The 94,215-nt window shown below is 55.6% G+C and carries 77 protein-coding genes and 3 pseudogenes; 40 read left to right on the top strand and 40 right to left on the bottom strand.

All coding sequences use genetic code 11. The features are described from left to right. Positions 1-354: 354 nt before the first annotated feature. Together G6L28_RS23150 and G6L28_RS18740 are read right to left on the bottom strand one after the other, a co-directional pair. A pseudogene (locus tag G6L28_RS23150) lies at positions 355-566 on the bottom strand (acyl-CoA dehydrogenase); the annotation flags it as partial. Continuing rightward, on the bottom strand, positions 563-1,450 hold the full coding sequence (locus G6L28_RS18740; protein ID WP_174065434.1) for an ABC transporter ATP-binding protein: 888 nt from the start codon (positions 1,448-1,450) through the stop codon (positions 563-565). The pseudogene G6L28_RS23150 and the gene G6L28_RS18740, both read right to left, overlap by 4 nt. A 146-nt stretch (positions 1,451-1,596) precedes the next feature. Between G6L28_RS18740 and G6L28_RS18735 the strand changes: the two are divergent. Beyond that, a pseudogene (locus G6L28_RS18735) lies at positions 1,597-1,857 on the top strand (ABC transporter permease subunit); the annotation flags it as partial. 22 nt (positions 1,858-1,879) lie between these two features. Continuing rightward, entirely contained in the window at positions 1,880-2,950 is a 1,071-nt protein-coding gene (locus tag G6L28_RS18730; RefSeq protein ID WP_174065426.1) for an LLM class flavin-dependent oxidoreductase, read from the top strand. A 91-nt stretch (positions 2,951-3,041) separates the two neighbouring features. On the opposite strand, the gene G6L28_RS18725 is transcribed toward G6L28_RS18730, so the two are convergent. After that, on the bottom strand, positions 3,042-3,539 hold the full coding sequence (locus G6L28_RS18725) for a hypothetical protein (protein ID WP_174065424.1): 498 nt from the start codon (positions 3,537-3,539) through the stop codon (positions 3,042-3,044). 131 nt (positions 3,540-3,670) lie between these two features. On the opposite strand from G6L28_RS18725, the gene G6L28_RS18720 reads away from it, so the two are divergent. After that, positions 3,671-4,336, top strand: a complete 666-nt coding sequence (locus tag G6L28_RS18720; protein ID WP_174065422.1) for a response regulator transcription factor — start codon at positions 3,671-3,673, stop codon at positions 4,334-4,336. Positions 4,337-4,362: 26 nt separating this feature from the next. Here G6L28_RS18720 and G6L28_RS22940 read toward each other — a convergent pair whose 3' ends face one another. Beyond that, complete coding sequence (locus G6L28_RS22940; protein WP_234902643.1) at positions 4,363-4,617, bottom strand: hypothetical protein; 255 nt, start codon at positions 4,615-4,617, stop codon at positions 4,363-4,365. Between the two features lie 165 nt (positions 4,618-4,782). On the opposite strand from G6L28_RS22940, the gene G6L28_RS18715 reads away from it, so the two are divergent. Next, positions 4,783-5,688, top strand: a complete 906-nt coding sequence (locus tag G6L28_RS18715; protein WP_234902642.1) for a sensor histidine kinase — start codon at positions 4,783-4,785, stop codon at positions 5,686-5,688. A gap of 294 nt (positions 5,689-5,982) precedes the next feature. On the opposite strand, the gene G6L28_RS18710 is transcribed toward G6L28_RS18715, so the two are convergent. From G6L28_RS18710 to G6L28_RS18690, 5 genes are all read right to left on the bottom strand, one after another. Continuing rightward, complete coding sequence (locus tag G6L28_RS18710) at positions 5,983-7,986, bottom strand: aldo/keto reductase (RefSeq protein ID WP_174065418.1); 2,004 nt, start codon at positions 7,984-7,986, stop codon at positions 5,983-5,985. Between the two features lie 31 nt (positions 7,987-8,017). Continuing rightward, entirely contained in the window at positions 8,018-9,103 is a 1,086-nt protein-coding gene (locus tag G6L28_RS18705) for an ABC transporter ATP-binding protein (protein ID WP_174065416.1), read from the bottom strand. A 15-nt stretch (positions 9,104-9,118) separates the two neighbouring features. Continuing rightward, complete coding sequence (locus tag G6L28_RS18700) at positions 9,119-9,955, bottom strand: carbohydrate ABC transporter permease (protein WP_174065415.1); 837 nt, start codon at positions 9,953-9,955, stop codon at positions 9,119-9,121. Continuing rightward, a complete protein-coding gene (locus G6L28_RS18695) occupies positions 9,952-10,812 on the bottom strand; it encodes a carbohydrate ABC transporter permease (protein ID WP_174065413.1) in 861 nt (286 codons plus the stop codon). The genes G6L28_RS18700 and G6L28_RS18695 overlap by 4 nt, the downstream gene beginning before the upstream one ends. Before the next feature lie 94 nt (positions 10,813-10,906). Beyond that, positions 10,907-12,181, bottom strand: coding sequence for an ABC transporter substrate-binding protein (locus G6L28_RS18690; RefSeq protein ID WP_174065411.1), 1,275 nt, complete (start codon positions 12,179-12,181; stop codon positions 10,907-10,909). A 92-nt stretch (positions 12,182-12,273) separates the two neighbouring features. On the opposite strand from G6L28_RS18690, the gene G6L28_RS18685 reads away from it, so the two are divergent. After that, positions 12,274-13,161, top strand: coding sequence for a helix-turn-helix domain-containing protein (locus tag G6L28_RS18685; protein WP_174065408.1), 888 nt, complete (start codon positions 12,274-12,276; stop codon positions 13,159-13,161). Between the two features lie 61 nt (positions 13,162-13,222). Here G6L28_RS18685 and G6L28_RS18680 read toward each other — a convergent pair whose 3' ends face one another. The 8 genes from G6L28_RS18680 to G6L28_RS18645 all read right to left on the bottom strand — a co-directional run bounded on the left by G6L28_RS18680 (position 13,223) and on the right by G6L28_RS18645 (position 22,888). Continuing rightward, positions 13,223-14,842, bottom strand: a complete 1,620-nt coding sequence (locus G6L28_RS18680) for an acyltransferase (RefSeq protein ID WP_174065406.1) — start codon at positions 14,840-14,842, stop codon at positions 13,223-13,225. 5 nt (positions 14,843-14,847) lie between these two features. Beyond that, positions 14,848-16,713, bottom strand: coding sequence for a DUF2264 domain-containing protein (locus tag G6L28_RS18675; RefSeq protein ID WP_174065403.1), 1,866 nt, complete (start codon positions 16,711-16,713; stop codon positions 14,848-14,850). A 65-nt stretch (positions 16,714-16,778) separates the two neighbouring features. Then, entirely contained in the window at positions 16,779-18,059 is a 1,281-nt protein-coding gene (locus G6L28_RS18670; protein ID WP_174065401.1) for an ABC transporter substrate-binding protein, read from the bottom strand. Positions 18,060-18,089: 30 nt separating this feature from the next. Continuing rightward, positions 18,090-18,779, bottom strand: a complete 690-nt coding sequence (locus G6L28_RS18665) for a YesL family protein (RefSeq protein ID WP_174065399.1) — start codon at positions 18,777-18,779, stop codon at positions 18,090-18,092. A gap of 16 nt (positions 18,780-18,795) precedes the next feature. Next, on the bottom strand, positions 18,796-19,905 hold the full coding sequence (locus tag G6L28_RS18660; protein WP_174065397.1) for an ABC transporter ATP-binding protein: 1,110 nt from the start codon (positions 19,903-19,905) through the stop codon (positions 18,796-18,798). A gap of 15 nt (positions 19,906-19,920) precedes the next feature. Beyond that, on the bottom strand, positions 19,921-21,093 hold the full coding sequence (locus tag G6L28_RS18655; RefSeq protein ID WP_174065395.1) for a glycoside hydrolase family 88 protein: 1,173 nt from the start codon (positions 21,091-21,093) through the stop codon (positions 19,921-19,923). 4 nt (positions 21,094-21,097) lie between these two features. Next, positions 21,098-21,934: a carbohydrate ABC transporter permease gene (locus G6L28_RS18650; RefSeq protein ID WP_174065452.1), complete on the bottom strand. Its 837-nt coding sequence runs from the start codon at positions 21,932-21,934 to the stop codon at positions 21,098-21,100. 3 nt (positions 21,935-21,937) lie between these two features. Beyond that, positions 21,938-22,888, bottom strand: coding sequence for a carbohydrate ABC transporter permease (locus G6L28_RS18645; RefSeq protein ID WP_174065393.1), 951 nt, complete (start codon positions 22,886-22,888; stop codon positions 21,938-21,940). A gap of 224 nt (positions 22,889-23,112) precedes the next feature. Between G6L28_RS18645 and G6L28_RS18640 the strand changes: the two genes are divergently transcribed. Together G6L28_RS18640 and G6L28_RS18635 are read left to right on the top strand one after the other, a co-directional pair. Continuing rightward, positions 23,113-24,900: a heparinase II/III domain-containing protein gene (locus tag G6L28_RS18640; protein WP_425292691.1), complete on the top strand. Its 1,788-nt coding sequence runs from the start codon at positions 23,113-23,115 to the stop codon at positions 24,898-24,900. 10 nt (positions 24,901-24,910) lie between these two features. After that, positions 24,911-25,699, top strand: coding sequence for a carbohydrate-binding protein (locus G6L28_RS18635; RefSeq protein WP_174065389.1), 789 nt, complete (start codon positions 24,911-24,913; stop codon positions 25,697-25,699). 28 nt (positions 25,700-25,727) lie between these two features. On the opposite strand, the gene G6L28_RS18630 is transcribed toward G6L28_RS18635, so the two are convergent. The 3 genes from G6L28_RS18630 to G6L28_RS18620 all read right to left on the bottom strand — a co-directional run bounded on the left by G6L28_RS18630 (position 25,728) and on the right by G6L28_RS18620 (position 28,621). Beyond that, positions 25,728-26,468 carry a FadR/GntR family transcriptional regulator gene (locus tag G6L28_RS18630; protein WP_174065386.1) on the bottom strand — a complete coding sequence of 247 codons (741 nt, stop codon included), beginning with the start codon at positions 26,466-26,468 and terminating at the stop codon, positions 25,728-25,730. Positions 26,469-26,589: 121 nt separating this feature from the next. Further along, positions 26,590-27,957 (bottom strand): ATP-binding protein, encoded by a 1,368-nt coding sequence (locus tag G6L28_RS18625; RefSeq protein WP_174065384.1) that lies wholly within the window; start codon positions 27,955-27,957, stop codon positions 26,590-26,592. Next, positions 27,944-28,621 carry a response regulator transcription factor gene (locus G6L28_RS18620; protein WP_174065382.1) on the bottom strand — a complete coding sequence of 226 codons (678 nt, stop codon included), beginning with the start codon at positions 28,619-28,621 and terminating at the stop codon, positions 27,944-27,946. The genes G6L28_RS18625 and G6L28_RS18620 overlap by 14 nt, the downstream gene beginning before the upstream one ends. Before the next feature lie 262 nt (positions 28,622-28,883). Here G6L28_RS18620 and mqo point away from each other — a divergent pair, with 262 nt between their 5' ends. Continuing rightward, entirely contained in the window at positions 28,884-30,590 is a 1,707-nt protein-coding gene (mqo, locus tag G6L28_RS18615) for a malate dehydrogenase (quinone) (RefSeq protein ID WP_174065379.1), read from the top strand. 376 nt (positions 30,591-30,966) lie between these two features. Here the strand turns inward: mqo and comJ (G6L28_RS18610) are convergent, their stop codons facing one another. From comJ (G6L28_RS18610) to tssH, 11 genes are all read right to left on the bottom strand, one after another. Next, positions 30,967-31,386, bottom strand: a complete 420-nt coding sequence (gene comJ, locus G6L28_RS18610) for a competence protein ComJ (protein WP_174065377.1) — start codon at positions 31,384-31,386, stop codon at positions 30,967-30,969. A 396-nt stretch (positions 31,387-31,782) separates the two neighbouring features. Beyond that, positions 31,783-32,262 carry a competence protein ComJ gene (comJ, locus tag G6L28_RS18605; RefSeq protein ID WP_174065375.1) on the bottom strand — a complete coding sequence of 160 codons (480 nt, stop codon included), beginning with the start codon at positions 32,260-32,262 and terminating at the stop codon, positions 31,783-31,785. After that, positions 32,259-32,423 (bottom strand): NucA/NucB deoxyribonuclease domain-containing protein, encoded by a 165-nt coding sequence (locus G6L28_RS23215; RefSeq protein ID WP_425292692.1) that lies wholly within the window; start codon positions 32,421-32,423, stop codon positions 32,259-32,261. Before G6L28_RS23215 ends, comJ (G6L28_RS18605) begins: the two co-directional genes overlap by 4 nt. Positions 32,424-32,821: 398 nt before the next feature. Next, entirely contained in the window at positions 32,822-34,045 is a 1,224-nt protein-coding gene (locus G6L28_RS18595; RefSeq protein WP_174065373.1) for a hypothetical protein, read from the bottom strand. A 3-nt stretch (positions 34,046-34,048) separates the two neighbouring features. Then, a complete protein-coding gene (locus G6L28_RS18590; RefSeq protein WP_174065371.1) occupies positions 34,049-34,432 on the bottom strand; it encodes a PAAR domain-containing protein in 384 nt (127 codons plus the stop codon). Positions 34,433-34,437: 5 nt separating this feature from the next. Continuing rightward, positions 34,438-34,842, bottom strand: a complete 405-nt coding sequence (locus G6L28_RS18585) for a hypothetical protein (protein WP_174065369.1) — start codon at positions 34,840-34,842, stop codon at positions 34,438-34,440. A 173-nt stretch (positions 34,843-35,015) separates the two neighbouring features. Beyond that, positions 35,016-35,789, bottom strand: coding sequence for a hypothetical protein (locus tag G6L28_RS18580; protein ID WP_174065368.1), 774 nt, complete (start codon positions 35,787-35,789; stop codon positions 35,016-35,018). Between the two features lie 12 nt (positions 35,790-35,801). Beyond that, positions 35,802-37,889 (bottom strand): type VI secretion system tip protein TssI/VgrG, encoded by a 2,088-nt coding sequence (tssI, locus tag G6L28_RS18575; protein WP_174065365.1) that lies wholly within the window; start codon positions 37,887-37,889, stop codon positions 35,802-35,804. A 63-nt stretch (positions 37,890-37,952) separates the two neighbouring features. Further along, positions 37,953-38,453 carry a hypothetical protein gene (locus tag G6L28_RS18570; protein ID WP_174065357.1) on the bottom strand — a complete coding sequence of 167 codons (501 nt, stop codon included), beginning with the start codon at positions 38,451-38,453 and terminating at the stop codon, positions 37,953-37,955. Positions 38,454-38,525: 72 nt separating this feature from the next. Then, positions 38,526-39,002 carry an Hcp family type VI secretion system effector gene (locus G6L28_RS18565; RefSeq protein WP_174065355.1) on the bottom strand — a complete coding sequence of 159 codons (477 nt, stop codon included), beginning with the start codon at positions 39,000-39,002 and terminating at the stop codon, positions 38,526-38,528. A 59-nt stretch (positions 39,003-39,061) separates the two neighbouring features. After that, positions 39,062-41,731 carry a type VI secretion system ATPase TssH gene (gene tssH, locus G6L28_RS18560; RefSeq protein ID WP_174065353.1) on the bottom strand — a complete coding sequence of 890 codons (2,670 nt, stop codon included), beginning with the start codon at positions 41,729-41,731 and terminating at the stop codon, positions 39,062-39,064. Between the two features lie 242 nt (positions 41,732-41,973). On the opposite strand from tssH, the gene tssA reads away from it, so the two are divergent. From tssA to G6L28_RS18490, 14 genes are all read left to right on the top strand, one after another. Next, positions 41,974-43,029 carry a type VI secretion system protein TssA gene (gene tssA / locus G6L28_RS18555; RefSeq protein ID WP_234902641.1) on the top strand — a complete coding sequence of 352 codons (1,056 nt, stop codon included), beginning with the start codon at positions 41,974-41,976 and terminating at the stop codon, positions 43,027-43,029. Between the two features lie 66 nt (positions 43,030-43,095). Beyond that, positions 43,096-43,605, top strand: coding sequence for a type VI secretion system contractile sheath small subunit (tssB, locus tag G6L28_RS18550; RefSeq protein ID WP_174065351.1), 510 nt, complete (start codon positions 43,096-43,098; stop codon positions 43,603-43,605). An 83-nt stretch (positions 43,606-43,688) separates the two neighbouring features. Continuing rightward, on the top strand, positions 43,689-45,167 hold the full coding sequence (gene tssC / locus G6L28_RS18545; protein ID WP_174065344.1) for a type VI secretion system contractile sheath large subunit: 1,479 nt from the start codon (positions 43,689-43,691) through the stop codon (positions 45,165-45,167). 57 nt (positions 45,168-45,224) lie between these two features. Further along, positions 45,225-46,619 (top strand): type VI secretion system contractile sheath large subunit, encoded by a 1,395-nt coding sequence (gene tssC / locus G6L28_RS18540; RefSeq protein WP_174065335.1) that lies wholly within the window; start codon positions 45,225-45,227, stop codon positions 46,617-46,619. Then, on the top strand, positions 46,616-47,443 hold the full coding sequence (locus G6L28_RS18535) for a type VI secretion system accessory protein TagJ (RefSeq protein WP_174065327.1): 828 nt from the start codon (positions 46,616-46,618) through the stop codon (positions 47,441-47,443). The genes tssC (G6L28_RS18540) and G6L28_RS18535 overlap by 4 nt, the downstream gene beginning before the upstream one ends. Beyond that, positions 47,436-47,945 carry a type VI secretion system baseplate subunit TssE gene (gene tssE, locus G6L28_RS18530; protein WP_174065440.1) on the top strand — a complete coding sequence of 170 codons (510 nt, stop codon included), beginning with the start codon at positions 47,436-47,438 and terminating at the stop codon, positions 47,943-47,945. Before G6L28_RS18535 ends, tssE begins: the two co-directional genes overlap by 8 nt. Further along, positions 47,938-49,722: a type VI secretion system baseplate subunit TssF gene (gene tssF, locus G6L28_RS18525; protein WP_174065325.1), complete on the top strand. Its 1,785-nt coding sequence runs from the start codon at positions 47,938-47,940 to the stop codon at positions 49,720-49,722. The genes tssE and tssF overlap by 8 nt, the downstream gene beginning before the upstream one ends. Positions 49,723-49,731: 9 nt before the next feature. Beyond that, positions 49,732-50,736, top strand: coding sequence for a type VI secretion system baseplate subunit TssG (gene tssG / locus G6L28_RS18520; protein WP_174065317.1), 1,005 nt, complete (start codon positions 49,732-49,734; stop codon positions 50,734-50,736). Between the two features lie 10 nt (positions 50,737-50,746). After that, positions 50,747-51,943: an FHA domain-containing protein gene (locus tag G6L28_RS18515; protein WP_174065309.1), complete on the top strand. Its 1,197-nt coding sequence runs from the start codon at positions 50,747-50,749 to the stop codon at positions 51,941-51,943. After that, positions 51,933-53,273 carry a type VI secretion system baseplate subunit TssK gene (tssK, locus tag G6L28_RS18510; protein WP_174065307.1) on the top strand — a complete coding sequence of 447 codons (1,341 nt, stop codon included), beginning with the start codon at positions 51,933-51,935 and terminating at the stop codon, positions 53,271-53,273. Before G6L28_RS18515 ends, tssK begins: the two co-directional genes overlap by 11 nt. Next, positions 53,270-54,784: a type VI secretion system protein TssL, long form gene (gene tssL, locus G6L28_RS18505; protein ID WP_174065298.1), complete on the top strand. Its 1,515-nt coding sequence runs from the start codon at positions 53,270-53,272 to the stop codon at positions 54,782-54,784. Before tssK ends, tssL begins: the two co-directional genes overlap by 4 nt. Then, a complete protein-coding gene (gene tssM, locus G6L28_RS18500; RefSeq protein ID WP_174065297.1) occupies positions 54,781-58,263 on the top strand; it encodes a type VI secretion system membrane subunit TssM in 3,483 nt (1,160 codons plus the stop codon). Before tssL ends, tssM begins: the two co-directional genes overlap by 4 nt. A 134-nt stretch (positions 58,264-58,397) precedes the next feature. Then, positions 58,398-59,813, top strand: coding sequence for a type VI secretion system-associated protein TagF (gene tagF, locus G6L28_RS18495; RefSeq protein ID WP_174065296.1), 1,416 nt, complete (start codon positions 58,398-58,400; stop codon positions 59,811-59,813). After that, positions 59,803-60,717: a protein kinase domain-containing protein gene (locus G6L28_RS18490; protein ID WP_202033739.1), complete on the top strand. Its 915-nt coding sequence runs from the start codon at positions 59,803-59,805 to the stop codon at positions 60,715-60,717. Before tagF ends, G6L28_RS18490 begins: the two co-directional genes overlap by 11 nt. Before the next feature lie 154 nt (positions 60,718-60,871). Here the strand turns inward: G6L28_RS18490 and G6L28_RS18485 are convergent, their stop codons facing one another. From G6L28_RS18485 to G6L28_RS18470, 4 genes are all read right to left on the bottom strand, one after another. Continuing rightward, complete coding sequence (locus tag G6L28_RS18485; protein ID WP_174065295.1) at positions 60,872-61,960, bottom strand: polysaccharide biosynthesis/export family protein; 1,089 nt, start codon at positions 61,958-61,960, stop codon at positions 60,872-60,874. Between the two features lie 428 nt (positions 61,961-62,388). After that, complete coding sequence (locus G6L28_RS18480; protein ID WP_234902640.1) at positions 62,389-63,576, bottom strand: lactonase family protein; 1,188 nt, start codon at positions 63,574-63,576, stop codon at positions 62,389-62,391. Positions 63,577-63,738: 162 nt separating this feature from the next. Further along, positions 63,739-65,049, bottom strand: a complete 1,311-nt coding sequence (locus G6L28_RS18475) for a GH1 family beta-glucosidase (RefSeq protein WP_174065294.1) — start codon at positions 65,047-65,049, stop codon at positions 63,739-63,741. A 51-nt stretch (positions 65,050-65,100) separates the two neighbouring features. Next, positions 65,101-66,081 (bottom strand): mannonate dehydratase, encoded by a 981-nt coding sequence (locus G6L28_RS18470; protein WP_174065293.1) that lies wholly within the window; start codon positions 66,079-66,081, stop codon positions 65,101-65,103. A 451-nt stretch (positions 66,082-66,532) separates the two neighbouring features. Between G6L28_RS18470 and G6L28_RS18465 the strand changes: the two genes are divergently transcribed. The 17 genes and pseudogenes from G6L28_RS18465 to G6L28_RS18385 all read left to right on the top strand — a co-directional run bounded on the left by G6L28_RS18465 (position 66,533) and on the right by G6L28_RS18385 (position 86,983). Next, positions 66,533-68,107 carry an ABC transporter substrate-binding protein gene (locus tag G6L28_RS18465; protein WP_234902646.1) on the top strand — a complete coding sequence of 525 codons (1,575 nt, stop codon included), beginning with the start codon at positions 66,533-66,535 and terminating at the stop codon, positions 68,105-68,107. 15 nt (positions 68,108-68,122) lie between these two features. Continuing rightward, positions 68,123-69,151: an ABC transporter permease gene (locus G6L28_RS18460; protein WP_174065291.1), complete on the top strand. Its 1,029-nt coding sequence runs from the start codon at positions 68,123-68,125 to the stop codon at positions 69,149-69,151. After that, positions 69,148-70,047 carry an ABC transporter permease gene (locus G6L28_RS18455; RefSeq protein ID WP_174065290.1) on the top strand — a complete coding sequence of 300 codons (900 nt, stop codon included), beginning with the start codon at positions 69,148-69,150 and terminating at the stop codon, positions 70,045-70,047. Before G6L28_RS18460 ends, G6L28_RS18455 begins: the two co-directional genes overlap by 4 nt. After that, positions 70,037-70,879 carry an ABC transporter ATP-binding protein gene (locus tag G6L28_RS18450; protein ID WP_174065289.1) on the top strand — a complete coding sequence of 281 codons (843 nt, stop codon included), beginning with the start codon at positions 70,037-70,039 and terminating at the stop codon, positions 70,877-70,879. The genes G6L28_RS18455 and G6L28_RS18450 overlap by 11 nt, the downstream gene beginning before the upstream one ends. Beyond that, complete coding sequence (locus tag G6L28_RS18445; protein WP_174065288.1) at positions 70,876-71,631, top strand: ABC transporter ATP-binding protein; 756 nt, start codon at positions 70,876-70,878, stop codon at positions 71,629-71,631. The genes G6L28_RS18450 and G6L28_RS18445 overlap by 4 nt, the downstream gene beginning before the upstream one ends. 186 nt (positions 71,632-71,817) lie before the next feature. Next, positions 71,818-72,825, top strand: coding sequence for a ketopantoate reductase family protein (locus G6L28_RS18440; protein ID WP_174065287.1), 1,008 nt, complete (start codon positions 71,818-71,820; stop codon positions 72,823-72,825). Between the two features lie 74 nt (positions 72,826-72,899). Further along, the gene (locus tag G6L28_RS18435; protein WP_174065286.1) at positions 72,900-73,481 is read left to right on the top strand and encodes a TetR/AcrR family transcriptional regulator; all 582 of its coding nucleotides are present in this window, start codon (positions 72,900-72,902) and stop codon (positions 73,479-73,481) included. Then, complete coding sequence (locus tag G6L28_RS18430) at positions 73,481-74,083, top strand: 2-hydroxychromene-2-carboxylate isomerase (RefSeq protein ID WP_174065285.1); 603 nt, start codon at positions 73,481-73,483, stop codon at positions 74,081-74,083. Before G6L28_RS18435 ends, G6L28_RS18430 begins: the two co-directional genes overlap by 1 nt. Positions 74,084-74,179: 96 nt before the next feature. Beyond that, positions 74,180-75,565 carry an FAD-binding oxidoreductase gene (locus G6L28_RS18425; RefSeq protein WP_174065284.1) on the top strand — a complete coding sequence of 462 codons (1,386 nt, stop codon included), beginning with the start codon at positions 74,180-74,182 and terminating at the stop codon, positions 75,563-75,565. A 25-nt stretch (positions 75,566-75,590) separates the two neighbouring features. Then, positions 75,591-77,996: pseudogene (locus G6L28_RS18420) on the top strand (molybdopterin-dependent oxidoreductase). A gap of 297 nt (positions 77,997-78,293) precedes the next feature. Continuing rightward, the gene (locus tag G6L28_RS18415) at positions 78,294-79,949 is read left to right on the top strand and encodes an ABC transporter substrate-binding protein (RefSeq protein WP_174065283.1); all 1,656 of its coding nucleotides are present in this window, start codon (positions 78,294-78,296) and stop codon (positions 79,947-79,949) included. A gap of 29 nt (positions 79,950-79,978) precedes the next feature. Next, positions 79,979-80,980 carry an ABC transporter permease gene (locus G6L28_RS18410; RefSeq protein WP_174065282.1) on the top strand — a complete coding sequence of 334 codons (1,002 nt, stop codon included), beginning with the start codon at positions 79,979-79,981 and terminating at the stop codon, positions 80,978-80,980. Beyond that, on the top strand, positions 80,977-81,822 hold the full coding sequence (locus tag G6L28_RS18405) for an ABC transporter permease (protein ID WP_174065281.1): 846 nt from the start codon (positions 80,977-80,979) through the stop codon (positions 81,820-81,822). The genes G6L28_RS18410 and G6L28_RS18405 overlap by 4 nt, the downstream gene beginning before the upstream one ends. Then, a complete protein-coding gene (locus tag G6L28_RS18400; protein WP_174065280.1) occupies positions 81,801-83,519 on the top strand; it encodes an ABC transporter ATP-binding protein in 1,719 nt (572 codons plus the stop codon). Before G6L28_RS18405 ends, G6L28_RS18400 begins: the two co-directional genes overlap by 22 nt. A 179-nt stretch (positions 83,520-83,698) precedes the next feature. Further along, a complete protein-coding gene (locus G6L28_RS18395; protein ID WP_174065279.1) occupies positions 83,699-84,802 on the top strand; it encodes an LLM class flavin-dependent oxidoreductase in 1,104 nt (367 codons plus the stop codon). 86 nt (positions 84,803-84,888) lie between these two features. Next, the gene (locus tag G6L28_RS18390) at positions 84,889-86,067 is read left to right on the top strand and encodes an acyl-CoA dehydrogenase family protein (protein WP_174065278.1); all 1,179 of its coding nucleotides are present in this window, start codon (positions 84,889-84,891) and stop codon (positions 86,065-86,067) included. Positions 86,068-86,419: 352 nt separating this feature from the next. After that, positions 86,420-86,983, top strand: a complete 564-nt coding sequence (locus G6L28_RS18385; RefSeq protein ID WP_174065277.1) for a hypothetical protein — start codon at positions 86,420-86,422, stop codon at positions 86,981-86,983. Between the two features lie 6 nt (positions 86,984-86,989). Here G6L28_RS18385 and G6L28_RS18380 read toward each other — a convergent pair whose 3' ends face one another. The 4 genes from G6L28_RS18380 to G6L28_RS18365 form a co-directional block, all read right to left on the bottom strand. Then, positions 86,990-87,691, bottom strand: a complete 702-nt coding sequence (locus G6L28_RS18380) for a response regulator transcription factor (protein WP_234902644.1) — start codon at positions 87,689-87,691, stop codon at positions 86,990-86,992. Positions 87,692-87,696: 5 nt separating this feature from the next. Next, on the bottom strand, positions 87,697-89,325 hold the full coding sequence (locus G6L28_RS18375) for a sensor histidine kinase (RefSeq protein ID WP_174065275.1): 1,629 nt from the start codon (positions 89,323-89,325) through the stop codon (positions 87,697-87,699). A 39-nt stretch (positions 89,326-89,364) separates the two neighbouring features. Beyond that, on the bottom strand, positions 89,365-89,994 hold the full coding sequence (locus G6L28_RS18370) for a L,D-transpeptidase (RefSeq protein WP_174065274.1): 630 nt from the start codon (positions 89,992-89,994) through the stop codon (positions 89,365-89,367). Between the two features lie 132 nt (positions 89,995-90,126). After that, a complete protein-coding gene (locus tag G6L28_RS18365) occupies positions 90,127-90,762 on the bottom strand; it encodes a TetR/AcrR family transcriptional regulator (protein ID WP_174065273.1) in 636 nt (211 codons plus the stop codon). A gap of 145 nt (positions 90,763-90,907) precedes the next feature. Here G6L28_RS18365 and G6L28_RS18360 point away from each other — a divergent pair, with 145 nt between their 5' ends. Next, entirely contained in the window at positions 90,908-92,944 is a 2,037-nt protein-coding gene (locus tag G6L28_RS18360; RefSeq protein WP_174065272.1) for an NADH:flavin oxidoreductase, read from the top strand. A gap of 193 nt (positions 92,945-93,137) precedes the next feature. Here the strand turns inward: G6L28_RS18360 and G6L28_RS18355 are convergent, their stop codons facing one another. Then, the gene (locus G6L28_RS18355; protein WP_234902639.1) at positions 93,138-94,100 is read right to left on the bottom strand and encodes an aminomethyltransferase family protein; all 963 of its coding nucleotides are present in this window, start codon (positions 94,098-94,100) and stop codon (positions 93,138-93,140) included. Positions 94,101-94,215: the final 115 nt, after the last annotated feature.

Below are 94,215 nucleotides of genomic sequence, written 5' to 3'. Positions count from 1 at the left end.
ACTTCAACGCGCTGACGCCAATGATGGTGGCGGCATAATCGAGGCGGAAATCCACTTAGCGAAACGCCCGAAACTGTTCAAACAAACTGAGCCACCTCTCTCGATACAGGGTTGCGGAACCAGAGACCGGAATTCTGTCTGTTCGTGCAGGTCTGAATTTTGGTGTTGAAAGCGCCGATTGGAACTGGAGGAATTTGGGCGATGTAAACTTCCCCCAAGTTTTATCCATTTTTCAGTTTGCTCCAGCGGTTTTTAGCTGCTGTATTTTTTCGGCGGCAGCGGCAGGTCGCGGTGCGGAGCCATTTTGGCTGCGCAGCATCATGTCGCGGGTGGATTATATCGGCGAACTCGGTACATACCCGCTTTCCATCCGCAGTTCGTCTCAGCTGCGACAAGACCCAGCGGGCCCGACTTGAAAAGCGCCTCTAAATTCCCAGTAGCGAATTCGCCGCTCTTGTCGTGGCCCGCAGCCGTCAGACTACAATTTTCGTCCAGTCGGTTGCGACCGCAACAGGATAGGGCGGCTGCGCTGGCGCGTTCGAAACGGCGGAAGATACAACGCTCATGCCACCGCCCTCTCATTTGCCGTCACGAAACGGGCGTCGATCCATTCAGCAAGGTCGAAATCTTTTTCAAGGAAACCCCATTGATGCAGGAAATCCTTGTAGTGGCCGACAGCCGCCACGAGGTCTGCATCAAGCCCAAGGCCAAGGTGGCGGTGAACCTCTGCCCCGTTGGCGGCAAGCACCTGTTCCTCGCTTGCACCTGCCTCGCGCGCGATGAAACGACGGGTTGGGCGGGCGACATCGACGTCGATATCTTTCTGGATGCCACCATTTTTGGCGCCCATCATGTAAATCCTGTCACCAAGATAGAGCGCTTCGTCAATATCGTGAGTGACAAGCAGAAACGATATGCCGCGCTGCTCCACGAGCTTTAGGATCAGGTCCTGCAACTTCATGCGCGTAAACGCGTCCACCGCGCTAAACGGTTCATCCAACAGCAATATTCGGGGTTCTGTGTAAAGCGCGCGCGCAATCGCAACACGCTGTGCCATGCCCCCGGATAGCGCCTTCGGCAACGTGGCTGCATGCCCATCCAATCCGACATCCTCAATCAGTCGGTTGACCTTGGAAACATCGAAGCGGCGACCATCTGCATAGCCGATATTCTGCGCCACCGTCAGCCACGGCATCAACCGCGGCTCTTGGAACACAAAAGCAACGGGCGGAAATGACGATCTGCCATGATCCCGCTGTACATTGACCGAGACTTCTCCGGCAAAGCGCTGGTCGAGACCCGCGGCTATGCGCAGAAGCGTACTCTTGCCGCATCCGCTCGGCCCAAGCAGCACTGCAGCTTCGCCATCTTCAAGGTGAAGATGAATATCATTCAGGACAACGGTGTTCCCAAAGGATTTTTCGCGCACATCGATATCGAGAAGGCTCATGCAGTTTTCCCTTCAATCGAGGTCGAATATGTGTCTCGCCAGGACAGGCAGCGATATTCAATGAGTTTGAATACGCTATCTGAAATCTTGCCGAGCACGGCCAGGCAAATGATGGCGATCAACACGAGGTCGGGCCTTGAGAGCTCACGTCCATCCGCGAAGTCCTTGTGCCGGAAGCCCTTCCAGGCATCGTCGCGGGCTTCACCGTGACACTGGTGACCCTCATAGGTGCCTCCGCCATGGCGGGCGCCATTGGAGCGGGAGGCTTGGGCGATCTTGCCATCCGCTACGGTTATCAGCGCTTTGAAACCAACGTCATGATCGCCGTCGTCGTGGTCTTGATCGTCGTCGCTTGCGGCATTCAGTGGCTGGGCGACAGGATCGCCCAGAAGCTCGAGAGACACTGAGTATGACAATTAGGATAATGGCATGAGCGGCGCGAGCGAATTCCTCTGGTATATTCCGAACGATGTGAAAGCTGGCCACCGCGGAGACATTGCCTCGGCCGATCATAATAGCCTTGCCACACTTACGTCCCAGGCAAAGGCTCTGGAACAAAATGGCTGGAAAGGCGCGCTGATCGGTACCGGCTGGGGTCGTCCCGACACGTTCACAGTGGCCACAGCGATTGCTGCACAGACATCGACTTTCGAGCCACTGGCAGCAATTCGTCCAGGTTATTGGCAGCCAGCCCACTTTGCCTCGTCGGCTGCGACCCTCGATCAGCTCTCAGGGGGCCGTTTACGCATCAACATCGTCTCGGGTCAGGATAAACTCGCTGCCTATGGCGATAGCGAAGGCGATCAGGCCCAGCGTTATTCCCGGACCAAGGAATTCATGCGGCTTGTTCGTCTGCTTTGGACCGAAGAAGACGTGACTTTCGAGGGGCAGCACTTCCAGGTTACCAACTCAACCGCTCAGCCGCGCGTCACGATAAGGGAAGATCGTCACCACCCCAAACTCTACTTCGGCGGCGCGTCCGAAGCGGCTGAAAAGGTCGCTGCTACGGAGGCCGATGTCCAACTCTTCTGGGGTGAGCCGCTTCAATCGATACAGGAGCGGATTGAGCGTCTGAAAGAACTCGGCAAACGGCTTGACCGCGACCTGCCGCCACTCGAGTTCGGTTTACGCATCACGACGCTGGTGCGAAGCACGACCGCCGAAGCATGGCGCGACGCCGAAAATAAGGTCGCGGAGATGGCAAAAGGAGCCGGCGCTCGATGGAACGACCATTTGCAGTCCGTCGCGGTGGGCCAGCAGCGACTGTACGACCTGCAACATAGGGGCGACGTGCTGGACGATAATCTCTATACAGCTCCAGGCCGCGTTGGCGGCGGCGGAGCAGGTACGACCTGGCTCGTCGGATCAGCAGCAGATGTTGCTTCATCGCTTGAAAAATACCGTCAACTCGGAATTACCAGCTTTATCCTTTCGGACACACCTTACCTCACAGAAATCGAGCGACAGGGCCAACAGTTGCTCCCACTGCTGAAAGATTAGGGTGCACCCAATTGATTTGGAGCAGCCTTAAAGATTTGCTAGGAACGCCCAGCGTAAAGCCGGGCGTCCTTTGCTGTCTTTCAAAACTACCTCACTTCAAAAGATGCGTGAGGGGACCGTGCTCGGGACCGCGCGGTGGTTTGCCCGCAGGACCCAACTGGTCTGTCTTCCCATCCTCGTGAACGATATAGCTGCCGTGGAGGAAGCCGTTGTCGAAGCGGCCCTGGACAGTCACGACCTCATCCTGCTTGACGATCGTTCCGCCCTCGCCTTCCGGTCCGGTTTCGACCAGAGCACGTCCGCTATCGTCCTGAATAACGAATTTGTTGCCAAAGATTTCCGCGACTTTGCCTTTGACGCTTATCAGGCTATCCTCCGACATCGCGGAAATTGCGGTCGGCGCAAGCGGGGCAAGCTCAATCGAGGGACGCGTCAACTTCATTGCACCAGCGCCGCCTGCAACGCCGATGACCAGAAGGGTTAAGGCGCCGACCGCCAATGCAGCTGCGTGTCGCTTCTTCGGTTTCGGATGGACTTTGCGGGCTTCTTCTTCACGATGCGTAGCTTCGGTTTCAGGGGTGATGGACATTTCAGGTCTCCTTTGTTCGTGGAATGACCTTTTTTAGCAAGCGAGTACCGCCATCAGCCTGAACCAACTGGTTCAGCTTGAGTTAAGCGTAAGCATCATAAAAAGCACCGCCACCCGGAGTAAATGTCCTTATGCGTGTCCTCCTCGTCGAAGACGATAGCGACCTGTCCAGCCGCATTGCCAGCAGTCTCAAAAACGAAAACTTCGTGGTTGATGTTGCGCGTAATGGTGAAGACGGGCAGCACGCGGGCCTGACAGAAACCTTCGATGTCGCAGTCCTTGATCTCGGTCTCCCCAAGATCGACGGTGTCTCGGTTCTCTCGTCGTGGCGAGCAGCGGGCCGCGCGTTCCCGGTCCTGGTTCTGACCGCCCGCGATGGCTGGCCTGACAAGGTGGCGAGCTTCAAGGCAGGAGCAGACGACTTCCTGACCAAGCCCTTCAAGGTGGAGGAACTGGTGCTTCGGCTGCGCGCCCTTGTCCGTCGAGCCAACAATCATGCAAGTGCGAACGTCACCTGCGGTTCGATCGTCTTCAATGCACAGCTCGGCACGTTCGAGCAGGACGGCGTCCCCTTGAAGCTGACAGCGCTGGAATGGCGTGTGTTGTCGTGCCTGATCCTGCGTAAGGAAGTGGTCGTGGATCGAAGCGAATTGATGGAGCGGGTCTATGATGGCGACGCGGACGTGGATTCGAATTCACTTGAGGTCATCGTGGCAAGACTGCGCAGGAAGATCGGCTCCGACTTCATAGAAACGGTTCGGGGGCGTGGCTACATGTTGACCGCAGCCGCATCATGAAGTTCCGGTTTCGTCGTCAACCGAAATCAATAGCCGGACGCCTGATCGCATTCTCTATCGCCTTTGTCGGTTGCGCCATTCTTGTCGCATCCGTAATCCTCTGGTTCATCGTCGCAAGTGTCGTCCGCGAGCAAATCGATCAGCGGCTTGATACTCAAATCGAGGGTTTGAGGAGCGCTCTCACGATGACTGAGAGCGGCGCGTTTAGGCTTGATGCTCAGTCGGACGGGCCACCCTTCGATCGCCCTGGGTCTGGATGGTACTGGCAGATCAAGTCTCAAAATTCCAGCCTGTCTTCACGCTCCTCGGAGATTGATGATTTCAAGTTGCGCCGCCATTCGGACTGGCGCGAGCTTGCGTCGGGAAGGCCACGGCCAGACGAGGCCGAAGACGCTCGCGGCAGACCGCTCTATGTTCGAACATTGCAGACAATGATTGGCGGACAAATGATCCAGATCACGGCATCTGCGCCTCGGTCTGCATTAACCGAACCGGCGTTCCAATCACTGATGTGGCTGGTGCCGGCCATGCTGCTGCTCGGCATTAGCCTCGTGATCGGAACTTATCTTCAAGTGCGTTTTGGCCTTAAGCCACTCAACCGCCTGACGACGGACATTGGCGCAGTCACCAATGGGAGCAAAGCAAGCTTGTCGGATGTCAATGTTGAAGAACTGAAACCAGTCTCTGCCGAGATCAATCGCCTGATTGCACTGAATGCTCAGCGCTTGGAAAATACACGGGTTCAGTTTGCCAACATGGCCCATGGCCTCAAAACCCCCGTCGCAAGCCTGACGCTTGGCTTGACTGACAGAAATGATCCGGACGGCGGCCTGAGAGATCTGGTTCACCGCATCGATCGGCGAATTCGCCACCATCTCGCTGACGCACGCAAGTCCGCGGTCGCAGACTTCGCGGATCAAAATACTTCAGTGCGGTCGCGTCTCGACGATCTCATTCTTGTCTTGTCAAATGTCCATCGAGACAGAAATCTTTCCGTTCGCTGCGATGTTGACACCACGCTCAGCGTCCGCTGCGACCGCGACGATCTGGATGAGATACTCGGCAATCTTTTAGACAACGCCTTCAAATGGGCTGCGAACACGATCTTGGTTTCCGCGCAGCGAAAAGCTCAAACTGTTGAAATCTTGATCAGAGATGATGGCCCCGGCATATCCGAAGACAAGATCCAAACGGCTTTCCGTCCAGGGTTGCGACTGGATGAAAGTGTATCGGGAAGCGGCTTCGGTCTTGGAATTGCAAAGGAGATTACCGAGTTGTATGGCGGAACGGTCCTGCTGAAAAATATCAATGACGGGTTCGAGGCAGTCGTGACGTTACCTGCCTCAACTTAAATTTTGCCTCGCGTTTGATCGCGAGTATCCAATTAAAATGCTCTCGACTAGATCGTGACCATCCCTGGCAGTTCAAAAACTTCAGGAAGAGGCCCTTACAAACCGGTGTCGCCTGTAAATCCAAGCGGTCAGAGTTTATCCAGCATGAAACAGCTCACGAAACCCGAAATTATCATTTCCCAGGAGTGGCCCTCCTTCCACCACCAGACGCCCCTCTACCACCTCGCTACTCTTTGAGTTGGCAAGTCTGTAGCGTTTCGGCCGCGCGAACGCGGCCAATTATCGCGACCCTGATCAGGCTTCAAGCCACCGAAGCTGTTCGGGCGTAAGGTTGATGTCGAGCGCAGACAAGCTGTCCTCCAGTTCGGCAACGGTTCGTGGGCCGATCAGGGGAATGACAGGGAACGGCTGCGCGATAACATAGGCCAGAGCGATATGAATCGGATGACGGCCAAGCTCTTTTGCAAGTTCGAGCGCTCTGTCACGACGCTGGAAGTTGCGCTCTGAATACCAGACGCGGACCATCTCCTCGTCATCGTGCTTGTCACGTCCTGCCTTCTCGGTGAAGAAGCCTCGGCCCTGGCTTGACCAGGCGAAGTTGGGTATCTGCCGCTCCTTGGCCCATTCCTTCCAGGGCTCATCGGAGGCGGCCACGCATCCGGCCCAGATCGGATCCAGCATCTCGGCTAGCGAGAAATTGTTGGAGAGTGCGGCGGGTGCCGTCTTTCCGGTTTCCTGAGCGTAGGCGATTGCCTCATCCATTCGCTGTCTGGTCCAGTTGGAGCCTCCGAAAACGCCGCGGATGCGGCCGCGCTTCACCTCCGCATCCATCGCATCCACGAACTCACCGACCGGGACTTCGGTGTTATCGCGATGCATGAAATAGGCGTCCACATAGTCAGTTCTCATTCTGTCGAGCGTTTGATCAAGTTGCTTGGCGATGACATCTGGATAGCAGAGTGGCGAATGCGCACCCTTTCCGATCAGAACGATCTCTTCACGTGGCACTTGGCGGCTCGTATGCCAATCACCAAAGATCGTCTCCGTTTTGCCTCCAGCGTAAATGAAGGCCGTGTCGAAGAGATTGCCGCCTGCCTCGTAAAAGGCATCGAGGGTCAGCGATGCGGACGCGAAGTTCGGGAAAAACTCGAAGCCGAGGGCTACGACGGAAGCTGGCTTCGACAGCCCGGGAATCTGCCGTCTCGGCACGGAACTCCCCGCCACGACCTTGCCGCCAGCGACATTGAGCAATCGCTTTGTGGACGTTTCCACACCATATTCCAGCCCAACCGAAGCGCGCCACTGATCCATGACGCGGAGATTGCCGAGCGTGTCTGCCCAACTCATCCCCGGTGAATCGAATTCCGTTCTTCCAGCGCGGATCGCTTCTCCGGCGGCATCTACTTCAAAAGAGTAAAGCCAGCGCTCCTCGGCGACCTCCACCGTCTGCCGCTCCTTCCCTTTGACGATATCTATTTTGCCGATACCGCCCTTATGGCCGGACGCAAACCAGAAGTCTTCAACCTCGATACGCCCTTTCGAACCGATGATGCGCAGAACGTTGTCCTGATTGGCCATGATGGAGCAAGAAACTTCCGCAATTATATCGTTCGGGAACTTCAAAACGGCAGACGCCCACTCATCCACGCCGGATTGACCGAGATGGGCGACACCCGAAACCTTGATCGGCTCAGCGAAAGGCTGACCTGACGCCGCGCCTGCGATCAACCGTGCCATAGAAACCGGGTATCCACCGACATCCAGAATACCGCCGCCAGCAGAATCATTGGCAAACAGGCGGTGTTCCGGGCGAAAGCTTCCCATGTCGAAACCAAAGCTGGAGCGGATGATACGAACCTCTCCAATCACGCCATTTTTCACCAGCTCAACAATCTTTGATGTCTGCGGATGCAGGCGGTACATGTATGCCTCACCAGCGAAAACACCTGCCTTCTTCGCTTCGTGGAAGATCGCATCCGCATCGTAGGCGGAAAGTGCAATAGGTTTTTCCACCAGCACGTGCTTGCCGGCGCGAACCGCCTTGATGGCCCACTCGGCATGGCCCGTGTGCGGTGTAGCGATGTAGATGGCATCGACTTCAGGATCAGAAAGGAGCGCCTCATATCCATGAACGATGCGAGCACCCGGAAAGCCATCGGCGAGACCGGGTTTGGATGGATTGCGGGTAGCGATTGCCACCAGCTTTCCGGTGTTCGAATGCGCGATGCCTTCTGCGAAAGTTTTGGCGATCGTGCCGGGGCCAATAATGCCCCAGCGGATTGGTTCTTGGTCGGGCATGGTATCCTCACTGCTGGTCTTGGGAAAATAGTCAGCGCAGGCGCGTGCCGTCGCTGTCGAAAAGGAATGTTTTGTTTGCAGAAAGCGCGACGGTGAGCCGGTCCATCTTGCCGACGTGGCGCGATTCCGGGCGTTCAATGATCAGCGGAATTTGTCCCGCCATATGGGCATAGACGTAGCTGGTGTTTCCGAGATGCTCCGCAACATCGACCTCTACCGTCAGGTCCGCATCTGCGGTTCCGGCATCGCTGAAATGTTCCGGGCGAATGCCCAGCGTCACCGGCGCACCCTCACCCGGTCGCGCCGCAACCGGCAATGTCAGCCTAACGCCCGGATCATCGGTCAACGATACCGTCAAGCCGTCCGCTCCCTGCCCGATGACTGTTCCGGGCAGGAAGTTCATCTTTGGCGAGCCGACGAACCCGGCAACGAAGCGGTTGGCGGGATCGTCGTAAAGATCAAGCGGCGCACCCACCTGTTCGATATTGCCTGCCCGCAGCACCACGATCTTGTCCGCCAGCGTCATCGCTTCCGTCTGGTCGTGAGTGACGTAAATCATCGTTGTGCCGAGTTGCTTGTGAAGCTTTGAGATTTCCACCCGCATCTGGACGCGTAATTCGGCATCGAGGTTGGACAAAGGTTCATCGAACAGGAACACCTGCGGTTCGCGCACGATTGCGCGACCGATCGCAACACGCTGTCGCTGCCCGCCCGAAAGCTGCTTTGGCCTGCGTTGCATCAACTCGTTGATCTGCAGTATTTCGGCTGCCCGCCTGACGCGGCTTTCCGTGTCGGCCTTTGGGTTGCCATTCATGCGCAGACCGAAGGAAAGATTGTTCTCGACCGTCATATGCGGATAAAGCGCATAGGACTGAAACACCATCGCAATGCCCCGATCGGCGGGTTCGGCATCGTTAACGACAGTGCCGCCAATATCGATCTCACCGCCGCAAACATCTTCCAGCCCGGCGATCATCCGCAACAGCGTCGACTTTCCACAACCGGACGGGCCGACGAAGACGACGAATTCGCCGTCCGCTATTTCAAGATCGGCACCGTGAATAACCTCCAGCGCACCGTAACGTTTGACGACATTTTTGAGTGAAAGTCCCGCCATGCGGCCCCTCCCGGATTACTTGACGGCGCCGGCGGAAATGCCGGCGATGAAATGGCGCTGCAAAGCCACGAAGACGACGAGAATGGGCGCGGTCAGCAGCACTGCGCCTGCCATGATCCCACCCCATGAAACCTTGGTGAGACCGATCAGCGTGCCGAGCGCCACGGGTGCGGTCATCATGCCCGGGCGAGAATTGATGAGCAGCGGCCAGAGGTAGTTGTTCCACGATGCCAGAAACAGGATGATGGACAGGGCAGCCATGGTAGGGCGCGCAAGCGGAAGTGCGATACGCAGGAATATCTGCCACTCCGTTACGCCTTCCACGCGCGCCGCATCGAAAAGCTCTCCGGGCATCATGGAAAAGGATTGGCGCATGAACAGCACCCCGAGCGAATTGAAAAGCGGCGGCACGATGAGCGCGACCCATGTATTGGCCAGCTTGAATTCGCGCGCGACCATGATGAACTGCGGAATAACGACGACGGCGTAAGGTAGCGTAATTGTGCCAAGGATGATGGCCACCACTACGGAGCGTCCAGCGAACCGGTAGCGCGCCAACGCCCAGCCCGCCATTGATGTCAGAAACACGGAGAGGACGGTATAGATGACGGCAACCGTAATGGAGATGAACATCGCCCGAAGGAAATCCGTATCGGCCTGAAGATTGCGGAAGTTCTCCAGGAAATGCGTCGATGGGATCAGCTCGATATCAGGGCTGAAAATGCCGAAATCCGGCATGGTTGAGAAAACGAACATCATCCACAGTGGAAACAGCCAGATGATCGCAAGAGGCGTCAACGCTGCGTGAAGTGCGATCTTTTGCCAGAGAAGCGATCTGGATTTCGATTTCATTTCTGCTCCCTTCCAACCCAAAGATTGAACAGCGAGATGAAAATCGCCAACGCCGCAATCGTGTAGGCGATTGCCGAGGCATAGCCGAAGTTGAGCGAGGTGAAGCCTTGGCGATAAAGGAAAATACCAAGCGTTTCCGTACCTCCGCCCGGCCCGCCTCGATTGGTAATGAGGAACGGCTCGGTGAAGAGTTGCATCGTGCCGATGACCGAAAGCACGACGCAAAAGATGATGATTGGTTTGAGCAGCGGCAGCGTTATGTGGAAAAACTGCTGACGCTTGCTGACATTATCCAGCCTAGCAGCCTCATAGACATCACCCGGAATGGACTGCAGACCGGCCAGCATGATGATGGCGTTATAGCCTGCCCAGCGCCATGTCACGGCGATGATGATGAGAGTCATGGCGGCTGTTGCATTATCGAACCATGGTACCGGCGACAGACCAACCGCGGTAATCATTTTGTTGATAATACCGAAGTCCGCGCTGAACATCAGGCGGAACACAGCCGCATAGGCCACCTCGCCCACCACGACCGGCGCGAAGAACGCGAAGCGATAAAGCGGGCGCGCCTTCAGAAGCGGTGAGTTGAGCAACACTGCCATGACGGTGGCGAGCGCGATCATCACCGGAACCTGAATGACCAGGATAATCAGCGTATTATAAAGCGCATTGTAAAACGCCGGGTCGCCAATCAGGCGCCCCCAGTTCATGGAAGGGGCAAAGCGCCATGGATTGACCCGCGTGTTTTGAAACGACAGCAAAAACGAATTGATGATCGGCCATAGCCAGAATGTGGTGAAAATCAAAAGATAGGGCGCAAGAAACGCATAGGCGATCCTAGTCCGTAAAGGCATTACGACCTCCCGAAGCCAGATTGAAGATGATGCTCAATGCCGAGTGGTGTGGACGCCCCATTCCTGGGGCGCCCGGTCAACTTCGGCTGGGAGGTTACTCTGCGACAGGCAGTCCCGTTGCGGACTCGATCTGCTTTGCAGCGTCATCGAGCGCACTCTTGGCATCAGGATACCCGCCTGCCAGATATTTCGTCTGCGTGGCGCGGTAGATGCCTTCCGCATCCGACTGAAAAGCCGTGCCTCTGCTCGGCACGATCTTGGGCAAGGTCGCCAGAATATCGGTCCAGACAGCCTGTCCGCCCCAATAGGGTTGCGGTTCTTTCACGAACGGGTCTTTCTCAGCCGACAGAAGAGATGGCACGAGCCCGAAGGATTTGAGCATCGTGATCTGCCCTTCGGGCGTCGTCAGTGCGTAATCGACGAATTTCCAGGCAGCTTCCTTGTTTTCCGATACGGAACTGATGGCAAGCGAGGAACCTCCGAGATTAGCTGCGCGCGGTCCATCTGCCGTCACGCTTGGCATGGGATAGACACCCCATTTGCCCGAAAGATCGGGAGAGCCGGCCCGGATCGACCCTTCGTACCAGCCGCCATACATTTGGCTTGCCACCTTGCCTGCTGTGTTTGCCTGTATCTTTTCATCCCAGATTGCCGCGGTGATGATGCCGGCATCCTTCATCTGCTTCAGCTTTTCCAGCGTTGCCACGCAGGCGGGCTGACTGATGGTGATATTCTGGCCATCTGTCGAAAAGTAACCGCAGCCCTGCTCGTTGGCGATCATGCGGAACCATTCGCTATCGCCATTAAAGTCAGCCTGCGTCATCACCGTGCCGGGATTGGCTTCCATCACCTTCTTGCCTGCGGCAATGAAATCGTCCCACGTCTTGATGCTCGCCGGATCGACACCAGCCTTTTCGTAATAGTCGCGGCGATAGAAGACGGCGACCGGGCCGGAATCCCATGGCACGGCATAGGCAACGCCATCGACCTCCAGTTCCGTTCGCTTAAACTCAGGGAAAAGGGATTGTTTTTCAGGCGTGTAGCCAAGTTGTGTCACATCTGTGAAACAGTCCGGAAAGCGGCTCCAAAAGACTTCGGCCTCGAAATTTTCGACGGTAACGATATCCGGCAGGCCTTCGCCACCGGCGGCGCAAGCCGCTAGGGCTTTGTCGTAGACCTGATTGTTTCCAAGGTCCTGCACATCCACCTTGATGTCCGGGTACTGCTTGTTGAAACCTTCCAGTGTGGATTTCAAGGCGGATGCCGCGACATTCCAGCTCCAGACAGTTATGGTGGTGGATTGTGCGGCGGCGGGTACGGCAGCAAGCAAGGCAAGCGACACCGACACGCCCGCGAGTTTAAAGCACATTGAAAACCTCCCTTTTTCAATTGCCGTTCTTAAGCGAACATGTGCAGATTAGTGGCGTGACGAAATCTGTCTCGTAAAATGGGAACGTGAAATTGTCGAAAAGTAAGATTGCCGAGAGAGCCTTCTATCAGCCTGGTGCAAGCAGCATCGAAGGATGGCCCACGAACCTCGATTTCTTCTACGCCCATCCGCCGGTGATGCTGATGCCGCATTGGCATGCGCAGGTGGAGGTGAATTACGTTATCTCCGGCTCTGTGCATTATCGGATGGGAGACCATTCACTGACTATGAAGGCCGGGCAGATGTGCCTGTTCTGGGGCGGTCAACCGCATCAGATGGACGAATCCTCTGCAGATTCGTTTTATGCGGGAGCGCACCTGCCTCTCTTCCATTTCTTTCGTATGCGGCTGCCCGCCACTGTCTCCGCAATGTTGATGGGTGGAGCGACCATGGTAACGTCGGTAACTGGCAAGGCAGACGATGAAAATTTTCAGCGGTGGCAACGCTACTTCAAGTCCGGAGATGAGGCCAAAGCAGAACACGCCGTGGAAGAGCTGATGTTGCGAGTTGAACGCATGTTCATGGAGCATTACGACATCGTTTCGTCGGGGTCCTGCGCACGCGATGCAATCAAACAGGACAATTCGGCCTCGACAGCCGTGGTTCGCATGTGTGATTTCATCGCCGCCAACTATCTGGAGGACATAGACGCGACGAATATTGCGCGGGCGGCAGGCCTTCATCCCAAATATGCGATGAATGTTTTTCGTAAATCGACGGGTATGACGCTGATCAAATATCTGACGCTGCTCAGGCTTTCTCGTGCCCAAGCCATGCTCATCAACGGAAAAGACAATATCCTGAGTATCGCTATGGAAAGTGGTTTCGGTTCGGTCAGCGCATTTAATAAGGCCTTCCGGCAGATTGCGGGCATGCCGCCTTCCGGCTTCAGGCGCGGCTCAACCGGCCTTTTTCAATAATAAGTGACTGTCCCGTCGAAAAAAACCGAACACAATTGACAACGGATAAGGAGCGTTGAGCTTATCTAGCGCTGATCGGATCGACACCAAACTTATGCACACCTCTTGGCGTGAAGGAGAGATCCTGTTCAAGCCCTAATAGCTTTGCACAAAGCCAAATGACGGAGAGCCACATTTCTGTGCCCTGAAGACCTGGTAGGTGCCCTTCGCGGAAGGCAAACCCTTTGCCCGGCACCCATCGACCCTCCACGCGCTCGATGATCTCTTCCGCGATTTTCAGCGCCTCTACTTTTCTATGGTCGGTCTGTTGCAGGCACAGAAGAAGCGGGTGGATCGTATCGAGCAGATTGCAGGCATCGAAGGCGTCAGCTTTGAACCCCTCATGGCTACGGTAATTGGTGATGACACTATCAATGGCCGCATCAGGATAGGGTACAGGCAAGTCAAACTGCGCGTATGTTCCTCTTGTCAGACGATAGAAACCGTTGACGGGCTGAAGCAAGCCACCCGACGGCCCTGATCCGCCCCACAGCCCGGTAATCTTATCGACATTGAGAGACAGCCAGCCCATCAAGGTGGCAATATTTGTATCCAGTCCAAAACAACGCTGGTTGACGTAGAACACTGTCCCAATGGCGTCGACCGTTGCGCCGGAATGCCATGCCCTCGTTTGCCAAGGCAGATTTCCCAGCAAATCAACAAGCGTTGTGGTTTGCATTTCCTCAAAATATGCAATGGGATATGTGGGTTCACTGTTAAAGCACTTGAGCGCGTAGCAGACCGAGAGGATGTTATAGAGAATGTCAGGATCCTGTTCGAGTGGGATTGTGTAGGACCGACCCGGCTCGATAAATAGCCCGGTGTCTTTATCTTGCAACTGCCGCAGTTTGAAGACCGTGGCATCGGGATCGAACATACTCTGCTGCTCACCGAAAGCAGATGCAATTTCGATGGCGTCGCATAGTTGACGGATGGTTTGCACCTCTTCTCCAGATGCATTGGCAGAGACGAAACCATCTTTGTTTTCATAGGATCGAACGGCAGTCCGCCAGTCTTGCGTAACTTGACGATCAAGCGCTTGAAGGATTTTTCTCATGCCTCGTTCGGGCGTTCCAGCGTGATCCCGACGGCGGCTTTTGAGAACGCGGGCAGGAACGCCACCGGCGATTGCCATCGCCGGAATGTCTGACTTGACCACGGCGCCTGCCGCAATGATCGCGCCATTGCCTATCTTGACGCCATCCAGAACTACCGCGTTCGCACCGATCCACACATCATCGCCAATGTCGATACCAAGCGACGTCAGCGGCTGACGATAGATCGGAACAGTAGCATCGTCGAAACCATGATTGAAGCCGACGATGCTGACATGGGAGGCGATACGGACGTCGTTTCCGATTTTCACCTTGCCGGAAATGCAGGCATAAGGATTGACCGAAACGTTGCTTCCCATCTCGATATTGCCGCGCACGATAGCGTAACCGGCTACCCAAGACGTATCGCCCATGGCGAGCCTATCGGTGTGGATTTCCGCTTTTTCAGCGATATAGACATTCTCGCCGAACGTCGCGCCCGCACGCTGGACAAGGGCTTGCAGGCGCGCCTGATGGTCTTCGCAATCGATATCGGCTTGCTTTCTTTCCCAAGTCAGGATGTTCAGTCTGGCCGCATTTTTCTCCATGGCGCTTAGTTCGCCCGCCTGTCTTCAAGCGCGAACGCTGCGACGGGTTTGCCTTCGGTCCGGAACAATTCTTCCAACGCATCCATATCCGGAGCTTTGGGGATATTTGCCAGAGACGTCTCAGTTCCTGTGCCTTTGGGCAGGGCCAAAGCTGCGGTGCTTAGAATTATTTCGCCCTGACCAATCATGCCACGCAGTTGCGGTACGAGCGTTCGTCCGTGGATCAGGTTCGTGTTGGCGATAGCTTGATGGGCGATGCCTTCCCGCAATTGACCAGCCGATAGATCGATAATGGCACTGATGTCTTGCTGGCCATAACAAACGCTTCGCCCTGCCCCGACTTCGGTTCCATCCCGATTGAAGTCCGCACGTTCGATGGCAAATCCGCCTTCGGAAGTTTGCAGGGGCTTCGGGCTTTTAATCCGGTGAATTCTCAAGTGCCATGGATTTTGAGGAACAAGCCATGTTTCCACAACGACATCCGCAAATGGGCGCCAGCGGGAATAGAGGCAATCGCGTGCGATCAGTGCTTCCTCCATGGTTTCACGCGCGCGGAAATGAACGCCGTCGTCTGAGAAGCCCAGCATGCCATCGAAACTCGCCGCCGCGAAATGGCGTTCATCTGCCTCGATGTTGAAAGCGTAGCGGGTGGAGTAGACGAATTTGGAATATTTCTCCTGTGCACCACGCATCTTGTCGTGCTGCTGGCCTGAGGACAAGACGACGGTATTTCCTGGAGTATGAAAAGCGACCATTCCCGGTTTGGAGAGCGGAATGGGCTGAGCGAATGCTTCGGCCTCTGCTTCTTCAGCCTGCCAGAAAGGATGATCTTCAGGCAGCGCCAATGGTAGGAAAAATTTCAATGCCCAATAGGGAGAACAAGGCGAATTGTAGCTCTCACTCATCAGCAGATTGGGATAGCCATAGCCGATGGAAAGCACACCATCGCGTTCAAATATCGGGAGCTTCGACCACCAGCGGATATGGCGCATGTAGTAGCCTTTGACCTCGGACCACGGCAGTGCCTCCAGATCGGCAAAGGCTAGAGCGCCCCAAAACCCACCCGCGGCAAACCGGTAGGTCTGGCTGCGGCCAAAAGCGAGCGATGCGCCATCTGGGCCGAACCAGTGGCGTATGTCACCCGAGAACCTGCGGGACCGATCCAGAAAACGCGCCTTGCGCTCGTCATCGCCAGTCGCAAGAACCGCGTAGATCAAACCATAGAAATGCATGGCGAAGGGAATGTAGTGGTCAACCCGCCGTACCGGCCCATCCCGATACCAGCCATCACCAAGATCGAATGCTTCCAGTTCATCGAGATAGCTCTTAGTCTTTGTCGCATCGAAAGAGACGCTGACACGTTCCAAACCAAGATCGATCAACACCCGGAAAAACTTCCAGTTGTTGTCGACAAATTCCTTGTCTCTCGCCGCGACCAGATAATCCGCAACACTTTTTTTCTCGGCTTCGCTCAATGGCTCCCAAATGTGCTGCGGCACCATCGCCAGCGCAAAGCCGATAGCGGCCAGTTCGACCAGCCTCTGGTTGCGGTCAGAAACGTCGCCCCAATACTCTTCGTGGCCCGGGTCGGTACCGTTCGCGAGACCGCGACGATAAAGGTCCCAATGGGGAAAATCATATCCACCCGCGGCAAGCGGCACGATGCCCCATAGCGGTCTGGCAAAACCTTCCAGCTCTGCTGCTGGATAATCGAAAATCGCGCCCGTTGCACTCAGCCGGACGCGCGCGCCACCCGGTGAAAAGTAAGGCAGCAACGGATTGAAAATATCCATCACCGCTTTTGCAAGGTCGTCTCTGGAACGAAGCGGATTATGGAAAAGCGGATTGGCTAGGGCGGTGTCGTGATGCACTTTATGATCTTTCGGAAATTGCCGAAGTTGGGCGGTCGCGGCGCAAACCGCGACCGCCAGAAAGCCTACTTGATGGCCTTCACGCCCTCGTCCATCTCCTTGATGCCGTCATCGATAGAGATGTTGTCGGTCATCAAGGCATCGTGGACGCGGTTGAGGACCACTTCGATGCGTGCAGCATTTGGATTGACCGCCATTTCAAGATAGGCCTTGCCGGCCTTAAGGGCATCCTTACTGTTTTGATCCTGTGGGAAACCGTCGAGGGCCGCGATCTTTTCGGCCACATCATCCGATCTCAACGCCGGGAACGTGCCAGTGGCCGCAACGATAGCTGCGCCTTCCGGGCCGGTCGCGAACTTGATGAAATCAAGCGCCGCTTCCTTGTGGCCGGAGTTCTTGTTGACGGAGAGGCCGGAAATCTGCGCCGCTGTGGTACCCGCCGCAACACCTTCAGGATGCGGGAACTTAACGATACCCCAATTTACGCTTTTGGACTCGCCGGATTTTACCTTGGCGATCTGCGTTCCCACGAACCATGTTCCCATCGGCAACATGCCGATCGTGCCGTTGAAGAACAGCGCGGAATAATGCGTGTTGGAGGTTTTCAACGATGCGTAAGACGGGATCGCACCACTCTTTTGCAGTGCGAGCGCACGCTCGTACCATGGCTTCAGGAATTCGTAATTGCCATCCACCAGCGTCTGCTTGCCATCCTGAATCCCCGGCAGTTGCACGGTGGAACGCCATGTGTGGAGAAGCGCGCCGTAGATCCGGTTGACGCCCATGCCGCCCTTGAGTTTTTCGGCAATCTCATCGAATTGCGCCCAAGTCATGTCGTTGGTCGGGTAAGCAACGCCTGCCTTGTCGAAGATATCCTTGTTGTAATAAACCACCCAGAAATCCGAGCGGAACGGCAGCGCATACACCTTGCCTTCGACCGTCATTTCCTCGATCAGCCCGCCATAGGAAGCGGCGTCGATCTTCTGGTCCTTGATGAACCCACTGAGGTCATCAATATTTCCGGCGCGCACGAGGTTGGCGTAACCCGGCACATCCTTGATGGTGACGATGTCGATATCCTTCGAGCCGCCAGTCAGCTGCGTCGAAATCATCTGCGTGTAATCCTGCGAACCGAGGTCGACCGCCTCGAACTTCACATTGGGATGCTTTTTGCTATAGGCTTCCATCAGCGGCTTGAAATAGGCACCCTTATCCAAATCCCACAAAGCCCATTTGAGCGTTACAGGCGCGTCGCTCTGCGCGAACGCCGATCCGCCCATACTGAATGCAAGGCCGATACCGGTCGTCGCAAGCACCAACGCACGTCTTGTTGTTTTGAGTTCCATAGCAGGTCTCCTCCCTAACTAAGCGATTGTTTATTCAGTTTGATCTTGTGACAGTTCGTCTTTCACCATGCGAATTGCCGCAAAAGAGATTGCGAACATTCCGAGCGAGAAATTGATGGTGGCCGGCATGAAGACGGAAACAGGGTAAAACAGGATATGCGCGAGCCACAGTGCGGCGACGAACGCCAGCGCAAACAGCATTGGCAGTGGTTTGACTACCGCAAACAGCGCCGCTTCTTTCAATGCCGCAAGAATGGATAGATCGCGTGCTGCAAGCAGAGCCGTTGCATAGGCCGTGACGATGCAGAGATAAAGCGTGACTGCGGCACTGATGGCGAGCGGCGCGCTGTAGAGAATGCCGTGTTGCGTTGCCTGTGCGTAGCTGATCGTTGTGTAGACGCAGGCTCCGACCACGGTCGCGCATATCGTCAAAAGCAACGTGCCCCGCAGCGCGTAGTCGCGAAATGCTTCGATAAAATCCCTAAGCAGATAGGTATTTTCATCCAGCGCAAATGAACGCGATACCCTCGCCATGGCGAGCGTTGCCGCAGGCATCGTGACAAGCGGTAGACTAGCGATGATGAAAAGCAGATTGAGCTTCACCATCTCCCACCATTCGCGTTTGACGATATCGAAGAACAGGGCAAGGCCGGTGAGCTTCGGGGCGTCCTTATCGATCCCGGCTCCTTCCTTCGTCCAAAGTCCTTCAAGCCACTGCATTCTTTGCGTTGCCTCTTCAGTACAGAATGGATCGTTCGGTTTCGGGGTCGAAAAGCTGCGCGTTGGTGAGGTCTGCCACCAGTTGCACGCTGTCCCCGATCCTTGCCCGAAAGCGCGGGGAAACACGGGCGATCAAGGGCTTTCCACCCGAGATCAGGTTGAGATGAACTTCTGAACCCATCGGCTCGGCAAGTTCAACAGTCGCGTTGAAGCGTGACGTATTTGCGACCTCGATATCGGCAGGTGCGAATTCGTGGAAATTCTCCGGGCGGATGCCGAGGATAAGCTCCTTGTTCTCGTAAGGTGCCAACCGTTTGGAGTCTATTTCCAGAGGCAATGGCATTGCGGCGCCATCGAAGACAGCGACAAATCGATCCGCGTCTTTCCGTAATGTCACCGGAAGCATATTCATTTGCGGTGCACCGATGAAGCCCGCAACGAACATGTTGATGGGCCGGTCGTAGAGATTTTGCGGCGTATCGACCTGCTGGATATGGCCGTCCTTCATCACCACGATGCGGTCGGCCATGGTCATGGCTTCCACCTGATCGTGGGTAACATAGATGAACGTCGCATCCAGCCGCTTGTGAAGCTTGCTGATTTCCGAACGCATCGTGCCGCGTAGCTTGGCATCAAGGTTGGAAAGCGGCTCGTCCAGAAGGAATACCTCGGGGTTGCGCACCATGGCGCGACCGAGTGCCACGCGCTGCCGCTGACCGCCGGACAGAGCCTTCGGCTTACGGTTCAAAAGATGCGTGATATCAAGGATATTGGCTGCTTCCTTGACCTTGTTGTCGATGATCTCGCGCGGGGCTTTGCGCAATTCCAGACCGAAGGCCATGTTCTTGTAGACCGTCATGTGCGGATAAAGCGCATAGTTCTGGAAGACCATGGCGATGTCGCGGTCCTTCGATGGCACGTCATTCATCAGGTCGTCTCCGATGACGAGTTCACCGCCGGAAATTTCTTCCAGCCCCGCGATCATCCGCAACGTGGTGGATTTGCCGCATCCGGAGGGGCCGACGAGAATGATGAATTCCTTGTCCGCAATTTCCAGATCGATATCGTGCACGACCTTGAGCGCGCCAAACATCTTGTTGAGTTTTTTCAGCGAAATGCTTGCCATCAGTTCCTCACGCGCTCACCAATAGGAAGACCAGTTGCGCGACAGCCGCGTCAGTGCTTCGAGATAATAATAATCGCCCCACGCAACGCACTCATCGACGCCTTCACCGCGGCAAGTGTTGTGCGGGCTTTTCTTGGAGTATGTGCCGTGTAGCAGCTGACCGTTCGAGACCGCCGGATCAGAAACGGCGTAATTGTCGACAAGGCTTTTTACCATTCGTCTTGCAAGATCGCGGTACCGCTCCGCATTTTCAGGCGTTTCGAGATCGGCCATTTCCAGCAGTCCGCAGGCGACGATTGCCGCCGCAGAGCTGTCACGCGGCTCGCCGTCCTTTTCAGAAAACACCAGATCCCAATAAGGCACGAGATCGGCAGGCAACCTTTCCAGATAGAAGTTGAGCAGGCGCTCGAAAGCATCACGATATGCAGGCAGTTTCTCATAGCGATAGGAAAACGCCATTCCGGCAATCCCCCAAGCCTGCCCCCGCGCCCAGTAGCTTTCGTCGCTGAAACCCTGCTTCGTCACCCCGCGCACCGGGCCACCTGTTTCCGGGTCCATATAGAAAGTGTGATAGGTGGAATCGTCCGATCGAACGGAGTGCGCAAGCGTCGTCCGCGCATGGGCCAGTGCTACATCGCGATATTCCGCTCTTCCAGTTTCGCGGCTTGCCCAGTAAAGTAGCGGCAGGTTCAGAAGGCAATCGATGATGTAGCGATATTCGTTCGCATTGTCCTTGCGGCCCCAAGCCTGAATGAACTGGCCGATGGGCTGAAACCGTTCCATCAACTGGTCGGCGGCGAGCAATGCCGCCCGCTTTCCATCTTCATCGCCCACCAGTTTCCAGGCCGCTATGCAGGAGGGCGAATAGAGAAATCCCATATCGTGGTGATCGGTCTCGATGCGGTTTTCGATGCGGTGCAAAAAGCTCTGAACTTGAATTTGCGCGGCATGCTGGAAAACCCTGTCGCCCGTATGTTCGAAGGCCAGCCAGATTTGGCCCGGCCAGAAACCAGCTGTCCACTGGTCGTTCGCAACGGCCGGATAGAAATTCCCGACGCTCGAATGGTTCTGCGCCTTATATGTAAAGTCTGGCAGATTACGTCGCACCTGCGAAACCGCGGTCTGCAAAGCGGCCTCAATCTCCTCTGCGCTGATCCGTTTCGGGTGTGGTGCGGCAAAATCAAGCATGAAATTAACCTTTGATGCCGGAAGACGCGACGCCTTCGACAAAGAAGCGTTGCAGGGCAAGGAACACGATGAGAACCGGGATGAGCGCCACCACGGAAGCCGCCATGATAAGCCCGTATTCTGCTGAATATTGGGAGATGAACATACGCAGGCCAATCTGGATGGTCTTCAGCTCCGTTTTGGTGAGGTAGATCATCGGTCCGAGGAAGTCGTTCCAGGTCGTGACGAAGGTGAAGATCGTCAACGTCGACAAGGCTGGCTTGGACAACGGCAGCATGATCTTTGCCCAAATCTGATACTCGTTCATGCCATCGATGCGCGCTGCTTCGCAAAGTTCGTTCGGAATGGACATGTAGAACTGCCGCATCAGGAACACACCGAAAGCGGTAAAGGCCTGCAACAGGATCAGCGCCAGATGGGTGTTATTGAGCCCGAATTCGCGCATCAGCAGGAACTGCGGCACCATGTAAACCTGCCAAGGCATAGCGATGGTGGCGATGTAGCCCAGGAACAGCGTGTTCTTGTAAGGGAAGTTCAGTTTCGCGAAGGCATATGCGGCAAAGCTCGATGTCACGAGCTGAAGCAACGTAACGATTATCGTCAGCTTAGACGTGTTGTAGATGAACAGCGCCAGCGGAATTTTCGTCCATATATCGCTGTAGTTTTCCCAACGCGGCTGGGAGGGAATCCATTCGATGGGAAACACGAAGACATCGCGGCTGAGTTTGAGCGATGCGGACAGCATCCACGCAAAGGGCAGCAGCATGATGATGGTGATCGCGATGATCGTGACGTAGACGGCAATCGTTCCAACCGAGACTTTGTGGCCCATAACACGCATCACCTAGTCCTCCCGCTGGCGCTTGAACTGGATGACCGTCACGCAAAGCACGAGAAAGAAAAGCACGAGCGCGATCATGCTAGAGTAGCCGAGATCCCAAGAGATGAAGGCTTCGTTATAGATGTGATAGACCAGAACGAGGGTCGATGTGCCGGGTCCGCCCTGCGTGATCATATAGACCTGATCGAACACCTTGAATGACTGGATGGTCAGCATGACCGTGACGAAGAACGTCGTTGGCGCCAGTTGCGGCAGCGTAACGTGAATGAACTTCTGCCAGGCATTGGCTCCATCCAGACCCGCGGCTTCATAAAGCTCGGTGTTCACGCCCTGAAGCCCGGCAAGATAGATCACCATGTAGTAACCCATGCTTTTCCAGACGCCGAACAGGATAACTGTCACCATTGCCCAATGCCGATCCGCTGCCCAGCCGGGCATATCGGCGGGATCGAGGCCCAGCGTGTAGAGGAGCATGTTCACCGGACCCATTTCCGGGTTGAAAATCATGTTCCAGACGACCGCGACCGCCACGAGGGAAGCGACATAGGGGAAAAACATGGCCGTGCGGAAGAAATTACGGCCCAGAATCTTCTGATTGAGAAGAATGGCCAGACCGAGCGCGCAAGCCAAGGTCAGCGGCACCGACACGACGGTATAGACAATCGTATTCCAAAAAGCCGCAATGAACGCGCGATCTTCAAACAGACGCCAGAAATTATCGAGGCCAGCAAAGCGCATGGCATTGGAACCATCCCAATGCATAAAGGCCAGCGCGAAAGCAAACAGGATGGGCCCGAGCGTGAAAATTGCAAAGCCAAGGAAGTTGGGCGCGATGAAGGAGTATGCAATCAGCGCATTCTCGATACGCCGCCGCCTCTTCGAAACGACGCGAACCTTTTTCTTACGATAAGGAGCGGCCTGTTCTTCAGGCGCAGTCGCGCTTGCGATTGCCAAAGCATTCCTCCCGTACCGATCTCGTCCCGATTATCGGACATCAACCAGCACATTCTCAATCGCGATCGAACATTTGCCCGGTCGCCTCCCGTTGTTTTGGATAACACGATATCGATATTGGTCAAACAACTTTGCACAACATCAGACAAATTTTCTAGCACTTCACAAATACGTATGATAGGAGCCGATCTATTCGATTTCGAAACGCGCGGGAGGCATGGAGCGTGTTTGTGGAAATGACGGAGCTCCTACCCGGGACTTTCGCGCCGTTCGGCGCAGGGATTTCGCCTGAGAAACTGCGGGCAGCGGTGACCGATGAAAGCAGGGCAATCCTCGTTCAGGCTGCTGAAAATGCCCTGATCGTGCCCTGGGCAGCTATTCATGCAAGCGATTATCGGGAATATACCCTGAACGGAAACCGCTCCCGCTTCGAGGATCTCTATTTCTCAAGACGGCTGAAGCTGAACGCTCTGGTGATTGGTGAATGCATCGAGGCGAATGGCCGGTTCCTAGATGCGATTATCGATGGACTATGGCTGATCTGCGAGGAAAGCGGCTGGCAGCTGCCTGCCCACAATTCCCATATAAGGGGCGGACCAAGAGCGCCGCTGCCGGATCCGCAAAATCCGGTCATCGATCTGTTTGCCGCCGAAACCGGGGCCAATCTCGCGCTTGCGATTCATCTGCTTGGTGCCGAGCTGGAAGGTGCTAAGACGGATATTGTGACGCGTGTCAGGCAAGAGATTCACTCACGTATCATCCGACCATATACCGAGCGCCATTTCTGGTGGATGGGAAATGGCGAAGAGCGAATGAACAATTGGACGGCGTGGATCACACAGAACGTCCTGCTATCCACCTTCCTCATCAAAACCGAGGACTTTACAAAACGGCAAGTCGCTAGCAAAGCGCTGGCAAGCCTCGACGCCTTCATAAAGGACTACGGAGAGGATGGTGCCTGCGAGGAAGGAGTTCTCTATTATGGGCACGCAGCGCTCTGCATGTTCGGCGCCATGACTGTTCTGGAGACTGTCGCTCCGGGTTCGATGACCAGACCTTTTACGTCGACAAAAATTCGCAACATGGCTGAATTTATCGTCAGCATGCACGTCGCGGCTTCAACCTATTTCAATTTTGCGGACTCACCGGCGCATTACGATACGAGCGGAGTTCGGGAATTTCTGTTTGGCAAGGCGGTCAATTCTGACGCATTGCGGGCGTTTGCCAGGGACAGATGGAGTGAAAGTCCAGACCGGCTGCTGAGCAGGGAATGGAACCTTTGGTATCGGGCTCTGGCGATCCTGACCGAAAGAGAGCTGAGCCAGACCGTGCTCGCACCGCCCAAGAAATGCGACAAGCTTTACCCCGGCATAGAGCTGGCAATTGCCCGCGACGAGGTCTTCGCTCTCGCCGTGAAAGCTGGAAACAACGGCGAAAGTCACAATCATAACGACGTGGGAAGCCTTACGCTTTACAAAAACGGCAAGCCATTCATCATCGATGTGGGCGTAGAAACATATACAGCAAAGACCTTCTCAGCAGATCGCTACGACATTTGGACGATGCAATCGGCCTACCACAATCTGCCAACATTCGATGGCGTGGGGCAAGCCGCTGGAGCGGCGTTTGCGGCCACCGATTTCAAAACCGAGTTTCTCGATGAAACCGTGCAGATTTCCTTCGATATCGCCAATGCCTATCCGGCCGAAGCAGCTGTAAAAACCTACCGGAGGCAAATAACTTTGTTTCGCAAAAAATACGTCGAAGTCATTGATGAATATGATGGAAGTCGCAACGCGATTCTTTCACTATTGACTGTTGCCCAGCCAACAATCGAAGACGGATACCTTTCAATCGGTGGTTTGGGGACGGTGAACTGCGAGGGCGAAGCGCAGATTACAATAGAGGCCATAGCAATTGATGACCCGCGCCTTCGTCAGTCTTGGCCGGACAGAATCTACCGCGTTCTTATTCCCTTCAGAGCGCACTGCCTGCGTCTGACCATCAACTGAGGGTAGACAGATGAAGCTCACTCTGAAGGTCGTCAGCCCCACGAACGATATATTGGCTCAAACCAGCTCTGAAGACGAAGTATTTCTCGTCTATCGAGCGAACTATCGGGAAGGTGACAGGATCATCTTGAACACATCGGAACCGGGCTATATCCATCTCGCTCTCGACGCAGCAATGCCCCCGACCATCGCCTATCTCGATGGCACAGAGTTCACTTTGCCGATTCCGGACCAACTGAAGCGGAAGTCATACCCTCCGCAGGCGTTTACCGGATACCTCCACCGCCTCTCGGCAAGGCGAGCACGGCACGATGCTTTTTCCCGCAGAAACCTCGCCTTTAACCCCTTCGACCATCATGACAACGAATCCCTGTTTCCCCATGCGACTGCCAATGTCGAAACGCGCGGGGAATCCGCTTTTGCTGCCCGCAATGCAATCGATGGAGAAAAGGCAAACGACGATCATGGGTTTTGGCCCTACACCAGTTGGGGTATCAACCGCGACCCAAACGCCGCCTTAACGGTAAACTTTGGTCGTCCAGTCGTTATCGATGAGTTTGCGTTCTATCTGCGAGCGGATTTCCCGCATGATGCGTGGTGGAAAAGGTTGAACGTGACCCTATCGAGCGGCGAGACGCTTTTATTCGAGCTATCGAAGACCGGCGCAGCGCAGTCTTTCTCTTTAGAGCCCAAAACGGTCGAGTGGATCCGGCTGCACGATCTCAAAAAAGCGGATGATCCATCCCCCTTCCCTGCATTGACGCAGATCGAAGTCTGGGGTGTCGATGTTATCGAGTAGAGATGAAGTCCAAAACCAAAGCCCCAGTCTAACCCGCAACAATTCCGCGTAAATCCCGCATCATGTCACGGTAGCGCTGCTGGCTTCCGCGCAAGTGTTCCTGCATGGCAAGCTTTGCCGCCTGCTCATCACGATCCGAAATAGCAACCACTACGGCCTGATGCTCTTTGTGGATAAGTCGACGATAGGCCGTCTGATCACCTTCCCGCGCCATTGGCACCGCCTTTGACTGCGGGATGACGGCCTGACCATGAAGCTCAAGAAACTGTGTGAAAAGCAAATTGTTGGTGGCGGCAGCAATGGCGAGATGAAGCGCAAGGTCCGCTTCACGGATGGACTGATTCCGCTCTATGCAATCAAGCACCTTTGCATGGCGATCGAAAATCGCCTCCTCCTGAGCGGGGGAACGCCTGAGTGCAGCCAGCCCTGCCGCCTCGATTTCCAATGGAGTGCGGATTTCCAATACTTCCAGATCCGACGAAAGCCGGGCTTTTTCGATATTGACCTTAGAGCCTTCGGGTTTGTCTTTTTTCAGGACAAAGATGCCCGCACCCTGCCTGACCTCAACCAGTCCATCGCATCGCAGTCCGGTAACGGCTTCGCGTACCACTGTTCTGCTGACACCATGCGCTTCGGTGAGCTCGACTTCACTTGGAAGTTTGTCGCCAGGCCCGTATCGACCCGACGCGATAGCGTCGCGAAGTACGCTACTGACTTGACTGACGAGCGATGCCCCGTTCTTGGGGCGCTCTTTTCCTTGTTGACGCATATCGAATGCATGCCCAATGGCGAGAGGGATCTTTGACTGGATCGTAAGAGTATGATGAATTTAGATCAATGATAATTATATTCGTCTGACAAATATTTCTGGTGGATACTCGATTTCAGCATCAGCTTCCAGGCTGAAAAGGAAACTGGATCTCCGCGGCAAAGCCCTCTGAAGCGATGATATCGAACTTGAATCCGTGCAGTTTGACGATTGCCGTAACGAGAGTAAGACCGAGACCGATGCCTTTCGTATGTCGGCTTCGGTCCGAACGATAAAAGCGCTGCACCAGCAAGTCCCGCTCCTCTTCTGACACGCCCGGCCCCGTGTCGGCGACGCGGAGACTTTGTCCGCCTTGTTTGACCGAAAGCTCGAGTGTCACGGTACCGCCCTGTGGCGTGAATTTCACAGCATTATCGACGAGGTTGGCAACCGCCTCAAACAGGAGATCCCGGTCTCCACGCACAGTAACGTCCGTCTCCGCACGGATCGTCATGGTAAGCTGCTTTTCTTCGGCAAAAGGCTCGTAGAATTCGGCGACCTCCTTGACGATCTCGGTCATCGACACGCTTTCGAATGCTGCGAGGCGGCGGGTCTGCTCAATCTCCCGGATCCGCAGAAGCGCCGTCACGATGGAAATCGCAAGGTCTACCCCGGCAATGCTGCGATCGATCGCACTGTGAAGATCGTCAACGCTGGTTGCGGTACGCCGTGCTCGCTCCAGTCCAATCCGCACCCGCGCCAGTGGCGTGCGGAGATCGTGGGCGATATCGTCGCCGATGCCGGCGAGGTTTTCGACAAGCGTTTGAATTTCGTCGAGCATTCCGTTGACGATCTGCGCCAGCTTGTCGAGCGGATCCTCGCTGTTGCGCACCGGTAGGCGTTGCTTGAGATCGCCCGCGACGAGTGCCGCCGCTCTTGTCTGCATTTCGTGGATACGCCGCTTCGAACGCGCCGCAAACAGTAGAGACGCCGCAAGCCCGAGCAGGAAGGCAGGCAGAAGCCCAAAGATTAAACCACGCTCCACGACCATCGCGGTTTGTTCGTTGTCCTTCGTACTCCAGCCGACGACGACGATTTTGCCATCGGCGAGCCGACGGGCAACGGCTCGTGATGGCTGGACCATATGCCAGCCCGGACCAAATCGGTCGATATCCACCTGGATTGGAGCCTGATCTATCTCCAGCCCCGCAGGCCATCGTAGAACATTACCGGATATCCGCTCTCCGGATGCTGAAAACAGGCCGGTGGGCTTATAGCGTCGCGGATCCTGCCGAAGCCGCTCGTCATAGGTCGTCAGGTGGCCTTCTTTCGACTGGGCGACAATCGCATCCGATTCCTGGATAATCAGGCCGTCGAGCAAGGACACCAGTTCCCGACTTGTGTTGACGTAGGCAAACACGAGGCTGAGCATAACCGTCGCCGCGATCGCCAAGATCAGGACGAACGTGTAGCGAAAGCTCGAGGTTCTTATCCAGTCAATCAGGTGCACGGAGGATAAAGCCTTCTCCACGGATATTGGTGATCATCGGCGCTTCTCCATCCGCGTCCACCTTGCGGCGCAGGCGACCCATGTGGACATCGACCAGATTGGAATCGGGCACGAACTTGTAATTCCAAACTTCCTCAAACAGCATGGCCCGAGTGAGTAATTGCTCGCAATGGCGCATCATGTATTCGAGAAGGCGGAATTCGCGCGGCAGCAGCTCGATTGCCCTGCTGCCGCGACTGGCGCTGCGCTCGATCAGATCGAGTTCCAACGGGCCGACCCGCAGCGCATTGGTAATCGGCTCTGCCGGACGCCGCAACAGCGCCTCGACGCGCGCAAGCAGTTCCAGAAGGGCAAACGGTTTCGTGAGATAATCGTCGCCACCGGCCCGCAATCCTTTGACGCGATCATTGACGGCACCAAGCGCGCTCAGAACCAGAACCGGAGTGCGTATATTGTCGCGACGCAGGGCCTCGATGACGGCAAGCCCGTCCATGCCAGGCAGCATGCGATCGATGATCAGCACATCAGGCCTGCTGTTTCGCACCTGAGCCAGACCGGCTACGCCATCGGGCGCCCAGTCCACGACATAACCGTGATCCTGTAGCTCGGCACAGATATCCGCTGCGGTTTCGGCATCGTCTTCAATAAGCACAATCTTGGTCATGGCACTGTCTATCGCGGATAATTTCCGAAGGATTTATCGGACCTCTCTAATCCCGTTAAGGCAGATAAACCGCCCAAGAGACCCGGCACACCAGAAGTCCGAAACTCAAATACTAAATTCTAATTTAATGGATTTGACGAGATCGCGAGCGCATGTCCTGCGACTAATCGTAGCCGCGACAATATGTCAACAGCCCGGCTTAAGTCCCGTGGGATTGCCAGCTGACGTAAAGCGGCCCAACGCCAAAAACGAGAGGTATCAGATGCCCGGCGAAAACAAGAGCGACTCAACCTCCCATTCCGACCGCCTCACGCTTAGCCGCCGCCAGTTGCTCGGCTCCGCAGCCGCAGGCGCTGCCGCGCTGTCATTACCGGCAGTTCCAAGTTGGGCGGCACCTGTCGAAAAAACGGTCGAAGTGTTGCTCATCGGCGGCGGAATCATGAGCTCTACGCTCGGTGTCCTGCTCAGCGAGCTTGAGCCGAGCTGGACGATCGAGATGCTTGAGCGCCTCAATGACGTCGCTCAGGAAAGCTCGAACGGCTGGAACAATGCGGGCACCGGCCACTCGGCGCTAGCGGAGCTGAACTACACGCCGCAGGATAACAATGGCAATGTCCATATCGAAAAGGCGGTGGAGATCAACGAAGGTTTCCAGATCACCCGTCAGTTCCTGGCCCACCAGATCGACATGGGTGTTTTGAAGGACCCGCGGTCTTTCATAAACTCCACCCCGCATATGAGCTTCGTCTGGGGTGACGAAAACACCGAGTTCCTGCGCAAGCGCCACGAGGCACTCAAGGCAAGCCCACTATTCTCCGGCATGCAGTTTTCAACCGATCCGGAGGAGATCGCCAAGTGGGTGCCGTTGATGATCGATGGCCGCGACCCGTCTCAAAAGATTGCCGCCACCTGGTCCCCTCTCGGTACTGACGTGAATTTTGGTCAGATCGTCCATCAGTATGTCACCCACCTGAAGGGCCTGCCAACGTTCAATCTGCAGACGTCGGCTGAAGTTCAGGAAATCGAGCGCAACACCGATGGCACGTGGAGCGTAGGCTTCGATAACACCAAGACTGGCGAGCGCAGCTCGATCAAGGCGAAATTCATCTTCCTCGGCGCGGGCGGCGGTGCGCTGCATCTTCTGCAGATGTCCGGCATTCCGGAAGGTGACGATTATGCGGGCTTCCCGGTCGGCGGCTCCTTCCTCGTCTGCGACAACCCCGACATCGTCAACAACCATCTTGCCAAGGCTTATGGCCAGGCCTCCACCGGCGCTCCGCCGATGTCGGTACCGCATCTCGACACGCGCGTGTTCGATGGCAAGCGCCACATCCTGTTCGGACCCTTCGCAACCTTTTCTACCAAGTTTCTAAAGCAAGGCTCGTATTTCGATTTGCCGGCCTCGGTCACGCTCGACAATATCTGGCCGATGATGAAGGTCGGCATGGATGAGTTCAACCTCGTCGAATATCTCGCGGGCCAACTCATGCTATCGGACGAGGACCGCATGACCGCGCTGCGTGAATACTTTCCGAAGGCGCAAGCCGCAGACTGGCGCCTCTGGCAGGCAGGCCAGCGTGTCCAGATCATCAAGCGGGACAAAGACAAGGGTGGTGTTCTGAAGCTAGGCACCGAAGTCGTTGCAGCGAAGGACAGCTCGATAGCAGCCCTGCTCGGTGCTTCGCCGGGCGCCTCTACGGCCCCACCGATCATGCTCGACGTGCTCAAGAAGGTCTTTGCCGAGAAGCTTAAGACCCCAGAATGGCAGGAAAAAATTCGGCGGATCGTCCCCAGCTACGGTATCAAGCTGAACGAAACCCCGGATATCCTTGTCAAGGAGTGGGCGGCAACGGCAGAACGCCTGCAACTGGCCATCGCGCCGCCGACAGTCAACCTCAATGCCACCAATCAACCGCCTGCAATCACGCCGGCAGGTGATGTCGAACGGGTCCCGGATATGGCCTTGTAGGCATCCGCGTACCAAAAGCGGTTTCCGGCAAACTTGCCGGATTCATCTACGAGACTGAAGGCAAGCCCAAGCGTCTTCGGTCTCGTTTCGCATTTGATCGCAAGGTCCTGCACTCAGAAATGTCAGCACGATAGAACGTCACTAGCTTTGAAAAGGTGACTTCGATTTGAGATCCGCCGCTGTAGGAAAATGTGATTTCAACTTTCGGAGCCACCGCAGTGTAGCTGTTCGGCAGACCTTAGCCCCGACCTTTTCATTTTGAGCAAGAACTCAAAATGCATTGTATCTGGAATAAGAAAACAGAAGTCTACTCCGCAGGCCGGGCAATTAAATTAAAAGGTGAAGTAAAGTCCATTTCGGCATCCGCTCTTTGAACTTAAAAAATAGGGTTATCTTCTTTTATGAATCTGAAGCGGATGCCATTATCGATTTTTTTGCCATCGTAAGAAACGTTAGGTAGCAATTCAAAAATCAACTGAAATCTTTCTATCTGAAAGATCGCAATCTTATTTTCCTCAGTTATAGATCCGACAGCTATGGAGCCATTAGTGAGGCGTTCGAATGATGTCAAAATAATTCGGCTAGGCTCCCCGGCAAGCACCGACTCTTCGGCGTCCTGAAGAATTTCGACTACGCAGTTCTGACCTTCCGGAACTCTGAACGAAACACTATTTGGACGCCAGGAAAACCCTTGTGAAATATGACGCGGCTCCCAGTCATTGAAAGGAGCGTCGAGACTTTCATTGAAAACGGCCACTTGCTGGTAGCTTACGAACAGTGGAAAAACTTTAGCCATAATCAAGGTCCAACATTAATCGTGGCTTTACAGTCATCACGGTATTTTCAAAGCTGGTTACCCATCGCAGCGCCTGCGCCCGTATTATCACCGGCAGTCACATTTCTAACGCTCGCACAAGCTCTGCGCTCTAAAAACATTGCAGGTGGATACTCATCGGGCTGCTTTCCAGGCTCCCGGGGAAACGGACTACTCGCCGCGGGGTCTACCGTTATCGCAATTGCGTGGAGCGCTTCTTCAACCGTATCATTCAAATGCGTGGACTAGCGACGCATGAGTGTGGCGCGCGGACAATTACTCGCAGCACTCAAACTTGCCGCGACGAGGATAGGTATTGCATCAACTAATGAGTCCATGTCCCAGGACTAGCTTCAAAATAGCTAATGTTCCATCAAGCTAAGCGCGTTGAGCCTCGCGACGGAGAACTTTGTCGGTCGCCAATTCCAAACCCTGTTTTAAAATCTCAAAAGAAGGCTCACTAGACTTGATGAACTTCATCGAAAGAAGATAAGCCGTTCCTTCAATTGGAGCGCTCGTGCCAGGAAGAGCCTCAAAAACAACATTATAAAGACCATTCGGAACCACGACATCACGCATATTCGCTATTGTGCCGATTTTTAAGATCTGAGTTACATCAAAGGGGGTCTGAACCGCCCACTCAGTTTTTGGATCAAGATCGAAATCCTCAGCCAAGTCTATTCTAAGAAAGCATTGCCCGTCGTGATCGGGAACGCCGAAACTGACAATTCCTTCCGACCACGCAAATCCTTGATCGACATGCTCATCATCCCACAGCAACCCAGGACGAGGCAGATCAGCAAGATGAACAACAACTTGCGTATATAGAACCGTTAGCGGAAATTCAGCGATCATCATGGGCCTACCACCATCGTAATTTTGCATCCTTCAGGAACACCTGCCAGCTGCGCTCCCAATTGTCCCCCGGCACTTCTGTTATCGCTTCGAGGAATGTGCCTCACGCTAGCACCGACACCACCTTCTGCAAAGGTTGCTGGTGGATATTCATCTCGGTCCATACCAGGCTTCGTAGGTATACCACGCAATGAAGCCGCCCGTCTTGCGTCGGTTCCGGGCCTATCCAGCGTTAAAACGCTTGGTTTTCCAGCTGTCTGTGCATCAACAATATGTTGAGCGGCCTGCGGCGATGCTGTACGGGAAATGGTGACTGTACGCTGACATGGGCAATCATCACAGGGTTCGTCGCGCGCTCTCGTTTGAGCGAGCTGATTTGCCATAGACGCTGCTTGCGCGAGCTGTGCTGCTTTTCTCGCCCGTTCTGCAGCGATGGCAGCTTCCGCCGCCGCAGTTGCAACTTGAGCCGTGCGGACTGCCCGGTAACCCTGGTACGCGCGATAGCCAAGCATGGCAAGACGACCGAGGCCGATAACGGCAGGTATAGCAAGCGGCAGAGCCATCAAGCACTCCCTAACACACGTTTGCCGGATAGTTCAGCCTGCCCGATTTTCACCATCGCATCCATGATCTGGTCAAGCGTCTGATCGGCATCACGAGAAGACCTGAGAGCTGACGTTATCTCGTGCTCATCGCCTATCGCACCGTTGGACGACGACATAAGAAATGCCCACTGTCCATGCGCGCGTTCAGAGCGAAGACCGAGTTCCTGGCCATGCGCCTCGTAGAACACGACTTTCTTGCGCAGTTCAGCATCAGACAGATTATTGTTCTCAGGGTCGGTGTCGCGGAGATATGCCATAACCCGTTTGCGAGAGACTTCTAACCGAGACGCACTCATTGCTGCCATAGCATCACGATCAAGCGTCAGAAAACCTCTATGCGATACAAGATCGCTGCCTCTACGGGCTCTCTTTACTCCGCCACCCCAAGCCTCATCTGGCGCGAAGATGATGCTGGAGGTCGGTCCAAAAAGGCGCGCGACCTGTATCTCGTTCAACGCGGGGATAGTTTGCATCATGACGTTGGCGTCGGCGTGCCGGAATATCACCAGCTCGCCGCTGGCTGCTTGTTCGTTTTCGGAGGACGAACCATCACCAGCCGCAGCAAATTCCACTTCGTTGGTGACGCGGGGGCCGTCAACGGATGCGGGACTGTCTCTCCAAACTCTAGGGACGAGTATTCTGTTAAGGCCACGAAGATGCCGATAAAGCTCTTCAGCGGAGAGCTTTTCATCACCGCACCAGAAAACAAGCGCTGGTTTGCCATCATTCAACTGCACCAGGTTGCGAAGGCGAGAGATAACAGTTGACGGATCTGCTTCGTTCACTGGCAACATCCCGCCACCCGTCAAATCACCGCCATTCAAGGAAGACACCATCCGCTCGGACAAGGCGGCAGAGCGCTGCGCCAACTCTTCGTCGGACATGTCGGCGCCGTCATGATCGAAGAGCGGCTCACCATCCTGCCTTGGCATAGCAGGCTGATAAGGGTCTATCAGCCAGGGACCACCAAGAATGACGGAATAGTCACCACCAGCATGGCGATAAAGCGGCCGATGAGAAACGTTGATATGCTTTAACAGACTTGGCAAATCGTTGAATTGAGCGCCGTCCATAACGGCGTAGACGCGCTTGTCTGCATCCGAGACAAGCTCCGAAACCGTGCTCAACAACGCCTGAGCGACTGAAGACAATTCGCGCTCGTCACTGGCAACAGTTCGCATCACTCACCCTCGAACCATCGGCATGGACTGAGAGGACATGCTCTTCTGGCAATCCGTACCGCCCGCACCACCAGAGCCGGATCCTCCATCATCACCGATGAACACATTGGGAGAGCCCGTTTGTGCCTGACCACCGCAATCAATCGCATCACCAATGCGACCGGCAGGCTTGCCGTTGATGAAGACGGTCGAGGAGCCAGCAGCAAGCTTGCGTCCATGGGCAGGTTCAGGGCAGACCGGGCAGCCATGCGGCACGTAAGCGTCACCCACGCGCATCAATGGCTTGTTGTTGACGAACACGTTTGGACTTCCGCCGGTCGCAAGCGTGGGCGGAAAGTGACATGAGTGGCCGGAGCCTATGTCAGTACGGCGGTGGGCTTGGGGCATTTAAACTAAGCCCTGTTTTTGTTGATGCAGTTTAGAGCGGCTTCAAATTTTATTCTGTCAGAGCCATCCCATAAGTGAGGAAGCGTGCATGAGTTATTGTAAAAGTATTTTGTTAACCGAAGACCCTTTTCGGGTAAATCCTTACCAACTTTGTAGGTCTTCCAAGCCATCGCCTCGCAAGGGTTGAAGTAGGATTGGTTTCCGACAACTGGAAAATTCTGTTGGCCATAAAATTTAACCAGCCATTCTCGCGATGTTTCGTCACCAAGTCTTGCAGCAATTCGTCTAAAATCCTCAGCTAAACAGAGATTTCTAAAGCCTAATTCTGTGTCTGAATCAGACACAAAGCGATCTTCGTAAAGCAATTCTGCCGCTGAAGCAATATCGGCAGGGTTCTCGCTTTCAGCCAATCTTATAACCTTAATATAAGACGCGGGAAGTGCGCTTAAATCTTCATTCGCCGGACATTGATGTACACGCCACATAGTTAAAGCGAAATCAAAAGCCGCAACCCCGACATAAATGATGAAAAAAAAGCAGCATATTCTTATCGCATTATTCCATAGGAACCTAAAAACATACATCATCGCGCGCCTATCTCTAGTCTCAGATTTTTCAGCCCCAACAGTTGGGCTCTTGACCTAAAATACGCTTCATCCAACTCGTCGTTTGCTTTTGCATCGATTCGACGCAAAATTTCCTCTTCGAACGCTTTCTCAATTATTCCCAACAAATTATCTGTCTGCCCCCAAATAACACCTGCAACTCCTAGTGCTTTTTTTGCTGCTGCTATAGCAATAATTCCAGCGGCTGTTGCTGCGTAACTATTGGTTTTATTACCCAACTGGACGTAGCCTCTAAGTTCGCTTATAGCATCCGCAGCTTTAATTAGATCATCGAAAGACATTCCGGCTAGAGCTTTAGGTTTCTCTCCATTCCTACGCATACTTTCTTTAAGTGTACCGTAGCTCCATAGAGCTGGATTTTCACCTTCTTCGAAAGGTGCTTTGAAGTATTCTTTAACAACGTCATAATGAATAAGTGGCGGCTGCCAGAAGAAATTGGTATTTACCTCGTCGCAAGCCGCGGCTTGCTCTGGATCAAATTGTTCTATGAAATTAATCGCGTAACAGTAGTGCCAAGCGCCTAACACACCATGTATATCGTAACCGTAAAAAGCAGATTTTTTAAATCCCACCCCATTGTTGGAAAAATAATCGACGAATAAGTCGTAAATCGCCTTTAACGCCTTTTCATTAGCACGTGATAAATCTAGTGGACGATATGAAACGGTATCCTTACTATAACCATTTAAAAGTTCTTTGCCGTCAAACGAGAGAAAATCATTAATATCCATTTTTATGACCTCTCAGTTTAACTCTATTTTACTACCATTTATTGAAACAATTCCATCTGCCTTTATTTCTATATTTCCATTTTTCTTCAATATTATCTTGCATCTTTCGTTGCCAATCCGAATATCCCCCAAGCTGTCAATGATTGTAAACTGCTCAGAAGTGATAGACATTTTTTTTGACGCATGAACGTCGAAGTTGAGGCTTTTCGACTTGAATCGTCTTTCAGCAATGAACCCGATATCATTAGCCGATGAAAATTGTATATTGTTACCAGCATGCTGAACGTAAGATCCACGAACATAAGAAAGTTTACTTGCCGTTGAATTGTCAAAATTCGGCTCGCCATCTAATTGCATATGCGCCACAGAAAAAGGAAGATATGGCGATTCATTTTTTTCGTATCCTACGCTCTCCGTATATGTACCTCTCACTGTCTCAGTTTTAGAATTTTGATAATTATAATTTGCGTTTCTTCTTACAATTGAGCTTAAGCCGCCCAATACATATGAAATGTGATTGTTTTTCGTGACAGACGAAAAGTTTTTTTCTGCATGAATAAATATCTCTTCGTCATCTTTTTTGTCTTCAAATCGTAGCTCATTGTAACCCACGCCTTTGTAGGTATTGGTCCGGAATACGCTTCTCGTCTTATTTGCAGGCAATTCATACGGTACCATTTGCTTCGCATTCGGCACTACCCCCGTCACCAGCGGCCGGTCCGGGTCACCATCGACAAACGCGACCATCACCTCCATGCCAATACGGGGAATGATTTGCCCGCCCCAGGTGGAGCCTGCCCAGTTTTGGGCGACCCGAACCCAGCACGTATCGGTGCCATCTTTCTTTGCCTTGCGGTCCCATGGGAACCACAGCTTGATGCGGCCATATTGATCCGGATGGATTTCTTCTCCCTCCGGGCCAGCAACAATCGCTACCTGCGTGCCTTCGATGCGCGGGCGCTTCGTTTTTCGGTGCGGCGTCAGCGGTACGCGGGCGGGGATCGCCTCGAATTGGTTGCGGTATTCCGGTTCGTTGCTGTTGGTTTCATAGGAGCGATCCACGATGGTGTGGCTTGCCCGGATGATCACATGCTCTTCATATTCATGCTTGGGATGCGCCACCTCGTATGGGGTGAAGCGGCGACCGGCTTCGAGAGTGCGCGAGGTCGATCCGCCGAAGACGCGGTCGTGATCGGCTTCGGTGGCCTGTACTCTCAGCTTCTGCGCTCGTTCGGCCTCTTCTACGGTCTTGATGCGGGAGGGATATTCGTAAAGCTCGCGCTTGGTCGCATCCGGCATCTGCACCAGAGACGGGGTCATCGAGCCCGGTACCATCGAGGGCGTTTCGAAGTTCCAGTCGGCACCGGCGCGCTGGCCCGGCACGTAGGAAAAGCGGCGCGCCCAGTCATTGATGTGGTTGCGATCCGACGAGCCTTGTGCCAGTCTTACCTTGCCTTCACCTTGAGCGGATGGTGAAGGCCCCAGCCAGCCATTGGCGCCATCGGCCACATGGAGCTTGTGAGACCCGTCCTCATGGCTAAAAAAGTAGAAGAGCCCATCCTCTTCGAAACGGCGTAGGAGATAGTCCAGATCCGTTTCGTTCCATTGCACACTGTACCCTTGCGCGGGCGGAGGGGCGATGATGCCGGAAGTGTCCGGTGCCGGAATGCTGTGTTCGGAAAACAGCGTCTCGGCAATCTCGACCGTCGTCTTGTTCATCCAGATGCGGCAGTCGGAGCGCCGTGATAGCAGCCACATCTGCGGACGGATGGTAATCGCATAGGAGCGCAGGCCACGGGTGATCGGTGGGCCTTCGTGAAGCTCCGTAACCAGACCGTTGAATGGGCGGCGGATGCCGCTGCCGTCTTCGCCATCGCCCTGTTGAACCTCGACCGAGACATCGACCAGACGCCCGATCAATTCTTCGGGCTTGACGGCTTCCTTCTTGGCGCGGACGCTGAGTTGGATCTCGAAGAGCTGAGAGACGCCCTCATTGACCACCACGCGCTCTGGCAGAAGCTGGTCTTCACCAAGCGGCGACTTGACCTTGAGGACGCGGCTTGCCTGGACGAAGTCAGACGAAGATGGCTGTTCAGTCATGAAGTTGTCTCCATCACTTCGCATGATGTTCAATTATCCTGGCGACCCTAACGTCTGAAGCGTTCAAAGACGCTCTCCAACGAGATAGGCGTACTGGAATTTCGTCGCGTTATTTGGAACCGCATCCACCTTGGGACCGAACATAAGCTCGTTGGTGAGAATGGTGCCGATATCTGCTTTCGTGGGGACAGTGCCGAGGAGGTAGATATCTCTCGACATAAACATCCTGTTGCCAAAGGAATTGCCGACAGCGTAATTGACCTGAAGAGCGAAGGCTGAATGACCGTTGCTCAGCAAGGCTTCCTGGATTTTCGTTTCATTGACGTCCAGCCACTTCTTTAGCCAAACCGACAAAGAGTGCTCATTTGCCATGCCCATAGCCTGACTGACGACCGCGGCGCGGGCACCTCCGACTGCCAGGCGTGCATTGTATTGACGAGGCCCATCGGGAAGCGACTGGTAGGAAGAATCGGGACCCCGGCGCATGGTCTGGACAGGAACAATTTCGTCCTGCTTTACGGGCCTTACAGAAAACGTTCGCGTGGATACGGCAAAATTCGGCATAGCTATATTCCCAGATCAAAAAAACAAACGATACGATCCGGCGCGGTTGCCCGGCGCCGGATCGCAGGATGGTTAGGCAGCCTTAGTTGTTGCCAGATCGTAAGATGCGATCATTGGCGACTGCTGCGAGTTGTTATCGTCTGCAGGAATGTACTTCACTTCCAGCTTGGTGAAGTTGAGCTTGATTGTCTCTACTGGACGGTCACCGCTGGAATCGACCGAGTAGCTGGCGATAAGCGTGTTTGTCAGAAGATACTGGATGTAGGTGTTGCCCGGATTGCCGGTAGTCACCAGATGGATCGTCGCAAGCTTGCCGGTACGGCCAGCGCAGGCTTCGCTGAACAGCTTGGTCGAAGAGGAATCGCTAACCTTGGTGAGAATAACTTCCGAGATCGTTGGTTCGGAAGCTTCGCGGTTTGCAGCAGAACCCGCCGATGTGTTCATGTTGCGCGACACATTCCAGTGAAGGGCCTCAATGTCCATCCACTTACGATGTTCCTCGTGGGTAGCGTCACCCTGGATGCCGTCGATCTGCAAATAAATTGGCATGCTATATGCTCCTGTAGCTAAAAATGGCCTCTTGCTTCGAAGCCGAGTTGACCTTTCAACTAATGCCGCATGCGTCGGGAAATCCCTTCCGACGCGGCAACTTCATTCACTCCAGCCTTTTCGCCTGGAGGGAATTCATCTGCTTCCCCTGCCGCCTCGGCGCGAACGCCGAACCGATCCCCATCAAAATCAACAGTGACGTTGCGCACCTTTTCGCCAGCAATGACCTTTTCGAGGAAGAAGCTGGAAAGAGGTGGCAGGAGGTCCTTGCCGATCATGATCTCTATGGCGCGAGCGCCAATTTCGCTTGAGCCCGCCCTCGCGACCAAGGCCGCACAGGCTTCGTCTGACATGACGAGCTCCGCGCCGTAGGTCGCAAGAACCCGCTCTTTGATTTTACCGATCTGGATATCCACGATCCTTGCAAGCTGCTCTGGACCGAGCGGCATGAAGGGCAGGATGATCGTGCGCCCAAGAAAGGCGGGTTTGAATTGCTTGGCGAGTTCCGGCATCAACAGTGCCTCGAGCGCCTCGCCTTCAGGCATCGTGTCCGGATCTGCTGCGAGCGCCGTCAACAGTTCCGATCCGGTATTCGCCGTCAGGAAAATGGTGGTGTTCTTGAAGTCGACATCACGGCCCTCGCCATCACGCAGAACTCCCTTGTCGAACACCTGGTAGAAGATGTCCTGAACGCCGGGATGCGCCTTGTCGATCTCATCCAGCAAAAGCACGCCGAATGGACGACGTCGAACCGCCTCCGTCAATACACCACCTTCGCCGTAGCCGACATAACCGGGAGGCGAACCAAGCAGCAGAGAAACCTTATGCTCTTCCTTGAACTCGGACATGTTGATGGTGGTGAGATGACTATTGCCGCCATAAAGAAGGTCAGCCAGCGAAAGCGCCGTCTCGGTCTTGCCTGTGCCGGACATGCCGACGAGAAGGAAGACGGCGGGCGGGCGGCGCGGATCGGAAAGTCCAGCGCGCGCGGCGCGCATAGCATCAGCGATGTGGCCGATTGCCAGATCCTGCCCGATAACCCGTTGCTTCATTCGCTCATCAAGTGTCCGAGCGCTTTCGATCTGGTCCGCGAGCAGCTTTCCAAGAGGAATGCCTGTCCAGCGCGATACCACTGCGGCGATGACCTCTCGGTCGACCACGGTCGGGACGAGCTTTTCCGAGGCGTTCGCTGGCACGTGCGTTAGCGGGCGGAGCGTTTCCACGTTGGACGCGTCACCATCCGAAGCCTCGGGCGCTTCTGATCCGGATATCTCCGCCATCTCGGCCTCATAGCGAAGACGAATGCCAGATATCTGCGATTCCAGCTTTTCGAGCTCCGCCCGAATTGCGTCAATTCGCTTTGCGATCTCGTCGTCTGCAGGCTCTCGCTGCAACCATGTCAACTCCTCCGAAAACAACTGCTGCTCTGCCTCCATCGCGCGCAGCCGCTCGGGCAGCGTCTGACGGGCAAGCGAGACGGCTGCGGAAGCAGTGTCCATGAGGCTGACGGCCTTGTCAGGCAATTGGCGTGCGGGCATGTAGCGCGCGGATAGCTGGACAGCGGCGACGATAGCTTCATCGCGAATGACAACATCATGATGCTTTACGAAGGTATCTGCCACACCGCGCAACATGCGGATCGCGGTGATTTCGTCCGGTTCACGCACATGCACAGGCTGGAAACGCCGCGTCAACGCCGCGTCTTTTTCAAAATACTTCTTGTACTCTGCCCACGTCGTGGCCGCGACGGTACGAACCTCGCCACGCGCTAAAGCAGGCTTCAAGATATTGGCCGCATCGCCTTGGCCCGCGACACCACCGGCACCAATCATGCCATGCGCTTCATCAATGAAAAGAATGATGGGATCAGCCGAGCGTTTAACCGCATCGATGACGCCATGGAGCCGTCGCTCGAACTCGCCCTTAACACCCGCTCCGGCCTGAAGTAGTGACAGGTCGAGCGATAAAAGGCGCACGTTTCGTAATTTTTCCGGCACGTTGCCAGAGACGATCTCCAACGCCAGCGCTTCGGCAACCGCAGTTTTGCCTACTCCCGCCTCGCCCACGAGAATAGGATTGTTCTGTCGGCGTCGGGTTAGGATATCAACCATCTGCCGCAACTCGTCGTCACGCCCGATTACGCGGTCGATCTTTCCACCACGGGCATCAGCGGTCATGTCCTGCGTGTAAAGTCTCAAGAAATCGTTCTGGTCTGCGCCTGCCTGACCACTCGAGGCAGTCTTGCCGCCTTGATCCGACGCCGAGGCAGTTACCGCAGCCTCTTTACGCAACCTGTCGAGCGCAGAACGGTTCATGTTTTTCAGCGACGGAAAAGCCGAACGGGAAAACGCACGAAGAGACGGCTCGTCATCCAATGCCAGCAGCAGGTCTGCCAGCACGACACGATCCCTTCCCGCCTCCAGTGATGCGAGCAGCCAGGCTTCTCTACCGACCGCGAGAATGTTTTGAGAAAGCGAAACGGCCTCGCCGTCGCCTATAACAGCCTCATCGAGACTGCGGTCTATTTCTTTCGCGAATACAGTCAAAGGAATTTCGAGCTCATCCAGAACGCTCGAATAAACGCCTGACTCTACAACCGAATACAGCCAGTGGGCGATATCGACATAACGATGACCACGACGAACTGCAATCGACGCGGACGCTTCCAATGCCACACGCAGCTCTGGCTCAAGCGCTTCCACAAGGCGGTTGAGATCGATATGCGGCATGCCGAAAGCCTCCGTCTGAGATCATTTCACAACGTTACGTGGCATAACTAAGAACATGAAACCGTGATTGTCTAGCCTAAAGTTGCTTTTTTATTTCAATAGCTCAACCACAAGACGCCTCAATTTAGACACATTTACACTAAGTCTGTTTACTGAATAGCTTGACGTGGCGTAAGAAACTCACCTTACGTTACGTAAGAAACGTCATAAAAGTATTACATTTTATTGGAGCTAGACTGTCTTTGACCGCGAATTTGGCTGTAAGAAAAATAGAATATTCTGGAGATTGCGGAGAAAACATTCGCAACAACCAAACAACGCGCGAGACATACTATAGAATTAAGGACGAACGTAACCAGGCTCGTGCAGAAGAACGCACTATATCACCTCAAGAAGTTCTATGGGTGCCGAGCAACTGGAATGATGTTAGCAATCTCGGATTGCAAATTATATATAACAAAAGCAAGGACGTCGAAATATTGGCGTGGCTTACCGAAGCGAAATTGCGGCTGGAGGGGTTTCCCGGTCTGCGTGAAGTTTACGAAATTTGCGAGGACATTTTCTGCAACCACTGGGAATCCGTTCGCTCTATCAGCGATGAAGACGAAGAAGAAAAATTTGCGCCTTTTGCCGGATTGAATGGAATCGGAAGTGAGGGAACGCTGGTTCAACCACTACGGCTCACCTCGCTTATTCCGACCAGTAAATATGGTGAGCACAGTCTATGGGACTTCCAGCTGGCGCAACGCCCTAATGAAAGCAAACGCAAGGAAGAGATTTATCGTGCCGCCTCCGAGGCTGGTGTCGCTGCCATGTCTGAACACCTTGCCAATGTAAATGCGTGCCTCACCACTTTCGACCGGGTAATGGCTATCATCACCGAGCGCTGCAGCCAGTTTGCGCCGCCTAGCTCCAACATAAGAAACGTTCTGATCGAGGTCGCTGCTGCGATCCGCGCTCTGGGTGGGCGAGATATCGAGCAGGCGGATGTTTCGACACCTGTTCCCGCCGAGATCGGCACAACAGTCGCAGGGCAATCACCGATACAGAGTCCGGCACGAATCCCAGAAGGAATCGCGTCACGCGACGAAGCGTTTGAAACTCTTCTTATAGTTGCGCGTTACTTTCGCCGTACAGAACCGCACTCACCCATTTCATTGGCGATTGAAACGCTGGTTCGTCGGGGGCGCATGGATTTTTCTGAACTGCTGGCAGAGCTTCTACCCGAAGCCCAAGTCCGAAACGCAGTTCTGACGGCGGCGGGCATAAACCCTGCCGGAGACAATAACGGAAAGTAGTCGAATCGCGGAGGAAGCCCTCTGCAACAGTTTTAAAAAATGCCTGATGGCATGAAGGAGGTTTAAATGGCGAGCGTACACGAAAAGCTGGAGCGGGTTCGCAAACCGCGTGTTCATATCAAGTACGAAGTAGAGACCGAGGGCGCGATGGTAGTGAAGGAACTGCCATTTGTCGTAGGCGTGCTGGGTGATTTTTCCGGCAACCCGACACAGCCGCTAAAGCCATTTGGCGAGCGCAAATTCGTTCAGGTCGACCGTGACAATTTCGACGAAGTGATGCGTCGGATGACGCCGGGCCTGAACATTGCCGTACCGAACACGCTGCAAAAGGACGGTACTGACATGCAGGTCAACCTCAAATTTGAAAGCATGGAAGATTTCGAACCTGGCTCGGTCGTACAGCAGGTTCCGGCCCTCAAAGCACTGCTCGATGCGCGCAACGAACTGCGTGACCTGCTTTCAAAGGCAGATCGTTCAGAAGATCTCGAGCGGATGCTGGAAGATATTCTTCAAAACAAGACCGACCTTGCGACGCTGGTTTCCGAACTCAAGGACAAGAACGGCAAGGCTGAATAGTCCTGACCATTCCAACGCTCCGTGACGCGGAGTTCTACTATTCAAGCGGCGAAAGCTTTGGCCGCATGTGGAAGGATTGAAAAATGAGCGCTGAAAGCCTGCTGAAAAATGACGCACAGGCCACGACCGCAGAAGAGGGCTTGCTTTCGAAAGTCGTCGCCGCCACTCGCCAGACTGAACCGGACCGGGCCCAGAACCTGCTGCGTACGCTGACTGATCAGGCGCTGAAAGGGACGGTAAAGTACGACCGCAACCTGACCGTGACCCTCAATCGGGCGATTTCGGAGCTTGACAAGACGATTTCCGAGCAACTCGCCGCAATCATGCAGTCGCCCGAATTTGCCAAGCTTGAAGGCACGTGGCGCGGACTGAACTACCTTGTCAAGAATTCCGAAACCAGTGTGAACCTCAAGATCCGGGTGATGAACGCGACCAAGCGCGAGCTCGGTCGAGACCTTGAAAAGGCAGTGGAATTCGATCAGTCGCGGCTGTTCAAAGCCATCTACGAAGACGAATTTGGTACACCGGGTGGCGAACCTCTTGGTGCAATCATCGGTGACTATGAATTCGACAACTCATTCGATGACGTACAGATGCTTCAGGGCGTCTCTTCCATCGCCGCAGCGGCCTTCGCGCCGTTCATTTCGGCCGCAAGCCCTCGCATGTTCGGCTTTGACGATTACCGTGATCTCGCTCGTCCGCGCGATCTCGAAAAGATTTTCGACACGGTGGAATATGCCAAGTGGCGCAGTTTCCGCGAAAGCGACGATTCCCGTTTCGTTACGCTGGCGCTGCCGCGCGTTTTGGCCCGCATGCCCTACGGCCCCAAGACAAACCCGGTCGACGAATTCGGATATGACGAGACCAAGGGTTCGCCAAATGGCGATCTTCAGCATGATGAATATTGCTGGATGAACGCGTCTTACGTGATGGGGACAAAGTTGACCGATGCCTTTGCCAAATACGGCTGGTGCACGGCAATTCGTGGCGCGGAAAACGGCGGCAAGGTAGAAAATCTACCGATGCATGTCTTTTCGAGCGATGATGGCGATCTCGACCTCAAATGCCCGACGGAAGTCGGCATTACCGACCGACGCGACGCGGAACTCGGAAAGCTCGGCTTCCTGCCACTCTGCCATTACAAAAACACCGATTACGCAGTATTCTTCGGCGCACAGACTGCCCATAAGCCCAAGCTTTATGACCGACCCGAAGCCACTGCGAATGCCGCAGTCTCCGCCCGCCTGCCATACATCATGGCGACCTCCCGCTTTGCGCATTATCTCAAGGTGATGGGTCGCGACAAGATCGGCTCCTTCATGGAGGCTTCCGATTGCGAAGTCTGGCTGAACCGCTGGATCTCCAACTATGTCAACGCAAATGACGAAGCAGGCGAGGAAAGCCGCGCAAAATACCCACTGCGTGAAGCGAAGGTAACGGTGCAGGAAGTACCGGGCAAGCCGGGTTCCTACAATGCCGTAGCCTGGATGCGTCCATGGTTGCAGATGGAAGAACTGACGACCTCCCTGCGTATGGTTGCACGTATCCCATCCAAGAACTGACGTTGGTGGCGGGGCACATCGCCTGCCCCGCGCCTTTCCTGAAACCGGAGCCATATCATGGTGCAAAAGTCCTTCTCGGACGCCCGCAGTTTTGCCGATCAGCTCATCGCTCTTATAGACGATGCACTGAACGCGCAGGTAAACGCGATTTTGCACCATGCCCAATTTCAGGCCATGGAGGCGAGATGGCGCGGCCTTGCCATGGTCGTGAACGAGGCAAGTCGCAGCACGGAAGTAAAGGTGAAGCTGCTGAATGCGAGCTGGCGCGAACTGGCCCGCAGCATGGAGCGGGCGACGGATTTCGATCAAAGCCATCTTTTCGAGATCGTCTACAGCCGGGAGTTCGGAATGCCCGGCGGCGAGCCTGTGGGGCTCATGATCGGTGATTATGCGTTCTCTCCAGACGATCACGAGGGCGCGGATTCGATCACTACGCTTTCGCAGATAGGCTTGGTCGCGGCCGCTTCTTTCTGCCCGTTCGTGGCGGGCGCGGCACCGGGTGCAATCGGACTTCAGGAATTTTCAGAACTCGGGCGCGTGCAGGATTTTTCCTGGTTGAAACAGGATAAATCCCGCATTCGCTGGAATGCATTGCGTGGGCGGGACGACTCGCGGTTCCTGGGACTTGCGGGGCCGCGAATTCTGCTGCGCTCGCCTTATCAGCCGTTTTCTCGTCGCCGACAGGATACGTTTCCGTTTCGCGAGTACATAGCGGAGGACGGCGAAACGCTGCTTTGGGGTAATGCAGCCTTTGGCTTCGCAACCGTCGTTGTCCGGAATTTCGTCGATTCCGGCTGGTTTGCGGACATTCGCGGCGTGACGCAGGGCGATATCGATGGTGGCATCATGCCTGCCTATCAGCTGCCGCCGCTCGATCTTGGCATTGAGAGTAATGGTTTATCCGCACAGCCGCCTGTCGAGGTGCAGCTGACGACGGGACAGGAACAGCAGTTTTCCGATCTTGGCATTGTTCCCGTCTCCACGACCTATCTTTCCAGCATGGCGATCTTCAACGCCAATCAATCGCTGCATGCTCCCGGCCACTACTCCACCGAGGGCGCTCGCCAAAATGCGCGGCTGGCGGCCATGTTGCAGTACGTGCTCTGCGCCTCGCGCTTCTCACACTATCTGAAGGTCATCATGCGTGACGACATCGGCCAGTTGAGCGATGCAATCACCATCGAGCGCAAGCTGGAAACATGGCTTTCCTCCTACACACTCGGCAATGACGACGCGGAGGCAGGGCTTCGGTCGCGCTATCCGCTCCGTTCTGCGGGCATCAACGTCTTTGAAATTCCGGGTAAGCCCGGCACCTTCTCCTGCACCGTGCGTCTTCAGCCACATTTCCAACTGGATGACGTTTCGACAAGTTTCCACCTCATCGCCGAAACCACGACGCCGAATGTATCTGCGCCGCGGAACGCGCCTGAGCCGCAAAGGATATCCGCATGACATTGCGCGCCGATATTTCCAGACTTCTGGACGACAACCAACTGGACGACGCGACGGTCCTTGCACGGGATCACGTGAAATCGAAGCCATCGGATAAGGAAGGTCGCCACATCTATATCGACCTCCTCATACTCGCAGGCGAATACGAAAAGGCGGATGCGCAATGCAATCTCGCGGCTACCTTTTCGCCGCAGGACAGCGTCGGCTTTTCGTTGTTGCGCCAGCAATTGCGCGCCATGGCCGCGCGTGATGCCTGGTTTGAAACAGGAGCAGTGCCGGAGTTTCCGAACGGTCCGTCGGTGTTGGACCATCTGGCGATTAAAGCCAATGTCAGCGCTCGCAATGGAGATACGGCGGACGCTGCAACAGCACTCGCCGAACTGGACGAAAAGCGCGGTGAAGTTGCCATCACATTGAACGGCAAACCCGCAAACGATATCCGCGATCTTGACGACCGCGTGCCACATGCGCTGGAAGTGTTGACCAATGGCGGGCGCTATCTGTGGATCGACTACAGCCGTATCGAGAGCCTTTCCATCGCCCCGATGAACCGCCCCCGCGACCTTGCCTTCCGTGATGCTGAGCTGACACTGCGCGACGGTGCCATCGCCTCGGTCCTCATACCTGCGATCTATCACGGATCGAGCGGTGATGTCGCCCTTCTGTTGGGCCGCGAAACACAATGGTCTGAGGATGGTGACCCGCTGGTCACAGGGCGCGGGCAGCGCTGCCTGTTGATCGGTGATGATCTCGTTTCCTTCCATGAAATCACCACCCTCTCAGTTCCATCCGAAAACGAGGAAAGGCAGATTGCGCGTGGTTGATCCGCTGGACCAATATCGACCAAAACAGCGAACGCTGGCCCGCTCCGTGCTGGACCGTTTGCTGGACGATGCGCCGGATATGGAGACAGATCCGCAGCTGAGCCTTGCCGATCAGGTCCGTGAAATGCGCGAAGTGATCCGTCGCGATCTGGAAGCATTGCTCAACACCCGGCGTAACCCCGCCAGCCCTCCCGCAATTCTGAAGGAATTAACGGATGCACTCGTCAGCTATGGTGTCGATGGAATTCTATCTGCCAATTTGGTGACAGATGCTTCCAAGGCCCGGCTGGCGCAGAGCATCGAGCGACGGATTTCAATGTTTGAAACGCGACTTTCCGATGTTCGCGTAACTATCCTGAAAAGCAGGACGGATGGCGACCGAGCGCTGCGCATGCGCATCAACGCGACCTTTCGACTGCATGAAGGCATGCCGCCGATCAGTTTTGAAAGCAAGATCGACCCTTCTACGCAGCGCTTCCTTGTGGAGGCTGCGAATGGCTGACGGCTTTCTCGAAAAATACAACGACGAACTCTTCGCGCTGAGAAAGCGTGCCTCGCGTTTTGCAGAGGCTTTCCCGAAGATCGCCGGACGACTGCGCATGACGGGTGACGTGGCGGATGACCCACATGTCGAGCGGTTGATCCAGAGCTTTGCTTATTCTGCGGCTCGCGTTCGCCAGAAACTGGACGATGAGTTTCCCGAGCTTTCCGATAGCCTGTTGGAAACGCTCTATCCGCACTATCTCGCCCCGATCCCGTCGATGAGCGTCGTGCAGTTCGCCCAAAGCCCGGCGCTGGCGACGATGCAAACCTTGCCGCGCCACAGCGAAATTCTAGCCGAACCTGTCGGAGGCGAGAGCTGCCGTTTCCGTACCACGCAAGACGTGAATATCGTGCCGCTCGAGATTTCCGCAGCGACACTGTCCGGGCAACCCATCGATGCTCCTTATTCGACCGCCATCGCGGGCGCTGCCAGCTGCCTGAGACTATCCTTGCGCACAACGTCGCCAAGACCGTCGACATTTCGTGAGATGGGGCTGAAAAGCCTCGACGTTTTCATTTCATCCGCCTGGCAACAGGCAACCGCGCTTTACGAGCTGCTGGCGAACCATTGCGTAGGCATATCGCTCGCTCAACACTCGGAAGATCGCAACGCCGTTTTTTTACCAGCCAGCAATCTCAACCCATCAGGCTTTGCGCGGGATCAGGCGATGCTGCCCTACCCGGCCAACAGCTTCGACGGATACCGGTTGCTGACGGAATTCTTCGCGCTGCCGCAGAAATTCCTGTTTCTCAATATCGGTGGGTTGGACAGATGGATGGGCGGAGACTGCGAACTCTACATCTATCTCGATGCTGCCGACACGCGGCTGGAGCGGATGGTGACCGCGAAAGATTTCGTTCTCAACGCTTCGCCGGTCGTCAACCTGTTCAAGCAGAATTGCGAGCCGGTGAGCCTTGATGGGACACGCACCGAATACCGTTTGCTACCGGATGCCAGACGGCAGCGTACCCGTGAGGTTTATGCGGTCGAGCATGTGCATCTGACGGATAGAGCAGGCCAGATCGAAAAAACGGCTCCCTTTTTCGGACGCACCCAGAGAAGCAATGGATCGAACGTCTTTTGGCAGACTTATCGCCGCTTCGATGAGGAAGACGGCTCGTCCGACACGGATATCGCATTCGTAGACGAGAAGCGCGGACCTCTTGGTCCCCTTGACGTTGTGGCAAGCATCGACACGCTCTGCATCAATCGCGAGCTTCCAAGCCAACTGCCATTTGGTGGAGGACATCCGTTCCTTCAGCTTTCTACTGGAAACGAGGCGATCCAGTCCATCCATGCCCTTATGCCGCCGACTGCAGCCGTGCGCATGACCGAGCGTTCCGCACGGGAATGGAGGCTGGTGTCGCATCTTTTGCTCAACCACCTTTCACTATTCGACAATGGCGGCGCACCGTTGAAAGATATCTTGTCGCTCTATGCGTTTCGCGATGCGCCGGAAACACGGCAACTCGTTGAGGCGATAAGCAAGGTGGAAGCACGTAATTCTCACGCCCGCATCGGCTCTGCGATGGTGCCGGGAACAGATGTCACGCTGGAATTCGATCCATCTTTGATCGACCGCCCCGCCGCGTTCATCTTTGCAAGCGTACTCAATCATTTCTTCGGTCTCTACACCTCGATCAACAGTTTCACCCGGCTGACCGCAACCATGCGAGGCCATTCCGAACCCATAGCCCATTGGCCTGCCCGCGCGGCAGACCGGCCGCTGCTTTAGGAGACCGGGATGCAGGCGCAACAGAAAACGATGCACGATCAACAAGCCGCGCTCCTCTCCGGTGATCCGGGCAGGTTTGAGCCGACGACCGCCTTCCGGGTGGCACAGCATCTGACTGCTGAAGACACCTTGAACATTGGTGCGCATGTAGGAACGAGCCCTATCCCGGTTGCGATCAGCGGCTTTGAAATAAAATCCGACCGGATCGAACTGAAGTCGGCCTTCGCGCCCATTGTTGGACCCTTAGGATCACTGCCGCCCACATATGGCGAGCTGTTGCAGCGGGAAGAACGCAATCGTTCGAAGGCACTCGCCAGCTTTTTCAATCTCTTCGCCGCCCGTTTCACTGAGCTATTCGTTTCCGCAACTGAAAAATACCGGCTCGCGCGCGGTCTCCGCTGGTCTCGTCAAAGGCAGGATAACACATTTCGCAAGACGCTGCTTTCGCTGACCGGCTTTGGTAGCGCTGGGTTAGTGGAAAAGGCGGGTGTTAAAGAAGACACGCTGCTTCGTTTCAGCGGCCTTCTGGCAAACCGTAACCGCAACGCGACGGCGCTTACATCCATGCTCCAGGAGTTTACTGGCCTACCCGTATCTGTGGAGCAATTTCGTCGGCGCTGGGTACCGCTGCCACCGCATGAGCAAAGCCAGCTGGGACAGGGCAACGGCCTTCGGTTGGGCTTGAACAGCACCGCAGGCAGCATGGCCGAGGATTTTAGTGGTGGCTTTCGCATCGCCATCGGACCTGTGGGATATGCAGACTATCTGGCGCTCACACCTGGCTCTAAAAGAATGTCGGAAATATTTGCTATTGCTCGTCTTTTTTCTGGAAGTTCATTTGATTTCGACGTGCAGGTCATACTGAAAAAGGAAGATATTCCATTCTGCCAGTTGGGCCAGAACGATGCGCCGGCACGTCTTGGCTGGAACAGCTGGGCACGTTCGGCCCCTGCCGCGAAAGACAGTACAGACGCCATCGTGACCGAGCGCGAAGGCTCGGCTATTTCCGTATAAGGAGCGCAAAATGCAGCTGGCGCTAAAAGGAGCAGACAGGGAGACGGCGGGAAAAGAAAACCGCTGGAGTTTCGAACATGGACGCCGCAAGGTCGGCCGCTCCCACGACTGTGACTGGCAAATCGATGACGGCGAACGCCGCGTCTCCAAACTGCACTGCACGCTGACCCGCGACCGGGACGGTTTCGTCATTGTCGACCAGAGCGCCAACGGCACACTTGTTGATGGACAGCTGTTGTTGGAAGGCGAGAGCGCGCGGCTGAAAGATGGATCGCAAATCAATATCGCCGGGCAAATCTTCACCGTCGCGATCAGCGGTGATGCAGATATGGAGTTCAGCGATCCGGACGCCAAACTGCGGGTAAGCGATGAGACTTTGACGATTTCCGCCATCCTGTCCGATATCGCGCCAAATGGTCGCTCCGCGCGCGGTGTTCTGGGCGAAGCGGCATCGAATGACGACTGGCCGCAGGAGGCGGCTGAAAAGCCAAAATCCAGAGCGAAATCGATGTCGCGCAACGTGACGATCGGCTGGAACGAGCCCCCCTCGACCGGCGGCTTTGGCACCGTTCTGCCGGATGACTGGAACGACGAGCCAGTTGAAAGCAGCAAGCATGAGCATACAGATGCGCTCAACACGCCTGTCATGGTGTCTCGACCGGCACCGCGACAGTCAAGCCAGGATTTCGATGCGGTTTTTGAGAGCAAAGCGGGCAATTTCGACGCAGACGAAGAGCTCCCCGCGACGGTGTCTGTAACGCCAGAACCAATTGCGGAACTTCTGGCACAACTCGAGCGGGAAAGCGCCGAGTGTCTGGCTGTCCTCGATATAGAGCCAGCGCCCGCGAGGGACAGACACTCGCCATTGGGCGGCCGTATCGAAGCGCTGATCCAGCAACAGCGTCAGCTTGCAGCCACTTTGGAAACGATGATTGGGACTTGCACACAACAGCTTGAGCCTCGCTTGCTGGAGGCGAAAGCAGATACCGGAAATGACCTGCGCTCGAAAATAGAGCGAAAGGACTGGCGCGGAATGATTACGCGCACTGACTATTGGACTGTTTACAAAAAGCAATTTGAAGAAGGTGGCCGTCAACTGTCGGTCAGGGAGTTCTTGCAACGGGCGGCGCGCGGCGAAGCCGCACCTGCAAGCATTCCTGAGATAGTTGCGGGCGAAGAAGGGGTAAATCAAAGCAATGAGGCATGAAAATCGCGTTGCATGGAGCGAGGGCATGTTCCTTCGCGTACAGCATTTTCAGCAGTCCGACCGCTGGACGGAACGACTGGTCCGCAACACCACGCGAAATCTTTCTCCCTATCCATGGGGTGTGGCTGAAATCGGTATCGATCGCAGCGCGCTTGCCATCGGCCAGTTCGCACTCTCGAACCTGCGGGGCATATTGCCGGATGGGACACCATTCGAAGCACCGGAAGATTCCGATCTGCCGCCACCGTTGGAGCTGGACGACAGCGTCAAGAATGCCATCGTCTATCTCGCGCTTCCTGCGCGTCAGCCCGGCAAGGCGGACATGTCTACGAATGGCGGCGCCGATACCAGCAGCGTCCGCTTTGTCGCATCCGCCTATGAGGCCTCAGATGCGAATGTCGACACGGAATTTGTAGCACCGATAGATGTCGGACGTCTCAGCCTCAAATTCCTGAAAACAGGAGATGACCTTTCCGGCTATGATCTCATAGGCTTGGCGCGGATTATTGAAGTACGTTCTGACCGCGCTGTCATTCTTGACCCAGACTTCATTCCGCCCTGTCTGAACTGCGCGGCAGCCCCAAGGTTGAACGAGCTTCTGACGGAACTTCTTGGCATCGTGCGTCATCGCGCGCAGGCGATTTCGGAGCGCATTGGTGATCCAACGATCCGTGGAACGGCGGAAGTCGGCGATTACTTTCTGCTGCAAATCCTCAACCGCGCAGATCCGCTGCTCGCGCATCGCTCGGCCAACGCCACCCGATTTCACCCTATCCGTTTCTATGAGGACTGCATTCAACTGGCCGGAGAACTGGCAACCTTCACAACCGAAAAAAAGCGCGCAACGGACTTTCCGCCATACCGGCACGATGACTTGAAAGCTAGTTTTGCTGCCGTGTTCGACGATCTTCGGACATCGCTTTCGGCGGTGCTGGAGCAGGCTGCCGTCGCCATCGACCTCGTAGAGCGCCGTCACGGCGTTCGCGTCGGAACTATCCATGACCGCACATTGCTGCGCGATGCGGGTTTCGTGCTCGCCGTTCGTGCGGACATGCCGGCAGAAGATATTCGCCGCAGGCTGCCAGCCCAGATCAAGGTCGGACCGGTGGAGAGGATTTCCGAACTCGTCAACGTGGCACTGCCCGGTATCCCGGTGAGGTCCCTGCCCGTTCTGCCACGCCAGCTGCCTTATCGCTCAGGCACGATCTATTTCGAAATCGATACGAAATCCCCCTTGTGGAAACAGCTTGAAACGTCTGGCGCCATCGCCCTGCATCTTGCGGGCGAGTTTCCCGGTCTTGAACTCGAAATGTGGGCATTACGCGAATGAGCAACGAAAAGCCCTCTTCCTGGCAGGATTTACCGACGGTGGTGGAAATCACCGACGAAAGCCGACGCCGAAACCAGAATGCACGCAACATGGCGGCCATTCTCGATGACATCATCGAGAATGATGACGTGCCTGAACGTCCGCGCAATAATACCGGCGCGCTGCCTATCGATACGCTTTTGGCTAACTTCCGTTTCGGCGGAGAAGAAGTCCCTACGCTGGTTCAATCCGCAGCACCGCTTCTGAACCTTGCCCATGTGCTGCGTTTCAGCAACGCGCAGCCGGACCCCGAGCATCTCCGCCGCGCCTGCCTCGAAGCAATCACCCGTTACGAGCGCGATCTAGCTTCCGCACGCATCAGCCCGGAACGAGCCAGAGCCGCGCATTACGTCGTATGCGCGACGGTGGACGACGTGATCCTGAGCAAGCCTTGGGGCGTACGCGCCGGTTGGGCACGCTCCGGTCTGGTATCCACATTCCACAATGATGTGACCGGCGGCGACAGGGTGTTCGATATTCTTGATCACTTCCATCAATCCCCCGGCGCAAACAAGGACCTACTTCTGCTGATCTATCTCAGCCTGTCCTTGGCCTTCGAGGGACGCACCCGCGTTTCACCAAAAGGTGCGCTGGAGCTTTCCCGCATTCGCGACAGCCTCTACAAGACGCTGATTGGTCAATATGGCGCATTTGAGCGGGAGCTTTCACCGCACTGGCAGGGCGTGCAGGCGCGCCACACGCCACTGCGCACAATGGCTGCACTCTGGACGCTGTTGTCACTTATCGCACTCGCCTTTGCTTTCGGATATCTCTTCTTCACACTGACACTGAATAACGCATCTGACGCGACGTTCGAAAGGCTGGCAAAGCTTCCGCCCAATGAAACGCCGAGCGTTCTGATTGCGGCACCGCCTGCTCCTTCAGAGCCGCCTGCTGTGCCGAAAGAACCCGAAGCGGTTGTCGTGGAGCGCCCACCAGTACTTGTACCTCGCGAGCCATCACGGCTTGAAAAACTGATGGCTTTCCTCCAGCCGGAAGTGGACAAGAACCTCGTTACGCTGGCAGATGTCAATGGACGGCTTCGCGTTCGCATCAACAATTCCGGCCTGTTTAGCGTCGGTAGCGCTGAGGTCAGTCCGCAGTTCCGTGACCTGATACAACGGATCGGCGGAGCGCTCGCAGCCGAGAAATTCCGCGCGGTTGTCATTGGTTACACAGATAATGTCCCGATCAAGACAATCGAATTCCCCTCCAACTGGCACCTTTCCGAGGCCCGAGCCAAGGCGGTCGGCGATCTCCTCTCACAGTTTACCGGCCCCGAAGCGATCCTTACCGAGGGGCGCGCCGACAGCGACCCAATCGCAGACAACTCGACGGCAGAAGGACGTGAAATCAACAGGCGAACGGAAATTATGGTGCTGACGAACCCGGACGAAAAGCTGAGCGATGCGGGCATTCTCTCGCCCGCCATCCAGACGAACACCGGAACGCAGCCAGGAGCCCAGCAATGAACCCGCTGAGTTATTTTTATACAATCCGGTCTTATGTCGACAGCTACGCTGCACTGATCGGTCGCCGCTTTATCTCGCTTCTGTGGGCGGTCGCACTCTGTGTCGTCATATGGTTCTACGGCTACCTCGTCTCCTTCGGTGATTTCAAACCGTTCGGCACGACTCAGGCGCGTGTGATCGCCATTGGCGTGATATTGATCGTCTGGCTGATCTATATCGGCGTCACGCTCTACCGGGCACGTAAGCAGGACAAAGAGCTTGTCGACAGTATCGAGCAAGAGGCGCTGGCAAACCGGCAGGCCGAGGTCGGTGAAATCCAGTCCCGCCTGAAGGAAGCTTTGGCGCTTTTGCGGCGTGTCACCAAAAAGCGCTTCGGCTATATCTACGATCTGCCATGGTATGTGATCTTTGGTGCGCCGGGTTCCGGCAAGACCACGGCGCTAACCAATTCCGGCCTTCAATTTCCGCTGGGTGATGCGCTTGGTGAAAACGCGGTCAAAGGCATTGGTGGAACGCGTAACTGCAACTGGTGGTTCACCGATGAGGCGATCCTTATCGATACGGCAGGCCGCTACACGACGCAGGACGATCTCGACGGCTCATCGAAAGCCGGTTGGGAAGGCTTTCTCAATCTTCTGCGCCGCTACCGTCGTTCGCAGCCGATCAACGGCGCGCTGGTCACGCTTTCCATTCACGATCTGCTAACGCGTGACCCCGAAGAGCAAAAGCAGGAGCTGCGGTCCATCCGGCAGCGCCTATCGGAGCTTGACGAATATCTGCATGCCCGCGTTCCCGTCTATCTCGTGCTGACGAAGGCGGACCTTCTCGATGGCTTCGTGGAATTCTTCGACGGTTTCAATAAGTCCGACCGACAGCAGGTGTGGGGAACGACCTTCAAGCTGGATGAAAGCTATTCTGCGCAGGATTTGCCGCAGCGCTTCATGGAGGAGTTCGAACTTTTGCAGCAGCGCGTCGATGCGATGTTGATCGAACGTTTGCAGCAGGAACAGAATGCCGAAATTCGAGGTCGTATCTTCCGTTTTCCTGCCGAACTCGGTCGCCTTAAGGACCGACTGCATGAGGCGCTGAGCGAACTATGTGCCAGTTCGCAACTGATCGAAGCACCGTTGCTGCGGGGCGTGTATCTTGCCTCCGGCACCCAGTCGGAAGCAACGGCGACAAATCCTCGCGCGCGTCGCAGTTACTTCCTGCCGCGCCTGTTCAAGGACGTGATTTTTCCCGAGGCGGCACTTGTCATGCGCGACAAACGTCTTTCAGGACGCCAGTTGCTCGTGCGCAGAATTGCCTACGGGCTATCGGCTGCTGTCCTGGCCGTGGTGTTTACAGGCTGGATATCAACCTATTTTTCAAACACGCAGGCGCTCGCAGAGGCGGATCGAAAGCTCAATGCTTACGAACAACTGGTGCAAGGAATATCAGTGAGAAATGTTTCGGATGCGGACTTTTTGCGCGTCCTGCCCGCTCTCGACAATCTGCGCGATACCAATGCAGGCTTTGAAGAGGGCCGCATCTGGAACGTTAGTTTTGGTCTGGATCAAGAGCAGAAAATCGCAGGGCGTCAGCGCGACGCCTATCAACGCGCCCTCAACGCATTGCTGTTGCCGCGCATGATCGTGCAACTGCAAAAGCAACTGGAAGACCAGACGGATATCACCCGGACTTTCAACTCGCTCAAGCTCTATGGCATGCTTGGAGGGCTTGGCACGCTCGACCGTAATTTCCTCACCGTTCAGGCGCAGGACATGTTCGCCTCGCTCTACCCGGGCGACGGGCGCGCGGCGGCTCGCGCCTCGCTGAATGCACATGCAGGCGCACTGGCGAATGGCATACTGGCACCGATTGAACTTGACGCCAGACTGATAGCAAAGGCCCGTGAGACGATCCGCAATCAGGCGATCGGTACCCGCGCCTATGACATTCTGGCAGGGTTGCCAGAGGCGCGTGCTTTGGCTGACTGGAGCCCTTCTTCCGCCTTCGGCCCTCTTGGCGAACGCGCCTTCGAGCGTCGAAGCAAGACGCCATTGGTGGATGGAATAGAGGGCCTCTTCACTGCAAACGGATATCGCACCGTCGTCATCCCGCAGGTAGCTTATGCTTCTCGTGTTGCGCTTTCCGAAGATTGGGTTCGAGGTTCGGACGATGCGATACGCGGAGCAACGGTTGAGCAGGTTGCCCAAGCTGCCTTGCAAATCTATTTCGACCGTTTTGAAAAACGCTGGGCCGATGTTCTTTCCGACATCCGCGTCAAGCCATCGCAAACGCTGGGAGACGCGGTGGAGACCACGCGTATTCTGGCAAACGACCGCAATATCGTCATCGAGGCAGCAAAATCCATTGCCGATGCCACGGACCTTCGACCGAACGCGGGTGCAAGCCTGACCACTCTCGCCTCGACTGCCGATGGCGACGCCACGTCGACAATTCTGGCAGCGACGGTCGATGCTGCCGATCCTTATGCAAGACTTCGTGACATGCTGGCCGCCAACGCGCCCTCCACGCCAAGCAGTGGACAAAATGGCGAAGGCAGACAGGCGGGAACTCCCTCGGAACAATTGCTGGCCAACATCAAGTCGCTCAATGAGCAACTTGCGCGTTCTGCAACAACATCCGATGAGGTTGCCAGGGTGTTCGATGTTGACAGCCAGTTGACCAAGGCCAACCAAGACTTGCTACAACAGGCACGCCAGCTTCCCAATCCGCTCGATGTGTGGATCGCAGGCGTCTCCGCCGATGTCGGTTCGCTGGCCGTCAAATCGGCGCGAAGCCGCATCGCAGATCTTTGGGCGGCAGATTCAGCATCTCTTTGCTCCTCAGTGGTTTCAGGTCGCTATCCCTTCGACAGAGCATCTCCCCGCGACGTTGCCATGGCGGACTTCACCCGCCTATTCGGACCGGAAGGCGTGTTCCAAAGCTTCTTCAAGCAGCGGATGGAGCCATTTGTCGACAAAACCACAACACCATGGAGCTGGAAGGGAACGTTTGGAGCCGAGGGCATACCGAGCGATGCCATCGCTCAATTCGAAAACGCCGACAAAATCTTTCGCGCCTTCTTTCCCAACGGAAGCGAAGCGCCGCTCGTTTCCATCAACGTAAAGCCCGTCTCACTCAGCGATGCGTCGAGCGCCGTCATGCTGGAGATAGAAGGAGAACGCGTGGTCTATTATCATGGACCGGTCCAGGCAAAGTCCATCAACTGGCCTTCTGCCGACAACAGCGCAAATCTTTCCCGCATCGCGTTCCAGCCTGGCGGCTGGCAGCAGGCGAAAACTGAAAATGGCGACTGGTCGCCCTTCCGCCTCTTCGATGATGCGCAGATCAGAGATCAGTCTGGCGATATATTGAGAGCACGCTTTGAAAACAACGGACAAGCTGCCGAATTCGATGTTCAATTCGGCTCCGTTCTAAACCCGTTCAAGCTGGAGGCACTATCCAAATTCGCCTGCCCGGCACAGTTCTGATGCGTTGTTCCGAAGCGTTGAAGTGCGCGTTTGTCAAAGAGCGCAAACAAAGTTCCGATGCAGGACGACCAAACAAAGGGAGGAGCAAGGCTCATGACGAGGAAAATGGCCGAACGCGTTGTTGATTTCGGCTGATGGCAACCCAAGGAGCAAAACCAGCACTCGCTATCACCGAAAACGACCGTATCGGTTTTTTCGGCAAGGTGCCGAGCCATGGCGACTTCATTTCCGAAGGGCTGGAACGAGAGTTCATAACGGCTCTCGACGAGTGGATTCGGGCCGGCATGCATGCTTGCGCGGAGGTTCTCTCTGGCAAATGGTCGGCGACATTTTTGTCCTCCCCTCCACGCCGGTTTATTATCGAGCGCGGTGTCTGGGGAAATTCGGCGTTTGCAGGCGTCCTGCTACCAAGCAAGGATCGTGTTGGGCGAAAGTTTCCGCTCGTTGTCATCGCGCAACTGACGAAATTCAAGCAGCACCCGAGGTCGCTATATCTGGACGAAACATGGTTCATGGCTGCAGAGGCGCTTGCGGAGACATCCATGACTGGAGATTTCGAGATGGCGCGTTTTACCGCTGCCATAAAGCGCCTCCGCCTGCCCAAGCCACGTGAAGACGATGAGGATCTGCCAATCTCCCCCGCCCGCAATGGCGTGCCAACCAGTCTATGGTGGCATATCGACCCGGAAAGCCGAAAGGTGCGCGGCGTCAAATTCGAGGGTAAGCCCAAGACGAGCGACTTCGTGCGGCTGTTTCAGGAAGTGGTGGAGGCCCCAGAAAAACGAGAGGTGCAGGAAGATCGTCAGATCGAACGACAATCTTTGAAGCCCGCCGATACCGGAGTGGACCGAGGACGCCCGGTACAGCGGTCGGCAGCGCCCCCCATACGGATCGTTTATAGTTACGCCACGCATGCGGGAACGCGCCTTTCCACCAATGCCGATTCCCTGTTCGTATCCAAAGACCCGGCACTCTTTGCTCTCGCCGATGGATTAGGAGACAGTTCCAGCGCAATCGAGGCAGCGCGACTGACAACAAATATCATGGCCGATGTCAGTGGACGCGATCCCGAAACATCCGCTCGGGAAATTCGAGGCAAACTCGGCACGGTCAACTCACTGCTTTTATCGCGCACCCTCTCAGAGAACTCGGTCCGTCCGATGGCAAGCGTGGTGACTGCGTCCTTCTTTGAAAACGCATTGACCGTTTTATGGTCGGGCGATGCGCGGGCCTACCTTTTGAAAGACGGCACAATGCATCTCTTGACGCGAGATCACGTCATCGTCGGTCTAAAAAGACAACTTTCGCAATGCATCGGTCATTCACAGCAATTCCGACCGGACGTGGTTAAAGATGGCTGGAATCCCAAGGACCGATTGCTGCTGTGTAGCGCCCCGCTGATACAGGCTTTGAAGGAAAGGACCGTCGCCGAGATCATCGTAGACACTCCGATCAAAGACTGCGCCAACGCGCTGGTGCAGGAAGCACTGATCGAAAATACACGCGAAAATATCAGCGCTATCGTGATCGGAAATACGCTTGAGCGATGATAGCCCCCAAGGCAATACGGGAGCCGAAATCACAGTGGCGGAGCATTTTCATGCTCTCATCCGAGCCATTAACTTCGATGGGTCGAAACAAAGGGCAGCGCAGGAGCAGCGCGACCTGCTTGACCAAATCCGCAATGCGCTGGACAGGCGCATAGAACATTTGTCCGAGCCCAGGATGGGTTGGATTGCCAACAGCTTCTCCATCGAGCGCGCCGCATATGAAAGCGAAACAACCCGCATTCTTGAGCTGCGGCATCGCGATCTTGGAACGCCGTGGGCGTTGAAAACGGTCCCGGCATCGAGGAAAGATGATGTTGCGCTCACTGCGCGCCTGCGCCGTGAAGCGGAGATCGGTTTACAGCTTCGCCATCCGTGCCTCATAGAAACCACGATGCTACTTCGACTTGAGGATGGCACCCCGGGTTTGCTCCAGCCTTGGTATCCGGACACGCTTTCTGAAGTCTCACCAGAACGGGTTATCGAAACGGACGAAGCCGAAGCACTGATCACCAGTATTCTCTCAGGCCTGGAAGAGCTGCACAGCAAGGGCTACATTCACTTCGATGTCTCGCCCGCAAATATCTTCCTGCCGGACGGTAATTTTGAAAACGCAAAGCTAGGTGACTTCGGTATAAGCTTGCGGTTTGGCGAGCAACATAAGGACATGGGGCTTGCCAAAGCCGGTTCTCCGGAATTTACTCCGCCCGAACAGTTTTCTGGCCATCCCGCAGAGCCCAGTCATGATCTTTTTGCATTAGGAAAGATTGCGCAACGTCTCATCGTCAAACTCAACGGACCGGCTAGTGACAGACTTTTAGCTTTCGCAAGAAACTGCTGTGCCGACGAAACATCGGCTCGTCCTTCCTCGGTACAAGAAGCACTGCACATCCTGCGCAAAAGCTGACCGCCGGCGTTTTCAATGCGTTTCCTTGTCAACTGAAACGCTTGAAAGCAACCGCTTGGTTCGCCGTATCAACTTTTACGCTGACGCCTTAGCCCCAAAACAGAGATCAGTTGGAACCGCCCGGTTGCGGCGCTGCGGCAGTCGGAACACTCTTTTAAAATACCGTCAGTAGCTTGGCAGAATCGACCAGCGGCGCATTGCTTGCGTAAAGGACGTCGCCTTTCTGCATCTGGAATAGTTGCATCAATGCAATGCTCGAAGCATCCCGCATATTTACGTGATAGATCACTGGACGCGCGCCAGTGTTCACCGCAACGGGTCCCTTAGAGTCAAGCGATGAAGACGTCGGGACCTGTATAACCTCGCTACGGAAAACATAAACATTGCGAGAATCTGCCCGGTCATCAAGGAGGCCACCGGCACGGCCGACAGCCTGCGCGAGCGAGAGCTTGCCGCTTTCAAACTGAAACTCCCCGGCGCTTTTGAATGCACCAAGAGCTGTAAAGCTCGAAGCTTCACCATCGATCATGATCTGGTCGTCTGGAGACAGACGGATGTTCTGGCGGTCTTCCCGCATGATACGATCGAGAGGGGCGCTTGCCCGCTGCGACCCACGAACGACTGTTACCGTTGCTGCACCCGGAGCGACAGTTGGCCCACCGGCCTGGTTAATTGCATCGAGCACACGCTCCTGTCGGGCGGTCAGCGCGATTTTACCTGGAGTGGCGACAGACCCACTGAGCATGACGGCGCTGGTCGGCTTGTCGACCACAGTAACGACGGCCTGAGGATTGACGGCAGATCCCTTCAGACCCGCGACGACCTGATTTTGCAGACCTTCGGTCGTCGAATCGACGACGCGCTGCTTGCCGATAAAGGGCAGGTTGACGTTTCCGCTCTGATCAACAGTAAAGCGCCCAAGATTAAGTGTCTTGCTCTGCGTTGACGAGAACAGGCCGTCCTCGCCGGTATCGAGCACGGTTATATCGATGACGTCACCGCGGCGCAGGCGTTGGGAATTATACCCGGTATTTCGAAGTGCTGCGAGGCCGGGGCCTGTTAAGCTCTGCATAATGCTTGCAGACGATGTCGCTGCCGGCGCATTGGATAGCTCGATGACCGGAATTTTCTCATTCGTCTGAGGAAACTTTGCAGACCGGATGTTGCCTGCGGTCGGTCCATCCGAAGGCCGGGCGCAAGCGCTCAACACGGCCAGCAGAAGTACCGAAACAACCTTCTTCATTCCCCGTCTCCCCGCGACAGAATCACCTACACGCAGGAATAGCACCTGATTAGGAAGCCGCAATAACTTTAAAGCTGAAAATTGAAAAAGACTGCGTTTGGATTCGATCACATGTTACCCAAGTGCAACCAATTACGTTACGGTAAGCGAATGAGACGTGGCCATTCTCAAAGTTAGCACAAGAAATTTGTTCGCTACACTCAATTGAGCCTGTGACGGCTGGTCGGAAAGATGGCTTACTATTTCATTTTAAAGATTTAGCACCGCAGGCTAAGCGGTCATATCAGCGTATTAACTGCTCCAGTAAACCACCGCTCCGGAAACAATTGTCGCTTTCGAAGCGCCTGTCACCGGAGCGGCAGTTCAATGATATTCAATCCTAGCGAAAATCACGTCTGATTACTAAGACGCGAATAAAAAGCTAATATTCAAGGCAGATCGACGATCTCGATCCAGTTCGCACCTTTGCCCACCGGATAACGCCCCACGGATTTCAGTGAACCATCCTTTTGATCGATGCCGTAAACGGAAAGCTGTTCTGACTTTTCACCAGAGGCGATCAAAAACCGACCTGTCGGATCGATACGGATGCCTCGCGGCTGTTTTTCCGTTTCCACAGAGTCCATACGGGTAAGTGCTCCCGTATCTGCGGCCACAGAAAAGACGGCGATAGTGCTGGTCGAACGCTCGGTTCCATAAAGAAACTTACCATCGGGCGTCATTGCGATATCGGCTGCCCATATTCTGGCGGGAGGAGTCGCAGTGCTGGCGGGGGCTGCAGGACGTGGTGGTGCGTTGAACGCCGGGGGTGCTGGCGGGGCTACGCCCGGTTCGAGGCCGGAGCCGGGAGCAAGGAGGGCAGTCGTTTCCTTCGCGGTCAACGTTCCCTTTTCAGCGTCGAGCGCAAAGTGAATAACTTCCCCGCTCAATTCGGTCACGACGTAGACGGATTTGTTGTCGGGCGACACGATGATATGGCGTGGCCCCTGCCCAGCTTTTGTAGCAATGCTGGCTGGAGAATTAGGTTCCAGCATTCCCGTTTCCTGGTTCAGAACATACTGAAGAACCACGTCAGAGCCTAGATTGCTGACGAAAACGTATTTACCGCTCTTGTCGCTGACTATGGAATGGGCATTGCGCCCCGTCAAAATCATCTGTCTTGCGCCGTCCTTGACGAGACCATCGGCGCCGATGGGCAAGGATGCAATCTTATTGCCGCCATAGGACGCGACAAACAGCAACCTTCCTGATTTCTCGACAGATACATAGGGCATGCTGTCTGGCAGTGCCGCAACCGCTTGTTCGCTCAGCCCCCCTGTCTTCGCGTCGATCGCGTATGATACGACACGATAAGGCTGAGATCGGACGACGGCATATAGGTGCGCGTTATCGGGACTGACCGCCATAGGCATCACAGATTTTCCTGCCGATACCTTGCCCTCGGGTGTCAGGGCACCGGAATTCTCGTCCATGCTGTAGGTATTGATTTCGCCATCAGTGGCCGCAGAGACGTAAACCATCGTTCTCGCGGCAGCCGTGGTCGATGTGGCAAGCACCGCACCCGTGAAGGTGAGGCATACTGTCGTCAATAATGAAATCGCTTTATTCATCTGCATCGTTCTTCCTCCTCCAGAATTATAGGCAGCCCAATTCAAGCCCCATGTCGATATCGCGTGGAATGCATGATTATAGCGGTTCGCACGTCACCTTCACCGAGAGTTCAACTCAGCGCTCGTCGGCGACCCCTGTATGCCTGCTCGAAAATAGACTGCGCGCGATCAGCGCACATTATTCAACATCGTTTGAAATGCTCGATAACTGTCTTTTGGCACGCGATCCCGCGTGGCCGGGTCCATACCCACTATGCCAAACTTCGGATCGTATCCCTCCGCCCACTCGAAGTTATCGATCAATGTCCATGCAATATAACCACGTACATCCGCGCCTTGCCGCTGCGCATCGATGATTGCTGCAAAGTGCTTATCGAAGAAAGCGATACGCTTTTGCTCATCGGTTTCGGACATACCGTTTTCTGTTACGTAAAGCGGCAGGTTTGGATATTCCTTCGATGCGCGTACCAGGAACTCCGTCAATGCCTGCGGATAAACTTCCCAGCCGACATTGCTTTTCTCAAGGTCGCCGCGCGACTGGGTGAAGGGGAAAACGGGAACGCTATCATCGTATTTATAGAGCGAGCGCGTGTAGTAGTTGATCCCAACCCAGTCGATCGGAGGGCTCATGATCTTCATGTCATCCTGCCAATTCGAAGGCAGATAAGGCTCCAGAATTTCTGTCACGCGCTCCGGATATGTTCCCTTGATTGCTCCATCAAGGAAGAAGCGATTGAAGATTGCATCACCCAAAGCCGCGGCCTCGATGTCGTTCGGGCTTTGGCTGAATGGCTCTGCCTTCTCCATGTTCACAACGATACCGAGCTTGTCTTTCACGCCTTCGTTGCGCATAGCGGTGATGCCGAGGCCATGAGCCAGCAATACGTGATGCATTGCTCTGGCCGTTGCCCGCACATCCCGATATCCCGGCGCATGGATGCCCATGAAATGGCTCAGCACCGTGACACACCACGGCTCGTTGAAGGTGGCGATGCTTTCAAGCCGCCCTGCGAAACGGCGTGCTACCTCAGCCGAATAATCCGCAAAAGCAGACGTCGTATCGCGGTTCATCCAGCCGCCGCGATCCTGCAAGGCGCTTGGCAAGTCCCAATGATAGAGGGTCGCCAAAGGTTTGATGCCGCGCTCCAGCATGCCATCGATCAAACGATCATAGAAATCGAAGCCCGCCTGATTAACAGGCCCCTTCCCTTCAGGAATGAGACGAGGCCATGCAAAGGAAAAGCGGTACGCATCGAAACCGGCATCGCGGATAAGATCGAGATCTTCCTGCCAGCGATGATAGTGATCGCAGGCAATCTTGCCCGTATCACCATTTTTTACGTTTCCGGGTGTTGCAGCAAACGTATCCCATATGGAAGGACCGCGCCCATCCGTTTGCCCACCCTCGATCTGGTGAGCGGCCATAGCAACGCCGAAAAGGAAATCCGGGCCAAAGTCTGCGCGTTTATGTGAAAACATCGATTATTCCTTTGGCCGGGATGACTTGATTTGCGTTCGCATGGAGAGGTGCTATGCCCCGTAAGCTTCAAGCGCCTGCAACAGTGCAGCGGTGTAGCCGTAGCAATATGCGAAAGCCACGCCTTGCGGGTCACGCCCGGAGATCGTCGGCACATGATCCGGCATGATCATGTATTTATAGCCGACTTCCTTGTAGACGCGGAGGGAGCGGGCCATGTCCATGTCACCTTCGTCCGGGAAGGTTTCCATGAAAGACAGCTTTTTGCCGCGAATATTGCGGAAATGAAGGTTGAAGATCTTCCCACGGCTGCCGAACCAGCGAATGACGTCGTCGATTTCCTCGCGTGGATTATCGAGCATTTCTCCAACGGTACCCTGGCAGAAGTTGAGCCCATGGTAGGGGCTTTCGCGCATCGTCACGAATTTCTTCAACCCGTCCACAGTGCCAAGTACGCGGGTCACGCCCTTATAGCCTGGCGGCGTATAAGGATCATGCGGATGGCAGGCGAGACGGATGCGGTTGGATTCCGCGACGGGTACGACGCGTTCCAGAAAATAATCGATACGTGCCCAGTTCTCGTCTTCCGACAACACACCCGCCAAACCCGGAGCCGCGTTCTGGTCCGTTTTGTCCCAGCGGAAAGAAGCATTCAAGGAGCCGCCTCGCCCTCGTTCGTCGGGCGTGCGGGGAATACCGATGAGGTTGAGATTGTACTTGGCGGCAGGGATACCTGCGGCTGCCAGATTTTCAATGAGCTTGCAGATGGCGTCGATCTGTCGGTCACGATTCGGACCAGCAAGAAGAATATCGGGATAGGTCGCGGTCTCGATCCGGTTAGACGGCAGCGGCAACTGGATCATGTCGAGCGTCAAACCAAAGCTCTCGACCTTTTCCCTCAGTCGCTTCAGATCATCCAGTCCCCATGCATCCAGCGGACCGTCGGGATCGGCGCATATGTTATTGACGCCAAGTTGAGACCACACTCGATAATCATCGTCATCACGCGCAGCGAGTTGAGTTCCTACATACATGTCATTCCTCCGTATCGATGCATGACATAATATGAATTTTTGGCGTTGTCGAGTTGCGAGGTGCCATCGCTCCACTGCTCAATTCGGCAGCGCTTTTCAATGGGCACAGGATGAAAACTACAACCCGTCAAAAGAACGAGACTCAAAAGGCCGCAAAGATTAAACCAATGGTTTAATTAGGGTTTTTTAATGTTATTCTCCGATGAGCATTTGGATATTCAGTATAGCTGACTTCCGACAAACTACATCTCAGAATCTGGATTTCGTGGCTTGCACATCCGGGATTATTCAGGTTCACTGATATCACATGAAGGTCGAAGGGCCGTATGTCTCGGGAGAAGACATCATATGTTATCGGTCGCAAAACGTCCGTAATCATACGACACCGTTTCGAGACGATTATTGTGAATTGGAGGAGGAAACTATGAATCTACCTTACACAGCTCGCCTGATGGGAGCCGCAATTTCTCTGTCACTGGCCAGCTCCTCTGCCATTTATGCTGCAACACCCAACGACCAATTGGTCATCGGGACCTCGTTGGCGCAGGTTCTCTCCCTCGACCCGCAACAGGGTACCGAGGTCAAGACGCAGGAAATTCTCGCCAACACCTATGATCGTCTCGTTTTTGCCGACCACAAGGACGGAAACAAGATCAAGCCGCAGCTGGCCGAAAGCTGGACTGTCGACGACAAGGGAATCACTTTCAAGCTGCGCGACGCAAAATTTGCCTCGGGCAATCAAGTCACGTCAAAAGATGTCGTTTTCTCGCTTGTGCGCTTGATGAAGCTCAATCAGTCTGCCGCGACGAATTATAAGACGGCAGGCTACACCGCCGACAGCATCGAAGGTCTGGTATCTGCGCCGGATGAGAAAACATTCCGCATCGAATTGACCGACAAGGTCATTCCAGAAGCATTGCTCTACAGGCTGGCCATGGGTGTTTCGTCCATCGTCGACAGTGCCGAGGTCGAAAAGCACGTCAAGAACAACGACTACGGCAACGAATGGCTGCGCACGAATACGGCAGGATCTGGCCCCTATCTGCTACGCCGCTGGACGCCAAACGATATTGTTCTGCTGGAAGCCAATGACGAATATCGCGATGGCAAGCCGACCATGCGCCGCATCGTCATGCGCCATGTGCCGGAGAGCCAGGCGGCCCGTTTGATGCTGGAACGCGGAGATATCGACATTGCCAGCGCTTTGACGGCAGCGGATGTCAAGACATTCGAAACCAAGGCTGGCTTCGTCATCGATCAGGTCAAGACGGGCGGCTACTATGTCCTCGCCATGAATGCTGGCACGGAACCGCTGTCTAAGCCGGAAGTGCGTGAAGCAATTGCTTACGGTATCGATTACAAAGGCATCGCCAACACTATTCTTGGCTCATATGGCCGTGTCCGCAACGTGCCTGTGCCGGAAGATTGGGCGGGTGCAATTCCTAATCCCGACTGGTCTTTCCAGCCGGAAAAGGCAAAGAAACTGCTGGCAGACGCGGGTTATCCTGATGGCTTCACGGTGACGCTGAAGACCATCGCGCAAACGCCTCGCGTGGATATGGCCACCGCAATTCAAGCCAATCTTGCCGATATTGGCATCAAGGTGAACATTCAGCAGGGCAACGGTGCGGATATCGTTGCGGCCCATCGCGCCCGTAATTTCGATCTGCTTTTGCCGCAGACCGGATCGTTCATGCCGACCGCGCTCGGCTCTCTGGACAACTTTGCGTCCAACCCTGACAACTCGAAAGAAGCCAACAATGCAGGCAATTTCGTGTGGCGCTCGGCATGGGACATTCCTGAACTCAACAGTCTCCTGCAGCAGGCAAACAGGGAACGTGACGATGCCAAACGTCTCGAACTGATCAAGCAGATACAGGAAAAATTTGTCGCTCTGAAGCCTGCCGTATTACCGATGTTCGAGCGTTTCGAGCCCATCGTCCTCAGTGGTCGCCTCAAGGGGTATAGCGGCCATCCATGGTCCCTGACCCGGATCGAAGGCGTAACGAAATCCGACGCTCCATAATAAAGGCGTCTCGCAATGAAAGAGTTTACGCTCATAGAGCTGGCGAAGCGCCTTGGTCACCTATTGGTCAGTCTCTTCGTCCTGCTTGTTGTAACCTTCGTGATCGGTCGGATTCTACCGACCGATCCAGTGGGCGCCATCGTTGGCGAACTGGCAGATCCTTCCGCCTATGCCGCCATGCGGGCAAAGCTTGGTCTCGACCTGCCGATCTACCACCAGTTCTGGCTATACCTCTCTTCGCTGCTGCAAGGTGATCTGGGAACGGCCATCCTGACCGGTAATCCGGTAACCCAAGACCTTGCCAAGGCATTCCCCGCGACGCTGGAACTCGCGACGCTTGCCGTCATCATCTCAACTACGCTCGGCGTTCCACTCGGCATGATCGCGGCATTCTTCCGCGACAGCTGGTTCGACAAGTTCGTCCGCGTCATCTCCCTTGTTGGTCACTCCATACCCGTTTTCTGGTTCGGCATTGTCGGTCTGGTCATCTTTTATGCGGGGCTTGCGTGGGTTGGTAGTCCGGGCCGCGTAGACGTGTATCTCGAAGGCCTCGTTGAGCCACGCACTGGACTGCTGCTCGTCGACAGTCTGTTGGCCGGGGATAATGAAGTATTCTGGAACGCGGTACATCATATCATCTTGCCAGCGTGCATTCTGGCCTATTCCGCGATGGCCTATATCACCCGCATGACCCGCAGTTTCACGCTGGAGCAGCTCAATCAGGACTATGTGGTTGCAGCACGCGCCAAGGGCGCTTCCAGCATACGCATCGTCACCCGCCACCTCCTGCCCAACATCGCAGTGCAGCTGATTACGGTGCTGGCGATTTCTTACGGCGGACTGCTCGAGGGTGCGGTGGTGACGGAGATCGTGTTCTCCTGGCCGGGGATCGGTCAGTACATGACCAATGCCCTGATGACCGGGGACATGAATGCCGTGCTTGCCGGTACGCTCATCATCGGCCTGATCTTCATGGCCCTGAACTTTATTTCCGATCTGGCCTATCTGGTCTTTGATCCGCGCACCCGAGAGGTGACGACATGAGTGCCAATCCCGAAGTAGCCCTACCCCACCAACCCTTGAGTGTCGGTGTGCGTGCTATTACGAGCTTTAAAAGCTTTTTCAGCAAATTAGCAGATGAACCGCTGGGCATGTTCGGTTTTGCCGTTTTGCTTTTGCTTGTCGTAGTCGCCATTCTCGCACCATGGATCGCGCCGTACAGTCCAACTTCGCAGAACCTCTCGGAAGCGCTTCGCCCGCCGAGCTTTGCTCATTGGGCCGGAACAGACGAATTCGGTCGTGATATCCTCTCTCGCCTGATTTACGGTACGCGCATCACAATCCAGACCGTACTGGCCGTTTCCCTCATCGTCGGACCGTTGGGTTTGCTCATTGGAACAGTCGCTGGCTTTGCCGGGGGACGAACGGATGCATTCCTGATGCGGGCGACGGACATCGTCCTCAGCTTCCCGTCACTGATCCTTGCTCTCGCCTTCGCCGCTGCACTTGGTGCTGGGCTGAATACGGCCATCATCGCCATATCGCTTACGGGTTGGCCGCCGATTGCGCGTCTGGCACGCGCTGAAACACTGATCGTTCGCAACACGGATTACGTCGCAGCGGCCAGGCTTTATGGTGCGTCGAATATCCGTCTGCTCTTTCTTTACATCGCACCCATGTGCATTCCGTCCGTCGTCGTGCGCCTGACCTTGAGCATGGCAGGCGTCATTCTCACTGCCGCAGCGCTCGGTTTCCTTGGTCTTGGCGCACAGCCACCATCCCCGGAGTGGGGTGCGATGATTTCGAACGGACGAAAGTTCATGCTCGATAACTGGTGGGTCGCGGTCATGCCCGGCATCGCCATTCTCTTGACGAGCCTTGCCTTCAACCTCGTCGGCGATACGCTTCGCGATATTCTGGATCCACGCCATGCAAGATAACGAGACGATCCTCAAAATTCGCGAACTTTCGGTACGCTTCGGGCGGGCAGCCTTGCCGGCCGTCCAAAGTGTAAGCCTGGACATCCGCGCCGAGCGCGTCGGCGTCGTGGGAGAGTCCGGCTCAGGCAAGTCCACTCTAGGCCGCGCGATCATGCGGCTGCTTCCACCCTCCGCCCGTGTGGACGCGACCACGCTCAACTTCGAAGGCGCGCCGCTTCTTTCACGAAGCGAGAAAACGATGCGAAGTCTGCGCGGCAACCGTATCGCACTCATCATGCAGGACCCGCGCTACTCTCTCAATCCTGTTCTCAAAGTTGGAAAACAGGTAGCGGAAGCTGCGATCCTTCACCAGAAGATCGGCAAGAAAGCCGCCTATGACCGCGCAGCGGAAATGCTCGCCAAGGTTCGGATTGCCGATGTAGCGCGGACGATGGAGCTTTATCCGCACCAGATTTCCGGCGGCATGGGGCAGCGCGTGATGATCGCAATGATGCTGCTCGCCAAACCTCGGCTGGTTATTGCGGACGAGCCCACCTCGGCACTGGATGTCAGTGTTCGGGGTGACGTACTTAGACTTCTCGATGAACTGGTGCGCGAAAACAACTCTGCGCTACTCCTCATCAGCCACGACATAAGGATGGTGGCATCGTTCTGCGAAAAGATTCTGGTGATGTACCAGGGCCGCGTTGTGGAAACCCTTACAAATCTGGAAGACGCGAAGCATCCTTACACGAAAGGGCTCATTGCTGCGATGCCCGACCCGAAAAATCCAGTTCGCCGACTGCAAGTGCTGGATCGTCAGGCCATCGCCGAAGCCGGGAGAATGGCATGATCGAAGTAAGAGATTTAACTGTCGCGTTCGGGCAGGGAAACGAGCGCAAACAGGTCGTGAACTCGGCCAGCTTTTCCGTAAAGAAAGGCGAGACATTGGGCATAGTGGGAGAATCCGGATGCGGAAAGTCGACCGTGCTCCGCTCGCTTGCCGGGCTGGACCGCCATTGGGAAGGAGAAATTCTCCTTTCCGGCACGCCGGTCGATCGCCAACGCAGTAAAGAACAACTGTTGCTCGCTCAGATGGTCTTTCAGGACCCGTACGGCTCTATTCATCCACGACACCGAATAGGACTTGTTCTGGCGGAGCCGATAAGGGCTATGGGAATAGGCTCAGGCTGGGACAAGGTCGCGGGGGCGCTGGAACGTGTGGGCCTGCCAGCCGCGTTTGGCGATCGCTTTCCCCACCAGTTATCAGGTGGCCAGCGGCAGCGTGTCGCAATCGCCCGCGCACTGATGCTGGAACCGGAAATTCTTCTCCTTGACGAACCCACATCTGCCCTCGACGTTTCTGTGCAGGCCGAGGTTCTCAACCTTCTCTGCGATCTCAGAGACCAGCGAAACTTGACCTATGTTCTCGTCAGCCACGATCTTTCAGTCATTGCACATATGTGCGATCGCATCCTCGTCATGCAAAGTGGCAACTTCGTCGATGAACTGACAAAAGACGACTTGCAGCGCGGCGTAACGCATCACCCCTACTCCAAGATGCTGTTCGACGATGCCGTTGAAGGGCTTGTAAGACGCAATTAAGATGCTCGGACAATTCGAACTGAAGTAGGTTTCTGCTTGACGTCCCTGATGCCAAGCAGGAACAATATTCTATTAATTCAGTAGAAATAGAATGACCGGTCTTCCTCTTGAATCTTTAGCCTCATACAGTCTGTCTCATTGTTCGATCTGTGAACGTTCGTCACTGAGTGGAGGCTAAGTCATTTCATGACCCGCTACGTTATAATCGGGGCTGGTGCCGTTGGCGCAAGCCTGGCGGCCCAGTTCGCCTTATCCGGCATCGACTATGTTCTGGTCGGCCGGGGCGCTCACACAAAACATATCAAAGAGCATGGCCTGACATTCCGCAGGCCTGACGGCACACGTCAGGTCGAACTCTCAATCTTCGACCTGAGTGAGCCGCCAGCCTTGCGACAGGGCGATATTTTGTTGCTCACGGTAAAATCCCAGGACGCGGCCAGCGCACTCGCCTTCTGGTCATGGCAAGCCGTAACTGAAGCCACGCTAGCTGCATCGTCTTTGCCGGTCGTCACTTTCCAAAACGGCCTCGCCACGGAAGCGTTTGCGCTAAGAACGTTTGCCCGCGTCTACGGGGCAAGCATAATGACGCCTGCACGTTTCACCGAGACTGGAAAAATCGCGGTTGCAGGAGATCCGTATGTTGGCATCGTGACGATCGGACGTTTCCCTGAAGGACGTGATGACGTCAGCGATAAAATTGCGGCAGACTTGAACAACGCTGGCTATATTGCTGAAACGACTGCCGATATTCGTCGATGGAAGGCTGCGAAACTCCTTCATAATGTTCGCAATGTGCTGGAGTTGTTTGAAGGTGACGCTCATCTGCGAGACAAGATCAGCGCATCCCTCGTGGAGGAGGCGGGACGAGCGCTCTCAGCCGCAGGCTACGATGTTGCCTCCCCATCGGAACGGAGTATCGATATTTCGAAATGGCGGGTTGCGCCTGACAGTGGAATTTCCGCTGGGCAGCAGTCCACCTGGCAAAGCTTTGTGCGAGGGGCGTCTAGTGAAGTCGATTTCCTCAATGGCGAAGTTGTTCTTCTAGGCCGCCTTCATGGTGTCCCCACCCCCTATAATGCGGCCGTTCAAATCTTGGCGGGTCAGCTCGCCCTCAAAGGTGCCTTCACGGAACCGCTGCCGTTACATGCGATCGCTACGCTTACGGATCGCAACGTGCCGTCTTCCGCCGGATGATCTGGATGCTGATGCGAAGATGCAATCCAGCCAATAATCCGCCGATTCCGAACCTGACACTGTGAAGCGACGCAATGAAAGAAGCTATATCAGAACACATTCTTGAGGCAGCGGGCGCACTCTTCTATCGCGAAGGGATCAGAGCCGTCGGCATTGATCGTATCATTGACGAGGCGAAGGTCGCTAAGGCGACGCTCTACAGGCACTTCCCCTCTAAGGACCACCTTGTTGCCGCTTATTTATCAGCTCGGCATGAGCGCGTTATACAATCGCTGCAAGAGGTACTCTCCTCGACCATATCGCCGAAGGAACAGATAAGATCGATCTTCCAGCGCCTCTACGAAAAAGCGGACAGCCCGGATTTCAGGGGGTGTGCTTTCGCTCTGGCCGTTGCCGAGCACGGAGATTCCGAAAAAGTCTGTTCGGTAGCGCGCCATCACAAGGCAATGGTTAGCGACATCTTTTCCGCAGTCATAGAGAGATCGGGAAGCAGAGACAGCTTCGCCGCAGTCCATCTTTCACTTCTTTACGAAGGGGCTCTTGCGACCGTCGCTGTTGGACGCGACCCGAAAGCGGTGTTGCTGGCGCGTGACTGCGCAATGTCCGTTTTCGATGCGACATCCTCCACCCACCACTATGATAGAAAGCATGCATAATGACAAAGACGATCGATTACTTCTTCAGCATCGGCTCACCCTGGGCTTACATTGGACTGGAGCCCTTTACCGCACTCGCGGAGAAGTATGGCGCGACCGTCAGGCCCCATGTCATTGCGTTAATCGAAGAAAATGGTGGTATCTATTCTCGTAATCGGCCCGAGGTTCGCCGTGCCTATTGGACGAAGGACCTCAAGCGCTGGGCCGCATTGCGTGGCAAGACACTCAGCCTCGACAACCGTGCGGCGCTTTCCGATCCAGCACCTGCGGGCGCGCTCGTGGCAGCCGCTATCGAGGCCGGTGCAGACTGGCTCACGCTGACCTTGGCGCTTCAATCGGCATTCTGGTCACGCGGCGAAGACATCGGCGATCTCAAAATCCGCCGCTCGATTGCGGATGGCGCGGGCTTTGACGGCGACCGACTGATCAAGCACAGCGAAAGCGCCGAGGTAGCAGCACAGCTGAAGGCGAGTTACGAGACAGCTAAAGTCGCAGGCGTTTTCGGCGTACCGACCTATCGCTACGAAGGCGAACTCTATTGGGGGCAGGACAGCCTTCCTTTCCTTGAGCGCCATCTCAATGGCGAGCGGCTCGTCGCCTGAACAGCGGAATATTGAAAGAGGCAGAACCAGTGCCTCAAGAAAGCAGCCGAGGCCCCGGCACGTCGCCGGGCGCGCTTGGTTGCCAGGGAAGTTAACATGACAAAACTGTCTGTCGCCCTCTCGCAATCCTTGCGAAACCTGCTTGGCGAGCGATATTCCACATCGACCGCCTTAAGGGAACAGCATGGGCGTGGGGAAGCACATCACGCCGCATCCCTTCCCGACGCTGTGGCCTTTGCCGAAACGACCGATGAAGTGTCCCAGATCGTGGCGCTCTGCGCCGAGGAAAACGTCCCGGTCATCGCCTTCGGCGCCGGTACTTCACTCGAAGGGCACCTCTCTGCGGTTCACGGCGGCGTGTCTATCGATTTGTCACGCATGTCACAGGTTCTTCGTGTCAGCCCGGAAGACCTGGATTGCTCCGTCCAAGCTGGGGTAACCCGTGAGCAGCTGAATGCCCACCTGCGGGATTTGGGACTGTTTTTCCCAATCGATCCCGGTGCGAATGCATCTCTAGGCGGAATGGCCGCTACCCGTGCGTCCGGCACGAATGCGGTGCGCTATGGCACCATGCGCGAAAACGTGCTTGGCCTGACGGTGGTGCTACCGAGCGGACAGATCATTAAAACCGGGGGTCGGGCACGAAAATCATCAGCCGGTTATGATCTGACGCGGCTCTTCGTTGGCTCGGAGGGCACGCTCGGCATCATCACCGAGATCACGCTTCGTCTCTACGGTATCCCCGAAACCATCTCGGCGGCCCTCTGCTCTTTCGGGAACATCGAGCAAGCGGTTGCGGCGGCCATTCAAGTCGTACAGCTTGGTATTCCTGTCGCCCGAATGGAACTGATGGATCGCGACCTGATCGAAGCCGTCAATGCCTATTCAGGGCTGGATCTAAAAATTCGCGACACTCTGGCCTTCGAATTTCACGGTTCGCCTGCGGGCGTACGGGAGCAGGTCGAGATGGTCTCGTCGATCGTCGAAGAGAATGGCGGCAAGGACTTCGAATGGGCAAACGCCCCTGAGGATCGTAATCGGCTCTGGAAGGCCCGCCATAACGCCTTCTATGCCGTCGTTTCCCAGAGGCCAAACGCCAAAGGCTGGTCGTCGGATGTGTGCGTACCGGTCTCGAAGCTTGGCGACTGCATCGTCGCCACGCGCGAGCTTCTGAAAGATTGTAGCGTCCCCGCTGCCATTCTCGGGCATGTCGGCGACGGTAATTACCATGTCGTGTTTGCTGTAGACCCGACCAATCCAGAAGAGCTTGCCGAGGTTCAGGCCATCAACAAGAAGATGGTTCTCCATGCGATATCGGTAGGCGGCACTTCGACCGGTGAGCACGGCGTCGGCACCGGCAAAATCGACTATCTGCGGGAAGAGCACGGGGATGCGGTCGATCTGATGACTGTCATCAAACAGGCCATCGACCCCTCAGGCATCATGAATCCAGGAAAAATTCTGCCTGAGCGGCACCCATGATTTCCCGGCCAAGGTGAGTGTGACGATGAATAGTTTTAAGACCCACAGTTCTCACTGGGGCGCTTCTTCCGGACGCATTACCGATGGCCGATTGGAGATAAGGCCGCACAAGAAAGATCCGCACCCCTCGCCCTTGCTCGGCAACCTTTCGGCTGTTGCGGACAGCCCGGTCCGCGTCAGGCGTCCGGCTGTTCGGCGAGGATGGCTGGAAGCCGATGACCATCACGCACAACGACGCGGCATTGATGAGTTTGTCGAAGTATCCTGGGTGGAGGCCGAAATGCTTGTCGCCGCAGAACTTCGCCGCGTCTATGATCTGCATGGCCCCGCATCCATTTTCGGCGGCTCCTATGGCTGGGCGAGCGCCGGTCGATTTCATCATGCCCAAAGCCAGATCCATCGATTTCTCAATACCCTTGGCGGCTATGTACGGTCTGTCAACACTTACAGTTCGGGCGCGGCGATGGTCATCATTCCGCATGTTCTTGGCCCCTATGACAGCTTCGACCGCAAAAGCGTAACCTAGGACGCCATAGAGCGGAGCACTGAGCTCGTGCTGGCGTTTGGTGGAATGGCGATCAAGAACGCAGATGTCCACGGCGGTGGCATAAGCCAGCATACGGTGCGGCAAAAACTGGCAGGCGCGCGCAAGCGAGGGGCGCGCTTCATTTCTGTGAGCCCCCTCAAGGATGATTTCGCCGCAGACCTGAACCCTGAATGGCTCCCGACCAGGCCCGGCACCGACGTCGCGCTTATGCTTGGACTTGCGCACTGCCTTGTCAGCGAGCGCGTGCACGATCGAACGTTCCTGCAGCGCTACACAGTGGGCTATGAAAAGTTCGAGAATTATCTTTTGGGAGAGGATAACGGGCAGCCCAAGAGCGCGGAATGGGCAGCCTCAATCTGCGGCATCGCCGCAGAGGCAATCCGAGCCCTGGCGCGAAGGATGGCAGGCCATCGAACATTGATTACCGTCAGCCACTCCCTTCAGCGCGCAGACTTTGGTGAACAGCCGGTCTGGATGGGAATAGTGCTTGCAGCAATGCTTGGCCAGATCGGACTAGATGGCGGTGGGTTCTCCTACTCCCTCGGCGCGCTTGGTAATATCGGCAAAAACCTGCTGTCAGTTCCCCTACCGACACTCGACCAGTTCAAAAATCAGGTCACGGACTACATTCCCTGCGCCCGGATAGCAGATATGCTTCTCGATCCCGGCGGTGAGTTTCATTATAACGGCCACGCCCTGCACTATCCTGACATCCGCCTCGTTTATTGGGCGGGGGGCAACCCGTTTCATCACCACCAGGATATCAATCGCTTGAGGTCCGGATTCAAGCGCCCTGAGACGATCATCGTTCATGAATCCGCGTGGACCTCGACTGCACGACACGCAGATATCGTGCTTCCCGCAACGACAACCCTGGAACGCAATGATATTGGCGCAGCCGACCGCGACCCACTGATGATCGCAATGAAGCGTGTTATGGACCCTGTTGGAGAGGCCAGAGACGATTACGACATCTTCGCTGGAATTGCCCGCCACATCGGCACGTTCGATACCTTTACAGAGGGACGCTCCAGTCAGGATTGGCTCGCTTTTCTCTATGACAAAACCCGATCGGCGCTGCAAACACAGGGACATGACGCGCCGGATTTCGATACGTTCTGGCAGCGCGGTGAACTTGCTCTTCCAACGAAACCCGATGACGGAGGTCCGGCGACCGGGTTTCGACTTGATCCCCAGTCAAAACCGCTGCTCACGCCTTCCGGCAAAATCGAAATCTTTTCCAAGACCGTGGAAAGCTTTGGCTACGATGATTGCAGCGGTCATCCCCAATGGTATCCCGCGCGACACGACGTAGCTTCAGAAACGAGCATTCACCCACTGTACCTCGTTTGCAATCAGCCTTTTCAACGGCTGCACAGCCAACTCGATTACGGCAATTATAGCCGTTCGACCAAAATCCGTGACAGGGAACCGGTGCGTATCCACCCAAGCGATGCTGCTGAACGCGGGATCAGTGATGGCGATATTGTCAGGCTTTTCAATGGTCGCGGCAGTTGCCTGGCAGCGGCAGTCCTTAGCGAAGATGTCATGATCGGGGTCATGCAACTTGCGACGGGCGCGTGGTTCGAGCCTGACGATCCAGCCGCCGAGACGACCATGTGTGTTCACGGCAATCCCAATATTCTCACCCGTGACGTCGGCACCTCTAAACTTGCACAGGGTTCCACCGGGCAGATCGCGCGGGTCGGGATCGAGCGCTACACGGGCGATCTCCCCGAGGTCAGAATTTTCAGAGCGATGAAATTTGCGCAGACCGACGAAGCCGCAGTCATCGGTCGGGTGGCACATTCGTCCGCTCGATTGCGTGCCGAAAGCCTCGTTGAAACCACGATCCAAAACAGGGCTGAACAGGCAACAAAATAATCCTCTAAATCAATAGAAAAAGAACAACTAGTCTTTCTCTATTGAGCGCGGCTGCTACGTTATAGGCAGGATGAACATCAAACGGCAGGGGACTGCGCCATGAACGAATTATGTAGAAGCGGGCGCGCTTCACGGGTTGGCAGAGCAAGCTAATTTCGTCAGCCACCAAGGCGCCCCATCTCCAACATCAACAGGCTTTTGAAACCATCGGGCGTGGTCCGTGGAGCGCTCCCGTGCGCCTTGGCGCGATTGCAAAAAGCCAATCAATTCATTTCGATTTTCTTTCAGGATTGCATTATGACAAGACGTCTCTCTTCCTTGATTTTCTCCCGGCGCAAACTGCTGTTCACCGCCTCTCTTGCGGCTTCCGCAGCGCTCTTTCTCTCAACGACAGCGCCGCTGACAGCTGAAGCAGCAGATGCGCCGCGTGAGGGTGGCGACATCACGTTCCTCATCGACTCTCTGGGCGATAACTGGATTCCAAACAACAGCGCAATCTCCAGTTTCCAGGGCCACATCTGGGGCCATGTCGCGGATAAGCTGCTCTATGTGGATGCCGAAGGTAACGTCAGCCCTTGGATTGCGGAGAAGTGGGAGCAAAACGACACTGCCACGGAGTTTACGCTTCACCTTAAAAACGGCGTGACCTTCTCCGATGGCGAACCGTTGGATGCAAAGGCAGTGGTTGCCAATCTCGATATCTGGTATGCGGGCCGCAAGAACGAAGGCATCAATCCGATCGGCCTGTTCCCAAAGACCTATGACCGCGCCGAAGCCCTCGACGCCACCACCGTCAAGGTCTATTTCAAAAAGCCCACATTGGGATTCATCCCGACGCTTGGATATCACGGCTCTATTCTTATTTCGCCAAAAACACTTTCTCAGCCGGCCACCGTGCAGGCGGATCTTGGCAAGACGTCCGGAAGCGGCCCCTATGTCGTGGAATCCTGGAAAGAAGGCGACCACGTCACTCTCGTAAAGCGCAAGGACTACAACTGGGGTCCGGCGGCTGTGGGGCATACAGGGCCTGCCTACCTCGACACCATCACCTACAAGCTCGTGACCGAGCCATCGCTCCGCGTTTCCTCAGTTCAATCCGGTCAGGCTGACGTCGCCTACAATGCATCGCCCCAAGAATTGAAATCGCTAAAGGAAGAGGGTTTTACGGTTGCGACGCCTCGCTATCTCGGTTTCGTAAACGGCTGGGCCATCAACACCAAGCTGTCACCCTATGACGATGTGAAGGTACGCCAGGCTCTTCAATCCGGCATCAATCGCCAGGAAATCATAGACACAGTCTATACGCCTGACTGGAAGTTTCCAACCTCCTTCATTCAGAGCAACGTTCCGGGAGCTACGGATCACTCTGATCTTCTGGCATACAATCCCGACAGGGCTGAAAAGCTTCTGGACGAGGCAGGCTGGAAGAAAGGTGCCGATGGCTTCCGAACCAAGGATGGCAAGACGCTTGAACTGACGCTTCATTCGACGCCTTATCTCGCAACGTCCAAGGCAATAGACGAGCTCCTATCTCAACAGCTCGCCAAAATCGGCTGGAAAACTGTGATCCGGGCTTACGACGTCGTAACCTTCGGTGAAAAGGTGAGATACGGCAGCCCTACAGTGCCAGCATATGACATCACACGCAGTTTCATCGATGCAGGCACCGTGGCAGGAATTCTCACCAATGCCAATAACGGAGAGAACTGGTTCGCACTCGATGATCGCGATACGACACTGAACAATCTGCGCGATAAAATCTCCAGCGCGGGTTCCGTCGAGGACCGCAAGCCGCTTCTGGATGAATTGCAGAAATACGTACTTGAGCAGGGCTATTTCATCCCGCGTACGCAAATCGTCCAGCGCATCTATGTCCAGTCTCCAAACCTCAAGGGCGAGGTCTACAACGGCGTGGCCTATGCCAGCTACTACACCGCCTACCTCGCCGAATAGGATTTGAACCCCATCAAGGAGGTGACGGCATGAGCAATGCCTATCTAACCTACGCCGCAAAGCGGCTCGGCCAGGCGATTGTCGTCATCCTTCTGGCCTATGTCTTCACATTCGTGGTCGTCAGCATTCTGCCTGGCGATCCGATAACCAGCGTGCTGCGCAACCCGCAGAATGGCTTTACGGAACAGGCAATTGCCGAGATCATTGCGGCGCAGGGGCTGGACCAGCCGATCATCGTGCAGCTCTGGCATTCGTTGTCTGCGTTTCTTACCGGCGATCTCGGCATGTCTATGCGCTCCAATCGACCAGTCGCGACACTGATTGCCGAAGTCCTGCCGTCGACGCTCATTCTTGCTGCGTCCGGCCTGGCGGTCGCCCTTTTGCTGGCTTTTGCAGTTGCCTACGGAACGCAGGTTCTGCCGAAGAAATATGGGCAGGATGTGCTTCGAGCCTTCCCATCTCTCTTTCTTTCGACGCCCAACTTCGTCATCGGCCTTTTTCTGATCCACCTGTTCGGTTTTCAGCTCAGGCTGTTTCGTGTCATCGAGCCAGACAGCTTCTGGGCTACGTTCTTCGCCGCAATCACAATCGGCATTCCTTTTTCGGCGCAAATTGCGGAAGTGCTGATTGCCAATCTGGATCATGAGGCGGAGCAGGATTACGCGGCGGTTGCCCGAAGCCGAGGGATCACGCCACGGAAACTTTTCACCACCCATCTGTTGAAGCCCGCCTCGCTGCCGGTCGTCACCGTCATCGCGCTCACCGTTGGAGAATTGCTGGGCAACTCCCTGATCACCGAAACCGTTTTTGGGCGCACCGGTATTGGTAGCCTGGTACAGCGTTCGGTCAGCACGCAGGATCTGCCGGTTCTTCAGGCCATCGTCTCGCTCGGAGCCGTCATCTTCGTGGTGGTCAATCTCGTTGCCGATCTTCTTTATCCGCTGCTCGATCCGCGCGTGAAGGTGATTGTGGGCCGCAAGCGGCGGCAACTTAATGAACCACTTGGCCTGCAGACAGGAGCAAAGCCATGAGCCTCATTTCTAACCCTGTCTCTATCGGCAGTCCTCTCGAAAAGCTCAGATCGCTGAACCTCACGCCAGCCGTCGTCATATCCTTCGTGGTGATCGCAATCGTCATCGCCTGGTCGGTCGCGCCTCAGCTTTTCACCAGTCATAGCCCCATCAGCGGCGTTCCTGCTGACAAGTTGCTTGGGCCGAGTCTATCACACTGGTTCGGTACGGATCATCTGGGACGCGACCTCTACACGCGCGTTGTCTACGGCACGTCTTCATCGGTTTCGAGCGCGTTGGTCGCCGTTGTCATCGGGGTCGTGGTCGGCGGTCTGATTGGACTTTTGGCCGGATTTTTCGGCGGCTGGGTCGATGTGGTCTTCGCCCGCCTTGTCGACGTGCTGCTGTCGATCCCCAAATTTCTGCTTGCCGTCATTATCGTGACTGCAATCGGTTTTGAGACGATCAACGCAGCCATCGCCACAGGGATTTCAGCCATTGCCTTTTTCGCCCGCGTCGCGCGCGCCGAAGTCATCAAGACACGGCAGGCGACCTTTGTTGAAGCCTCTTTCCTTCTCGGCGGTTCGCGCAGCTTTATCGTGCTGAGACATGTGCTGCCGAATGCATCCCGCTCGATGTTGTCACTTGCCGTACTGCAATTCGGCGAATCCATTCTCGTCATCGCAGGCCTTGCCTTCCTTGGCTACGGCGATCCGCCACCCTCCTCCGACTGGGGCCTGCTGATTTCGATCGGCAAGGACTACCTGAAATGGCCCTGGCTCGTTTATGCACCCGCGCTCGTTACGATCGTGACCGTCCTCTCTGTCAACAGGATCAGCCGATGGCTTCGCAAATCGCACTGAAAAAAGCGCCCGCCACAACCGAATTCGTGGCTCCCTCACTCAGCCCAGCCGTTCCTCTGCTGAACGTGCAAAACCTTTCTGTCTCTTATGGTCGGCAGGAAGTCGTCCATAATGTCGGCTTCGAAATCGGACGCGGTGAGAGCCTTGCTCTGATTGGAGAATCCGGGTCGGGAAAATCCACCATTGCCAAGGCCGTCCTGCGGCTTCTCCCGAGCGGCGCGACCGCAAGCGGTCAGGTCATATTCGAGAAACAGGAAGTTCTCGGTCTATCGGAAAGACGGTTCCGACCTTATCGCGGTCGAAACATTGGTTTCGTGCCGCAGGACCCGGGCAACGCCCTGAACCCTGTCCGAACAATCGGCTCTCAGGCACTTGAGGCCGCCGCACTCACCGATGAAGCAACTCCGGCGCTCCAAAAGGCGCTTATCCTCGAAACATTTGCCAAAGTCGGCCTCGACAATCCTCAGCGCACCTTCGATTCATACCCGCACCAGCTCTCAGGCGGAATGCTGCAACGCGTACTGATTGCGCTCGCTATTCTGCCTCGGCCAGCCCTACTCGTGGCAGACGAGCCTACCTCCGCTCTCGATGTTACCATTCAGAAGCGGATTCTCGATCTGCTATCGCGATTACAGGAAGAACTCGACATCAGTCTGCTGCTCATCACGCATGATCTCGCTATTGCGGCAGAGCGCGCCGATAGTCTCGTCGTCCTCAAGAACGGTGCCGTTCAGGAGGCTGGGCGCACGTCATCCGTCTTCTCATCGCCCTCCTCGACTTATGCCCGGAAGCTGCATGGTGATGTTCCCGCACTCAATCCGAACCGTTATGCCAGGCTCCGCGATCCCGGGTTCAGCCGCTCCGCAGATCCGGCTGCGCTAAAAATCGCGGTAAAAGGCATCACCAAGCGATTTGCCGTCGATGGCAAGATATTGACCGCGGTCGACGATATATCGTTCGATGTCGCCGCTGGCACGACCCACGCACTGGTTGGAGAATCCGGCTCAGGCAAGACAACGACGATACGTTTGCTGTTAGGCCTGGAGGAGCCGGAAGCTGGCTCGATCAATGTCGGTGGAGATACCGTCACGAGCAAAAGCCGCACGTCTCTTCGCTCCGTCTGGCGACATTTGCAGCTGGTATACCAGAACCCCTTCACCTCACTCGATCCATCCTGGAAAGTCGAACAACTCATTCGCGAGCCCCTTGATCGATTCAAGATCGGTACGCCTGCACAACGTACGAGCGCGGTGAAGGAAGCAATTGCGAATGTCGGTCTCAATGATCACTTGCTGCAACGCAGGCCTTCCGCGCTTTCGGGCGGGCAACGGCAACGCGTGGCAATCGCACGTGCTCTGGTTTTGAAGCCGGATGTCATTGTTCTGGATGAGCCGACCTCAGCACTGGATGTCAGTGTTCAGGCAGATATTGTCGAGGTGCTGCTATCTCTTCAGGCAAAACTCGGCTTGACCTATGTCTTCGTCTCACATGATCTCGCGCTGGTGCGTCAGCTTGCGCACACTGTTTCCGTAATGCGGCAGGGTCGCATCGTTGAGCATGGAAGCGTGACCGACATCTTTACCAATCCAAGGCACGGCTACACTGCGGCATTGCTGGCATCTATTCCGTCAGGCCTCGCCACGGTCCAGTTACCCTCACCAAAGTTGCAACGCGTTCCCGACACAGAGCGAGCGTGATGATCTGGCGGGGCATCCGGCCCCGCCTCTGACCGCTAGTCACCCACCAATTTCAATCCACAGGCGCAGACAGGCAATATTTTCTACATATTCAATAGAAATAGAAAGACCTGTCTTCATCTCTCGTGCTGCAAGCCGTAGTTTCAACTCAACGATTTCAGAAACACCGAGGAGCCACCATGACTGCGGAATTCATCAGCGTCAGTTTTGCCAACGCGTCCAATGACTTGCACCCTATCCCGGATGCTCCGGTCGATCCGCTTTTTCTCGAGCGTTACGCAAGGGCGCTGGATGACTACGGGTTTAATTACACGCTCATCCCCTACTCCTCTTCCTCCTTCGATCCCTTCACTCTTGGCGCGACGGTTCTGGCGCATACCAAGAACATCAAGATCATCGTCGCGCTGCGTCCCAACACCGTGTACCCAACGGTTGCGGCTAAGTCTCTTGCGACACTGGACCAGTTAAGTGGTGGACGGGTAGTGGTCCACTTCATTGCAGGTAGCAGTGACGAGGAGCAGGCACGCGAGGGCGATTTCCTGAACAAAGAGCAGCGCTACGAGCGTCAGGAAGAATATATCCGCATTCTGCGCCTGGCATGGTCATCGACCGAGCCCTTCGATTTCGATGGCCAGTACTATCAGTTCAAACAGTTCCGCAGTGCGTTGCGTCCAACCAATGGGCACATACCGATTTCACTTGGCGGCTCTTCCGATGCCGCCTACCGCATCGGCGGCTCGCTCTGCGATATCTTCGGACTTTGGGGTGAGCCGCTCAAGGAGACCAAGGAGCAGATCGATCGCATCTATGCGGAAGCTGCGAAAGCAGGTCGGGTGGACCGCCCACGCATTTGGGTGACCTTTCGCCCGATCATTGCGGAAACCGACGAACTTGCCTGGGAAAAAGCGCATCGCGTTCTCGACCAGTTGAACGCGAACCGCCAGAAAGGCGTATCCCGTGCGTCTGTCAATGCGGCGACACCCGCCAATATCGGCTCCCAACGACTTCTGGACATCGCGAAGCGGGGCGATGTTCACGACCGGGCGCTGTGGTATCCAACAGTGACAGCCACGAATGCAAGCGGCGCAACGACTGCACTCGTTGGATCGCCCCGCACCATCGCCGACTCCATTCTCGATTACATCGATCTCGGTTGCGACCTGATCTCCATCCGAGGTTATGACAATTTCCACGATGCTGTCGACTACGGTCGATATGTCCTGCCTCTCGTGCGCGAAGGAATCCGTGAACGCGAAGAAGCGAAAAAGAAGGCCGCTGCCTGATCCCCGGCGTCCGGTATCTCAACCGGGTAGTCTCCCAATCGGAAAAGGCGACGATACTGCGCCGCCATCTAAAAGGTCGTAACTACATGTCTTATGATCCTACCGCACTTGAAGCTGCTGTGCGTGTTGTTGCGAGGGCGGCGCCAGAGGCGGATCAGACCGGTCACTTTCCCTGGACCGGCATTCGCGCCGTCCACGAGGCGGGTCTTCTCGAAAGCACCGTTGCCACGCAATACGGCGGTCCTGGCGGTACGCTCAGCACAGCAGCACATATTCTTGCAGCACTTGGGCGCGGTGATCCGTCGGTTGCGCTTATCAGTGCCATGACGATCTTAAATCATCTGGGTCAGGCCGCAAAAGGGCACTGGCCCGAGGGTCTCTATCGCGAGCTTCTGTCCCAGGCCCGCAACCAGCCCCTGCTTTTGAACGCGGCGCGCGTGGAGCCGGAACTCGGTTCGCCCGCGCGCGGCGGCCTGCCTGCAACACGTGCGCGCCGCACCGCCAATGGCTGGGCAATTTCAGGCAAAAAGCGTTTCGTGACGGGCGCTTATGGTCTCACACATTTCCTCGTCTGGGCGCATACGGATGAGGTTCAGTCCCGCGTCGGTACCTTCGTCGTTCCAAACGGAACGCCGGGGATTACCATTATCGAGAACTGGAAAAGTCTAGGCATGCGAGCGACCGGATCGCACGACGTGGAATTTACGGACGTTGAGATCCCTGCCGAACATGTGCTTGAATTGACGGACCCGACTGCTGCACGACAGGATAATCGCAGTCACGCCGCCATCAACCTTGCATTGACGGCGATCTATCTCGGCGCGGCAGAGGCAGCGCAAGAGGCGTTCATTCGTTTCGCACACGAACGCGTTCCCGCAAATCTCGGTCATTCCATCGCAAAAACCGAACGCTTCGTGGCACTTTCCGGGGAAATAGATCTCCTTGTGTCCGGAGCTCGGCAAATTATCTTCGGAGCACTCGATGGGGATTTGAGCGATGCGGAGCGGGTTATCCGCGCAAGACTTCTTGCGGGACGACAGATACGCGATGCAGTTCAGATCGCGGTGCGGGGCATCGGCAATCCCGGCCTTAGCGAAGATCTGGGGCTTGAGCGTCATTTTCGCGATGTTCAATCCGTCCTCGTCCACGCGCCGCAGGAGGATACCTCCATCGCCATTCTCGGACGCGCAGCTTTTGAACGCTGGAACAAGAACGAAAGCGAAGCGGCTCACTCGCTGAGCCTTTCGATCCGTAAAACGGCCTGAGACGCTAAGCGACCTTCGCTTTTGATGTAACAGAAAGAATTTTCAATGAGTTAAAGCCTGTCTTGCAATGGTGGGCGGCTTTGCAATGAAGACATGCGAACACTAACACGTGTCGCCTAACTCGTTTTTCACGCGACATGCTTTCAAACCTGGCCGTTGGCTTTTCTGCCAGTACCGTTACGTGTACGAGGATAATCCCTTGCTCCGCATGATGGTAATTTCAACGCTTCATCACCGCAGAGAGTGTTAATCGTCCATCCATAATCTGTTCATGAAGCAGCCATGCCACTTACAGCTCCGCAATTCATAGTCCGTTTGTCGCTCAGTTTGAGCAAGCAAACAGGAGAAAGAAATGCGTTTGATCGCAAAAGCGATGACCGTTACCGGAACGGCTCTGCTACTGGCCACTGGTGGAGCAAGCGCTGTCGAGATTCATAACGGATCGATCAGCCAGGACGAGGTTCTATCAACGCAGAAAGCCTGGGGCGATGCACTCGTTGCCATATCGAAGGAGCATGAAGAAAAAGGTGCTGAGGCGGCTCAGGTCATGGCAGCCAATGTTATCGACGCTGCCTATGGGTATCAATTAGGCCCCGTTCTCTTCAAGCCGACGCTAACACAAGAGCCGCAGACATTTAGAACCGATCGAGAAGGGGCGTTGGCCTATTTCGTCGGGCAGAATTCTAAGTACCCTGCCGACACCGGCTTCGCGCTAAAGGGATGGCGTCAGGTTGACGTGAAGAATGCCGCAATCCTCCTCGACGGCGAATATGCAACGACACTTGGCAAGGTGTCATTCACCGACAAGGACGGGAAAGTGACGACCGTCGATAAGTCATGGACCTTCAAAAAGGACGACGCGGGCGTTATCAGGATCGTACAGCACCATTCCTCATTGCCCTATCAAACTAAATAACCGCATTTACCGATTGTGCTCCAGACGGTAGCCAATCCCACGGACGGTCGTGATACAGGAGCGATCGTCCGACCCACTATCGATTTTCGCGCGCAAGCGTCGCACATAGACATCCACGACATTCGTCAGCGGATCTTCGCCCGCGCCCCAGATATTTGCGAGTATCCTTTCGCGGCTCAAAACGCGTCCCGGCGCCGACATGAACAGCTCCAGCAGCGCCAGCTCCTTGGCGGTCAAGCTAATCTCGTTACCAGATACCGTGACGCGCATGGATTCCCGGTCCAGTTCCAGCGCACCGACGGAGAGTGTCCTATCCGCGAGAGGCCGAATATCGACGGGCCGACGCATCAAAGCTTCAATCCGGGCAAGGAGCTCCTCAAAGGCGAACGGTTTGACAAGATAGTCATCTGCCCCCATCCGCAAGCCGGAAATTCGATCATTAACCGAGCCAAGCGCCGTCAACATCAAGATCGGCGACGATATTCCGCTTGCCCTCAGCGTCTGGCACACATCCGAGCCATTGATGATCGGCAGCATGACGTCCAGCAGGATAACACCGCTTTGGCCGGCGGATAGCCATTCCTTCCAAAGCTCATGGGCGCGCTCGATCCCGCTTGGACCGTCTCGCGCAACTGTTACCGCATATCCTTCCGCGCGAAGTCCGCGCTCCAGGAAATCTGCCACTCTGGGGTCATCTTCTATAATCAATAAATTCAATTATGCTGCTCCATGGAAATTTCGGGAACAGCATTGGTCCGATGCAAGGGAAGCCGTAGAGATACGGTGGTTCCCTCCCCGCTTTCGCTGTCAATCGAGATCGTTCCACTGTGTAGCGACACAAGGTGACTGGCTATGGAAAGACCAAGACCTGTGCCTTCCGGACGGTGCCGTCGTGCGTTATCGCCCCGGAAATTGCGCTCGAACACATGCTTGAGATCATCAGTGTCGATACCGATGCCCTGGTCATGGACGATGAGTTCCCAGACCTCCTCACGCATTTTCGTGCGGACGTCTATCTTAGTATTGCGTGGTGAATAGCGGATAGCATTGTCGAGCAGGATAGCGATGATCTGCCGCAATCGAATAGGGTCTCCCAAGACAATGACCTCAGTGTCATCAATGGACGTCACAATGGTCACGCCACATTGATTGGCCAGTGCTGAGGCACTCAAAAGCGCCTCTTCAAGCGGACCTGCGATATCGACTGGCTCCTTGTTCAGCACAAGCGACTCGTTTTGTCCTCGCGACATCAGCAAAAGGTCATCAATCAGGCTGCTCATCTGGCCCGCGGCCTGCCCGATACGCTCGAGCGATCCACGATAGTCATAGTCCGTCTTCGAGCTGCGCAGTGCGATTTCGGCTTCCCCGCGAATGGCGGTGGTAGGTGTGCGAAGTTCGTGACTGATATCGGCAAGCAGGCTCAAGCGACGGCCCTCGGAAGCACGCAATCGCGACAGAGCATCTTCGAGGGCAGCCGTGCGCTCCTTGACCTGCTGTTCAAGAATGAGCCGCTGGTTGGCTTCCTCATTGCGTCTCACCAACAATTCCGACGCCATGCGATTGATGCTGGCAGCAAACCGTCCGAACTCGTCGCCTGTGGTCACCGGAATGCGATGCTCGAGTTTCCCGGATTCGTATGCTTTTGCCCCCTCCAACATCTGTAGCAGCGGGCGGCGAACAGCGTTAGCAACCGCATATGCCAGACCCATGCCGATCACAGCGATGAAGAATGTGACAAATGCCAACACGCGATTAAGTCTCAGCAGCGCCGCATCCGCATTTTCCCTTGTACGGACAAGCTGGGATCGCTCTTGGGAGATCGTATTGTTGAGCACCTCACGAAGATCTCGCCCGGCCCCCTGATCGAAGATTGCCTCGATGGATGCCCACGCCGTGCGCGCATCTTCGGCGCCTGTGTGAGACCTGATATCCTCAATAGCCGGTTTCAACGCAACGACACTGCCGGATATCAGACGCAAGGCGTCATCGCGTGCGTCATCGTCACCTGTCAATGCGTTGGCGCTGCGATCCATCTCGCGGGTATCTCGGCTGATCCGCTGGAGTTGCGCAATAGTTGCGGCCATATGCGCACGCAGCATTTCGCCATCTCCCGGCGCGTGTTCCGCGCCGATCAGCGCACGCAGAGACCATGCACGCAGTCTCTGTTTCGTTGCAGAAAGTTCCAGCATGCCGGAGAGGAGATCGCCGGCATATCGACCACGAATGACCTGTTGCTCTGCCACTGTCGCGATATGACGATTGAGCAGACCCTGGGCGACGATCAGCAGTGCGAGAACAGTAAAGGCAGCAATGAGCCGGATGGTGAAGTCAAGCTGCTTCATCTTTTCCGCCTCGTGCTGCCTGTCTAAACAGCAAAATGGTCATCGGTGGACCGTCACCGGCGTCCCGGCTCTCACCATTTCATAAAGCTGCTCGACATCCTGACGATACATTCGGAAACATCCGCTCGAGGCATTAGTCCCGATGGATGCAGGATCATTGGTGCCGTGTATCCGCAGAAGACCGTCGGCAAGATAGAGCGCGCGTGTTCCAAGCGGGTTTGATGGCCCAGGCCGGACGACCTCTGGGAGCTTAGGGTTTTTCCGGCGCATCTCCGCCGTTGGCCGCCACTCGGGATATTCCTTTTTTGAAACGACCCGGGTCGAACCAACCCATTGCTTGCCCTCTCTGCCAACAGCAATCGGATAGGCAAACTGCTCTCCTGTCGGCGAGGTGTAATAGAGCGTATGCTCACTGGTAACGATGACGATGTTACCGACCGAACCTTGCGCGGAGCGGCGACGATCATACGTGCCACGCTCTTCATAGAATGGAGCACGATCATAAGAGCGCAGCGCGAGCGGCCTTTCGTAATACGTGTCGTCATCCTCGTAAGGAACGCTCTCCCGGTAATCCCCGGGCTGATCATAGTAAGGGTCGTAATATTGCGCTGCGGCCTGAAAAGTTAGAAGCATGTAAAATACCGCGCACCACACGATACCTGATTTCATTTGATCTCCACCAGCAACGCTTACAGTTTACCGACGATTTGCTGCAAATAATGGCAAGCGTAAGGAGCAAGTATCCGTAAGGTCATCCGACGCCGCGAATGATCCCAGCCCGTTATGATCGCGTCACCCCGATCACTCATTCGGCGGTTCGTACCGATGCCTTGCATATAAGCGATCAAGTTCGCGCTGATGCGGGGTCTTGCCGGTGTAGATTTCCACATATTCTGGGATACGCGGCATTCTCGTTTCGAGATCTTCTTGCGACTGCATCGAGATATAGCCGATCTGAACGAGATACATCGTTCTCGATCGCACATCGGCCGACCTCTCGGAAAAGCCATATCGAAGGAACATGTGCTTTAGCGCCTCAAGGCGCTGTTCATCGGCAATTTTCACCTCCGCCTGTACGTCAGGAGACTGGATGGCCCAGCTTCTCACGGCAAATTCGAACTGCGAGTCGAACAGCGATTTGTCCAGCCAACAGTCGAAGACGTTCAGCACCGCCTCGACGATGGATTCCGCATAGGCCTCAGACTGCCTGACAAGGGAGCCCGTATTTTTGTCCCGCCACCGCTCAACGAGGGCGGTCAGCAGCTCTTCGCGATCCTTGAAGAACCAGTAGAAGCTGGTGCGGGAGAGCTTCAACTTTGCCGCAAGCGGCTGGATTTTCACTGCATCTATACCGGAATCCAGCAGAACCTCGTAGGCGGCGTCCAGCCAGCCTTCGGGTGACCCTCTCCATCCGCTTTCATTGACGCTCTGATCCATGGGGAGAATATCTAACGAAGCCGCGGCTGAGGTACAACAAAAATGTACGTAGTCGTCACAATGGTTGACGCCGATGCTTTCTTTATTGACGGTGGTGTACATTTCGAAATAGCGTTCACGTCATTGCCAACGCACGGAGCCGTCAATGTCGAACGATCCCCTTCTTCAGCCGTACAAACTCAAGCATCTGACGCTCCGTAATCGCATCATGGTGACATCGCATGAACCGGCCTATCCAGAAGACGGCATGCCGAAGGGGCGCTATCGCGCCTACACCGTCGAACGGGCCAAGGGCGGGGTGGCGCTGACGATGACCGCAGGATCGGCGGCTGTGTCTAAGGACAGTCCGCCGGTATTCAACAATCTTCTGGCCTATAAGGACGAGATCGTTCCGTGGGTCCGCGAAATGACCGATGCCGTGCATGAGGAGGGCTCCGCCATCATGATCCAGCTCACCCATCTCGGCCGCCGCACGCGCTGGGACAAGGGCGACTGGTTGCCCGTTGTCGCGCCCTCTCACCGGCGGGAACCTGCCCACCGCGCGTCAGCAAAGAAGATTGAGGATTGGGATATCGAGCGGATCATCAAGGATTTCGCCGATGCAGCCGAACGCATGAAAGCTGGCGGCATGGACGGTGTCGAACTGGAGGCCTACGGTCACCTGATCGACCAATTTACCTCGCCGCTCACCAACGAACTCGACGGCCCCTATGGTGGACCACTCGAAAACCGCCTGCGGTTCTGTCTCGACGTCTTTGCCGCCATGCGAAAGCGGGTCGGCGAAGACTTCATTCTCGGTGTCCGCTATACCGCTGACGAGAGCCTGCCCGGCGGAACCGGAAAGGACGATGGCCTAGAAATCTCCCGGCGCTTGAAGGAAAGCGGCCTGATCGACTATCTGAACGTCATTCGCGGTCATATCGACACCGATCCCGGCCTTACCGACGTTATCCCGATCCAGGGCATGGCCAGTGCGCCGCATCTGGACTTCGCAGGCGAGATACGCGCTGCTACCAGCTTTCCTACGTTCCATGCCGCCAAAATCCAGGATGTCGCCACCGCCCGCCATGCGATCGCTGCCGGTAAGGTGGACATGATCGGCATGACCCGCGCGCATATGAGCGACCCGCACATCGTGCGCAAGATCATCGAAAAGCGCGAGGATGACATCCGTCCCTGCGTCGGCGCCAATTACTGTCTGGACCGCATCTACCAGGGTGGCCTTGCCTTCTGCATCCACAACGCCGCGACAGGGCGCGAGGAAACCATGCCGCACATCATCCCCAAGACGGATGTGCGCAAGAAGGTGGTGATCGTCGGCGCAGGTCCGGCGGGTCTCGAAGCCGCCCGCGTCGCGGGAACGCGCGGCCATGAGGTCGTCGTTTTCGAAGCGGCAAGTCACCCCGGCGGTCAGATCCGGCTCACTGCCCAGAGTCATCGCCGCAAGGAGATGATCAGCATCATCGATTGGCGCATGAGCCAATGCGAGAAGCTCGGCGTGATGTTCCGGTTCAATACATGGGCAGAGGCCGAGACGGTAGAGGCGGAAAACCCGGATGTCGTCATCATCGCGACAGGCGGCCTGCCGGATACGGAGGTTCTGACATCCGGCAACGATCTCGTCGTGTCCGCATGGGACATCATCTCGGGCGATGTGAAGCCTGGAAACAACGTTCTCATTTATGATGAAGCCGGTGACCATGCCGCCCTACAGGCTGCCGAAATCATTGCTGGCGCAGGCAGCAAGGTCGAGATCATGACGCCAGACCGCTCCTTCTCGCCGGAGGTCATGGCGATGAATCTCGTGCCATATATGCGCTCGCTGCAAAAGCAGAATACCACCTTTACCGTGACATACCGCCTGAAAGCCGCCGAGAAGCGAGGCAATCAGATCGTCGCCAAGGTCGGCAGCGATTACGGCGGCGTAGAGCAGGAGCGTCTCGTGGACCAGATTATCGTCAACAATGGAACGTTGCCGCTGGACGATCTCTACTTCGAGCTTAAGCCCAGTTCGACCAATCTCGGAGAGGTCGACTACGAGAACCTGATCGACGGCCAGCCACAAATGGTCATGCGCAACGACGCCGGTCGCTACCAACTTTATCGCATCGGCGATGCGGTGGCCGCACGCAACACCCATGCGGCAATTTACGATGCCCTGCGCCTGGTGAAGGACATCTGAGATCGGCTATAAACGGCAATGTCGATGATGACTTTTGAGTTCCTCATGTCTGCAATGTGCTGGACACCAGCTTCTTTCAGGCAAAGGGCCTCCTCGACCGAAACTCAACAAACGGATTCATCGACATTTTGACGTTGGCAAGCTCAACGCCAAACGATCCGCCTTCACGCGGTTTTTCATCGTCGTTTCCTCATTACATCCGGCCACGGAGAGCTTCGGGGTCGTAGGGAGACTCCGCAATCACGCGTGCCTTGCACAGTTTGCCGAGAATTGGCACTTCCAATTCCGTTCCCGGTGCTCCCAAGGCAACCGGCAAGAGAGCAAAGGCGATATCGTGACCAACCGTATAGGCATAGCTGCCGGATGTGATGCGTCCGACCAACTCTCCGTCGTGATAAACACCTTCGTGAATGAGCGAACTCGCGCCATCCGTATCGATAGCGATTGTCACGGAACGCCTGCTCACACCTTTCTGCTGCTGGCGAAGGAGCGCCTGCCTGCCGATGAACTCGCCCTTGTCGAGCCGGATGAAGCGGTCGAGATTGCTTTCCCATGCAGTCAGTTCCGGGTTCATGTCGCGATACATCGCACGGTAGGATTTTTCGAGGCGAAGGAATTCCAGCGCGTGATAGCCGATGAGCCTCAAACCATGCTCCTCACCGGCGGCGAGGATCGCCAGCAGCAATTGCCGCTGATAGGGCAACGGATGGTATAGCTCCCAGCCCAGCTCACCTTCGTAATTAACGCGCAGCACTCGGACATCGGTTGCGAGACCAACTGTGCCGGAGTTGACGCCAAACCACGGGAACGCCTCGTTCGAAAGATCCATCTCAGTCAGACCTTGCAGAACATCGCGTGCCTTCGGCCCGACTACGGTAAAGCAACCGCGTTCGTTGGTAACATTGCGTAGCTGAACGCTTCCGTCCTTTGGCAAAAGCTTCGACAGATCATCAAAATTCCAGCGCTCGGCCCGTGGCGTTGAGATGAGGTAGAAGCTGCCATCCTCAAGGCGCGCCACCACATATTCCGCCTGCACACCGCCAGCCTTGGTCAGATGATGGCTGAGATTGACGCGACCGACCTTCGGAAGGCGGTTGGCGAGAATGCCATCGAGCCACGCTTCGGCACCGGGGCCGGATACTTCGAACTTCGTCATCGGCGTCATTTCAACGTGTGTTTAAGCATGGAATGTTGACCCCTCTGGTGGGGTAATACTTATCCAATTTTGACCCCCTCTGGATTTCATCCGACCATCCGGCTTTTGGCAGCGG

It is taken from the genome of Agrobacterium larrymoorei (assembly GCF_013322225.1).
Classification (GTDB): domain Bacteria; phylum Pseudomonadota; class Alphaproteobacteria; order Rhizobiales; family Rhizobiaceae; genus Agrobacterium; species Agrobacterium larrymoorei_A.
This window is presented reverse-complemented; position numbering and strand designations above follow the sequence as displayed.

Coding starts and splice junctions, on each gene's coding strand:
- G6L28_RS18740 (WP_174065434.1), bottom strand. CDS start 1,450: ATGAGCCTTCTCGATATCGATGTGCGCGAAAAATCCTTTGGGAACACC.
- G6L28_RS18730 (WP_174065426.1), top strand. CDS start 1,880: ATGAGCGGCGCGAGCGAATTCCTCTGGTATATTCCGAACGATGTGAAA.
- G6L28_RS18725 (WP_174065424.1), bottom strand. CDS start 3,539: ATGTCCATCACCCCTGAAACCGAAGCTACGCATCGTGAAGAAGAAGCC.
- G6L28_RS18720 (WP_174065422.1), top strand. CDS start 3,671: ATGCGTGTCCTCCTCGTCGAAGACGATAGCGACCTGTCCAGCCGCATT.
- G6L28_RS18715 (WP_234902642.1), top strand. CDS start 4,783: ATGATCCAGATCACGGCATCTGCGCCTCGGTCTGCATTAACCGAACCG.
- G6L28_RS18710 (WP_174065418.1), bottom strand. CDS start 7,986: ATGCCCGACCAAGAACCAATCCGCTGGGGCATTATTGGCCCCGGCACG.
- G6L28_RS18705 (WP_174065416.1), bottom strand. CDS start 9,103: ATGGCGGGACTTTCACTCAAAAATGTCGTCAAACGTTACGGTGCGCTG.
- G6L28_RS18700 (WP_174065415.1), bottom strand. CDS start 9,955: ATGAAATCGAAATCCAGATCGCTTCTCTGGCAAAAGATCGCACTTCAC.
- G6L28_RS18695 (WP_174065413.1), bottom strand. CDS start 10,812: ATGCCTTTACGGACTAGGATCGCCTATGCGTTTCTTGCGCCCTATCTT.
- G6L28_RS18690 (WP_174065411.1), bottom strand. CDS start 12,181: ATGTGCTTTAAACTCGCGGGCGTGTCGGTGTCGCTTGCCTTGCTTGCT.
- G6L28_RS18680 (WP_174065406.1), bottom strand. CDS start 14,842: ATGGAGAAAAATGCGGCCAGACTGAACATCCTGACTTGGGAAAGAAAG.
- G6L28_RS18670 (WP_174065401.1), bottom strand. CDS start 18,059: ATGGAACTCAAAACAACAAGACGTGCGTTGGTGCTTGCGACGACCGGT.
- G6L28_RS18665 (WP_174065399.1), bottom strand. CDS start 18,779: ATGCAGTGGCTTGAAGGACTTTGGACGAAGGAAGGAGCCGGGATCGAT.
- G6L28_RS18660 (WP_174065397.1), bottom strand. CDS start 19,905: ATGGCAAGCATTTCGCTGAAAAAACTCAACAAGATGTTTGGCGCGCTC.
- G6L28_RS18655 (WP_174065395.1), bottom strand. CDS start 21,093: ATGCTTGATTTTGCCGCACCACACCCGAAACGGATCAGCGCAGAGGAG.
- G6L28_RS18650 (WP_174065452.1), bottom strand. CDS start 21,934: ATGCGTGTTATGGGCCACAAAGTCTCGGTTGGAACGATTGCCGTCTAC.
- G6L28_RS18635 (WP_174065389.1), top strand. CDS start 24,911: ATGAAGCTCACTCTGAAGGTCGTCAGCCCCACGAACGATATATTGGCT.
- G6L28_RS18630 (WP_174065386.1), bottom strand. CDS start 26,468: ATGCGTCAACAAGGAAAAGAGCGCCCCAAGAACGGGGCATCGCTCGTC.
- G6L28_RS18620 (WP_174065382.1), bottom strand. CDS start 28,621: ATGACCAAGATTGTGCTTATTGAAGACGATGCCGAAACCGCAGCGGAT.
- mqo (WP_174065379.1), top strand. CDS start 28,884: ATGCCCGGCGAAAACAAGAGCGACTCAACCTCCCATTCCGACCGCCTC.
- comJ (WP_174065377.1), bottom strand. CDS start 31,386: ATGGCTAAAGTTTTTCCACTGTTCGTAAGCTACCAGCAAGTGGCCGTT.
- comJ (WP_174065375.1), bottom strand. CDS start 32,262: ATGATGATCGCTGAATTTCCGCTAACGGTTCTATATACGCAAGTTGTT.
- G6L28_RS23215 (WP_425292692.1), bottom strand. CDS start 32,423: ATGGACCGAGATGAATATCCACCAGCAACCTTTGCAGAAGGTGGTGTC.
- G6L28_RS18595 (WP_174065373.1), bottom strand. CDS start 34,045: ATGCGAACTGTTGCCAGTGACGAGCGCGAATTGTCTTCAGTCGCTCAG.
- G6L28_RS18590 (WP_174065371.1), bottom strand. CDS start 34,432: ATGCCCCAAGCCCACCGCCGTACTGACATAGGCTCCGGCCACTCATGT.
- G6L28_RS18580 (WP_174065368.1), bottom strand. CDS start 35,789: ATGGATATTAATGATTTTCTCTCGTTTGACGGCAAAGAACTTTTAAAT.
- tssI (WP_174065365.1), bottom strand. CDS start 37,889: ATGACTGAACAGCCATCTTCGTCTGACTTCGTCCAGGCAAGCCGCGTC.
- G6L28_RS18570 (WP_174065357.1), bottom strand. CDS start 38,453: ATGCCGAATTTTGCCGTATCCACGCGAACGTTTTCTGTAAGGCCCGTA.
- G6L28_RS18565 (WP_174065355.1), bottom strand. CDS start 39,002: ATGCCAATTTATTTGCAGATCGACGGCATCCAGGGTGACGCTACCCAC.
- tssH (WP_174065353.1), bottom strand. CDS start 41,731: ATGCCGCATATCGATCTCAACCGCCTTGTGGAAGCGCTTGAGCCAGAG.
- tssB (WP_174065351.1), top strand. CDS start 43,096: ATGGCGAGCGTACACGAAAAGCTGGAGCGGGTTCGCAAACCGCGTGTT.
- tssC (WP_174065344.1), top strand. CDS start 43,689: ATGAGCGCTGAAAGCCTGCTGAAAAATGACGCACAGGCCACGACCGCA.
- tssC (WP_174065335.1), top strand. CDS start 45,225: ATGGTGCAAAAGTCCTTCTCGGACGCCCGCAGTTTTGCCGATCAGCTC.
- G6L28_RS18535 (WP_174065327.1), top strand. CDS start 46,616: ATGACATTGCGCGCCGATATTTCCAGACTTCTGGACGACAACCAACTG.
- tssF (WP_174065325.1), top strand. CDS start 47,938: ATGGCTGACGGCTTTCTCGAAAAATACAACGACGAACTCTTCGCGCTG.
- tssG (WP_174065317.1), top strand. CDS start 49,732: ATGCAGGCGCAACAGAAAACGATGCACGATCAACAAGCCGCGCTCCTC.
- G6L28_RS18515 (WP_174065309.1), top strand. CDS start 50,747: ATGCAGCTGGCGCTAAAAGGAGCAGACAGGGAGACGGCGGGAAAAGAA.
- tssK (WP_174065307.1), top strand. CDS start 51,933: ATGAGGCATGAAAATCGCGTTGCATGGAGCGAGGGCATGTTCCTTCGC.
- tssL (WP_174065298.1), top strand. CDS start 53,270: ATGAGCAACGAAAAGCCCTCTTCCTGGCAGGATTTACCGACGGTGGTG.
- tssM (WP_174065297.1), top strand. CDS start 54,781: ATGAACCCGCTGAGTTATTTTTATACAATCCGGTCTTATGTCGACAGC.
- tagF (WP_174065296.1), top strand. CDS start 58,398: ATGGCAACCCAAGGAGCAAAACCAGCACTCGCTATCACCGAAAACGAC.
- G6L28_RS18485 (WP_174065295.1), bottom strand. CDS start 61,960: ATGAAGAAGGTTGTTTCGGTACTTCTGCTGGCCGTGTTGAGCGCTTGC.
- G6L28_RS18480 (WP_234902640.1), bottom strand. CDS start 63,576: ATGCAGATGAATAAAGCGATTTCATTATTGACGACAGTATGCCTCACC.
- G6L28_RS18475 (WP_174065294.1), bottom strand. CDS start 65,049: ATGTTTTCACATAAACGCGCAGACTTTGGCCCGGATTTCCTTTTCGGC.
- G6L28_RS18470 (WP_174065293.1), bottom strand. CDS start 66,081: ATGTATGTAGGAACTCAACTCGCTGCGCGTGATGACGATGATTATCGA.
- G6L28_RS18465 (WP_234902646.1), top strand. CDS start 66,533: ATGGGAGCCGCAATTTCTCTGTCACTGGCCAGCTCCTCTGCCATTTAT.
- G6L28_RS18460 (WP_174065291.1), top strand. CDS start 68,123: ATGAAAGAGTTTACGCTCATAGAGCTGGCGAAGCGCCTTGGTCACCTA.
- G6L28_RS18455 (WP_174065290.1), top strand. CDS start 69,148: ATGAGTGCCAATCCCGAAGTAGCCCTACCCCACCAACCCTTGAGTGTC.
- G6L28_RS18450 (WP_174065289.1), top strand. CDS start 70,037: ATGCAAGATAACGAGACGATCCTCAAAATTCGCGAACTTTCGGTACGC.
- G6L28_RS18445 (WP_174065288.1), top strand. CDS start 70,876: ATGATCGAAGTAAGAGATTTAACTGTCGCGTTCGGGCAGGGAAACGAG.
- G6L28_RS18440 (WP_174065287.1), top strand. CDS start 71,818: ATGACCCGCTACGTTATAATCGGGGCTGGTGCCGTTGGCGCAAGCCTG.
- G6L28_RS18435 (WP_174065286.1), top strand. CDS start 72,900: ATGAAAGAAGCTATATCAGAACACATTCTTGAGGCAGCGGGCGCACTC.
- G6L28_RS18430 (WP_174065285.1), top strand. CDS start 73,481: ATGACAAAGACGATCGATTACTTCTTCAGCATCGGCTCACCCTGGGCT.
- G6L28_RS18425 (WP_174065284.1), top strand. CDS start 74,180: ATGACAAAACTGTCTGTCGCCCTCTCGCAATCCTTGCGAAACCTGCTT.
- G6L28_RS18415 (WP_174065283.1), top strand. CDS start 78,294: ATGACAAGACGTCTCTCTTCCTTGATTTTCTCCCGGCGCAAACTGCTG.
- G6L28_RS18410 (WP_174065282.1), top strand. CDS start 79,979: ATGAGCAATGCCTATCTAACCTACGCCGCAAAGCGGCTCGGCCAGGCG.
- G6L28_RS18405 (WP_174065281.1), top strand. CDS start 80,977: ATGAGCCTCATTTCTAACCCTGTCTCTATCGGCAGTCCTCTCGAAAAG.
- G6L28_RS18400 (WP_174065280.1), top strand. CDS start 81,801: ATGGCTTCGCAAATCGCACTGAAAAAAGCGCCCGCCACAACCGAATTC.
- G6L28_RS18395 (WP_174065279.1), top strand. CDS start 83,699: ATGACTGCGGAATTCATCAGCGTCAGTTTTGCCAACGCGTCCAATGAC.
- G6L28_RS18390 (WP_174065278.1), top strand. CDS start 84,889: ATGTCTTATGATCCTACCGCACTTGAAGCTGCTGTGCGTGTTGTTGCG.
- G6L28_RS18385 (WP_174065277.1), top strand. CDS start 86,420: ATGCGTTTGATCGCAAAAGCGATGACCGTTACCGGAACGGCTCTGCTA.
- G6L28_RS18375 (WP_174065275.1), bottom strand. CDS start 89,325: ATGAAGCAGCTTGACTTCACCATCCGGCTCATTGCTGCCTTTACTGTT.
- G6L28_RS18370 (WP_174065274.1), bottom strand. CDS start 89,994: ATGAAATCAGGTATCGTGTGGTGCGCGGTATTTTACATGCTTCTAACT.
- G6L28_RS18365 (WP_174065273.1), bottom strand. CDS start 90,762: ATGGATCAGAGCGTCAATGAAAGCGGATGGAGAGGGTCACCCGAAGGC.
- G6L28_RS18360 (WP_174065272.1), top strand. CDS start 90,908: ATGTCGAACGATCCCCTTCTTCAGCCGTACAAACTCAAGCATCTGACG.
- G6L28_RS18355 (WP_234902639.1), bottom strand. CDS start 94,100: ATGACGAAGTTCGAAGTATCCGGCCCCGGTGCCGAAGCGTGGCTCGAT.